Source organism: Pseudomonas sp. B6002, assembly GCF_013385985.1.
Taxonomy (GTDB): domain Bacteria; phylum Pseudomonadota; class Gammaproteobacteria; order Pseudomonadales; family Pseudomonadaceae; genus Aquipseudomonas.
This window is the reverse complement of sequence record NZ_JACAOY010000003.1, coordinates 57,672-148,060: the sequence shown is the minus strand read 5'-3', so window position 1 is coordinate 148,060 and position 90,389 is coordinate 57,672. Positions and strand designations below refer to the sequence as shown.

General features: G+C 61.5%; 81 protein-coding genes and 1 pseudogene (1 of these 82 only partly in view). 50 read left to right on the top strand and 32 right to left on the bottom strand.

The window, feature by feature from the left end; all coding sequences use genetic code 11:
• Positions 1-269: 269 nt before the first annotated feature.
• Both olsB and HX792_RS03510 read left to right on the top strand, forming a co-directional pair.
• The gene (gene olsB, locus HX792_RS03515; protein ID WP_176994786.1) at positions 270-1,025 is read left to right on the top strand and encodes an L-ornithine N(alpha)-acyltransferase; all 756 of its coding nucleotides are present in this window, start codon (positions 270-272) and stop codon (positions 1,023-1,025) included.
• Complete coding sequence (locus HX792_RS03510; RefSeq protein WP_176994785.1) at positions 1,025-1,816, top strand: 1-acyl-sn-glycerol-3-phosphate acyltransferase; 792 nt, start codon at positions 1,025-1,027, stop codon at positions 1,814-1,816. Before olsB ends, HX792_RS03510 begins: the two co-directional genes overlap by 1 nt.
• A gap of 91 nt (positions 1,817-1,907) precedes the next feature.
• Here HX792_RS03510 and HX792_RS03505 read toward each other — a convergent pair whose 3' ends face one another.
• Positions 1,908-2,492: an ACP phosphodiesterase gene (locus tag HX792_RS03505; RefSeq protein WP_176994784.1), complete on the bottom strand. Its 585-nt coding sequence runs from the start codon at positions 2,490-2,492 to the stop codon at positions 1,908-1,910.
• Between the two features lie 154 nt (positions 2,493-2,646).
• Here HX792_RS03505 and HX792_RS03500 point away from each other — a divergent pair, with 154 nt between their 5' ends.
• From HX792_RS03500 to HX792_RS03490, 3 genes are read left to right on the top strand one after another with little or no spacing between them, the layout of a single operon-like run.
• A complete protein-coding gene (locus tag HX792_RS03500) occupies positions 2,647-2,973 on the top strand; it encodes a helix-turn-helix transcriptional regulator (RefSeq protein WP_176994783.1) in 327 nt (108 codons plus the stop codon).
• A gap of 14 nt (positions 2,974-2,987) precedes the next feature.
• Entirely contained in the window at positions 2,988-4,154 is a 1,167-nt protein-coding gene (locus tag HX792_RS03495; protein ID WP_176994782.1) for an MFS transporter, read from the top strand.
• Positions 4,155-4,185: 31 nt separating this feature from the next.
• Positions 4,186-5,241: an alkene reductase gene (locus HX792_RS03490; RefSeq protein WP_176994781.1), complete on the top strand. Its 1,056-nt coding sequence runs from the start codon at positions 4,186-4,188 to the stop codon at positions 5,239-5,241.
• A gap of 234 nt (positions 5,242-5,475) precedes the next feature.
• Here HX792_RS03490 and HX792_RS03485 read toward each other — a convergent pair whose 3' ends face one another.
• The gene (locus tag HX792_RS03485; RefSeq protein WP_056857447.1) at positions 5,476-6,108 is read right to left on the bottom strand and encodes a TetR family transcriptional regulator; all 633 of its coding nucleotides are present in this window, start codon (positions 6,106-6,108) and stop codon (positions 5,476-5,478) included.
• Between the two features lie 265 nt (positions 6,109-6,373).
• Between HX792_RS03485 and HX792_RS03480 the strand changes: the two genes are divergently transcribed.
• The 7 genes from HX792_RS03480 (at position 6,374) to HX792_RS03450 (ending at position 18,094) form a co-directional block, all read left to right on the top strand.
• Positions 6,374-7,519: an efflux RND transporter periplasmic adaptor subunit gene (locus HX792_RS03480; protein ID WP_176994780.1), complete on the top strand. Its 1,146-nt coding sequence runs from the start codon at positions 6,374-6,376 to the stop codon at positions 7,517-7,519.
• A gap of 3 nt (positions 7,520-7,522) precedes the next feature.
• Positions 7,523-10,684 (top strand): efflux RND transporter permease subunit, encoded by a 3,162-nt coding sequence (locus HX792_RS03475; RefSeq protein ID WP_176994779.1) that lies wholly within the window; start codon positions 7,523-7,525, stop codon positions 10,682-10,684.
• Positions 10,681-12,138, top strand: coding sequence for an AdeC/AdeK/OprM family multidrug efflux complex outer membrane factor (adeC, locus tag HX792_RS03470; protein WP_176994778.1), 1,458 nt, complete (start codon positions 10,681-10,683; stop codon positions 12,136-12,138). The genes HX792_RS03475 and adeC overlap by 4 nt, the downstream gene beginning before the upstream one ends.
• A 248-nt stretch (positions 12,139-12,386) precedes the next feature.
• Positions 12,387-14,084, top strand: coding sequence for a molecular chaperone HscC (locus HX792_RS03465; RefSeq protein WP_176994777.1), 1,698 nt, complete (start codon positions 12,387-12,389; stop codon positions 14,082-14,084).
• An 11-nt stretch (positions 14,085-14,095) separates the two neighbouring features.
• Positions 14,096-15,709, top strand: coding sequence for a J domain-containing protein (locus tag HX792_RS03460; protein ID WP_176994776.1), 1,614 nt, complete (start codon positions 14,096-14,098; stop codon positions 15,707-15,709).
• A gap of 151 nt (positions 15,710-15,860) precedes the next feature.
• Entirely contained in the window at positions 15,861-17,111 is a 1,251-nt protein-coding gene (locus HX792_RS03455) for an OprD family porin (RefSeq protein WP_176994775.1), read from the top strand.
• An 83-nt stretch (positions 17,112-17,194) separates the two neighbouring features.
• Positions 17,195-18,094 carry a polysaccharide deacetylase family protein gene (locus HX792_RS03450; RefSeq protein ID WP_176994774.1) on the top strand — a complete coding sequence of 300 codons (900 nt, stop codon included), beginning with the start codon at positions 17,195-17,197 and terminating at the stop codon, positions 18,092-18,094.
• Between the two features lie 128 nt (positions 18,095-18,222).
• Here HX792_RS03450 and pcaC read toward each other — a convergent pair whose 3' ends face one another.
• The 11 genes from pcaC to pcaR all read right to left on the bottom strand — a co-directional run bounded on the left by pcaC (position 18,223) and on the right by pcaR (position 29,132).
• Positions 18,223-18,618: a 4-carboxymuconolactone decarboxylase gene (gene pcaC, locus HX792_RS03445; protein WP_176994773.1), complete on the bottom strand. Its 396-nt coding sequence runs from the start codon at positions 18,616-18,618 to the stop codon at positions 18,223-18,225.
• Between the two features lie 111 nt (positions 18,619-18,729).
• Positions 18,730-19,521 carry a 3-oxoadipate enol-lactonase gene (gene pcaD, locus HX792_RS03440; protein ID WP_176994772.1) on the bottom strand — a complete coding sequence of 264 codons (792 nt, stop codon included), beginning with the start codon at positions 19,519-19,521 and terminating at the stop codon, positions 18,730-18,732.
• Positions 19,522-19,531: 10 nt separating this feature from the next.
• Positions 19,532-20,887: a 3-carboxy-cis,cis-muconate cycloisomerase gene (locus HX792_RS03435; protein WP_176994771.1), complete on the bottom strand. Its 1,356-nt coding sequence runs from the start codon at positions 20,885-20,887 to the stop codon at positions 19,532-19,534.
• Positions 20,888-20,897: 10 nt separating this feature from the next.
• Positions 20,898-22,193, bottom strand: coding sequence for an MFS family transporter (locus tag HX792_RS03430; RefSeq protein ID WP_176994770.1), 1,296 nt, complete (start codon positions 22,191-22,193; stop codon positions 20,898-20,900).
• A 200-nt stretch (positions 22,194-22,393) separates the two neighbouring features.
• On the bottom strand, positions 22,394-22,960 hold the full coding sequence (gene pcaG, locus HX792_RS03425; RefSeq protein ID WP_176994769.1) for a protocatechuate 3,4-dioxygenase subunit alpha: 567 nt from the start codon (positions 22,958-22,960) through the stop codon (positions 22,394-22,396).
• Between the two features lies 1 nt (position 22,961).
• Positions 22,962-23,666: a protocatechuate 3,4-dioxygenase subunit beta gene (gene pcaH, locus HX792_RS03420; RefSeq protein ID WP_176994768.1), complete on the bottom strand. Its 705-nt coding sequence runs from the start codon at positions 23,664-23,666 to the stop codon at positions 22,962-22,964.
• Between the two features lie 17 nt (positions 23,667-23,683).
• Positions 23,684-24,889, bottom strand: a complete 1,206-nt coding sequence (gene pcaF, locus HX792_RS03415) for a 3-oxoadipyl-CoA thiolase (protein ID WP_176994789.1) — start codon at positions 24,887-24,889, stop codon at positions 23,684-23,686.
• Positions 24,886-25,665 (bottom strand): CoA-transferase subunit beta, encoded by a 780-nt coding sequence (locus HX792_RS03410; protein WP_176994767.1) that lies wholly within the window; start codon positions 25,663-25,665, stop codon positions 24,886-24,888. The genes pcaF and HX792_RS03410 overlap by 4 nt, the downstream gene beginning before the upstream one ends.
• Positions 25,665-26,522 carry a CoA transferase subunit A gene (locus HX792_RS03405; protein ID WP_028619269.1) on the bottom strand — a complete coding sequence of 286 codons (858 nt, stop codon included), beginning with the start codon at positions 26,520-26,522 and terminating at the stop codon, positions 25,665-25,667. Before HX792_RS03405 ends, HX792_RS03410 begins: the two co-directional genes overlap by 1 nt.
• A gap of 281 nt (positions 26,523-26,803) precedes the next feature.
• Complete coding sequence (locus HX792_RS03400; protein WP_176994766.1) at positions 26,804-28,144, bottom strand: MFS transporter; 1,341 nt, start codon at positions 28,142-28,144, stop codon at positions 26,804-26,806.
• Between the two features lie 145 nt (positions 28,145-28,289).
• Positions 28,290-29,132, bottom strand: a complete 843-nt coding sequence (pcaR, locus tag HX792_RS03395) for a pca regulon transcriptional regulator PcaR (RefSeq protein WP_176994765.1) — start codon at positions 29,130-29,132, stop codon at positions 28,290-28,292.
• A gap of 569 nt (positions 29,133-29,701) precedes the next feature.
• Here pcaR and HX792_RS03390 point away from each other — a divergent pair.
• Together HX792_RS03390 and HX792_RS03385 are read left to right on the top strand one after the other, a co-directional pair.
• Positions 29,702-29,902: a hypothetical protein gene (locus tag HX792_RS03390; protein WP_003172389.1), complete on the top strand. Its 201-nt coding sequence runs from the start codon at positions 29,702-29,704 to the stop codon at positions 29,900-29,902.
• A gap of 331 nt (positions 29,903-30,233) precedes the next feature.
• Positions 30,234-31,709 carry an inorganic phosphate transporter gene (locus HX792_RS03385; RefSeq protein WP_176994764.1) on the top strand — a complete coding sequence of 492 codons (1,476 nt, stop codon included), beginning with the start codon at positions 30,234-30,236 and terminating at the stop codon, positions 31,707-31,709.
• A 262-nt stretch (positions 31,710-31,971) separates the two neighbouring features.
• On the opposite strand, the gene ccoM is transcribed toward HX792_RS03385, so the two are convergent.
• On the bottom strand, positions 31,972-32,088 hold the full coding sequence (ccoM, locus tag HX792_RS30475) for a cytochrome c oxidase subunit CcoM (protein WP_003172387.1): 117 nt from the start codon (positions 32,086-32,088) through the stop codon (positions 31,972-31,974).
• Between the two features lie 143 nt (positions 32,089-32,231).
• Entirely contained in the window at positions 32,232-32,393 is a 162-nt protein-coding gene (locus HX792_RS03375) for a hypothetical protein (RefSeq protein ID WP_017844811.1), read from the bottom strand.
• Positions 32,394-32,525: 132 nt separating this feature from the next.
• Here HX792_RS03375 and HX792_RS03370 point away from each other — a divergent pair, with 132 nt between their 5' ends.
• The 3 genes from HX792_RS03370 to HX792_RS03360 all read left to right on the top strand — a co-directional run bounded on the left by HX792_RS03370 (position 32,526) and on the right by HX792_RS03360 (position 35,137).
• Positions 32,526-33,398: a LysR substrate-binding domain-containing protein gene (locus HX792_RS03370; protein WP_176994763.1), complete on the top strand. Its 873-nt coding sequence runs from the start codon at positions 32,526-32,528 to the stop codon at positions 33,396-33,398.
• Between the two features lie 90 nt (positions 33,399-33,488).
• The gene (locus HX792_RS03365; RefSeq protein WP_176994762.1) at positions 33,489-33,959 is read left to right on the top strand and encodes a RidA family protein; all 471 of its coding nucleotides are present in this window, start codon (positions 33,489-33,491) and stop codon (positions 33,957-33,959) included.
• Positions 33,956-35,137 carry an aminotransferase class V-fold PLP-dependent enzyme gene (locus HX792_RS03360; protein WP_176994761.1) on the top strand — a complete coding sequence of 394 codons (1,182 nt, stop codon included), beginning with the start codon at positions 33,956-33,958 and terminating at the stop codon, positions 35,135-35,137. Before HX792_RS03365 ends, HX792_RS03360 begins: the two co-directional genes overlap by 4 nt.
• Here HX792_RS03360 and HX792_RS03355 read toward each other — a convergent pair.
• Positions 35,134-35,475: an aspartate-semialdehyde dehydrogenase gene (locus HX792_RS03355; RefSeq protein WP_176994760.1), complete on the bottom strand. Its 342-nt coding sequence runs from the start codon at positions 35,473-35,475 to the stop codon at positions 35,134-35,136. The genes HX792_RS03360 and HX792_RS03355 overlap by 4 nt on opposite strands.
• A 219-nt stretch (positions 35,476-35,694) precedes the next feature.
• Between HX792_RS03355 and rapA the strand changes: the two genes are divergently transcribed.
• On the top strand, positions 35,695-38,541 hold the full coding sequence (rapA, locus tag HX792_RS03350; RefSeq protein WP_176994759.1) for an RNA polymerase-associated protein RapA: 2,847 nt from the start codon (positions 35,695-35,697) through the stop codon (positions 38,539-38,541).
• 140 nt (positions 38,542-38,681) lie between these two features.
• Here rapA and HX792_RS03345 read toward each other — a convergent pair whose 3' ends face one another.
• Positions 38,682-40,028, bottom strand: a complete 1,347-nt coding sequence (locus HX792_RS03345; RefSeq protein ID WP_176994758.1) for an MFS transporter — start codon at positions 40,026-40,028, stop codon at positions 38,682-38,684.
• Positions 40,029-40,279: 251 nt separating this feature from the next.
• Between HX792_RS03345 and HX792_RS03340 the strand changes: the two genes are divergently transcribed.
• The 3 genes from HX792_RS03340 to HX792_RS03330 all read left to right on the top strand — a co-directional run bounded on the left by HX792_RS03340 (position 40,280) and on the right by HX792_RS03330 (position 45,434).
• Positions 40,280-40,645 carry a YkgJ family cysteine cluster protein gene (locus HX792_RS03340; protein WP_176994757.1) on the top strand — a complete coding sequence of 122 codons (366 nt, stop codon included), beginning with the start codon at positions 40,280-40,282 and terminating at the stop codon, positions 40,643-40,645.
• A gap of 141 nt (positions 40,646-40,786) precedes the next feature.
• Positions 40,787-43,051 carry a bifunctional diguanylate cyclase/phosphodiesterase gene (locus tag HX792_RS03335; protein WP_176994756.1) on the top strand — a complete coding sequence of 755 codons (2,265 nt, stop codon included), beginning with the start codon at positions 40,787-40,789 and terminating at the stop codon, positions 43,049-43,051.
• Positions 43,052-43,256: 205 nt separating this feature from the next.
• Entirely contained in the window at positions 43,257-45,434 is a 2,178-nt protein-coding gene (locus tag HX792_RS03330) for a hypothetical protein (protein ID WP_176994755.1), read from the top strand.
• A 292-nt stretch (positions 45,435-45,726) separates the two neighbouring features.
• On the opposite strand, the gene HX792_RS03325 is transcribed toward HX792_RS03330, so the two are convergent.
• Positions 45,727-46,029 carry a DUF2288 domain-containing protein gene (locus HX792_RS03325; protein WP_017735930.1) on the bottom strand — a complete coding sequence of 101 codons (303 nt, stop codon included), beginning with the start codon at positions 46,027-46,029 and terminating at the stop codon, positions 45,727-45,729.
• A 341-nt stretch (positions 46,030-46,370) separates the two neighbouring features.
• On the opposite strand from HX792_RS03325, the gene HX792_RS03320 reads away from it, so the two are divergent.
• From HX792_RS03320 to HX792_RS03280, 9 genes are all read left to right on the top strand, one after another.
• Positions 46,371-47,498 carry a branched-chain amino acid ABC transporter substrate-binding protein gene (locus HX792_RS03320; protein WP_176994754.1) on the top strand — a complete coding sequence of 376 codons (1,128 nt, stop codon included), beginning with the start codon at positions 46,371-46,373 and terminating at the stop codon, positions 47,496-47,498.
• A 229-nt stretch (positions 47,499-47,727) separates the two neighbouring features.
• Positions 47,728-48,651, top strand: a complete 924-nt coding sequence (livH, locus tag HX792_RS03315) for a high-affinity branched-chain amino acid ABC transporter permease LivH (RefSeq protein WP_176994753.1) — start codon at positions 47,728-47,730, stop codon at positions 48,649-48,651.
• Positions 48,648-49,901, top strand: coding sequence for a high-affinity branched-chain amino acid ABC transporter permease LivM (locus HX792_RS03310; protein ID WP_176994752.1), 1,254 nt, complete (start codon positions 48,648-48,650; stop codon positions 49,899-49,901). Before livH ends, HX792_RS03310 begins: the two co-directional genes overlap by 4 nt.
• A complete protein-coding gene (gene livG / locus HX792_RS03305) occupies positions 49,898-50,665 on the top strand; it encodes a high-affinity branched-chain amino acid ABC transporter ATP-binding protein LivG (RefSeq protein WP_078741162.1) in 768 nt (255 codons plus the stop codon). Before HX792_RS03310 ends, livG begins: the two co-directional genes overlap by 4 nt.
• Position 50,666: 1 nt before the next feature.
• Positions 50,667-51,368: an ABC transporter ATP-binding protein gene (locus tag HX792_RS03300; RefSeq protein WP_065932826.1), complete on the top strand. Its 702-nt coding sequence runs from the start codon at positions 50,667-50,669 to the stop codon at positions 51,366-51,368.
• 278 nt (positions 51,369-51,646) lie between these two features.
• Positions 51,647-51,943 (top strand): DUF2282 domain-containing protein, encoded by a 297-nt coding sequence (locus HX792_RS03295; protein ID WP_116628314.1) that lies wholly within the window; start codon positions 51,647-51,649, stop codon positions 51,941-51,943.
• 23 nt (positions 51,944-51,966) lie between these two features.
• The gene (locus HX792_RS03290) at positions 51,967-52,845 is read left to right on the top strand and encodes a DUF692 domain-containing protein (RefSeq protein WP_176994751.1); all 879 of its coding nucleotides are present in this window, start codon (positions 51,967-51,969) and stop codon (positions 52,843-52,845) included.
• Positions 52,842-53,618, top strand: coding sequence for a DNA-binding domain-containing protein (locus HX792_RS03285; RefSeq protein WP_176994750.1), 777 nt, complete (start codon positions 52,842-52,844; stop codon positions 53,616-53,618). Before HX792_RS03290 ends, HX792_RS03285 begins: the two co-directional genes overlap by 4 nt.
• The gene (locus tag HX792_RS03280) at positions 53,615-54,100 is read left to right on the top strand and encodes a DoxX family protein (protein ID WP_176994749.1); all 486 of its coding nucleotides are present in this window, start codon (positions 53,615-53,617) and stop codon (positions 54,098-54,100) included. Before HX792_RS03285 ends, HX792_RS03280 begins: the two co-directional genes overlap by 4 nt.
• Here the strand turns inward: HX792_RS03280 and HX792_RS03275 are convergent.
• Positions 54,097-55,005 (bottom strand): LysR family transcriptional regulator, encoded by a 909-nt coding sequence (locus HX792_RS03275; protein ID WP_176994748.1) that lies wholly within the window; start codon positions 55,003-55,005, stop codon positions 54,097-54,099. The genes HX792_RS03280 and HX792_RS03275 overlap by 4 nt on opposite strands.
• A gap of 103 nt (positions 55,006-55,108) precedes the next feature.
• On the opposite strand from HX792_RS03275, the gene HX792_RS03270 reads away from it, so the two are divergent.
• Positions 55,109-55,708: a short chain dehydrogenase gene (locus tag HX792_RS03270; RefSeq protein WP_176994747.1), complete on the top strand. Its 600-nt coding sequence runs from the start codon at positions 55,109-55,111 to the stop codon at positions 55,706-55,708.
• Here the strand turns inward: HX792_RS03270 and HX792_RS03265 are convergent.
• Positions 55,693-56,073, bottom strand: a complete 381-nt coding sequence (locus tag HX792_RS03265) for a hypothetical protein (protein ID WP_176994746.1) — start codon at positions 56,071-56,073, stop codon at positions 55,693-55,695. The genes HX792_RS03270 and HX792_RS03265 overlap by 16 nt on opposite strands.
• A gap of 183 nt (positions 56,074-56,256) precedes the next feature.
• Here HX792_RS03265 and HX792_RS03260 point away from each other — a divergent pair, with 183 nt between their 5' ends.
• Both HX792_RS03260 and HX792_RS03255 read left to right on the top strand, forming a co-directional pair.
• On the top strand, positions 56,257-56,928 hold the full coding sequence (locus tag HX792_RS03260) for a COG3650 family protein (protein ID WP_176994745.1): 672 nt from the start codon (positions 56,257-56,259) through the stop codon (positions 56,926-56,928).
• 107 nt (positions 56,929-57,035) lie between these two features.
• The gene (locus HX792_RS03255) at positions 57,036-58,649 is read left to right on the top strand and encodes an NAD(P)/FAD-dependent oxidoreductase (protein ID WP_176994744.1); all 1,614 of its coding nucleotides are present in this window, start codon (positions 57,036-57,038) and stop codon (positions 58,647-58,649) included.
• 99 nt (positions 58,650-58,748) lie between these two features.
• Here HX792_RS03255 and HX792_RS03250 read toward each other — a convergent pair whose 3' ends face one another.
• Positions 58,749-59,843 (bottom strand): PLP-dependent cysteine synthase family protein, encoded by a 1,095-nt coding sequence (locus HX792_RS03250; protein WP_176994743.1) that lies wholly within the window; start codon positions 59,841-59,843, stop codon positions 58,749-58,751.
• 216 nt (positions 59,844-60,059) lie between these two features.
• On the opposite strand from HX792_RS03250, the gene nhaA reads away from it, so the two are divergent.
• From nhaA to HX792_RS30530, 4 genes and pseudogenes are all read left to right on the top strand, one after another.
• Positions 60,060-61,235 (top strand): Na+/H+ antiporter NhaA, encoded by a 1,176-nt coding sequence (gene nhaA, locus HX792_RS03245; RefSeq protein ID WP_176994742.1) that lies wholly within the window; start codon positions 60,060-60,062, stop codon positions 61,233-61,235.
• Between the two features lie 200 nt (positions 61,236-61,435).
• Entirely contained in the window at positions 61,436-61,765 is a 330-nt protein-coding gene (locus HX792_RS03240) for a hypothetical protein (RefSeq protein WP_218172532.1), read from the top strand.
• 223 nt (positions 61,766-61,988) lie between these two features.
• Positions 61,989-62,753, top strand: a pseudogene (locus HX792_RS30535) (MCP four helix bundle domain-containing protein); the annotation flags it as partial.
• On the top strand, positions 62,748-63,611 hold the full coding sequence (locus HX792_RS30530; RefSeq protein ID WP_371319323.1) for a methyl-accepting chemotaxis protein: 864 nt from the start codon (positions 62,748-62,750) through the stop codon (positions 63,609-63,611). The pseudogene HX792_RS30535 and the gene HX792_RS30530, both read left to right, overlap by 6 nt.
• A gap of 760 nt (positions 63,612-64,371) precedes the next feature.
• Here HX792_RS30530 and HX792_RS03230 read toward each other — a convergent pair.
• The 6 genes from HX792_RS03230 to dinG all read right to left on the bottom strand — a co-directional run bounded on the left by HX792_RS03230 (position 64,372) and on the right by dinG (position 72,863).
• The gene (locus tag HX792_RS03230) at positions 64,372-64,836 is read right to left on the bottom strand and encodes a glycine zipper 2TM domain-containing protein (protein WP_056857494.1); all 465 of its coding nucleotides are present in this window, start codon (positions 64,834-64,836) and stop codon (positions 64,372-64,374) included.
• A 264-nt stretch (positions 64,837-65,100) separates the two neighbouring features.
• On the bottom strand, positions 65,101-65,748 hold the full coding sequence (gene pdxH, locus HX792_RS03225) for a pyridoxamine 5'-phosphate oxidase (RefSeq protein WP_176994740.1): 648 nt from the start codon (positions 65,746-65,748) through the stop codon (positions 65,101-65,103).
• Between the two features lie 27 nt (positions 65,749-65,775).
• Positions 65,776-66,951: an OmpA family protein gene (locus tag HX792_RS03220; RefSeq protein ID WP_176994739.1), complete on the bottom strand. Its 1,176-nt coding sequence runs from the start codon at positions 66,949-66,951 to the stop codon at positions 65,776-65,778.
• A 143-nt stretch (positions 66,952-67,094) separates the two neighbouring features.
• The gene (locus HX792_RS03215) at positions 67,095-68,240 is read right to left on the bottom strand and encodes a serine hydrolase domain-containing protein (RefSeq protein ID WP_176994738.1); all 1,146 of its coding nucleotides are present in this window, start codon (positions 68,238-68,240) and stop codon (positions 67,095-67,097) included.
• Positions 68,241-68,322: 82 nt separating this feature from the next.
• Positions 68,323-70,620, bottom strand: coding sequence for a beta-galactosidase (locus HX792_RS03210; protein WP_176994737.1), 2,298 nt, complete (start codon positions 70,618-70,620; stop codon positions 68,323-68,325).
• A 98-nt stretch (positions 70,621-70,718) separates the two neighbouring features.
• On the bottom strand, positions 70,719-72,863 hold the full coding sequence (gene dinG / locus HX792_RS03205) for an ATP-dependent DNA helicase DinG (RefSeq protein WP_176994736.1): 2,145 nt from the start codon (positions 72,861-72,863) through the stop codon (positions 70,719-70,721).
• A 99-nt stretch (positions 72,864-72,962) separates the two neighbouring features.
• Between dinG and HX792_RS03200 the strand changes: the two genes are divergently transcribed.
• Complete coding sequence (locus HX792_RS03200; RefSeq protein ID WP_176994735.1) at positions 72,963-73,427, top strand: CopD family protein; 465 nt, start codon at positions 72,963-72,965, stop codon at positions 73,425-73,427.
• 90 nt (positions 73,428-73,517) lie between these two features.
• Here HX792_RS03200 and HX792_RS03195 read toward each other — a convergent pair whose 3' ends face one another.
• The 3 genes from HX792_RS03195 to HX792_RS03185 form a co-directional block, all read right to left on the bottom strand.
• Positions 73,518-74,276: a collagen-like protein gene (locus tag HX792_RS03195; RefSeq protein WP_176994734.1), complete on the bottom strand. Its 759-nt coding sequence runs from the start codon at positions 74,274-74,276 to the stop codon at positions 73,518-73,520.
• On the bottom strand, positions 74,269-74,562 hold the full coding sequence (locus HX792_RS03190; RefSeq protein ID WP_176994733.1) for a DUF1145 domain-containing protein: 294 nt from the start codon (positions 74,560-74,562) through the stop codon (positions 74,269-74,271). Before HX792_RS03190 ends, HX792_RS03195 begins: the two co-directional genes overlap by 8 nt.
• Positions 74,563-74,724: 162 nt before the next feature.
• Positions 74,725-75,420 (bottom strand): OmpA family protein, encoded by a 696-nt coding sequence (locus HX792_RS03185; protein ID WP_176994732.1) that lies wholly within the window; start codon positions 75,418-75,420, stop codon positions 74,725-74,727.
• A gap of 190 nt (positions 75,421-75,610) precedes the next feature.
• On the opposite strand from HX792_RS03185, the gene HX792_RS03180 reads away from it, so the two are divergent.
• The 4 genes from HX792_RS03180 to HX792_RS03165 are packed head-to-tail and all read left to right on the top strand — an operon-like array spanning position 75,611 to position 77,286.
• On the top strand, positions 75,611-76,108 hold the full coding sequence (locus HX792_RS03180; protein ID WP_176994731.1) for a DUF6231 family protein: 498 nt from the start codon (positions 75,611-75,613) through the stop codon (positions 76,106-76,108).
• Between the two features lie 5 nt (positions 76,109-76,113).
• Positions 76,114-76,584: a YchJ family protein gene (locus tag HX792_RS03175; protein ID WP_176994730.1), complete on the top strand. Its 471-nt coding sequence runs from the start codon at positions 76,114-76,116 to the stop codon at positions 76,582-76,584.
• A gap of 22 nt (positions 76,585-76,606) precedes the next feature.
• Positions 76,607-77,089, top strand: a complete 483-nt coding sequence (locus HX792_RS03170) for an LEA type 2 family protein (RefSeq protein ID WP_176994729.1) — start codon at positions 76,607-76,609, stop codon at positions 77,087-77,089.
• Positions 77,086-77,286, top strand: coding sequence for an SEC-C metal-binding domain-containing protein (locus HX792_RS03165; RefSeq protein ID WP_026136698.1), 201 nt, complete (start codon positions 77,086-77,088; stop codon positions 77,284-77,286). Before HX792_RS03170 ends, HX792_RS03165 begins: the two co-directional genes overlap by 4 nt.
• Before the next feature lie 121 nt (positions 77,287-77,407).
• Here the strand turns inward: HX792_RS03165 and HX792_RS03160 are convergent, their stop codons facing one another.
• Together HX792_RS03160 and HX792_RS03155 are read right to left on the bottom strand one after the other, a co-directional pair.
• Positions 77,408-78,793 carry an ATP-binding protein gene (locus HX792_RS03160; RefSeq protein ID WP_176994728.1) on the bottom strand — a complete coding sequence of 462 codons (1,386 nt, stop codon included), beginning with the start codon at positions 78,791-78,793 and terminating at the stop codon, positions 77,408-77,410.
• Positions 78,790-79,500: a response regulator gene (locus tag HX792_RS03155; protein WP_176994727.1), complete on the bottom strand. Its 711-nt coding sequence runs from the start codon at positions 79,498-79,500 to the stop codon at positions 78,790-78,792. Before HX792_RS03155 ends, HX792_RS03160 begins: the two co-directional genes overlap by 4 nt.
• A gap of 196 nt (positions 79,501-79,696) precedes the next feature.
• Between HX792_RS03155 and HX792_RS03150 the strand changes: the two genes are divergently transcribed.
• The 8 genes from HX792_RS03150 to HX792_RS03115 all read left to right on the top strand — a co-directional run.
• Positions 79,697-82,078, top strand: a complete 2,382-nt coding sequence (locus HX792_RS03150; protein WP_176994726.1) for a TonB-dependent siderophore receptor — start codon at positions 79,697-79,699, stop codon at positions 82,076-82,078.
• 3 nt (positions 82,079-82,081) lie between these two features.
• Entirely contained in the window at positions 82,082-82,762 is a 681-nt protein-coding gene (locus HX792_RS03145; protein WP_176994725.1) for a Fe2+-dependent dioxygenase, read from the top strand.
• A 28-nt stretch (positions 82,763-82,790) separates the two neighbouring features.
• Positions 82,791-83,906, top strand: coding sequence for an ABC transporter substrate-binding protein (locus HX792_RS03140; protein ID WP_176994724.1), 1,116 nt, complete (start codon positions 82,791-82,793; stop codon positions 83,904-83,906).
• Positions 83,907-84,061: 155 nt separating this feature from the next.
• Positions 84,062-85,120, top strand: a complete 1,059-nt coding sequence (locus tag HX792_RS03135; protein ID WP_176994723.1) for an iron ABC transporter permease — start codon at positions 84,062-84,064, stop codon at positions 85,118-85,120.
• Entirely contained in the window at positions 85,117-85,902 is a 786-nt protein-coding gene (locus HX792_RS03130) for an ABC transporter ATP-binding protein (protein ID WP_176994722.1), read from the top strand. The genes HX792_RS03135 and HX792_RS03130 overlap by 4 nt, the downstream gene beginning before the upstream one ends.
• A gap of 105 nt (positions 85,903-86,007) precedes the next feature.
• On the top strand, positions 86,008-86,652 hold the full coding sequence (locus HX792_RS03125; protein WP_176994721.1) for a glutathione S-transferase N-terminal domain-containing protein: 645 nt from the start codon (positions 86,008-86,010) through the stop codon (positions 86,650-86,652).
• 203 nt (positions 86,653-86,855) lie between these two features.
• Positions 86,856-89,297 carry a penicillin acylase family protein gene (locus tag HX792_RS03120; RefSeq protein ID WP_176994720.1) on the top strand — a complete coding sequence of 814 codons (2,442 nt, stop codon included), beginning with the start codon at positions 86,856-86,858 and terminating at the stop codon, positions 89,295-89,297.
• 168 nt (positions 89,298-89,465) lie between these two features.
• A protein-coding gene (locus HX792_RS03115) for a ligase-associated DNA damage response exonuclease (protein WP_176994719.1) crosses the window boundary here: on the top strand, positions 89,466-90,389 show its 5' portion. Its footprint extends 81 nt past the window's final position; the window shows 924 of its 1,005 coding nt (coding positions 1-924); its start codon is at positions 89,466-89,468; the stop codon falls past the right edge of the window.

Here is a 90,389-nt window from a genome sequence, read left to right as displayed (position 1 = left end):
AGTGAGGGCACACCGAGCCTGGGCGAGGTGCCGAGTGTTGGGGCAAGAGCCCTTTTGGTTACTTTTGGCTGGGCCGGCATTCCGGGCTCTTTTCCAAAAGTGACCCGCCGTAAGGGCGGAACCCTAAGTAGCCATCACCGAAATAACGGATAAACCCCCTGTCATCCAACCGTCACCGGAACTTCATGGAGATGACACCGAGCCTACATAGCCTGAGTTTGGACAAACAAGTCGACCGGCCGAAAGTGGCTGGCACTCGGAGATTCGCCATGACTCAGATCGCCCGCATCAGCGACACCGGCAATGAACGCCGTCTGCAAGCCGAACGCCTGATTGGCGCACAGGCTTTGCAGGAAGCCCAGGCCTTGCGTTTCAACGTGTTCAGCGGCGAGTTCAACGCCAAGCTGAAAGGTGCGGAACAGGGTCTGGACATGGATGACTATGATGTTCACTGCAGCCACATCGGCGTGCGGGACTTGAACACCGGCCGCTTGGTGGCGACCACCCGTTTGCTCGACCACCAGGCGGCCAGCACCCTGGGTCGTTTCTACAGCGAAGAAGAATTCAGCCTGCATGGCCTGCTGCACCTGCAAGGCCCGATCCTCGAAATCGGCCGTACTTGCGTCGACCCGGCTTACCGCAACGGCGGCACCATCGCGGTGTTGTGGGGCGAGTTGGCCGAGGTGCTGAACCAGGGCGGCTACAGCTACCTGATGGGCTGCGCGAGCATCCCGATGCACGACGGCGGCATCCAGGCCCACGCGATCATGCAGCGCCTGCGCGAACGCTACCTGTGCAACGAACACCTGCGCGCCGAACCGAAGAAGCCACTGCCGGCACTGGACCTGCCGTCCAACGTGATCGCCGAGATGCCGCCCTTGCTCAAGGCCTACATGCGCCTGGGCGCGAAGATCTGCGGCGAGCCGTGCTGGGATGAAGATTTTCAGGTGGCCGACGTGTTCATCCTGCTCAAGCGCGACGAGTTGTGCCCCCGCTATGCCCGTCACTTCAAGGCTGCAATGTGATGAGCCGCCTGCGGGTGTACGGGCGCATTGCCCGCGTGCTGCTGGTGGTGGCGCTGGGCTTGAGCATGGCCAGTGTGTTTGGTGTGTTCGAGCGTTTGGGCATTGCCAACTCGATGGTGCGTCGCCAGCGTTGGTCGCGGTTTTTCATGGCACGGCTGACCAACGCCCTGCCCTTTCGCGTGACGGTGCACGGTGAGTTGCCACAAACCCCGATGCTGTGGGTGAGCAATCACGTGTCCTGGACCGACATCCCGTTGCTGGGGATGGTCACGCCGATGTCGTTCCTGTCCAAGGCCGAAGTGCGCACCTGGCCGGTGGCCGGCTGGTTGGCGGCCAAGGCGGGCAGCTTGTTTATCCGCCGCGGTTCGGGCGACAGCCAGTTGATCCGCAAGCAGATGACCCGCCATCTGGAACAACAGCACCCGCTGCTGATGTTCCCCGAAGGCACGACTACCGACGGACGCAGCCTGCGCACCTTCCACGGGCGTTTGCTGGCCAGTGCCATCGATGCAGACGTGTCGCTGCAACCGGTGGCGATCCGGTATCTGCGTGATGGGCAGGTGGATTCGTTGGCTCCGTTTATTGGCGATGATGATTTGCTGTCGCACTTGATGCGACTGTTTGCCAATGATCAGGGCGATGTGGAAATCCATGTGCTCAAGCCAATTGCCTGTGCCGGGCAGGAGCGTGCAGCGCTGGCGTTCCAGGCGCAGCAGGCGGTGCAGAAGGCGTTGTTTGGGCCGGTGCCTGAAGCAGAGCAGATCGCGGTTCGACCGGCATTCGCGGCTTAAAGCGGGCACGGTTAAACATGTGGGAGCTGGCTTGCCTGCGATGGCGTCTGTGAATTCAACACCGCCATCGCAGGCAAGCCAGCTCCCACATTTAGATCTCGGCGGTCAGTTGATTTTGTGCAAAGGCCTGCAATTCGGGATAGAAGATCCGGAAGTCTTCACTCAGCGGCTCGTAGAGCTCACGCAACTCCTGCATCGCAAACCCCAACTCCCCCGGCTGTGACAGCCGCCGCGAAATCCCGCGCAACACCTGCTCCATCACCGCAAACTCGCGATACGACCCCAGCCAATCATCCGCCGCCATCCACGGTGCAATCTGCGCCAATCGCCCTGGCAATTGCGGCTCGGCCGCGAGCACGCGGTACACCTGCGACGTGAAATGCTCCAGCGGCTGGTCGGCATACAGTGCCCAATCCCGCGCCAGGCAGTGGTCGAAAAACACATCGAGGACGATCCCGGCGTAGCGCTTGCGGGTCAGGGTGAAACGCGACAGCGCCTCCCCTACCAACGGGTGGCTGTCGGTGAAACGGTCGATGCTGCGGTGCAGCGCAATCGACGCTTCGATTTGCGGGCTGAACCGGCCCTGCAGGCGGCCCTTGACGAAGTCGCCATACAAACTCCCCAGCAGTTGCGCAGGAAGTTGGCCGCCCAGGTGCAGATGTGCGAGATAATTCATGGTGCGCAGTCTAACACTGCCATCAACGTATCGTTATAACCCGATATACCGATTTGAGCTGGACTCAGATCAAATTCATATTGGTATATCGGGATATAACGATTTAAAGTTCGCCTCATCGCGATATAACGCTGCACGACACCGAGCACCTGCCATGTCCATCGACCTCGACGAAATAATAAAAGCCCTGGCGCACCCAGTACGGCGAGACATCCTCAACTGGCTGAAAGACCCGAAAGTGCAATTCCCCGAGCAAGTGCACAACCACGAATACGGCATCTGCGCCGGGCAAATCGACCAGCGCTGCGGCTTGTCCCAGTCGACCGTGTCGGCCCACCTGGCCACGTTGCAACGGGCGGGTCTGATCAGCAGCCAGAAGGCCGGACAGTGGAATTTTTTCAAACGCAACGAGGACACCATTCGTGCGTTCCTCGATGCGCTCATCACTGAGCTAACCCCCGACATCAGCGAACCGCTGTAACCAAGGAAACGATAATGCCCCTCTCGCTACTCATACTGGCCCTGAGCGCCTTCGCCATCGGCACCACCGAGTTCGTCATCATGGGCCTGCTGCCCGATGTGGCGACGGACCTGGGCGTCTCGATCCCTGGCGCCGGCTGGCTGGTTACCGGCTACGCCCTGGGCGTGGCCATCGGTGCGCCCTTCATGGCACTGGCCACCGCCAAGCTGCCACGCAAGGCCGCCCTGGTAGCGTTGATGGGGATCTTCATTATCGGCAACCTGCTCTGCGCTCTGGCCAGTGACTACAACGTGCTGATGTTTGCCCGTGTGGTCACCGCGCTGTGCCACGGTGCGTTCTTTGGGATTGGTTCTGTGGTAGCGGCCAACCTGGTGCCGGCCAACAAACGGGCTTCGGCCGTGGCCTTGATGTTCACCGGTTTGACCCTGGCCAACGTGCTGGGCGTGCCTTTGGGTACCGCGCTGGGCCAGGAAGCCGGCTGGCGTTCGACCTTCTGGGCCGTGACCGTGATTGGCGTCGTGGCACTGATCGGCCTTATCCGCTTCCTGCCGGCCAAGCGTGACGAAGAAAAACTCGACATGCGCGCCGAACTCAAAGCCCTCAAGGGCGCCGGTATCTGGTTGTCGCTGACCATGACCGCGCTGTTCTCCGCGTCGATGTTCACCCTCTTCACCTACGTCGCGCCGCTGCTGGGCGATGTGACCGGCGTGTCGCCCAAAGGCGTGACCTGGACCCTGTTGCTGATCGGCCTGGGGCTCACCGTGGGCAACATCATCGGCGGCAAGCTGGCGGACAAACGCCTGGCAGCCACCCTGATCGGCGTGTTCGTCAGCATGGCGGTGGTCTCCACGCTGTTGACCTGGACCAGCGTTGCGGTGATCCCGACTGAAATCACCCTGTTCCTGTGGGCTGCCGCTTCGTTTGCCGCCGTACCGGCGCTGCAAATCAACGTGGTGACCTTCGGCAAGGCGGCACCGAACCTGGTGTCCACCCTGAACATCGGCGCGTTCAACATCGGCAACGCCCTCGGCGCCTGGGTCGGCGGCACGGTGATCGCCCACGGTTTCGGCCTGACCAGCGTGCCCTTGGCCGCTGCAGCCCTGGCGATCCTCGCGCTGCTGGTGACCCTGATTACCTTCCGTCAGAGCGGCGATGCCGACCTGGCACCTGCGACCCACTGATCAATCCACTTAAAGAGAAGGGTGTTATCCCATGACGACGATTTTCGATCCCATCAAACTGGGCGACCTGGAACTGTCGAACCGCATCATCATGGCACCGCTGACCCGCTGCCGCGCCGATGACGGTCGTGTACCCAACGCGCTGATGGCCGAGTACTACGTGCAACGCGCATCTGCTGGCTTGATCCTCAGCGAAGCCACCTCCGTGACGCCGCTGGGCGTGGGCTACCCGGACACCCCGGGTATCTGGTCCAACGACCAGGTGCGTGGCTGGGCCAATGTGACCAAGGCCATCCACGGCGCGGGCGGCAAGATCTTCCTGCAACTGTGGCACGTGGGCCGTATCTCCCATGAGTCGTACCTGAACGGCGAAAGCCCGGTGGCCCCGAGCGCGATCCAGCCCAAAGGCCACGTCAGCCTGGTTCGCCCACTCGCCGACTACCCAACCCCACGCGCCCTGGAAACCGCTGAAATCGCCGACATCGTCGACGCCTACCGCACCGGTGCCGAAAATGCCAAGGCTGCTGGCTTTGACGGCGTGGAAATCCACGGCGCCAACGGCTACCTGCTTGACCAGTTCCTGCAGAGCAGCACCAACAAGCGTACCGACAACTACGGTGGCTCCCTGGAAAACCGTGCGCGCCTGCTGCTGGAAGTGACTGACGCTGCCATTGAAGTCTGGGGCGCAGGCCGTGTGGGTGTGCACCTGGCACCACGCGCCGACTCCCACGACATGGGCGACGACAACCTGGCTGAAACCTTCACTTACGTCGCCAGCGAGCTGGGCAAGCGCGGCATCGCGTTCATCTGCTCCCGTGAAAAAGAAGGCGCCGACAGCCTCGGCCCACAACTGAAAAAAGCCTTCGGCGGCCCGTACATCGCCAACGAACGCTTCACCAAGGACAGCGCCAATGCGTGGCTGGCGTCGGGCAAGGCTGACGCAGTGGCCTTCGGCGTACCGTTCATTGCCAACCCGGACCTGCCGGCTCGCTTGAAGGCCGATGCGCCGTTGAACGAACCGCACCCGGAAACCTTCTACGGCAAAGGCCCGGTCGGCTACATCGACTACCCGACCCTGGCGATCTGATGTAACTCGCTGAAACGAAAAAGCCCCGGTTCGCAGGAACCGGGGCTTTTTCATTGGCGCTGGGAAACATTCCTTCACAGCCTTGCAACAAAATCGCTACAAAATACTTAGGCGGCTACCTATCAACCGCCCGCCAGCCCGTATATAAAGTCACCCCACCTATCAGTCGAAGGGGCGATTGACTGCCTCTGGGCTTTACTGTTGACACAACTGGATGCAATTACGCATTTTGTCTTAATTGCGCAGGCTGGGGCTCAAGCGCAGCATGTCCAACCCTGCATCCACCCAGCGTTCGGCGTCCTGATGCAACTGGAAGCTGTCGGGCACCAGCAGCCACTGGCCGATCAGCCCGTGAATGTAGGCATGGATGCACACCGCACCGCGGGTTGTGTCCAGGTTTTCCGGAAGCTGCCCGCGATGGACCGCGTTGCGCAATGTCAGCCCGATGCGCAGGTTGCACTCAAGACTGTGGGTTTGGCGTTGACGCCGCATGTCACACATTTCATCGGTGAACTCGCACTTATGAAACAGGATTTCGTTGATGCGCCGGGTTTTCGGGTCCAGTGCCACTTGATGATAGAGATGAATGAGCAACTTGCGCATACAGCCCAGCGGGTCGACTTCATCTTCGCTTTCACTCGCCCGGGCCAACTCGTCCAGCGGCTCGTGCAGCGTGTCCAGCAGCGCCTGGAGCAAGTCGGACTTGTTGCTGAAATGCCAGTAGATGGCCCCCCGCGTCACGCCCGCCAGCGCGGCGATGTCTGCCAGCGTAGTCCGCGCAACACCGCGTTGGTAAAAGGCTTGCTCGGCGGCATCGAGAATCTGGCTGCGCGTTTCCTGAGCTTCCTCTTTGGTGCGACGAACCATGGCAGTAAAACCTCTATCAGGACACTGTGGATGGTGCTGGACCATCATCTGAATAATTGTGGGACGACGCCGTCATGGGCGCCGAACGTACTAAAATCGAGGCTTTCGGAGCTGCTTTGTCAACATTTCGCAAAGCCTGTCAAGAGTTTACAAACAACCGTGAACGTAAGTATATTGCGTAGCAAGCTACTTATCTACTCACAGCTTGTTTTTTACCCTTCCACACTTCTTGTGCGCAGTCTGCGCGCCTGACCCGAGGATCTTCATGCAACTTAAGCCAGCTGTTACCGCTCTGGTTACTGCCGTCGCCCTGGCATCGCTGCTCAGCGGATGTAAAAAGGAAGAAGCGGCTCCGCCCGCTCAAACCCCTCAGGTCGGCGTGGTCACCATTCAACCGCAAGCCTTTACCCTGACGTCCGAACTGCCAGGCCGCACCACCGCCTACCGCATTGCGGAAGTTCGCCCACAGGTCAACGGCATCATTCTCAAGCGCCTGTTCAAGGAAGGCGGCGACGTGAAGGAAGGGCAACAGCTCTACCAGATCGACCCGTCGGTGTATGAAGCCACCCTGAAAAGCGCACAAGCCAGCCTGACCCAGACCAAGTCCATCACTGACCGCTACAAGCAGTTGGTCGATGAACAAGCCGTCAGCCGTCAGGAATATGACACAGCCGTCGCCAACCGCATGACCGCAGAAGCAAACGTTCAAACCGCCCAGATCAACGTGCGCTACACCAAAGTGTTCGCGCCGATCTCCGGGCGTATTGGCCGTTCTTCGGTGACCGAAGGCGCACTGGTCAGCAATGGCCAGACCGACGCCATGGCAGTGATCCAGCAATTGGACCCGATCTACGTCGACGTCACGCAGTCCTCGGCCGAGATGCTGAAACTGCGCCGCGACCTGGAAAGCGGCCAACTGCAGAAAGCCGGCGACAATGCCGCCAAGGTCAAGCTGACTCTGGAAGACGGCAGTTCCTACGCCCAGGACGGCAAGCTGGAATTCTCCGAAGTGTCGGTCGACCAGACCACCGGTTCCGTGACCCTGCGCGCCGTGTTCCCCAACCCTGACCACACCCTGCTGCCAGGCATGTTCGTACACGCCCAACTGCAAGCCGGCGTGAACAGCAAGGCCATCCTCGCACCGCAGCAAGGCGTGACCCGCGACCTCAAGGGCATCCCGACTGCGCTGATCGTGAACAAGGACAACAAGGTCGAGCAACGCGTACTGGTTGCCAACCGTACGGCCGGTGCCTACTGGCTGGTGGAAAAAGGCCTGGACGCCGGTGACCGCGTGATCACCGAAGGCTTGCAATTCATCAAGCCGGGCATCGAAGTCAAGGTCAAGGACGCCGATAACGCCAAGCCTGCTGGAACCGCTGCTCCTGCTGCCACTACGGGCAAAGGGGAGTAACCCATGTCTAAATTTTTTATCGACCGTCCCATTTTCGCCTGGGTAATTGCCCTGGTGATCATGCTGGTCGGGGCACTGTCGATCCTGAAGTTGCCCATCAACCAGTACCCGGCCATTGCGCCAACCGCCATCGATATCCAGGTGACCTACCCGGGTGCCTCTGCACAAACCGTGCAGGACACCGTGGTGCAGGTGATCGAGCAACAGCTCAACGGTATCGACAACCTGCGTTACGTCGCCTCGGACAGTAACTCCGACGGCAGCATGACCATCACCGCGACGTTCAACCAGGGTACCAACCCGGACATCGCCCAGGTTCAGGTGCAGAACAAGCTGAACCTGGCGACCCCACTGCTGCCGCAAGAAGTGCAGCAGCAGGGTATCCGCGTGACCAAGTCGGTGAAGAACTTCCTGATGGTGATCGGTCTGGTGTCGGAAGACGGCAGCATGACCAAGGACGACCTGTCCAACTACATCGTGTCCAACATCCAGGACCCGATCTCCCGTACCGCAGGTGTGGGTGACTTCCAGGTGTTCGGTTCGCAGTACGCCATGCGTATCTGGCTCGACCCGGCCAAGCTGAACAACTACCAGCTCACGCCGGTGGATGTCAGCAACGCCATCGCGGCCCAGAACGTTCAGGTGGCCACCGGCCAACTCGGCGGCCTGCCTGCCCTGCCCGGTACCCAGCTGAACGCCACCATCATCGGCAAGACTCGTCTGCAAACCGCTGAAGCGTTCGGCAAGATCCTGATGAAGGTCAATGCCGACGGCTCGCAGGTTCGACTGGGCGACGTTGCCCGTATCGAACTGGGCGGCCAGAACTACAGCATCAGCGCACAGTTCAACGGCAAACCGGCTTCCGGTATGGCGATCAAGCTGGCAGCCGGCGCCAACGCCCTGGACACTGGCAAGGCCATCCGCGCCACCGTGGCGTCCCTGGAACCGTTCTTCCCGCCAGGCATGAAGGCCGTGGTGCCGTACGACACCACGCCTGTGGTGACCGAATCGATCTCCGGTGTGGTTGACACCCTGGTCGAAGCGATCGTGCTGGTGTTCCTGGTGATGTTCCTGTTCCTGCAGAACTTCCGCGCCACCATCATCACCACCATGACCGTACCGGTGGTATTGCTGGGTACGTTCGGGATCCTCGCGGCCTTTGGCTTCACCATCAACACCCTGACCATGTTCGGCATGATCCTGGCCATCGGCTTGCTGGTGGACGACGCCATCGTCGTAGTGGAAAACGTCGAGCGGGTGATGGCCGAGGAGCATTTGTCGCCCAAAGAAGCGACGATCAAATCCATGGGCCAGATCCAGGGCGCCCTGGTGGGTATTGCCCTGGTACTGTCGGCGGTACTGCTGCCGATGGCATTCTTCGGCGGTTCCACAGGTGTGATCTACCGACAGTTCTCCATCACCATTGTGTCGGCGATGGCGTTGTCGGTACTGGTTGCCCTGATCTTCACCCCAGCCTTGTGCGCCACCATGCTCAAGGACATCGACCCTGAAAAACACGGCCAACCCAAGCGCGGTTTCTTTGGCTGGTTCAACCGTACCTTCGACAGCGGCGTGCTGAAATACGAGCGTGGCGTCGGCGGCATGATCAAGCACAAGATCCCGGCGTTCCTGGTGTACGCGTTGATCCTGGCCGGCATGATCTGGATGTTCACCCGTATTCCGAGCGCGTTCCTGCCCGAGGAAGACCAGGGTGTGATCTTTGCCCAGGTGCAGACGCCGGTCGGTTCGTCGGCTGAACGTACGCAAAAAGTCATCGACGACATGCGTGCCTTCCTGCTCAACGACAAGGAAGGCGAGCCTGGCGAAGGCAAGGCCGTAAAGTCGGTGTTCACCGTGAACGGTTTTAACTTCGCCGGCCGTGGCCAGAGCTCGGGCCTTGCGTTCGTGATGCTCAAGCCGTGGGGCGAGCGGGATGCCACGCAATCGGTATTTGAAGTGGCCAAGCGTGCCCAGGGTTACTTCTTCGGGGCCTTCAAGGACGCCATGGTCTTTGCCATCGTGCCGCCTTCGGTGCTGGAACTGGGTAACGCCACGGGTTTCGACGTGTTCCTGCAAGACCAGGGTGGCGTCGGCCACGAGAAGCTGATGGCTGCACGCAACCAGTTCCTCGGTGCCGCAGCGCAAAGCAAGGTCCTGGCGGGCGTGCGCCCCAACGGCGTAAACGATGAGCCGCAATACGAACTCACCGTTGACGACGAAAAAGCCAGTGCCCAGGGCATCAGCCTGTCGGACATCCAGCAGACCCTGGCGATTGCCTTGGGTGGCAGCTACGTCAACGACTTCATCGACCGTGGTCGCGTGAAGAAGGTGTACGTGCAGGGTGACGCCGCCAGCCGGATGTCTCCGGAAGACCTGAACAAATGGTACGTGCGCAGCAACTCCGGGAAGATGGTGCCGCTGTCGGCCATCTCGTCGGGCAAGTGGATCTACGGCTCGCCGAAGCTCTCGCGTTACAACGGTGTAGCGGCGATGGAAATCCTCGGTACGCCAGCACCGGGCTACAGTACCGGTGACGCGATGGCCGAAGTCGAGCGTATTGCCAAGGACTTGCCAGCCGGCGTGGGCTACGCCTGGACCGGCCTGTCGTACGAAGAACGCCTGTCCGGCTCCCAGGCGCCAGCGTTGTACGCCCTGTCGCTGCTGGTGGTGTTCCTGTGCCTTGCGGCCCTGTACGAAAGCTGGTCGATCCCGATCGCGGTGATCCTGGTGGTGCCACTGGGTGTGATCGGTGCATTGATCGCCACCAGCCTGCGCGGCCTGTCCAACGACGTGTTCTTCCAGGTGGGCTTGTTGGTGACGGTGGGCCTGGCGGCGAAAAACGCCATCCTGATCGTCGAGTTCGCCAAGGAGCTGCATGAGCAAGGCAAGGGCATCGTGGAGGCGGCCATCGAGGCCTCCCGCATGCGTCTGCGTCCGATCATCATGACCTCCATGGCGTTCATGCTCGGCGTACTGCCCCTGGCGATTTCCACTGGTGCCGGCTCGGGCAGCCAGCACGCCATCGGTACGGGCGTAATTGGCGGTATGATCACCGCCACCGTGCTGGCGATCTTCTGGGTGCCACTGTTCTATGCAACCGTGTCCTCGGCTGGCGAACGTAAAAAGAAAGACACCACTGAAACTCCTAAAGAGGCTGGCCAATGAGCAAGTCGCTACTCTCCTTAGCCGTCACGGCATTCGTGCTCAGTGGCTGCTCGCTGATACCTGACTATCAGCGCCCTGAGGCGCCGGTGGCCGCCCAGTTCCCGCAGGGGCCGGCGTATTCGTCGGCCCAGGCGCCGAGCCAGGCCGCGGCGGAGCAAGGCTGGAAGCAGTTTTTCCATGATCCTGCCCTGCAACAGTTGATCCAAACTGCACTGGTGAACAACCGCGACCTGCGTGTCGCGGCCCTGAACATCGATGCCTACGCCGCGCAGTACCAGATCCAGCGCGCCGACCTGTTCCCGGCCGTCTCGGCCACGGGCAGCGGCAGCCGTTCGCGTACCCCGGCCAAGCTGTCGCAGACCGGCGAATCGACCATCAGCAGCCAATACTCGGCTGGCCTGGGTATCAGTTCTTATGAGCTGGACCTGTTCGGTCGCGTGCGCAGCCTTAGCGAGGAAGCCCTGCAGAAGTACTTCGCCACTGAAGAAGCACGGCGCAGCACCCAGATCAGCCTGGTGGCCAGCGTAGCCAACGCCTACCTGACTTGGCAGGCCGACAAAGAACTGCTCAAGCTCACCCAGGACACCCTGGGCGCGTTCGAGCAGAGCTACAAGCTGACCTCGCGCAGCAATGAAGTCGGCGTGGCCTCGGCCCTCGACCTCAGCCAGGCGCGCACCTCGGTGGAAAACGCCCGTGTGCAACTGGCGCGTTATACGCGCCAGGTGGCCCAGGACGAAAACAGCCTGACCCTGCTGCTGGGCACCGGCTTGCCGGCCAACATCACCAGCAAGCCGCTGGCGGATGACCTGCTCAGCGAAGTGCCCGCCGGGTTGCCTTCGGACCTGCTGCAACGTCGTCCCGACATCGTGCAGGCCGAGTACAACCTCAAGGCCGCCAACGCCAACATCGGCGCAGCCCGTGCAGCGTTCTTCCCGAGCATCAGCCTGACGGCCAGCGCCGGCACCGCCAGCCCGACCCTGGGCGGCCTGTTCAAGGGCGGCTCGGGCACCTGGTCGTTCGCCCCGCAGATCAACATCCCGATCTTCAACGCCGGTAGCCTGCGCGCAAGCCTGGACTACTCGAAGATCCAGAAAGAGATCAACGTGGCCAACTACGAGAAGGCCATCCAGACCGGCTTCCAGGAAGTCTCCGACGGCCTCGCCGCGCGTGAGACCTACAAGCAGCAGCTGGATGCCCAACGTGGCTTCGTCGCGGCCAACCAGGATTACTACCGCCTGGCCGAGCGTCGCTACCGCATTGGTGTCGACAGCAACCTGACGTTCCTCGACGCCCAGCGCCAACTGTTCAGTGCCCAGCAATCGCTGATCACCGACCGCCTGGCGCAGCTCACCAGCGAGGTCAACCTGTACAAGGCCCTCGGCGGTGGCTGGAACGAGCAGACGGCCAAGAACGAGCCGCTGAAAGAAGAAGCGCCGCCGTTGAAGTTGTTCTGATAGCAGCGCTTTACACCAAACCGCTTCCCTCACCGGAAGCGGTTTTTTTATGCCCGCCGCTCTCTGTAGGAGCTGGCTTGCCAGCGATGGTGATCTGTCAGCAACTACATTTTTAGCTGACACACCGCTATCGCCGGCAAGCCGGCTCCTACAGAGAGCGGCGTAGCGTTGTTGCCTTGCTTTTCGCCCAACCCTTCAGGGTAAAATTGGTAACAGATTCTTACAGACCACAGAGGGAGCTTGTCGTAATGATCGTAGGAATCGACCTGGGGACGACCAACAGCCTGGCCGCCGTCTGGCGCGGCGATGCCGCCGAAATGGTGCCCAATGCCCTTGGCCAACTGCTGACCCCCAGTGTGGTCGGCCTGGATGATCAAGGCCGTGTCCTGGTGGGCCAAGCCGCCAAGGAACGCCTGCACACCCACCCGCACCTGACCACCTCGCTGTTCAAGCGCTACATGGGCAGCGCCACCGAAGTGCGCCTGGGCGACCGCTCGTTCCGTCCCGAAGAACTCTCGGCGCTGGTGCTCAAGAGCCTCAAGGAAGACATCGAGCGCACCTACGGCCAGACCGTCACCGACGCCGTGATCAGCGTGCCCGCCTACTTCAGCGATGGCCAACGCAAGGCCACGCGCATCGCTGGCGAGCTGGCCGGGCTCAACGTTGAAAAACTGATCAACGAACCCACCGCCGCCGCCTTGGCCTACGGCCTGCACCAGCGTGACAAGGAAACCTCGTTCCTGGTGTTCGACCTGGGTGGCGGCACCTTCGACGTGTCGATCATCGAGCTGTTCGACGGCGTGATGGAAGTGCGTGCCAGCGCAGGCGACAATTTCCTTGGCGGCGAAGACTTCGACACCCTGCTGCTGGAACACTTCGTCGACAGCCAGCGCAACGCCCAAGGCTTCCCGCCCACCAGCAGCGTGCTGCAAGCCCTGCGCCGCGAAGCCGAGCGCGTGCGTAAAGCCCTGGGCCAGGACGACAGCGCCGAGTTCAGCCTGCGCGTCGACGGCCAGCAATGGGTCAAGACCATCACCCAGCAAGAACTCGCCAAGCTCTACACGCCCCTGCTGGAACGCCTGCGCGCGCCGATCGAACGCGCCCTGCGTGATGCGCGGATCCGCGTGGGCGACCTCGATGAAATCCTGCTGGTCGGCGGCACCACGCGCATGCCGCTGGTGCGCAAGCTCGCCGCCGGCCTGTTCGGGCGCTTCCCGTCCATCAGCCTCGACCCGGACCAGGTCGTCGCCCACGGCGCGGCGATTCAGGCAGCACTGAAGGCCCGCTCGGCGGCGCTGGAAGAGGTGGTGCTCACCGACGTCTGCCCCTACACCCTGGGCATCGAGACCTCGAACCAGTACGGCGGCCATATCGAAAGCGGCCACTACCTGCCGTTGATCGAACGCAACAGCAGCGTGCCGGTGAGCCGGGTCAAGTCAGTCGTGACCCTGCATGACAACCAGAGCCAGGTGCTGCTCAAGATCTTCCAGGGCGAAAGCCGCCTGGTCAAAGACAACATCGAACTCGGCCAACTGGACATCGCGGTGCCCAAGCGCAAGGCCGGCGAGGTGTCGCTGGACGTGCGTTTTACCTACGACAACAACGGCCTGCTGGAAGCCCAGGTGAAGATCCCGTTGACCGGCGAGCAACACTCGCTGGTTATCGAGAACAACCCTGGCGTGTTGAGCCCGGAGGAGATCCAGCAACGCCTGCAAGCCCTGGCGCAGTTGAAGGTTCACCCGCGTGATCAGCAGGTCAACACCGTGCTGGTCGCCCGCCTCGAACGCCTCTACCAGGAGAGCCTGGGCGAGGTGCGCGAACAACTCGGCCACTGGGCCGCACAGTTCCAGCAAGTGCTCGACACCCAGGACGAACGCCGCATCCGCGAGGCCCGCAGTGAACTCACCCGTCACCTTGAGCAACTCGACAACGGGTTCTGGCGCTAAAGGAAAACGACATGGATTGTTGGACAGTGTTGCAACTGGCAGACGATGCCGACGAGCGCACGATCAAGCGCACCTACGCGCGCCTGCTCAAGGGCTGCCGGCCGGACGATGATCCCGAAGGCTTCCAGCGCCTGCGCGAAGCCTACGAAGAAGCGTTGAATGAAGCACGCTGGCGCACAGATGACGAGGCCGAGGAGACCGTTCACGCGCCTGTCGCCGAACCGGCCTACGCCAACCTCAGCGACCTGGCCGAACTGATGGACGTGCGCCCGCTCAGCCCTGCGCCGTTTGACGCCCCAGCACCGAGCCCGGCCCAGGCCCTGCTCGCTGGCCTCAATGTGCACAACCTCGATGAACGCTGGGCTCACGCCCAACTTCAAGGGTGCGCCGACGCCTTCCAGGACGGCCTGTTGCGCCACTGCTTCGACGCGCCAGGCGAGCGCAGCGCCATCGCGCGCTGGGCGGCTCAGCACCTGGAATGGCTGACACCCTGGCAACAGGTGAGCATGACGCCCTGGCAGCACGAGGCCCTGAGCGCCGAACTGTTGCAGGACTATCGCCTCACCTTGCAAGAACTGCTGGAGCAAAAGGCCGAGCGCGAATTCATCACCCAACTCACGCAGTACAACAGCCAGCCCTGGCTGCGCGTGTTCGACCTGCAGCAACAGTGGCAGCGCATCGTCCTTCAACTACTGTACGACACCCAGTGGAGCGTGCCGCTGTTCGAGCGGGTGTGCCAGGCGTTTGGCTGGGATGACCAGAAAGGCGTGTTCCCGGAACCCGCGTGGATGTGGCGCCAACTGGTCTCGCGCTGCGAGCAGGAAAGCTTCTTCGCCAATCTGCAAGACAAGGCCCAGGACCCTCGGCGTACGTCTCCGGATGCCTTGGCGGCGCGGCTGTTGCTGACGCCAATGTCGGCCACCCAACACAAACGCATCATCGACACATTCGGCGAAAACGAGTGGAACGCGTGCCAGCACCTGGCCGAGACCCTGACCTGGCGTTACCCGCAACTGGCTGAGCGCGTGCCGCAAGACGACCTGTTTTTCTGGCGCAGATTTGTCCCCCGGCCGATCTACACCCAAGTATTTATCCGACTGTGGGCCGTCTTTGCATTAGGCCTCGGCCTGAGCATCGCCCACGACAAACCCGACCGCATGGACCTGATGTCGATCGTGATCTTCATGCTGATGGCGTTCGTACCGGCCGGGATTGGCTTTCGCGTCACGCAGCTGTGGGCAGGAATGAGTTCGACCTTCAAGGTCCCGGACCTGTGGCTGACTGAGCGCCTGGTGCCCAAGCGGTTCAACCCCAACAGTTATTGGCTGGTGATACGTCACGGCGTGCCGCAGGCCGTCATGTTGCTGGCCTGCGGGCTGATGCTCGGCGTGCTGGGCATGGTCACTTACGCCGGCATGGTGCTGATCAACCTGCTGCATAAAAAACGCATCGGCCACATCAGCCAGGCGTTCAGCCACGGCTACCCGTGGCTCAACGGTTTGCACTGGGCGTTCTGGAGCCCGCTGCAAGTGGTGTTCCTGGTGGTGATGGTGAGCGCGATTGTTGCGGCCCAGCATTACTTGCCGGCGGTTCCCTGGACCCACTTCGACCTGCCCCGGCGTTAAGCCCAAAGGCGGGCCTGAGCGCAACGCACAGGCCCGCCAACTTGCGTTCGATCATCGCCCACAACCCGCCTTCCCCCACTTTCAACGCCCCTGCACCGCCCTTCACCATGGCCGGCACCTGCATAACCCCAATAACAACAGGTCCTACACCATGAGCATTTTCCACCCGCGCCAGTTCGTGCTGGCGACCGCTGTCGCGTGCGTTACCCTACCCGTCCTCGCCGAGGAACACGGCTTTCTCGAAGACGCCAGCGTCAACCTCAACCTGCGCAATTTTTTCTTCAACCGTAACTACACCAACCCGACCAAAGCCCAGGGCGGCGCGCAGGAGTGGACGCAGAGTTTCATCCTCGACGCCAAGTCCGGCTTCACCCAGGGCACCGTGGGTTTTGGTATGGATGTACTCGGCTTGTACTCGCTCAAGCTCGACGGCGGGCGCGGCACCGGCGGTACGCAGTTGCTGCCGCTGGACCACGATGGCCGCCCTGCCGATGAGTTCGGGCGCCTGGGCGTGGCGTTCAAGGCGCGCATTTCCAAGACCGAAGTGAAGGTCGGCGAGTGGATGCCAGTGCTGCCGATCCTGCGGTCCGACGATGGCCGCTCCCTGCCGCAAACCCTGCGCGGCGGGCAGATCACCTCCAAGGAAATCAGCGGCCTGACGCTGTACGGCGGCCAGTTCCGCGCCAACAGCCCGCGTGACGACAGCAGCATGAGCGACATGTCGATGTTCGGTAAAACCGCCTTCACCTCCGACCGCTTCAACTTCCAGGGCCTGGAATACGCGTTCAACGACAAACGGACCCAGGTCGGCCTGTGGAATGCCCAGCTCAAGGACATCTACAGCCAGCAATACCTCAACCTGACCCACAGCCAACCCGTGGGCGACTGGACCCTGGGCGCCAACCTCGGGTTCTTCTACGGCAAGGATGACGGCAGCGCCCGCGCCGGGGAACTGGACAACAAGACCTGGTCCGGCCTGTTCTCGGCGCGCTACGGCGGCAACACCTTCTACGTCGGCCTGCAACGACTCACCGGCAACAGCGCCTGGATGCGCGTCAACGGCACCAGCGGCGGCACCCTGGCCAACGACAGCTACAACGCCAGCTACGACAATGCCCAGGAAAAATCCTGGCAAGTGCGCCACGACTTCAACTTCGTCACCCTCGGCGTGCCGGGCCTGACCCTGATGAACCGCTACATCAGTGGCAGCAACGTGCACACCGGCACCGTCACCGATGGCAAGGAATGGGGCCGCGAGAGCGAGCTGGGTTACACCGTGCAAAGCGGGCCACTGCGCGACCTCAACGTACGCTGGCGCAATTCGAGCATGCGCCGCGACTACAGCAACAACGAGTTCGATGAAAACCGGTTGATCGTCAGTTACCCGCTCAGCCTGCTGTAAACCGGCGCGGCAGTTGCTGTATGGTGCGCGCCTGCCGCTGCTGATCCACCCAGCAGCGGCCTTTATTCGAGCCCGTGCACACCATGAAATCCCTCGCCTTAGCGTCTGCCCTCCTGGCCGTGGCACTGAGCCTCAGCGGCTGCATCGGCGCGCCCATCGCCCTGACGCCGCAGACCGAGCAACGCCTGCAAGCCCAGGCGCCGATCCGTTTTCTGCTGACTTTCGATGACGGCCCCAGCGCGTCGGGCTACAACAACCCGAGCCGTTCGGTGGTGGCAGACCTGGCAAACAACCCGATACTGCCGGGCATCAAGGCGGTGTTTTTCCTGCAGACTGAAGCGTCCCGCTCCGGTGGCAGCCCACGCGGTCACAAGACCATGGAGCGCGAATATGCCGCCGGCCACATCCTGGCCTTTCACACCGCCACGGCGTTTCACACCAATCACCGTTGGCTGAACGATACCGAGCTGGAAAGCACCCTCACCCAGGGCGCGGCGGACATTGCCGCGATCACTGGCAGCCCGCCCAATCTTGTGCGCCCGCCCTTCTGGAATTACGACAAGCGCACCTTCGCCGCCTACCAGCGCCATGGCATGCACGTATTGTTGACTGACCTGAGTGCCAACGATGGCAAGATCTGGGGTTTCAACGGGAGCCCGCGCCGCCGCGCCAACCTGTACCGACAACTGTCAGTGTTGCGCGAACACATCGCCCTGGGCGAGTTGCCGACGGTAGACGGTGTGATCCCGGTGGTGGTGACCTTCCATGACATCAACCGCTACACCGCGCGGCATATGCAGGAGTACCTGCAGATCCTGCTGGACAGCGCGCGAATCAATGGCATGAAGACGGCGGCCGAGCCGTTCTATACCGACCATGACGCGTTGGAACGCGCTGCATTGGCACGCACGGTCAAGGACGTGAATGAGCCGGTGCATCTGCCCGGCGTGTGGAATTGGGTGTGGAGCGCCGATACCCGCTGACCCCACGGTTAAATGAGCTTTTCTGTGGGAGCTGGCTTGCCTGCGATGCAAGCACCTCGGTCTGTCAGGCAGACCAGGGTGATCCTATCGCAGGCAAGCCAGCTCCCACAGGTTGATCGCATTTCAATTCAGGCTTCGCGGGACTCGACGCCCAGCTCATCCCACACCGACTCAGCCAGATGAAAGGTGGCGTTCGCCGCCGGAATCCCGCAGTAGATCGCGCTCTGCATCAGCACTTCCTTGATCTCGGCGCGGGTCACGCCGTTGCTCGCGGCGGCGCGCAGGTGCAGCTTGAGTTCTTCGCTGCGGTTCATGCCGATCAGCATGGCGATGGTGATCAGGCTGCGGGTGTGCCTAGGCAGCCCGGGGCGGGTCCAGATATCGCCCCAGGCGTGACGGGTGATCATTTCCTGGAACTCGCTGTTGAACTCGGTCAGGACATTGAGGCTGCGGTCGACGTGGGCATCACCCAGCACTTCGCGGCGCACTTGCAGGCCCTCGGCATAACGTTGTTTCTCGTCCAAAAAAACTACTCCTCTACACCTGTAGTGAGCGGGCTTGCCCCGCGCCGCGGTATGTCAGGCACCTCATACGAAACTGACACACCGCCGCGCGGGGCAAGCCCGCTCACTCCATTATTGGGCTGACAGAAATTCCAGGACGCGCGTGCTGAACGCTGCGCCGGCCTGGACGTTGGACAGGTGCGCCGCAGGGAACTCGGCGTACTCGGCACCTCGCACATGGGCCTGGATAAAGTGGCTGCCGGCAGGCGGTGTAACGGCGTCTTCCGTGCCGGCAATCACCAGGATCGGTACCTGGATCGACGCCAGTTGCTCACGGAAATCCGCATCCCGCACCGCCGCGCAGTTCGCGGCATAGCCTTCGGGCGAGGTGGCCGCCAGCATGTCGGTGATCTGCTTGGCCTGGTCCGGATTGGCCGCCGCAAAATCAGCGGTAAACCAGCGCGCAATCGACGCATCACGCAGGGCGACCATCGCCGCCGCGCCATCGCGCAGCACCATCTCGATGCGTGGGTTCCACACCTCGGGCGTGCCGATCTTGGCGGCGGTGTTGCACACCACCAGGCGGTTCAAGCGATCGCCCGCGTTAATCCCCAGCCATTGGCCAATCAAACCGCCCATGGACAAACCGCAAAAATGCGCACGCTGAATATCCAGCGCATCCAGCAGCGCAATCACGTCGCGCCCCAGTTGCTCGATGCTATACGGGCCTTCGGTGACCAGGGATTTGCCGTGGCCACGGGTATCGAAGCGCAGCACACGGAAATGCTCGGTGAAGGCCGGGATCTGGATGTCCCACATATGCAGGTCGGTGCCCAGGGAGTTGGACAGCACCAACACCGGTGCCCCCTCAGGGCCATCCAGTTGGTAATGCAGTTCGCCCTCGGCGAGTTGTACAAAGGCCACGGTGGTCTCCTCAAGCAAAGTGTTCGGTCACGGCGCGGGTGACCCAGGTACGGGCCTGACCCAGGTAGTGGGCCGGGTCGAGCAGGCGGTCGAGTTCGGCCGCAGACAGCTCGTTGGTGATCTGTGCTTCGTCCGCCAGCACTGCGCGCAAATGGCGACCTTCTGCGACGGCACGCTTGCAGCACTGCTCCAGCAAATGGTGCGCGGTTTCCCGGCCCAGGCGCTGGGCGAGCACGATGCTGACGGCTTCGGCCAGCACCAGGCCCTGGGTCAGGTCGAGGTTTTTGCCCATGCGCTCAGCGTCGACCTCAAGCCCTTCGCTCACCAGCAGCGCCTGCTGCAAAGCGCCAGACACCAAACGGCAGATCTCTGGCAGGGTTTCCCATTCGGCATGCCACAAGCCAAGGCTGCGCTCGTGCTCCTGGGGCATGGCGCTGAACATCGTCGACACCAGCCCCGGCACGCGCGTGGCGGCGCTGATCAATACAGCGGCGCCCACCGGGTTGCGTTTGTGCGGCATGGTCGACGAACCACCCTTGCCCGGCGCGGAAGGCTCGAACACCTCGGCCGCTTCGGTCTGCATCAGCAGGCTGATATCGCGGCCCAGTTTACCGAGACTGCCAGCGATCAGACCGAGCACGCTGGCGAACTCCACCAGGCGATCACGCTGGGTGTGCCAGGGTTGCTCGGGCAACGCCAGTTGCAGCTCCGCCGCCAGGGCCTCGGCCACCGGCATGGCGTGCTCGCCCAACGCAGCCAAAGTCCCGGACGCGCCGCCAAATTGCAGCACCAGCAGGCGCGGTTTCAATTGGGCAAGACGCTGCCGACTGCGGGTCACCGCCCCCAGCCACCCGGCGATTTTCATCCCCAGGGTGACGGGCGTTGCGTGCTGCAACCAGGTGCGCCCCGCCAATGGCACGTCGGCGTACCGTTGGGCCTGGGCCGCCAGGATGTCGCCCAGGCGTGCCAGGTCGGTCTCAATCAGTACCACGGCCTGGCGCAGTTGCAGCACCAGGCCCGTGTCCATCACGTCCTGGCTGGTAGCGCCCAGGTGCACATAGCGCTCGGCGCCGGCATCTTCACTGGCAATCAACTTGCCCAGCGCCTTCACCAGCGGAATCGCCGAGTTGCCCGCCGTGGCAATCGCCACGCCCAGGGCATCCACGTCGTACAACGAAGCCAGGCACGCCTGGGCAATTGGCGCGACGGCAGCCTGGGGGATCAACCCCACCTGGGCCTCGGCCCGGGCCAGTGCGGCTTCGAAATCCAGCATGCCCTGCAGGCGCCCTGTGTCGCAGAACACCTCGGCCATGCTGCCCGCCGTGAAGTAAGCGTCGAACAATTGATTGCTCGTGCGCAGCGTCATAACACGTCCCTTACAAATCGTGGTGCAGGTACTCCGCCTGCTTCGGCAGGCGCAGGCTGAACAGGAAGGCCACCGCCATCATGCCGGTGACGTACCAGTAGAAGGTGTTTTCCATGCCCATGGACTTGAGGCCCAAGGCCACGTATTCCGCCGAACCACCGAAGATCGCGTTGGCCACGGCATAAGCCAGGCCCACACCCAAGGCACGCACATGCGGCGGGAACATCTCGGCTTTCACCAGGCCGCTGATGGAGGTGTAGAAACTCACGATGGCCAGGGCCAGGGAGATCAGCACAAACGCCAGGAACGGGCTGGTGACGGTTTTCAGGGTCAGCAGGATCGGCACGGTGCACAGGGTGCCGAGGGCGCCGAACCAGAGCATGGAATTACGACGGCCGATCTTGTCCGAGAGCATGCCGAACAGCGGCTGCATGCACATGTACACGAACAGCGCGCCGGTCATGATGTAGCTGGCGGTCTTGGCGTGCATGCCGGCGGTGTTCACCAGGTACTTCTGCATGTAGGTGGTAAAGGTGTAGAAAATCAGCGAACCGCCCGCGGTGTAGCCCAGCACGGTGATGAACGCCGCTTTGTGGTTACGGAACAGCGCAGCCATGCTGCCGGCGTCTTTGTCCTGGCGCGTTTCCTTGCTGGTGGTTTCCTTGAGGGTGCGACGCAGCAGCAGAGAGATCACTGCCGCAATGGCGCCGATCACGAACGGAATCCGCCAGCCCCAGGCACGCAATTCTTCTTCGGTGAGCAGTTGTTGCAGGATCACCACCACCAGCACCGCCAGCAGTTGCCCGCCAATCAGGGTCACGTACTGGAACGAGGCGAAGAAGCCCCGCTGGCCCTTGAGCGCGACTTCACTCATGTAGGTCGCGGTGGTGCCGTATTCGCCACCCACCGACAGGCCCTGAAACAGCCGCGCTACCAGCAGCAACGCTGGGGCCCAGGCGCCGATGTCTTTGTAGGTCGGCAGGAAGGCGATGACCAGCGAGCCGGCGCACATCATCAGCACCGAGATCATCATCGAGTTTTTACGCCCGTGCTTGTCGGCCACTCGGCCAAACAGCCAGCCGCCAATGGGGCGCATCAGGAAGCCAGCGGCGAACACACCGGCGGTGTTGAGCAGTTGCACCGTCGGGTCGTCCGAGGGGAAAAACGCCGGGGCAAAATAGATGGCGCAGAAGGCATAGACGTAGAAGTCGAACCATTCGACCAGGTTGCCGGAGGAAGCACCGACAATCGCAAAAATCCGTTTGCTGCGTTCTTCTCCGGTGTAGTGACTCGTTGTTGTTGTCATGTTTTTTTCACTCAGTGGGAACGGTTATAGCCTAGACATACTTTGCAACAACCATGTCATGCAAGCAGACTTTTGGATGGGTGTTGCCTGAGCGGGCCTCATCGCCGGCAAGCCGGCTCCTACAGTTGATTGCATTCCAGAGTTGGAACTCGATCAAATGTGGGAGCTGGCTTGCCTGCGATAGCGTCCTCAAGGCCAACTCAATAATCGAAGAACACCGTTTCTTTATCTGTGCCCTGCAAAATCACATTCCACTGATACACACCCTCTGCATCAGGCTTGGCAATCAAGGTACCGCGCCGCTCGGCAGGCACACACGCCAACAGTGGGTCATCCCCATTCAATGCCTCACCGTCAAAATAGATCCGCGTGAGCAGGTGCTTCACCAACCCACGGGCAAACACCAACACCACCAAATGCGGCGCTTGGGTCGTGCCCTTCAACCCCGGTACGGCACCGGGCTTGATGGTGGTAAAGCGAAACCGCCCTTCTCCATCCACCGGGACCCGGCCGAAGCCTTCGAAGTTCGGGTCGACGGCCTTGTCTTGTTCATCTTCCGGGTGGTCGTACTTGCCGGCGGCGTTGGCCTGCCAGACTTCAAGCATGGCGTCGTTGACGACATCACCGTTGCCATCCACCACTTGCCCGCTGATCGCCACGCGTTCGCCGAGGGTGGCGGCGATGGTCAAGTCTTCACGGTTCAGCCAGGTCAGGCCGATGTGGTAATACGGCCCGACGGTGTGGGACGTGGTCGCATTGAGTGTCATCTCATTTCTCCATCGGCGTGGCGTCGCGGCCGCGCAGGACGATGTCCCAGCGGTAGCCGAGGGCATAGGAAGGAATGGTTTTTTCCAGGTCGAAGCGCGCGATCAGGCGCTCCTTGGCCGAGGTGTCCGGCACGCAGTTGTAGATCGGGTCGTATTCCAGCAGCGGGTCGCCGGGGAAATACATCTGCGTGACCAGGCGCGTCAGCACGCTGGGGCCGAACAGCGAAAAGTGGATATGCGCCGGGCGCCACGCGTTGTGGTGGTTGCCCCACGGGTAGGCGCCGGGCTTGATGGTCTGGAACTGGTACCAGCCGTCGGCATCGGTGACGGTGCGGCCGGTGCCGGTGAAGTTCGGGTCCAGGGGCGCATCGTGCAGGTCGCGCTTGTGGTTGTAGCGGCCGGCCGCGTTGGCCTGCCAGATCTCCACCAGAATGCCCGGCACTGGCAAGCCGTTTTCATCCAGCACGCGGCCGTGGATGATGATGCGTTCGCCTTGCGGCTCGCCGTCGTGCTGCGCGGTGAGGTCATTGTCCTTCTCGTTGACCCGTTCGGCACCGATGGTCGGGCCGGTGATTTCCGACAACGAATGGGGCAGGAACACCAACGGCTGGGACGGCGAACGCAGGTTCGTCGACTGGTAGGCCGGGTGCAGGTAATCAGGTTGAGTGCCCGCTTGCGGGCGCCGGTAACCGGGCTTGTCACTCATGGAGCAATCCTCTCTTATTAGATGCGTTCAATCGCCAGCGCCAGGCCTTGGCCAACGCCCACACACATGGTTGCCAGGCCTTTGCCGCCACCGGTTTTTTCCAGCTGGTGCAACGCCGTCAGCACCAACCGCGCGCCGCTCATGCCCAGCGGGTGACCGAGGGCGATGGCGCCGCCATTCGGGTTGACCTGCGGCGCGTCGTCGGCAATGCCCAGCTCGCGCAACACCGCCAGGCCTTGGCTGGCGAAGGCTTCGTTGAGTTCGATCACGTCAAAATCAGTGACCGCCAAACCCAGGCGCTCCACCAGCTTGCGCACTGCAGGCACCGGGCCGATGCCCATCACCCGTGGCGCCACGCCAGCGCTGGCCATGCCCAGTACCCGGGCGCGGGCGGTCAGGCCGTGTTTCTTGACGGCTTCGGCGGAGGCCAGAATCAGCGCGGCCGCGCCGTCGTTCACACCCGAGGCATTGCCGGCGGTCACGGTTTTGTCCGGGCCGTTGACGGGCTTGAGTTTGGCCAGGGCTTCCAGAGTGGTTTCGGCGCGGGGGTGCTCATCGTGCTCCACCACGGTCTCGCCTTTTTTATGGGCGACGCGTACCGGCACGATTTCTTCGGCGAAGAAGCCGGCAGCCTGGGCGGCAGCGGTGCGTTGCTGGCTGCGCAAGGCAAACGAGTCCTGGTCGGCACGGGACACGCCGTAGTCATCGGCCACGTTGTCGGCGGTCTGCGGCATCGCATCCACGCCGTACTGGGCCTTCATTAACGGGTTGATAAAACGCCAGCCGATGGTGGTGTCTTCCAGCTTCATGTCACGCGAAAACGCCGCGCCCGCCTTGCCCATCACAAACGGGGCGCGGGACATCGACTCGACGCCACCGGCAATCGCCAGTTCCATTTCGCCGCTGGCAATGGCGCGAAAGGCCGTGCCGATAGCGTCCATCCCCGACGCGCACAAGCGGTTGAGGGTCACGCCGGGAATGCTGTCTGGCAGGCCCGCCAGCAACAGCGCCATGCGCGCCACGTTGCGGTTGTCTTCGCCGGCCTGGTTGGCGCAGCCGAGGAACACTTCATCGACCGCGTTCCAGTCCACCGACGGGTTGCGCTCGATCAGTGCCTTGATCGGCAGCGCCGCCAGGTCATCGGCGCGCACGGTGGACAAGCCACCGCCAAAACGGCCGATGGGGGTACGAATGGCATCACAGATAAATACGTCGCGCATCAGGCTTCTCCCGGCGCTTGGCCGTGGGCGGCGGCGGTGCGGGCTTCGAGGTCACGCAAGGCCGTCAATTCGATTTCGGTGGGTTCGTCGGTGGTGCTCACGTGCGGTGCAAACCGGATCGGCCAGCCCGTAGCGGCAACCACTTGCTCGCGGGTCACGCCTGGGTGCAAGGCGGTGACGACAAATTCATGGGTGCCGGCTTCGGGTTCCATGATGCACAAGTCGGTAATGATGCCGACGGGACCGGCGCCCGGCAGGCCCAGGCGTTTGCGCGAATCGCCGCCTTCGCCGTGGCCCACGGAGGTGATGAAGTCCAGCTTGTCGACAAACGAACGGGCCGACTGCTTGAGGATGATCAACACGCTCTTGGCCGAACCGGCGATCTCCGGCGCGCCACCGGCACCCGGCAGGCGCACTTTGGGCTGGTGATAGTCACCGACCACGGTGGTGTTGATGTTGCCGAAACGGTCGACCTGGGCCGCGCCGAGGAAGCCCACGTCGATGCGCCCGCCTTGCAGCCAGTAGCGGAAGATCTCGCCGGTCGGCACCACAGTGTCGGCGGTTTCTGCCAGTTCGCCGTCACCGATGGACAGCGGCAGTACCGACGGTTTCGCGCCAATCGGGCCGGACTCGTAGATCAGCACCACGTCCGGCGACGAGGTCAGGCGCGCCAGGTTGGCCGCCTTGGACGGCAGGCCGATGCCGACAAAGCAGACAGAGCCATTCTTGAGGCGTCGCGCGGCGGCGACGGTCATCATTTCATTGGTGGAGTAAGCCATTACTTGGCCTCCTGCGCGGTGGCCAACTTGGCCTGGAATTCGGTGAAATCGGCAGTGCCATGGATGTATTCGTCGATCCAGGCGGTAAAGGTCCCACGGTCACGGGCAATCGGATCCCACGCCTGGTAGAAGCGGTTATCCCGCTCGTTGTAGCCATGGGCGTAGGACGGGTGCGCGCCACCGGGTACATGGCATACCGCTGTCAGCGCCCAGGTCGGCAGCACGCAGCTGTTCATGGGGGCGTTGAGGTCATCGACGATTTCCTCGACGGTGACGATGCAGCGCTTGGCCGCCAGGGCCGCTTCTTTTTGCACACCGAGGATGCCCCAGAGCAGTACGTTGCCCTTGCGATCGGCTTTTTGCGCGTGAATCACGGTGACATCCGGACGCACCGACGGCACCGCCGCCAGCACTTCGCCGGTGAATGGGCAGGTGACGGTCTTGATCAGCGGGTTGACCTTGGGCAGGTCGGAACCGGCGTAGGCACGCAGCACCGCGAACGGCAGGCCCGACGCCCCGGCCACGTAGGCATTGGCCAGGTCGGCATGGCTGTGTTCTTCGATTTCCAGCGGTTGCGGCCATTGTTTCTCCACCGCGTCACGCAGGCGGTGCAAGGAGCCCACGCCCGGGTTGCCGCCCCAGGAGAAAATCAGCTTCCTGGCGCAACCGGCCCCGATCAACTGGTCGTAGATCAGGTCAGGCGTCATACGCACCAGTGTCAGGTCTTTCTTGCCCTGACGAATGATTTCATGACCCGCTGCCGTAGGGATCAGGTGGGTGAAGCCTTCCAGTGCGACGGTATCGCCGTCGTTCACGAATTGCTTCACCGCGTCGCGCAGCGCAAGAATTTCAGCCATGGGGTTCGGGCTCCCGGTGTGGATCGAAAAAGGCGCTGAGGTGGCGCCGGAGTGCTTGAAGATTAAGCCGGGGAAATGGCCCAAACAATCCGATAATCGACGCAGCGTTCGATTATCGAACGGATTGTTGTCTAGCTAATCTTTTGTGCTGACTCGGTCCTCTGTGGGAGCTGGCTTGCCTGCGATGCAGGCACCTCGGTCAATCAGGCTTATCGAGGTGATGCCATCGCCGGCAAGCCGGCTCCTACAAAGGCCTGTTTCAACAGGGGCGATAATCAGCCTCAGGTAGCGTCGGCGTGGCTGACCATGCCTTTGATCACGACGGCAGTGGTGGCCAGTGCGGCGGGGATGACCAGCGCAGTGAGCACTTGCTCGAAGTTCCAGCCCAGGCCCAGCAAGGTCGCCCCCATCCACGCGCCGAGGATCGCGCCAAAGCGGCCGATGCCGAGCATCCACGACACGCCGGTGGCCCGCCCTTGGGTCGGGTAGAAACGCGCGGCCAGTGACGGCATCGCCGACTGCGCGCCGTTCACACACATCCCCGCAATCAACACCAGGGTCGCCAGCAGCGTGATGTTGCCCAGGCTCTGCCCTACTGCGTAGGCAAACACCCCTGCCAGCAAGTAGAAAGTGCCGATGACCTTGTGGGGGTTGAACCGGTCCATCGCCCAGCCCACACCTACGGCGCTGAGGACACCGCCAAACTGGAACAGCGCGCCGATGAAGGCCGCCTGCTCCAGGCTGGCGCCGCTGTCACGCATCAGCGTCGGCAGCCAACTGGTCAACAGGTAAACAATCACCAGCCCCATGAAGTAGGTGAGCCACAGCAATAAGGTGCCAGCGCTGTAGGTGCCGGAGAAAATCACCGCGAAGACATTGCGTGCCTTGACGCTCTTCTGTTCGGGGACACTGAAGCTGGTGGCCTGCGCCACCACATGGGGCTCGATGGGCGACAGGGTCTTGCGCACCTTGTCGGTGCCATGGTTGCGCACCACCAGGTAGCGCGCCGACTCCGGCAGCCACAGCATCAGGACCACCACCAGGATCAACGGCAGGATGCCGCCGATCATCAACAACGCGTGCCAGCCGAACGCCGGAATCAGCTTGGCCGAGATAAACCCGCCACCGGCCATGCCCAGGTTGAAACCGCAGAACATGCTGGTCACCAGCAGCGACTTGTGGCGTTCAGGGGTGTATTCGGAAAGCAGCGTGGTAGCGTTCGGCATGCCCGCCCCCAGGCCCAGCCCGGTGAGGAAGCGCAGCACCAGCAACTGGTCGACATTGCTGCTGTAGGCCGAGGCCAGGCTGAATGCACCGAACACCAGCACCGCACCCACCAGTACCACCTTGCGCCCGAAGCGGTCGGCCAACGGGCCGGAACCCAGTGCGCCGAATACCATGCCGATCAACGCGGCGCTCATCACCGGGCCAAGGCTGGCGCGGTCGATGCCCCAATCCTGGGACAGGGCGGGCGCGATAAAACCCATGGCGGCCGTATCGAGGCCGTCGAGGAAGACGATCAGGAAACACAGGATGACTACGCGCCACTGATAGCGTGACAGCGGCTGGGCGTTGATAAAGGACTGCACGTCCAGGTTGGTACCGACAGAAGGCTGATTCATTATTCTTATTTCCACACCGATGGGCGGGCCAACGACCTGGGGTCGTCATTATTATTGGGCGGCGCACAGAGCGCTGCCGCACCTTAATAAGCCAGGGGAAACATCGTCAATTCATCGAACCGGGATCTGTGCGGTCACCGCACACTTAGGCAAACAACTGCGCACTCAACTCACGGCTGGCACTGAGCATGCTCGGTAAAAAACGCTGTTCCAGCTCGCTGCGGCTGACCCGTGCCGCGTGGGTGCTGACGTTGAGCGCAGCCAGCACCTGGCCGGATGCGTCATACACCGGCACGGCGATGGAGCGCAGGCCCTGTTCCAGTTCCTGGTCGACAATGCACCAGCCCTGCTGACGCACTTGTTGCAGGCATTCGAGCAAGGCGTCCGGGGTGGTGAGGGTGCGGCTGGTCTTGGTTTGCAAGTCGGCGTGGTCGAGGTAGTCACGCAGCGACGCATCATCCAGCGCCGCCAGCAGGATGCGGCCCATGGAGGTGCAATACGCCGGCAGCCGCCCACCCACCGACAGGTCCACGGAAATCAGGCGCTGGGTCGTCGCTGAACGGGCAATGTAGAGGATGTCATCGCCCTCCAGGGTCGCCATGTTGCAGGCTTCGTGGAGCTGCTCGCTCATGCGGTCCAGGTAGGGTTGGGCCGACACCGCCAAGGGTGTCGAGGATAAATAGGCATGGCCCAGGGTCAGCACCTTGGGCAGCAGCGAGTAGGTACGCCCGTCGGTGGTGGCGTAGCCGAGTTTGATCAAGGTGTGCAGGCAACGGCGCACGGCGGCGCGGGGGATTTCCGTGCGGTGGCTGATCTGGGCGATGGTCAGGTGGCGCTTGCGCTCCTGGAAGGCCTGCACCACCGCCAGGCCACGGGCCAACGAGGTCATGAAATCCGGATCGCCGGTAAACGCCTGGATGCGCTTGGCCGGCGAGGCCACGATCGGCGGCGCCACTGACGCGAAGGAGTTGCGCAATTGATCGTTCATTTCAAGGGTCCTTTCTCTTGTTTTCAACCGCTGGGAGGGTTGGCCGCTATTACAAGCCGCGCCGCTTGGGATGCACAAGGCGGGGCCGGCAAGATTGGGCGATTATCGGACGATCATTCGATTATCGCAATTTGGCCGACCCGCGCCGGCGACGGGCAGATAGGCCAAGTTGGGGCGTTACCCAATAACGCGATAAAAAGCGCGCATACGGTGGTAGTTAGAACGTGTGGGAAATTTATGACGCCAGAATTGTGCAACTACTGACGCAGCCATGTAACAAAACGCTCACACAACGCTGGCACCTTTTAACTTCATGGAGATAGTGTTATTCAAACACGCCGCTATAATGCAACCTGTGCAGAGGTCAGCCCGGTATCATAATCGGGATCGGAGCTCGCCGGACGATGCAGGCTATGTGCATCACCGACCACAAGTACCGGCTTAAAAGAAATCACGTTCGGCAGCCTTTCAAACTTGAACCGCTCAATCGTTCAACTTGAAACACCCCGAGGGCGACTTTCAGGCAAGACGCTGCACGGTAATTAAACTCAACTCAATTAGGTAACACTGTGACGAAAGATGAACTGCGCGCGGAACTTGAGCGCCAGGAGCAACGTTACAAGGACGTTTACGGCGGGGAAGTCACCACCTACGCCGCCCAGCCTGAACCTGAGCGCAAGCCATGGCGCAAACGAGCCAGCCTGTTGGATCAGGCATTTGCCCAGGAAATCCAAAAGATTGAACAGGAGCTCAAAGCCGAAGAGCCATAAGCGCTTCGATTCGAGCCTCCAGGGTTTGCTGTCTCTGCCGGTCCACCGCCGGCGGAGGGCACCTCGCTTACACCTGATTATTCAATATCCTGCTGCCAGCAGCGAAATTTCATACAAATGTTTCACGCAGGCCATTTGCCTGGCAAAACCCCGCCTTTTCAGCCCCGTGCTTTAAAAATCAAAGACTTGCCAAAGCCCCGAAAACCCTGGGATGCGCCCCTTTTCGGCGCACCTTTGGGTCGAGAAATGTTACCGATGAGCAGCTAATGCATCGATTACTGAGGTTTTCTGGCATAATCGCGCCCCCTTACGACCGGGTCAGAAAACCTTCATGATCGATTTATTCAGCGGACTGGATGCTTGGGTTCTAGTGAGCCTGTTGCTCGCCCTGGCCTTTGTCCTCGCCTTCGAGTTCATCAATGGCTTTCATGACACCGCTAACGCGGTGGCCACAGTCATCTATACCAAAGCCATGCCGCCGCACCTGGCCGTGTTCTTCTCCGGGGTGTTCAACTTCCTCGGCGTGTTGCTCGGCGGTGTGGGCGTCGCCTACGCCATCGTGCACTTGTTGCCGGTAGAACTGCTGATCAATGTGAACACCGGCCACGGGTTGGCCATGGTCTTCTCTTTATTGGCAGCCGCGATCACCTGGAACCTGGGCACCTGGTACTTCGGTATCCCGGCGTCCAGTTCCCACACCCTGATCGGCTCGATCCTCGGTGTCGGCCTGGCCAACGCCTTGATCAACGACATCCCCCTGGCGGACGGTGTGAACTGGCAGAAAGCGATCGATATCGGCGCTTCCCTGGTGTTCTCGCCGATGGCCGGTTTCCTGGTCGCAGCCCTGGTGCTGATCGGCCTGAAATGGTGGCGCCCACTGTCGAAGATGCACAAGACCCCGGACCAGCGCCGCAAGCTCGACGACAAGAAACACCCGCCGTTCTGGAACCGCCTGGTCCTGGTGATTTCCGCCATGGCCGTGAGCTTCGTGCACGGCTCCAACGATGGCCAGAAAGGCATCGGCCTGATCATGCTGGTGCTCATCGGTATCGTGCCGGCGCAGTTCGTGCTCGACCTGGGCAGCACCACCTACCAGATCGAACGCACCCGTGATGCCACCGTGCACCTGAGCCAGTTTTACCAGCGCAACAACGCCACCCTCGGCGAGTTCCTGGCCCTGGGCAAGAGCGTGAAGAACGACCTGCCGGGCAAGTTCCAGTGCAACCCGCAGCAGACCGAGCCGACCATCAGCGCGCTGATGGAGACCCTCAAAGGTGTGTCCGACTATCACTCGCTGACCGCCGAGCACCGCATTGAAGTGCGTCGCTACCTGCTCTGCCTGGACGACACCGCGAAGAAAGTCGGCAAGCTACCGGGCCTGGATGCGCGTGAGAAGTCCGACCTGGACAAGCTGCGCAAAGACCTGACCGCCACCACCGAGTACGCGCCGTTCTGGGTGATCCTGGCCGTTGCACTGGCCCTGGGCCTGGGCACCATGGTCGGCTGGAAACGCGTGGTGCTGACCATCGGTGAGAAGATCGGCAAGCAGGGCATGACCTACGCCCAGGGCATGTCGGCACAGATCACCACCGCCAGCATGATCGGCCTGGCCAACATCTTCAGCCTGCCGGTGTCGACCACCCACGTGCTGTCGTCCGGTGTGGCCGGCACCATGGTTGCCAACAAGAGCGGCCTGCAAGGCGGCACCGTCAAGACCATCCTGATGGCCTGGGTGTTGACCCTGCCCGCCACGGTTGGCCTGTCGGCCGGTTTGTTCTGGCTGGCGTCGAAGGCGCTGGGCAGTTGATCGTTTCCCGGTAATGAAAAAAGGTGCGAACCGCGAGGTTCGCACCTTTTTTTATGGCTGCCCGTTAACCGTTTTTACCTGTTCACCCCAAACTTGTAGGAGCCGGCTTGCCGGCGATGGCACCCTCACCATCACCGCAACTTTCAAGAACGCTATCGCCGGCAAGCCGGCTCCTACAGTGGGACAACGTTATTCCTGGCACAAAAAAAGGGCGACCGAAGTCGCCCAAAATGCCTTGCGTGCTCATGTAACCTGGAAAGAACTAAGGTTTTTTCCGCTTGTTCGCGTCTTTCCAGATAAAAATTCCAAATCCTACAAAAAACAGCACCATGAGGCTGACCGTCAGCACTCCGGCGAATACCACATTATCGATAAACATGACCGGCCTCCCGTGCTTGCCCTGTTGCGATAGGGCTAAGTTAATGGAGAAGGCACTTGGGAAAATTGACGGGGATCAATGTCGCCCGCAACGGGGCGTAAAGAAGGGCAATAACTGACCTGCATCAATAGATGCAGGGCGTTTCAACGCTTTTTCGGTTTGTTCTTTGGTTTTTTCTTAACTTTGCCGAGAGGCATCGCCTGTTCAAACGCCTGGCGCACTTCATTCAGGCGCTTATCGTTGAGGTCATGAACCCGCTTGGCGCGTTCGGCATTCAGGTCGATCAGCTTGTCGTCATCACTCATGGCTTGGCTTACGTCGTGGCGGGAATGGCCCAATAATGCGGCCTCCTCTTCTCGACGGCAAATCAGCGGGCGACAAAAGGCGGGCCATCGCACAAAATCGGCCTATCTCCCCGGCTCAAGAGGCACATTCAGGTGGCACTGCACAAGGACCTTCCCCCGCTGCTGGCCCTGCGCGCGTTCGAAGCCGTGGCGCGGCACTTGAGCTTTATCAAGGCGGCGAACGAGTTGTCAGTGACCCAAAGTGCCCTGAGCCATCAGGTGCAAAAACTGGAACAGCACCTGGGCAAAGCGCTGTTTATCCGACGCACCCGTGCGATCGATCTGACCACCGACGGCCAACACTACTACGACGAAATCCGCCCTGCCCTCGATGCCATCGCCGCTGCCACCCGCGCCCAGAAAACAGCCCCCAGCAGTACCGTGCTGCGCGTCGGCTTGCTCGCATCCTTTGCCACCCTGTGGCTGGCCCCACGCCTGGCCGTGTTTCTCAACCGCTACCCGCATATCCAGGTGGAGTTGCTGCCGGCGATTCAACTGGCAGACGTCGCGGCAGCCGAGGTCGACCTGGCGATTCGCTACGGCAAGGGCGACTGGCCCGACGTGCAGGCCACACGACTGATGCCCGAAGTGATCTCCCCGGTGTGCAGCCCGGCTTTCAAGGCCAGCCACCTGCGCAACGGCCCGCTGTTGATGGCCACCTCGCACCGCCCGTTTGAATGGACAGACTGGTCCGCCCATTATCAAGTCGACCTGGAGCGCCACCCCCGCGTGATGCTGCATGACTACAACATCGTGGTCGAAGCCGCCGTGGCCGGCCAAGGCATCGCCATGGGCCGACATCGCTTGATCGAGCGCAGGCTCCAGGACGGCAGTTTGGTCGAGGCATTCGACTGGCCGCCCTACCACAGTGAAATCGGCTACTGGCTGATCGCCCCGCAAGGCCCGTCCAGCGAAGCGGCGGCCTGCTTCGGCGCATGGTTGAAGGAAGCCTGCAGCGACGTGTGAGTTATTTCGATACGTCAGGTGAGATCTATCCGTTTGTCGCCCATCGGTGCAGCCAACATGCTGGAACCTCTCAACCCAGGAGGATTCACCATGAGCAACTCCATCCGCGAACGCGTACAAGCCCTCGGCCTGACCCTGCCCACGCCCGGCCAGCCGATCGCCAACTACATCAACTACGTGGTCAGCGGGAATCAGCTGTTCGTTTCCGGGCAGATTCCGCTGGTGGACGGCAACCCTGCCTACGTAGGCCGTTTGGGCGAATCCCTCAGCGATGAAGAAGGCGCCCAGGCCGCAGAGTTGGCCGCATTGGGCCTGCTGGGGCAATTGAGCCACGCCTTGGGCGATGACCTCACGCGTCTTGTGCGCACCGTGCGCCTGGGCGTCTTCATCGCCAGCAGCGGCGAATTCCAGCGTCAGAGCGTGGTCGCCAATGGCGCTTCGAACCTGCTGGTCAACGCCCTCGGCGACAAGGGCCGCCATGTGCGCACCGCCGTGGGGGTGTCCAGCCTGCCGGCCGGTGTTGCCGTGGAGGTGGACGGGATTTTCGAGTTGCTGCCGTGAGCCCGCTGGAAGTCCAACACCTGCGCGACGACACGCCCGGCTGCCAATCCGGCATCGTGCATTTCAACCACGCCGGTGCGTCCCTGCCGAGCCAGGCGACCCTCGACGCCATCGTCGATCAACTGCAACGCGAAGCCCGCGACGGCCCGATGGAAGCCGGTGAGCATGGCGCCGTGCTGGTGGAAAAAGCCCGTCGCGCAGCCGGGCAATTGCTCAACGCGCCAGCGTCCTCGATTGCCTTCACCAGCAGCGGCTCGACCGCCTGGAGCATGGCGTTCCAGGCCTTGGGCCCGTGGCAACCTGGCGACCGCATTCTGGTGGGCCGCCATGAATGGGGCGGCAACCTGGCGAGCATGCAGGTGGCATTGCAAGCCGGCGCGCGAGTGGAGGTGATCCCCTGCGATGAGACTGGCGCGGTGTGCCCACAGGCGCTGGAAACCATGATCGACGCGCGCGTAAAGCTGATCGACCTGACCTGGCTACCGGCCAACGGCGGCCTGATCAATCCGGCGCAGGCCATCGGCGAAGTGGCGCGGCGCCATGGCATTGCCTACTTCATCGACGCTGGCCAGGCCGTCGGCCAGATGCCGGTGGATGTACAAGCCTTGCACTGCGATGTGCTCAAGTCGGCCGGTCGCAAACACCTGCGCGGGCCACGGGGCACGGCGCTGTTGTATGTGCGGCCGGATTTTCTCCCGCGCTTGAACCCGCCCCAGCGCGATGTGCTCTCGGCGCCTTGGACCGAGGAAGGATTCGACCTGCGCGACGACGCCCGACGCTTTGAAACCAGCGAAGCTTCCTACGCCCTGCTGGCCGGATTGGGCAATGCGTTACAGGAAGCCAATCGACTGGGGGTGGAGCGGACGTGGGAAAGGGTTTTGCAAATCAGTGGGCACATTCGCCAAGCGTTGCGTGAGATGCCAGGGATTTCCCTGCATGACCTGGGCACGCAGCATTCAGGGCTGATCGCCTTCAACCTAGACGGCTGGGACGCCTTTGAACTCAAGCGAAGATTGGGGCTCAAGCGCATCAACATCGGCGCCAACGGTGTGGCCTACACCCCGCTGGACATGCAGGCGCGCGGCCTTGAGAGTATTGCGCGGATTTCGGTGAGCCCGCTCAACACCGAGCACGATGTCGAATTACTGATGGCGGCGCTGCGAGAACTGCGCGGCTAGATCTCGATGTCCACCCACAACCCCTGGCGCGGCGCATCTTCAATCAGCGGCACCACCGGCACGGTGTTGTCGGCGTTGAGCACATCGCCGGGGATTGCCAGGTGCGCCTCGGGGTCTTCATCGGCCTCACGCCGGCGTTTCTGCTGCTCTTGCTGGCGGCGTTGCTCTTCGCGCAGCAGAAAGGTCGACTGCTCGGCATCGCCCTTTTTCAGGTCGATCGTGCTTTCGTTGGAGCCCGCCTGGACTGGCACCACGGGCGGGATATCCGGCTTCTGGCGGACCGGATCGAGTTGTGACGTGACCGGCACAACGCTGACGGGCAGCATGGGTGGCAGCATAAGGTTTGTTCTCCTGATCAACAGGCTGTCGGCGGGTTGCAGGGTGACTTGAGCACCGGCTTGCCAACCTGTGACTCAGTCGACACTTGCAAGTGCCCGCCACCCGTCGATTCGACTCCCGATCCTCCCCCCAAACAGAGTAGTTTTTGCCAGAGTCCTTTGGATGAGGGCCTTGTTCCGTTAAGATAGTCGGCTTTTTCACGGCGGGAGTCAGGCAGCATGGCGCAGCAGTATCAACCGGGGCAACGCTGGATTAGTGACAGCGAAGCAGAGCTGGGGTTAGGCACCGTTCTGGCACAGGACGGCCGCTTGTTGACCGTGCTCTATCCGGCCACTGGCGACACGCGCCAGTACGCGCTACGGAATGCGCCCCTCACCCGCGTGCGGTTCTCGCCGGGTGACACCATTACCCATTTCGAAGGCTGGAAAATGACCGTACAGGAAGTCGACGACGTCGACGGCCTGCTGGTGTACCACGGCCTCAATGGGCAGAACGAGCAGGTCACCCTGCCGGAAACCCAACTCTCCAACTTCATCCAGTTCCGCCTGGCCAGCGACCGCCTGTTCGCCGGGCAGATCGACCCGCTGGCCTGGTTCTCCCTGCGCTACCACACCCTGGAACACACCAGCCGCCAATTGCAGTCCTCGCTGTGGGGCCTGGGTGGCGTGCGTGCGCAACCCATCGCTCACCAACTGCACATTGCCCGTGAAGTCGCCGACCGTATCGCACCCCGGGTATTGCTGGCCGACGAAGTGGGCCTGGGCAAGACCATCGAAGCCGGCCTGGTGATCCATCGCCAGCTGCTGTCGGGCCGCGCCAACCGCGTGCTGATCCTGGTGCCGGAAAACCTGCAGCACCAGTGGCTGGTAGAAATGCGCCGCCGCTTCAACCTGCAAGTGGCCTTGTTCGACGAAGAACGCTTCATCGAAAGCGATGCGACCAACCCATTCGAAGACACCCAGCTCGCCCTCGTGGCCCTGGAGTGGCTGGTGGACGACGAGAAGGCCCAAGACGCGCTGTTCGCCGCCGGCTGGGACCTGCTGGTAGTCGACGAAGCCCACCACCTGGTGTGGCATGAAGATAAAGTCAGCCCGGAATACGCGTTGGTCGAGCAACTGGCTGAGGTGATTCCCGGCGTCCTGTTGCTCACCGCCACCCCGGAACAACTGGGCCAGGACAGCCACTTTGCGCGCCTGCGCCTGCTGGACCCGAACCGCTTCCACGACCTGGCCGCCTTCCGCGCCGAGAGCGAGAACTATCGCCCGGTGGCCGAAGCCGTGCAGGAGCTGCTGGACAAGGGCCGCTTGTCTCCGGCCGCCCACAAGACCATCCAGGGTTTCCTCGGTGACGAAGGTGAAGCCCTGCTCACCGCCGTCAACGATGGCGACACCGAAGCCAGCGCACGCCTGGTGCGTGAGCTGCTCGACCGCCACGGCACCGGCCGCGTGCTGTTCCGTAACACCCGCGCCGCAGTGCAAGGTTTCCCGGAGCGCAAGCTGCACGCCTACCCGCTGCCGAACCCCGACGAATACCTGGAACTGCCGCTGGGCGAACACGCTGAGCTGTACCCGGAAGTCAGCTTCCAGTCGCAACCGGATATCGAGGAAGAGAACCGCTGGTGGCGCTTCGACCCACGCGTGGAGTGGCTGATCGACCAGCTGAAAATGCTCAAGCGCACCAAGGTCCTGGTGATCTGCGCCCACGCCGAAACCGCCATGGACCTGGAAGACGCCCTGCGCGTGCGCTCCGGCATTCCGGCCACGGTGTTCCACGAGGGCATGAACATCCTCGAGCGTGACCGCGCCGCCGCCTACTTCGCCGATGAAGAGTTCGGCGCCCAGGTGCTGATCTGCTCCGAAATCGGCAGTGAAGGCCGCAACTTCCAGTTCTCCCACCACCTGGTGCTGTTCGACCTGCCGTCCCACCCGGACCTGCTGGAACAACGCATCGGCCGTCTGGACCGGATCGGCCAGAAGCACGTGATCGAACTGCACGTCCCGTACCTGGAAACCAGCCCGCAGGAGCGTCTGTTCCAGTGGTACAACGAGGCACTCAATGCCTTCCTCAACACCTGCCCGACCGGCAACGCCCTGCAACACCAGTTCGGCCCGCGCCTGCTGCCGCTGCTGGAAAACGCCGACGACGGCGAGTGGCAAGCCCTGATCGACGAGGCCCGTGCCGAGCGCGAGCGCCTGGAAGAAGAGCTGCACACCGGCCGCGACCGCCTGCTGGAGCTCAACTCCGGTGGCGCCGGTGAAGGCGATGCGCTGGTGGAAGACATCCTTGAGCAAGACGACCAGTTCGCCCTGCCGATCTACATGGAAACCCTGTTCGACGCCTTCGGCATCGACAGCGAAGACCATTCGGAAAACGCGCTGATCCTCAAGCCAAGCGAAAAAATGCTCGACGCCAGCTTCCCCCTGGGCGACGACGAAGGTGTGACCATCACCTACGACCGTAACCAGGCGCTGTCGCGCGAAGACATGCAGTTCATCACCTGGGAACACCCGATGGTGCAGGGCGGCATGGACCTGGTGCTGTCCGGCTCCATGGGCAACACCGCCGTGGCGCTGATCAAGAACAAGGCGCTCAAGCCGGGCACCGTGTTGCTGGAGCTGCTCTACGTGAGTGAAGTGGTTGCGCCGCGCTCGCTGCAACTGGGTCGCTACCTGCCACCGGCCGCCCTGCGCTGCCTGCTGGATGCCAATGGCAACGACCTGTCGAGCCGTGTGTCGTTCGTGACCCTCAACGATCAGCTCGAAAGCGTGCCACGGGCCAGCGCCAACAAGTTCATCCAGGCCCAGCGCGACCAGCTGACGCCACGGATCAACGCCGGCGAAGACAAGATCACCCCGCAACACGCCGAGCGCGTGGCCGAGGCCAAGCGTCGCCTGGCGGCAGACACCGACGAAGAACTGGCGCGCTTGACCGCGTTGCAAGCGGTCAACCCGACCGTGCGTGACAGCGAGCTGGTGGCGCTGCGTCACCAGCGCGAGCAAGGTTTGGCGATGCTGGATAAGGCGGCGTTGCGTCTGGAAGCGATTCGGGTATTGGTCGCAGGTTGATCGCTGCTTGAAAAAAAAGGCCCGCGCAATGCGGGCCTTTTTTATTGGGCTTCAGGGCCTCATCGCCGGCAAGCCGGCTCCTACAGGTATACGCAATTCCTTGTGGGAGCTGGCTTGCCTGCGATGGCGTCGCCTCGGTTCTAAGCCGTCACCGCCGCAGCCGGCACCTCCACCGCACTCAACCCCTCTTTCATCTTCTTGGCATCGCGTACAAAACTGCGCGACGCCTGGAACAGAAACAGCATGGTCAAGAACAGCGCCACCGGAATCAGGTACATGGCGTCGTGCAGGCCCACCGCCTTGTATGCCTCGGTCATCTGATCAGCGCCCGCCGCATACATCGCCGAATGGGCAAAATGATCGGACAACCCGCCAACGACAATCGGCCCCATGCCGCCGCCCAACAGGTACAAGCCAGCAAAGAACAGCGCCATCGCCGTCGCCCGCAAGCGCGGCTCCACCACGTCCTGGATCGCCGTGTACACGCAGGTGTAGAAGTTATAGGCAAACAGCCAGCCCACGCTGAACAGCGCCACGAACACACCAATCTCGATGCGCCCGGCGTGCAACGCCCAGGCAGTGGTGACGGTTGAGATGATCAGGCTGCACGCGGCAAACAACAGCCGGCCGTTGGCCACCCGCTGATGGATCTTGTCGGCGATCCAGCCGCCCAAGGTCAGGCCCACCAGGCCGGTGATGCCGACGATGACACCGGTGGCCACCGCCGCGTCCTGCAACGGCAGCAGGAAATAGCGTTGCAGCATCGGCACCAGGAACGAGTTGCACGCATAGGTGGCGAAGTTGAAGCACAACCCGGCCAGTACCAGCCAGAGGAACGTCGGCACCGCCAATACGCGGCGGATCGGGCGGTCGACGCGCTCTTGGGAAACTTGCACGGTTTCGGCCGCGCCGCGCTTGGGTTCCTTGATATAGAACATGAACACCGCGAGGATCAGCCCCGGCACGGCCGCAATAAAGAACGGCGCGCGCCAGCTGTCGAACGCCTTGACCATGGCGCCGATAGTGAAGAATGCCAGCAACAGGCCCAGGGGCAGGCCCAACATGAAAATCCCCATGGCCCGGGCGCGACGATGGGCCGGGAACAGGTCGCCAATCAGCGAGTTGGCAGCCGGCGCATAACTGGCCTCGCCAATGCCGATGCCCATGCGCACCAGCAGGAACGTCCAGAAACTGCCGACCAAGCCGTTGACCGCCGTCAGCCCGCTCCAGGCGAACAGGCCCCAGCCCATCAGCTTGCTGCGCGAGCCGGTGTCGGCCAGGCGCCCGAGGGGCAGGCCGGCAATGGCGTAGACGATGGTGAAAGCGGTGCCGATGATGCCGAGCTGGAAGTCGCTCAGGTGCCATTCCATGCGGATGGGTTCGATGATGATCGCCGGGATGGTGCGGTCGAAGAAATTGAACAGGTTGGCGAGGAACAACAGGAACAGAATGCGCCAGGCATTCGCCGCTTGGGTCGAGTTCTGCATGGGTCCGTCTCTTTTATTGTTATGAGAGCTGCGATGCCCGATGCATCCTGCCCGGTACCTGCAACATAGTCAGGCGGGCTCCGGTTGTCTGTAATGATTCGTAAAGCTGATAGGGCATGATTTCACCCGGCAGCGCGGGACTTCGCCTACAAAAATATAAGTTCCTGCCCCCCTTCCCAACGGCCATGGCCCGGATAGAATGGCGAGCCTTCCGTATCACCCCACTCCTACTTTTCTTATCGATGACGCCCATGTCCGAAGCCAGTCCGTGTCTGAATTGCGGTGCCTGCTGTTCACACTTTCGTGTGTCTTTCTTCTGGGGTGAGTGCGCCTCGTCAGGGGGCACGGTGCCTGATGACCTGGTGGTGCAGATCAACCCCACCCGTGTGGCAATGATCGGCACCGACCAGAAGCCCGCCCGCTGCTGCAGCCTTGAAGGCGAAGTGGGCAAAAGCACCAGTTGCTCGATTTACGAGCTGCGCTCGAGCCCTTGCCGCGAATTTGATGCGTCCTGGAGCCAGGGCGAACAGAACGTCGACTGCGATGCAGCCCGCGCCGCCTTTGGCCTGGCGCCCCTGGAAGCACCCTTCGAGATGGAGCTGCCCATCAGCGCTTAGCATCAAACGCTATGGCCGGCATGCCAAAATCGTTGAGAGCAAAGTGCCATTACCCATGGCAAACCCCGTGAGGCTTCTATACTCGATGTCGTAGGTCATTGCTGTAGGCAGTGACGTAATGACGCTATGACGGGACATGCTATGGAATGGCTTGGTCTGCATTTTTTTACCGACCTTCCAGACAACGGGCACTTATTACTCAATTGCAGTCATAACCCCTTTCTGGTGCTACTGGCTTACCTGGTGGCGTGTGCGGCCGGGTTCGGCACGCTGGACATGGCCGAACGTGTCGGCCATGTGGAAGACCCCACCGCTCGCCGCCACTGGCGCTGGCTGGGTGCGGGGTGCCTCGCCGGGGGTATTTGGTCGACTCACTTCATCAGCATGCTGGCCTTCCAGGCACCGATTGCCATTCATTACGAATTGCTCATCACGTTTGCCTCGCTGCTGATCGCCCTGATCGCATCGCTGTTTGCCATGCAGACCCTTAGTCACGCCCAGCTCAAGTTCCATCAATACCTGTTGGCCTCGGTATGGATGGGCCTTGGCATCGCGCTGATGCACTACGTCGGCATGTCGGCAATGCGCTCCCAGGCCCAGGTGTATTTCGAGTCGGGACTGTTCATGGCCTCGGTCGGCATTGCGATTGGCGCGAGCCTGGCGGCGTTGCTGCTGTCCAGCTACCTGCGCAACGGCTCCGGTGTGTTTCATCAATTGCTCAAATACGCCGCCAGCCTGGTGTTGGGCGCGGGCATCCTGAGCATGCACTTCACCGGCATGGCCGCCATGCAGATGCTGGTGCCCAATGGCGCGGACCTGTCATTGCCAGTGGATAACAACCCGATTCAGCTGGGCTTGTCGGTGGCGGTCATTACGTTATTGGTGATCGGTAGCAGCATCAGCGCAGCCTTGGCGGATAAAAAATTGCAGCACAAGGAGCGCGACCTGCGCCGGGTAAATGCCCTGCTCAGTGAACTCGACCAGGCGCGAGCCTCGCTGCAACAGGTGGCGCACTTCGATGCGCTGACCAGCCTGCTCAACCGTCGGGGCTTCAATCAGATCTTCGCGGAAAAACTCGCCGAAAAAACCGCTTCACACGGCATGATGGCGGTAATCTTCCTGGATATCGACCACTTCAAACGCATCAACGACAGCCTTGGACACGACGCCGGTGACCAACTGCTCACCGTGCTGGCCGGGCATATCAAGGGCTCGGTGCGCAGCCATGAAGACGTGGTCGCCCGCTTTGGCGGGGATGAGTTCTGCATCCTGATCAGCATCCATCACCGCGATGAAGCGCGGCACATGGCCCAGCGCATCATGCAAAGGATGAAGGACCCGATCGAGCTGGCCGGGCGGCGCATGGTAATGACCACCAGCATCGGCATCAGCCTGTTTCCCGATGACGGCCTGACCTGCGAAGAGCTGTTGAAAACTGCAGACCTAGCGCTGTATCAATCCAAGGACACCGGGCGCAACAGCCTGAACTTCTTCAGCTCCAACCTGAAAACCCGCGCCTTTCTCGAACTGCAACTGGAAGAAGAGTTGCGCGCCGCCCTGCGCACGCGCAACGAACTGGTGCTGTTCTACCAGCCGATCTTTGACATGAAGCTGGGCAAGGTGACCCGCCTGGAAGCCCTGGTGCGCTGGCAGCACCCGCAACACGGCTTGCTGGCCCCGGACCGCTTCATCGGCATCGCCGAAAGCAACGGGCTGATTGCCGAACTGGATCACTGGGTATTGCGCCAGGCCTGCCACGACTTGAGCCTGCTGTCGGATCGCGGTTACACCGAACTGACCATGGCGGTGAACTGCTCGGCCCTGAACCTGGCCCGTGACGAATTGGCCGATGAAATCGAAGACGCCCTGCGCTTCGCCGGTGTGGCCGCCAACCGCCTGGAACTGGAGGTCACCGAAAACGCGTTGATGGGCAATATCAGCAGCACCCTGGCGTTGTTGCGGCAAATTCGCTCGCTGGGCGTGTCTTTGGCCATCGACGATTTCGGCACGGGTTATTCCTCCCTGGCCTACCTCAAGCGCCTGCCCCTCAATACCTTGAAGATCGACCGCTCGTTTATCCAGGACATCCCCAAGTCCACCGCCGACATCGAAATTGTCCAGGCCATTATCGGCATGGCCCACACCCTGCACCTGCAAGTCGTCACCGAAGGCGTGGAAACCCAAGCGCAATTCGACCTGCTGCTCAAACACGGTTGCGACTACATTCAAGGGTACTTGCTGAGCCCGGCCGTGCCCGCCAGTGACATCATCGGCGTAATGCAAGGCATACAGATGCGCAACCCGCTCTACCCTTTTAGCGTGGAGGGCAACAAGGACGTCCCCTCCCCCAAAGACCCCTCCCCCACACGGGTAGGCCCCGCCTCTATCGTCAGGCCAATTCGCTGACGCCTAAACTTTGGCATTTCGCCATCATTTGGCTAAAGAACGCCGACGAACGGCCGATTCATCAGAGTCCGGCCAGGATTTCCCGTGAAAAATCAGGGTTGAACCCGACTGTCCCGGACTAAGACGCACTGTAAAAGTCGCGAACTCTCATTCAGTGATGGCTTCTTGATTCTTTTTGGCCATCCGTCCAGGTACATGGCGCCCAATGACTTCCAACAATAACTCTGCCACCGTAATCTCCGACGTGTTGCCGACAGCTCCTGCGGAAAAACCCTCAAGTTCCAAGTCATTGAGCAGCGCCCGCCCGCTGGCCACCCAGCAATACCTGTACTTCACCGAAACCAACACCGACCGCATCCTCGACAACCTCGACGGCCTGCGCGACATGGTGTTCCCGCGCCTGCCTCACCTGGAAGGCGACAACGATCCGCGCAACGAGCAGGAATTCCCTTCGGTGTGCCTGATCGGCCTTGGCCGTTGCGGCTCCAATATCGCGCTGGACGTGGCGGAGTTGGTGTACAACGCACGCAAGTTCTACCTGAACGAGTTCAGCAACGAAGACAAGTCGCAGGACAAGGGCTACAGCCCGGCCCAATGGATCCGTAACAACCTGCGCCTGGGCGGCGGCAAGGCCAGTAAACCGGTATTCCTGGTGGAACCGCTGGTGATGCTGGGCGACCTGGACAAGGACATCGCCGGGCGTATCCGTTTCTCGCGCAAGGGCGAAAAAAGCGGCTTTTTGCGCGACTACAGCAAAATGAAAATCATGGACCTCTCGGAAGTCCATGCCGGTGGTGCCGGTAACGCACCGATCCTCGGCCAGTACCTGGCCAAGATTATCCTGAATAAAGACACCCAGCGTTTTTCCAGCCCCGACTGGAAGATGATCCACTCGTACCTGATCGACTCCTGCGGCATCAAGGCCAACCAGTCGCGCCTGTACTTCTCGATCTTCAGCGCCGGCGGCGGTACCGGTTCGGGCATGGCCTCGGAGTTCGGTCTGGCCCAGCAGCACTCGTACATGAACAAGACGTTCGACACCAAGCCCGCCGACGAGCATGACAGCAAGAGCGGCCACGCGTTTGTGTTCGAGCCGATCTTCACCAGCGGTATCTGCGTATTGCCGAATATTTCCGATCACCGCAGTGAAATGTCCGAGGCGCTGCACATCAACGCCGGGCGACTGCTGTGCAAATACCTGTCGGAAGAATGGGATTTCTCGTACAACTTTGCCAATGAAGACACCAGCGAAGCCAGCGTGAAGGGGCGTATCCGGCCGTGGAACGCCATGATGCTGATTTCCAACGACATCATGCGTTACGCCGAAGAAAGCGATGACGGCAACATCCAGAACATTGACGTCAATGCCATGGAAAAACACGCCAACCAGTACATCTCCCAGCAGATCTTCAACATCCTCACGGCCCAGGCCGTGACCACCGACTACGACCAGAACTACTTCAGGCGTGCGGGCATCGACATTGGCGAGACCATCCGCCTGGACGCCAACGACCTGTTCATGAGCCTGGCCGGCCCGGTCGCGATTGCCTACGCCGAGTCTGTGGTGCCGGAAACCCCGGCACCGTCCAACGACAAGTTCAAGGTGTTCGACAAAGAGCCACAGCGCCTGAACATCGATGACCTGTTCTTCCGCTCCATCGACCTGCCGCACTTCAACAAGGTCACCCAGGCTATCGAGGGCATCAGCCTGTTGCCGATCGAGTCCAAGCGCTACAAGGCGTCCCTGGAGCAATACAAGAATTCCGGCTACGACGCCGCCGCGCTGCACGACCTGCACTTCTTCAAGAACTGCTCGTCGGTGGTGTCGATCGTCTCGCTGCCCAAGGACTACAAGCTGTCCTACATGGACCTGAACCGGCTCAAGACCCACCTCAACAGCCTGTTCCCCAACACCACGCTCAAGCGTTATGCGTTAGTGATCGGTGCGTCGGCCAACCTGTCGCTGACCACGTTGATCGCTAAAAGCCCGTGCCTGTCGGATGATTTCCTGACCTTGATCGTGGCGTTCATCAAACGCTGCTTTGCGCGCAACCCGTACCGTTTCGACGACACGCTGGACAACTCGATCCTGGATTTCATCATCCACGAGGACTTCGACGAAGACCGTATCGACGAATTGCTCAACGAGTTTGAAAACCCGGCGAAGATCCTCGACACCAACTGGTATGCGATCAAGCCGATGTACGAGAAGAAGTACCGCGAGCTGATCAACGACAAAGAGAAGTTCGTGTCGATCAATGACATTCGCCTGTCACGGGATTGCGTGAAGAAGTCGATCAAGTACCTGCGCGAGATTTACCGTCACCGGATTGGCAAGACCAAGGTTATCTCGTTGAACAACCATACCGGCAAGACCGCCTAGACCGAGGCGCGCCCTTCGCAGGCAAGCCAGCTCCCACACTTGGAATGCATTTCAAATGTGGGAGCTGGCTTGCCTGCGATGACGGTCTGTATTGCAACAAAAATGTATAGCCTTGCCACACCAAGAAACAATTCCGCAGCCGTTTAGCCGCCCGCCCAACTGTTCCCGTGACGCGCACGTCACCCTCGGCTGTGACCTTTCTCTACGGCAAGATGCCATCACCGCCTCAGCGGTTACTCCGCTACACACTTAGGGCGACAAAAAAGACGCACCTTTTCAGTGCGAGCCTTTCTTACGCCGCCCTTTCCTGGATCAGAATCCACGGCGACACAACCACTGCCCACAGGCTTGGATCGCGCTCCACCAGGTCCAATGCCCGCGTCGCAGACACTTCGCCAAGGCTGCCGGAAGCCAGCCACGCAGCGACTTTGTCACGGTTATCCTCAGCCATTCCCTCGGCCGCTTCGATCAAATCCAGGCCGGCGTCGACCCACAATAGGGCACCCTTGGCGAAGAACGGTTCAAGCTCCTTCCAGGAAATTTCGGCGGTTTCACCGAGCAGCTTGGCATAGAGGGTGCTAGGTTCTTGCGTCATGGGAATTCACCTGAGTAAAAAATCGGCGCAATCATAACGTCGTGGCTCTTGCGGAAAAACCCAGTTGCAAATGAGGCATCGATCGAAAGTGTCAGGAAAGCCAAGGATTGCCCGAAACTCTGGCATCACCCCGCCGCAATTCTGTCTTTTTCTTTCATTTAAGCGACATACCCGGCTTTTGCCCCCAGCAGCCAGCTTTTCAAGCGATCAACCGGCGCTCTACACTGTACCGGTACAGTTGCCAGGGCACTGCCGGGGGGATATCCGAGATATCTGATCCGGTTCTGCAGCTCACAAGGCCGCTAGAACTATAAAAAATACAACAGTAAGAGTGGAGCACTATGAATAAGGCTACTAAGCAGATTTCCAAACTGTTTGCCGCTATGGTCCTGGCTGGGGTTGCCGGCCATTCGTTCGCAGCCGACACCATCAAGATCGGTATCGCAGGCCCTAAGACCGGTCCTGTGACGCAATACGGCGACATGCAATTCATGGGTGCCAAGCAAGCCATCGCCGACATCAACGCCAAAGGCGGCGTAGACGGCAAGATGCTTGAAGCCAAGGAATACGACGACGCTTGCGATCCAAAACAAGCCGTTGCCGTAGCCAACAAAGTGGTCAACGACGGCGTCAAGTTCGTAGTCGGTCACCTGTGCTCCAGCTCCACTCAGCCTGCGTCGGATATCTATGAAGACGAAGGCGTCATCATGATTACCCCGGCTGCCACCAGCCCGGAAATCACTTCCCGTGGTTACAAACTGGTGTTCCGTACCATCGGTCTGGACAGCGCCCAGGGCCCTGCAGCCGGTAACTACATCGCCGACCACGTGAAGCCAAAAGTCGTTGCGGTCATTCACGACAAGCAGCAATACGGTGAAGGCATCGCCACCGCCGTTAAACAGACCCTTGAGAAGAAAGGCGTGAAAGTTGCCCTCTTCGAAGGCATCAACGCTGGCGACAAAGACTTCGGCTCGCTCATCCAGAAGCTCAAGCAAGCCAACGTCGACTTCGTCTACTACGGCGGCTACCACCCTGAGCTGGGCCTGATCCTGCGCCAAGCCAAGGAAAAAGGCGTGAACGCCAAGTTCATGGGCCCGGAAGGCGTCGGCAACGACTCCATCTCGCAAATCGCCCAGAACGCTTCCGAAGGCCTGCTGGTGACCCTGCCGAAATCCTTCGACGCAGACCCGGCGAACAAAGCCATCGTTGATGCGCTCGTAGCAGACAAGAAAGACCCAAGCGGCCCGTTCGTGTTCCCGGCCTACTCGGCTGTTGAAGTCATCGCTGGCGGTATCGCTGCCGCGAAGAGCGAAGACACCGCCAAAGTGGCTGCTGCCATCCACGCAGGCACCTTCAAGACCCCGACTGGCGACCTGAGCTTCGACGCCAAGGGCGACCTGAAGGACTTCAAGTTCGTGGTCTACGAATGGCACTTCGGTAAACCAAAAACCGAAGTTTCCCCTCAGTAAGCCAGGCGTTACTGGTCCAACAAGCCCACTGTGAGAGCAGTGGGCTTTGTTTTACGAGGTTTATGGGCCTGACACCCGCGATCCGGGCGCTGGCTCACCTGAAAATCTTAAAACCGTCACCAGCGGTTCGCTGGCAAACGCTTTGTGCAAATGTGCTCATAGAACACAGCGCAGGGCCGGAACATGACTCCACCAGTGAAATGCGTATCGGGTTTTTAGGAGCGCTGTAATGCCTGAGATCTATCATTTTTTCCAAACGCTGGTTAACGGGATGACCGTTGGCAGCACCTATGCCTTGATAGCCATTGGCTACACAATGGTTTACGGCATCATTGGAATGATTAACTTCGCCCATGGCGAGGTGTACATGATTGGCTCCTACGTGGCCTTCATCGCCCTTGCCGGGCTGGCCATGCTGGGTATCCACTCCCTGCCGCTGTTGATGACCGCTGCGTTCCTGGCGTCGATCATCGTGACCAGTGCCTATGGCTACAGTATCGAGCGCGTTGCCTACCGTCCCTTGCGTGGCAGCAACCGTTTGATCCCGCTGATTTCCGCCATCGGCATGTCGATCTTCCTGCAGAACACTGTATTGCTGTCCCAGGACTCCAAGGACAAGTCCATTCCCAACCTGATCCCGGGGAGCTTCTCCTTCGGCCCAGGTGGCGCACAAGAAGTGCTGATTTCGTACATGCAGGTCCTCGTTTTCGTCGTCACCCTGGTGGCGATGCTGGGCCTGACCCTGTTCATCTCCCGCTCCCGTCTGGGGCGCGCCTGCCGGGCCTGCGCCGAAGACATCAAGATGGCCAACCTGTTGGGCATCAACACCAACAACATCATCGCCCTGACCTTCGTGATCGGTGCTGCGCTGGCCGCCGTCGCGGCGGTGCTGCTGAGCATGCAGTACGGCGTGATCAACCCCAACGCCGGCTTCCTGGTAGGTCTCAAGGCCTTTACCGCAGCGGTATTGGGCGGCATCGGCAGTATCCCGGGCGCGATGCTCGGTGGCCTGGTGCTGGGTGTGGCCGAAGCGTTCGGCGCCGATATTTTCGGCGACCAGTACAAGGACGTCGTGGCGTTCGGCCTGTTGGTTCTGGTGCTGTTGTTCCGTCCGACCGGCATTTTGGGCCGTCCGGAGGTTGAGAAAGTATGAGCAGATATCTTAAATCGGCGTTTTTCAGCGCCTTGCTGGTATGGGCCGTGGCCTTCCCGGTACTCGGCCTCAAGCTGAGCATTGTCGGCATCAACCTGGAAGTGCACGGCACCGGTCCCGTGACCCTGACCATCATCGCCCTGTGTTCGGTGCTGATGTTCCTGCGCGTGTTGTTCAGCGATCAGTTCAATGCCCTGCTAAAGGGCAACCGTGGTCCGTTGGTATCGCCCAAGGTCAGCCAATTCCTGACCCTGCCGCGTACCCAGCGCTACATCATCATCGCGTTGATCATCGCCGCGTTGATCTGGCCGTTCTTCGGTTCGCGCGGTGCGGTCGATATCGCCACCCTGATCCTGATCTACGTGTTGCTGGGCCTGGGCCTGAACATCGTGGTAGGCCTGGCTGGCCTATTGGACTTGGGTTATGTGGGCTTCTACGCCGTGGGTGCCTACACCTACGCGTTGCTGTCGCACTACCTGGGCTGGAGCTTCTGGATCTGTCTGCCGCTGGCCGGCATGGCGGCGGCCACGTTCGGCTTCCTGCTGGGCTTCCCGGTACTGCGCTTGCGCGGTGACTACCTGGCGATCGTGACCCTGGGCTTCGGTGAAATCATCCGACTGTTCCTGCGTAACCTCACCGATATCACCGGCGGCCCCAACGGTATCAGCAGCATCCCCAAGCCAACGTTCTTCGGGCTGTCGTTCGACCGCAGCGCTGCCGAGGGCATGCAGACTTTCCACGAGTACTTCGGGATCGACTACAACCCGGTGAGCAAAGTGGTGTTCCTGTACCTGGTGGCGCTGTTGCTGGCGCTGGCGGCCCTGTTCGTGATCAACCGCCTGCTGCGCATGCCGATCGGCCGTGCGTGGGAAGCGCTGCGCGAAGATGAAATCGCCTGCCGTGCCCTGGGCCTGAACCCGACCATCATCAAGCTCTCCGCGTTCACCCTGGGCGCCGCGTTCGCCGGTTTCGCCGGCAGCTTCTTCGCGGCTCGCCAAGGCCTGGTAACGCCAGAGTCGTTCACCTTCATCGAGTCGGCGATCATCCTCGCCATCGTGGTACTGGGTGGCATGGGCTCGCAGCTGGGTGTGATCCTGGCGGCCATCGTGATGATCCTGCTGCCGGAAATGATGCGTGAGTTCAGCGAATACCGCATGTTGATGTTCGGCGCCATGATGGTGCTGATGATGATCTGGCGCCCTCAAGGCCTGCTGCCCATGCAACGTCCACACATGGAGCTGCGCAAATGAGCCGCGAGATCCTGAAAGTCGAAAACTTGAGCATGCGCTTCGGCGGCTTGCTGGCGGTCAATGGCGTGGCCCTGACCGTGAAAGAGAAACAAGTGGTTGCCCTGATCGGCCCTAACGGCGCCGGCAAGACCACGGTGTTCAACTGCCTCACCGGTTTCTACAAGCCGAGCGGTGGCAGCATCCTGCTGGACGGCCAGCCGATCCAGGGCCTGGCCGGTCACGAGATCGCCCGCAAGGGCGTCGTGCGGACCTTCCAGAACGTGCGGCTGTTCAAGGACATGACGGCGGTCGAGAACCTGCTGATCGCCCAGCACCGTCACCTGAACACCAACTTCTTTGCCGGCCTGTTCAAGACCCCGTCGTTCCGCAAAAGCGAGCGCGAGGCCATGGAATATGCAGCGTACTGGCTCGACAAGGTCAACCTGACCGAGTTCGCCAACCGCCCTGCTGGCACCCTGGCCTACGGTCAGCAACGTCGCCTGGAAATCGCCCGCTGCATGATGACCCGCCCGCGGATCCTCATGCTCGACGAACCGGCTGCCGGCCTGAACCCCAAGGAAACCGAAGACCTCAAGGCGCTGATCAGCGTGTTGCGTGAGGAAAACAACGCCACGGTGTTGTTGATCGAACACGACATGAAACTGGTCATGAGCATTTCCGACCACATCGTGGTGATCAACCAGGGCACGCCGCTCGCCGACGGGACCCCGGAGCAGATCCGCGACAATCCTGAAGTGATCAAAGCCTATTTGGGGGAAGCGTAAAATGCTGCAATTCGAAAACGTTTCCACTTTCTACGGCAAGATCCAGGCCCTGCACAGCGTCAACGTGGAAGTGCGCCAGGGTGAGATCGTCACGCTGATCGGTGCCAACGGTGCCGGCAAATCGACCTTGCTGATGACCCTGTGCGGTTCACCCCAGGCTCACAGTGGCAGCATCCGCTACATGGGTGAAGAACTGGTCGGCAAGCATTCCGCTGAAATCATGCGCAAGAGCATTGCCGTGGTGCCCGAAGGCCGCCGCGTGTTCTCGCGCCTGACCGTGGAAGAGAACCTGGCCATGGGCGGGTTCTTCACCGACAAGGGCGACTACCAGGAGCAGATGGACAAGGTGCTGCACCTGTTCCCTCGGCTCAAGGAGCGCTTCAGCCAACGTGGCGGCACCATGTCCGGCGGCGAGCAGCAAATGCTCGCCATCGGCCGGGCGCTGATGAGCAAACCCAAGCTGCTGCTCCTGGACGAACCGTCCCTGGGCCTGGCACCGATCATCATCCAGCAGATCTTCGACATCATCGAACAGCTGCGTAAGGACGGTGTAACGGTGTTCCTGGTAGAGCAGAACGCCAACCAGGCGCTGAAAATCGCTGACCGTGCCTATGTGCTGGAAAACGGCCGGGTGGTGATGCAGGGCACGGGTGAGCAGTTGCTGACCGATCCGAAAGTACGCGAGGCGTACCTCGGGGGTTAAGAGACGGTAGCTGTAGAGACCGGATCTAAAATGTGGGAGCGGGCTTGTGTGGGAGCGGGCTTGCCTGCGATGGCATCACTGCGGTGTGACTGACACACCGAGGTGGCTGCATCGCGGGCAAGCCCGGCTCCCACACGCGCCCGCTCCCACATTTTTTTGTGTGCCCCAGATTTTTTTAATTATTTTCGCCAAGCATGTAACGAAACCCAGCCTGCTGCCTCTAGTGGAGTAAGCAGGCAAACAAGCCTGATACCTCAACCCACTGCTGGAGATACACCATGACCACCAAACTGTCCGCCGCTACCCTCGTCCTGGCCCTGGGTTCCGCCCTGAGCCTGTCCGCCCTGACCACCACCGCCCACGCCGCCGACGACATGCAGAAGTGCTTCGGCGTCGCTGAAGCCGGCAAGAACGATTGCGCCGCTGGCGCTGGCACTTCCTGCGCCGGCACCTCGAAAGTCAAAGACCAGGCCAATGCCTGGAAACTGGTCCCGGCCGGCACCTGCGCCAAGACGCCAAGCTCCACCTCGCCGACCGGTTTCGGCCAGGAAGCCGCCTTCACTGCCAAGTCCTGATTCAACCCGCAACCTGAGTACTGATGATGACGCTTTCACCCCAACACACCGTCTCACCGGCTCAGGTGCCCGGCCTCCCCTACAGGGCCGGGCTGGGGCTGAAGAACGAGCACTTCAGCGAAGTGCTCGAGACCTCACCCGACATCGGTTTTTTTGAAGTGCACGCCGAAAACTACATGGTGGCCGGCGGCCCGTTCCATCACTACCTGGGGCTGATTCGCGAGCAGTACCCTCTGTCGCTGCACGGCGTGGGGCTGTCCATCGGCGGTGAAGGCCCGTTGAACCGTGAGCACCTGGGGCGGCTGGCCACGTTGATCGAGCGCTATCAACCCCACTCTTTTTCCGAACACCTGGCCTGGTCCAGCCATGGCCCGGTGTTTCTCAATGACTTGCTGCCCCTGGCGTATGACGCGTCGACCCTGAACCGGGTGTGCGAACACATCGACCAGGTGCAAAGCACCCTCAAGCGGCCAATGCTGCTGGAGAATCCGTCGACTTACCTGCAGTTCGAGCGCTCGACCCTGGATGAGACTGACTTCATCAGCGAGATCATCCGTCGCACCGGCTGCGGCCTGTTGCTGGACGTCAATAACGTCTACGTGTCGTGCATCAACCATCAGCGCGATCCGCTGGCCTACATCAATGCGTTGCCTTTGCACGCTGTGGGTGAGATTCATCTGGCAGGCTTTGCCGAAGATACCGACAGCCTGGGCGACCGACTGTTGATTGATGACCATGGCGCGCCCATCGACAACGCCGTATGGCAGCTGTACGAGCAGGTACTGGCACGGACCGGCCCGGTGGCCACGTTAATCGAAAGGGACAACCAGGTGCCGGCGTTCAGCGTGCTGCTGGCTGAAGCCCAACACGCCGAATGGCACCTGGCGCAGGTGAACCCATGAGCCTGCATGAAGCGTTTGCCAATGCGTTGATATCGCCTGACCTGCCCTGCCCCGACGGCCTGTTCAGCAGCAACGGCGCCGACCCGGCCAGCCGTTTTGCGGTGTATCGCAACAACGTTCACAGCTCGTTGATCAATGCACTGGTAACGGCCTACCCCGTGACCTTTCAATTGGTCGGCGAGGCGTTTTTCCGCGCGATGGCCGGCCTGTTTGTACAGGCATGCCCGCCCACCCAACCGCTGATCAGTGAGTATGGCAGCGCCTTCCCCGCGTTCATCCAGGACTTTGAACCCGCCGCCAGCGTGCCCTACCTGGCTGACGTGGCGAGGCTTGAGCGCCTGCGGGTGCGTGCTTATCACGCGGCCGATACACCATCGCTGGATCAGCAGGCCGTGCTTCAAGCCCTGCAAGGTCAAACCGACCTGGGAAAACTGCGCCTGCAACTGCATCCGTCCCTGGCCACCTTGAATTCTGCCTATGCGGTCGTGGCGGTGTGGGCTGCCCACCAGACCGAGGGTGCCATGGCCACGCTGAACCCCTGGCACGCTCAAGGAGCGCTGGTGCTACGCCAGGGCCTGGCGGTCAAGGTGTTCACGATTGACGCGGGTTCGGTCGCGTTTATCGACAGCCTCAGCCACGGCACCGAATTGGAAATGGCCGTGACACACGCCTTGGAAGCCTCGGCCGAATTCGACCTGCACCAGTGCCTCACGGTGCTGATCAGCCACGACGCCATCACTCATTTGCACCTGGAAGAAAAGGTATCGCCATGAACGCATCCCCAACGTGCCTGATCAAACGGGCCATCGCATTGTTTGAAAAAATCCCCTACAGCCTGATCGCCTTTCTCGCACGCTTTTCGATTGCGGCGGTGTTCTGGAAGTCCGGGCAGACCAAAGTTGAAGGCTTTGCCATCGATCTGATCAGCGGCACCTTCCAACTCGGAGAACCGCGGCTGGCCGCGTCGACACTGCCGCTGTTTCGCAGCGAATACCACGTGCCGTTGCTGTCGCCAGAAGTGGCCGCGCACATGGCGGCGTTTGCCGAGCACTTTTTCCCGGTGCTTATCCTGGTGGGCTTTGCCACCCGCTTCTCAGCCTTGGCGCTGATCGGCATGACCCTGACCATTCAGTTGTTCGTGTACCCGGACGCCTACCCGACCCACGGCACCTGGATCGCCTTATTATTGCTGCTGGTTGCCAAGGGCCCGGGCTGCCTGTCCCTCGATCATCTGATCGCACGTCGCTATCGTTAAAGGCGGTCGAGGGCCTCGCCGCTGCGCTTGAACCAGTCCACCAGATAATCGGCCAGGACCTGGGTGCGCCGAGGCAGCCCTCCCAGGTAAGGGTGAACCAGGTACATCGGCATGCTCCGTGTCTGATAGTCGCGCAGGAGCCAGCGCAATCGACCGTCAGCCAGTTCCGCAGGTAATACGTAGGACGGCAGGCGCGCAATTCCCGCCCCCACCAGTGCGGCCTTCTTCAACAGGTTGTAGTGGTTGGACGCAAACGTGCCGCTGACCCGCACCCGCAGCAGCTCATGCTGTTGGTGATACAGCCATTCTTCACGCCCGCTGTAATGGCTGTTGAGCAGGCAGGTGTGGGCGGCCAGGTCCGCCGGGGTCTGCGGCTCGCCATGCTGTTCCAGGTAGGCCGGGCTGGCGCAGGTCATCTCATGCCAGGCCAGCAGCGGCTTGGCCACCAGTCGCTCGTTTTCGATCGCCCCCGAACGTACCCCCAAATCGAACCCATCCCGCGCCAGGTCGCGATAGTTGTTGTTCAACTCCAGTTCGATCTGCACCTGGGGATAGCGCTTGGTGAACTCCAGTAGCAAGCCATCAAAGAAGGTTTCGCCCAATGACACCGGAACCGTCATACGCACCGGCCCGGCCAAATCGTCCTTGAGCCGCGCCAATGCCTGACGGGCTCGGTCCACCTGAACCACCAGCGCCTGGGCCTGGGGCAACAAGGCAGCACCGGCTGCGGTGAGGCTGAGCTTGCGGGTGGTGCGGTGCAGCAACACCACGGAATACTGTGCTTCCAATTGGCTGATGCGTTTGGACAACTGGCCCTTGCTGCACCCCAGTTGCTCGGCCGCCACGGTAAAACTGCCGGCTTCGATCAAAACGGCAAAGGCAGCCAGGTCATCCATCTCGCTCATGGATTGTTTCCATTTGAAAACCAAAGGTTGCCTATTAGCACGTTTATCCACCCAAAAAGCCACACTAGACTGAACCTTCACTTACCCCTGGAGGAACAGCACGATGAAAATCCTATTGATTGGTGCCAGCGGCACGGTTGGTTCAGCGGTGAAGGCAGAGCTGGCGCAGCGCCACGAAGTGATCAGCATCGGCCGCAGCAGCGGCGACTTCCAGGTGGATATCAGCGACAGCGCCTCGATCCGCAAACTGTTCGAACAGACCGGCAAGTTCGACGCGCTGGTCTGCGCAGCGGGCAGCGTCAACTTCGTACCACTGGGTGACATGAGCGAAAAAGACTTTGAATTGGGCCTGCGCGACAAGCTGATGGGCCAGGTCAACCTGCTGCTGATTGGCCGCGAGTACGCCAATGATGGCGCTTCTTTCACCTTCACCAGCGGTATCTTGAACCGTGACCCGATTCGTACCGGCGCCTCGGCAGCACTGGTCAATGGCGCACTGGATGCCTTCGTCAAAGCAGCGGCGATCGAATTGCCGCGCGGCCTGCGTATCAACTCGGTGAGCCCGACGGTCCTGCTGGAAGCCATGGGCAGCTACGCGCCGTATTTCCGCGGCTTCAAACCGGCGACAGGTGCCGATGTGGCGCTGGCCTACGCAAAAAGTGTCGAGGGCCTGCAGACCGGTCAGACCTACATCGTAGGTTGAGAGGCCATTGCCTCACGTGAGAACTCAGACATCCATTCAACCGCCAGTGCACGCGGGGCCAAAAACCTGAACGCCCCGCCCAGCTGGCTTTGAACCCTGGACGTACTGAGTTGATAGCCGTCTACGTAGAGTGTTACGTATTTTTGGTAGGTTAGCAGCGTAATGGATTGTGTTCTTGCCTTCGCCTCCGGACTCAGCGAGACATCCACCTCAACATAGGCGGGGTCAGCGTTCCCGGCCCCTTTGAGTGTCACCGAAATATGCGTGAAATCCGTGGCCGACGAGTAGTCGAGCCGGGCGGGTTCGTCTGAAAGGGCAACATTTGCCCAGAGCAACAGTACGCAGATACTCCATTTGATATTCATGGCCGCCTCCGGGCAAAAAGAGGTCGACACTCTCACGACGCTCTCACCCTGAGTGTAGGAAAAGTCTCTATCAGCAACGCTCCATTTCCCTTCATTGCGACGCAGGCAATTCAAACGGTGTCCCGCACTTGTGATGCAGCGCCAGCCTGCGTAACGTGGCGGCACTTGTTTGGAGACCGATCAATGCGTGCCGTCCGTACCCTCGCCCTGTTTGCCCTGCTGCCCTTGTTCACCGCTTGCCAGATGTTCGAGAGCGAGCCGGCTAAACCCTCTACCGCCGGAATGACCCGCATGCAGGGTGAACTGACAGCGGTCGGCGGCAAGCTGCTGTTCCAGCCGTGCGGCGACCAGCGTAACTACGTCGTCAACGATACCGGCGGCACCAGCGTGCTGCAGGAAGCTGCTTCCCTGGCCGGCCAGCAAGGCGCACTGTTCGCCGACCTGCGCGGCAAGTTCTCTGGCGTGGCGGCCGGCACCCAGGGCTCGGTGGAGCTGCAACAGCTCTACCGCGTCGAGCGCTCGACCTCGGCCTGCAACGACCCGGACTTCAAGCGCATGATCCTGCGGGCCAACGGCCATAAACCGGCTTGGGCGATGAACGTCACGGCCAAGGGCATGGTGCTCGAACGCGAAGGCCAACCACCGTTGGCGGTGCCCTACGTGGAAGAACAGATCGGTGACGGCCGCTTCAACCTGATGACCGAAGCCAACAACCAGCACGTCGAACTGTGGGTGGCCCCGCAGCGTTGCGTCGATCCGGTCAGCGGCAGCCTGCAGCACATGACCGCCGAATTGCGCGTGAACGGCCAGGTGCAGCGCGGTTGCGCGGCGTTCGGCGGCTCCCGGGACGACTGATTCGGCCCTGCGCTGTTTTAACCTGACCGAAATCCGCCATTGGGGCTTATAATCGCCGGTTTGCAAAACAGCCGGCCTCTTTGCCCGCCGCCTACCCGGACCCTGTCATGTTACGAATCACCGAACTCAAGCTGCCCATCGACCATCCCGAAGAAGACCTGCGCCCTGCCATCGTGCAGCGCCTGGGCATCGCCAGTGATGACCTGCTCGATTTCACCCTGTTCAAACGCAGCTACGACGCTCGCAAGAAGTCCTCGGAGCTGTGCTTCATCTACACCATCGATTTGAACGTGAAGGGCGAAGCCGCCCTGCTGCTCAAGTTTGCCGATGACCGCAACGTCAACCCGGCGCCGGATGTCAGCTACAAAGTGGTAGGCCAGGCGCCGGAAGGCCTGGCAGAGCGTCCGATCGTGGTGGGCTTTGGCCCCTGCGGAATTTTCGCCGGGCTGCTGCTGGCACAAATGGGCTTCAAGCCGATCATCCTCGAGCGCGGCAAGGAAGTGCGCCAGCGCACCAAGGACACCTGGGGCCTGTGGCGCAAAAGCGTGCTCAACCCCGAGTCCAACGTGCAGTTCGGTGAAGGCGGTGCCGGGACCTTCTCCGACGGCAAGCTCTACAGCCAGATCAAGGACCCGAAATTCCACGGTCGCAAAGTGCTGCACGAGTTCGTCAAGGCCGGTGCACCGGAAGAGATCCTCTACGTCAGCAAGCCGCACATCGGCACCTTCCGCCTGACGGGCGTGGTGGAAAACATGCGCGAGCAGATCATCGCCCTGGGCGGTGAAGTGCGTTTTGAGCAGCGTGTGACCGATGTGCTGATCGAAGACGGCCAACTGAACGGCGTTGTGGTGGATGGCGGCGAGCAAATCCTTTCCAAGCACGTGATCCTGGCCCTGGGCCACAGTGCCCGCGACACCTTCCGCATGCTCCACGGCCGCGGTGTATACATGGAGGCCAAACCGTTCTCGGTGGGCTTCCGTATCGAACACCCGCAATCGTTGATCGACGCCGCGCGCCTGGGCAAGTACGCCGGGCACCCAAAACTCGGCGCGGCCGACTATAAGCTGGTGCACCACGCCAAGAACGGTCGTTCGGTCTACAGCTTCTGCATGTGCCCGGGCGGTACCGTGGTGGCAGCCACTTCCGAGCCGAACCGCGTCGTCACCAACGGCATGAGCCAGTACTCGCGTAACGAGCGCAATGCCAACTCGGGCATCGTGGTGGGCATCACCCCTGAGGTGGATTACCCGGGCGGCCCGCTGGCCGGTATCGAGTTGCAGGAGCGCCTGGAATCCCACGCCTACATCCTCGGCGGCAGCAACTACGAGGCTCCGGCACAGCTGGTGGGTGACTTCATCGCCGGCAAGCCGTCCACGGCCCTCGGCAGCGTGGAGCCATCCTACAAGCCAGGCGTATCCCTGGGTGACTTGGCGCTCGCGCTGCCGGACTTTGCCATCGAAGCCATTCGTGAAGCATTGCCGGCGTTCGAAAAACAGATCAAGGGCTACTCGCTGCACGACGCGGTGCTGACCGGGATCGAGACGCGCACGTCGTCGCCGCTGCGGATTACCCGAAACGAATCGATGCAGAGCCTGAACGTCAAAGGGTTGTTCCCGGCCGGTGAAGGCGCCGGTTATGCCGGTGGGATCCTGTCGGCAGGTGTGGACGGCATCCGTATTGCAGAAGCGTTGGCCCGGGATATGTTGGGCCTGGAGGCCTGACCCTTCAACGTGTAGGAACCCGGCTTGCCGGCGATGGCGGTCTTGAAATCAACGTTGAATTCAAAGGCCTCATCGCCGGCAAGCCGGGCTCCTACAGGTTCAGATGTTGGCGCGCAGAATGTTGTCCGGCAACGGCTCGCCGCGCTCGACACTGGCCGCAACAGCCGCGATCAAGCCCTCCAACCCATAGCCCTGCGCTTTAAGCCACGCCTGATCGTAATAGGTGGTGGCATACCGCTCGCCCCCATCACACAATATCGCCACGATCGATCCCGATTCCCCTGCCGCTTTCATCTGTTGTGCAGCCACCAAAGCGCCAATCAGGTTAGTCCCGCTGCTGCCCCCGACCCGCCGCCCCAAGCGTTCGGCCAGGTAGTGCATAGCCGCCAGCGATAACGCATCCGGCACCTTGACCATCGCGTCGATCACCTTCGGCAGAAACGAGGCTTCAACCCGTGGCCGACCAATGCCTTCGATGCGAGAGCCGCAATCCAGGCGCAAGCTGGCGTCGCCGCTCTGGTAGAAGTCGAAGAACACCGAACGCTCGGCATCCGCGCAGAGCACCCGGGTGCAATGCTGGCGGTAGCGTACATAGCGCCCCAGGGTCGCGGTGGTGCCGCCCGTGCCCGGGCTGGAGATCAACCAACTCGGTTCGGGGTAATGTTCGAATCGCATCTGCTGGAAGATCGACTCGGCGATGTTGTTGTTCGCCCGCCAGTCGGTCGCCCGCTCGGCGTAGGTGAACTGGTCCATGAAGTGACCGCCACTTTCCTTGGCCAGGCGTTCGGATTCGGCGTAGATCTGTGTCGGGTCCTGTACCAGATGGCTCTTGCCACCGTAAAAAGCAATCTGGGCGATCTTTTCCTGAGACGTGGTGGCCGGCATCACCGCGATAAACGGCAGGCCAAGCAGGCGCGCGAAGTAGGCTTCCGAGATTGCCGTGGAGCCACTGGACGCCTCGATCACCGGCGCACCTGGCTTCAGCCAGCCGTTGCACAGCGCATACAGAAACAGCGAGCGGGCCAGCCGATGCTTGAGGCTGCCGGTGGGGTGGCTGGACTCATCCTTGAAATACAACTCGATACCCGGCAACCCCGGCAGTGGCAAAGGGATCAGGTGCGTGTCGGCGCTACGCTGAAAGTCCGCTTCAATGATGCGAATGGCTTCGCGGGCCCAGGTACGTTGGTCGCTCATAAGGTGAGTCTCTAAGAATTTCATCCGCAATCTTAGGGGGTTTCCTACACTGCACACAGATACAGTGACGACTCAATTGGACACACAATTGCTAGGCTTTGGCGCAACGCCTCCCCGGGCCATCGCTTATAACAAATAAGAATATAACTTTTGTTTTAACAACTAACGGTACGGGTTAGGGTACCCACCTATTGAACCTGGATTGGAGAGCATCCCGTGCCTCTGCGTAGCACTTTCACCCGTTTCTTCCAGCTGGAAGCCGCCAGCGGTCTGTTGTTGATCGCTGCTGCCGCCCTGGCGCTGATCATCAACAACTCTCCGTTGTCGCACCTGTACAACGCCTTCCTCGACGTACCGGTGGTGGCCCAGGTGGGCGCCCTGAAAATCGCCAAGCCCGCCCTGCTGTGGATCAACGACGGCCTGATGGCCTTGTTCTTCCTGCTGATCGGCCTGGAGGTCAAACGCGAGCTGCTCGACGGTCACCTGTCCAAGCCTTCGCAAGTGGTGCTGCCCGGTGCAGCGGCCATTGGCGGCATGGTGGTACCCGCCTTGATCTACTGGGCGCTGAACAAAGGCAATTCAGCCGCACTGGCCGGCTGGGCGATCCCCATGGCCACGGACATCGCGTTCGCCCTGGGCGTATTGGCCCTGCTGGGCAAACGCGTGCCGGTATCGCTGAAACTGTTCCTGATGACCCTGGCCATCATCGATGACCTGGGCGCGATCATCGTCATTGCCCTGTTCTATTCCACCGACCTGTCCGGCGCCTCCCTCGCCGGCGCGGCGGCGTGCCTGATTGCCTTGATCGCGATGAATCGCCTTGGTGTGATCAAGCTCGGCCCGTATCTGATCATCGGCCTGATCCTGTGGGTCTGCGTGCTCAAGAGTGGCGTGCACGCCACGCTGGCCGGCGTAACCCTGGCATTCTGCATCCCGATGCGCACCAAGAATGCCGAGCCTTCGCCGTTGCTGACCCTGGAACACGCCCTGCACCCCTGGGTGGCCTATGGCATCCTGCCGCTGTTCGCCTTCGCCAACGCCGGTGTCTCGCTGACCGGCGTCAGCCTGGACAGCTTCACCCACCACGTACCGATGGGCATCGCCGCCGGCCTGCTGATCGGCAAGACCGTCGGCGTGTTCGGCCTCACCTGGATAGCCGTGAAAACCGGCCTCTCCGCCCTGCCCTCGGGCGCCAACTGGGGCCAGGTCTTCGGCGTGGCGATCCTGTGTGGTATCGGCTTCACCATGAGCCTGTTCGTCGGCTCCCTGGCGTTTGTGCCGGGTGTCAGTGAGTTCGCCGGGGAAGACCGTATGGGCATCCTGACCGGTTCTATCCTGGCAGCGTGCATTGGGTATGCGGTCACGGCGATGGCGAGTCGCAAGAAAGCTTGAGCCTGCTCAGGAGCCGGACATCCGGCTCCTGAATTCCTCCAATTCCTTCCTGTCCCCCGGACGCGACCTACATCCCGACTTTTCTGGTTGCCATAACGTCATGAGCCCGACTAACCCGCCGGGCTTCGTTATCTAGCAAACACAATTCAGCCAAGCCCCATGGCCTGAAAACGGAAGAGATCCAGGGAGGAAAAATAAAGATGCGATATCACGATCCAGATTTGGAACACGATGAGGCAGTACGTTATCTAGCAACATCGGACGTGAATAAAGTGACAGAAGCCCTGATATCCATTGGGCTTAATGAGCTGAATGGAGAGTGGGCGGAGCACACTTGCCTCCAGTTCATCGACCATCCTGACGATAGCTTTTCGGCAGCGGCTATCGTAGCGATCGGTCACATAGCACGTCGATTCGGCGCGGTAGACATGGCGAAAATCACACCAGCGTTCGAACGAGCAAGACGCAGATCCCCCTCGTTGTCGGCTGCAGTGAATAACGCCATGGACGACATAGAAATGTTCACCTGAGGCCCAAAACACCTCACACAAAAAACCTCAACCGCTCACCCGGTTGAGGTTTTTCTTTTTCCTCTGCGAACCCCCAACATGAAACTTGCCCACCCAGCCCCCATCCCCCCCTAAAGACTTCACGCTCACCGCCGACTAGCTGGTGTGGCGCCTCGACTGTCCCGGCCCGGGACGCCCGCCCGACTTTGCTCTTCAACGCGTTTTCAGCCCGAGCGTAAACCCCATGTTCCTGAGAAATATAAGAATCGCAGCCAGGGCCTTCATCGGCTTCGCTGCCATTGCGTCACTGAGTGTGTTTCTCGGCCTGTTTGCGCTCAAGCAGATTGGCGAAGTGCAGTCCCAGGCGGCCGACATCCAGAACAACTGGATGCAGCGCGTCAGGATTCTGGCCCTGGCCAATGCGTCGCTTGACCGTTTTCGCTTGGGTGAAATGGCGCACATCCTGTCGTCCAGCGATGGCGATATGCAGACCTACGAAGACAAGTCCGCAGGTCGCCTCAAGGCGGTCAAGGAGCAGTTGACCCAGTACGCGGCGCTGTTGCGTACACCGGAGGAAAAGTCACGGCTTGAGGTGTTCAACCAGAGCCTTGAGGCTTACGCGAAAAACCATACCGAAATGCTCAAGCGCTCGCGCTCAGGCGATAAAACCGGCGCGCGGGACTTTCTCAACAGCATTCGAGAAAGCTATGAGCAGATGACCAAGAACTTCGACCAACTGATCGACCTTGCCAACAAGGGCGCAGAACAGGCCGGCATGACGTCCGTCGGCGCTTACCAGCATGCGGTGAGCGGTATCACGCTCGTGATCCTGCTGGTCAGTGGCGGCACGGTGCTGGTGGCCTGGTTGCTGACGCGCAGCATCACCAGCCCGATCAACGAAGCGGTGCAGGTGGCCGAGACCATTGCCAAGGGCGACCTGACCCAACCGATCACCCCCACGGGCAACGACGAAGCCACGCGTTTGCTCAGGGCCCAGGAGGTCATGCGCAACAACCTGGTGCAGACCCTGCGGCAGATCACCGGCTCGTCCAGCCAACTGGCGGCGGCGGCCGAAGAGCTCAATGCCGTCACTGCCGAAGGTAGCCGTGACCTGCAGCAGCAACATGGCGAAATCGAACAAGCCGCTACTGCCGTCACCGAGATGACCACGGCGATTGAGGAAGTGGCGAGAAATGCGGCGTCCACCTCCGACCTGTCCCAGGAGTCGCGAAGCATTGCCTTGAAAGGCCAGCAGCGCATGGTCGAAGCGCTGAACGCAATCCAGGCGCTGACCCGTGGTGTTGAACTCAGCTCCGGCCAAGTGGGCGGCCTTGCCGAGCAGGCCAAGGGGATCGGCAAGGTCCTCGACGTGATCCGCACGATTGCCGAGCAAACCAACCTGCTGGCGCTTAATGCGGCCATCGAAGCTGCGCGCGCGGGCGATGCGGGCCGTGGGTTTGCCGTGGTGGCCGATGAAGTGCGCGCCCTGGCCCACCGCACCGCCCAGTCGACCCAGGAAATCGAACAGATGATCGGCAGCATCCAGACCAACACCGCCAGCACCGTCAACACCATGCTCGACAGCAGCACCATGACCGAGCAAACCCTGGCGCTGGCCGAACTGGCGCAGAAAGCGCTGGCAGATATCCTGGCGGCCAACGATGAGATCAATGACCGCAACCTGCTCATCACCACGGCAGCGGCTGAGCAAGCTGATGTGGCCCGGGCGGTTGACCGCAACTTGCTGAACATTCAGCAGTTGTCGGTTCAATCTGCGCAAGGCTCGACCCAAACGACGGCTGCGTCGCAGTCCCTGGCAAGCCTGGCCCATGAGTTGAACACCTTGGTGAAGCACTTCCAGATCTGAGGACAGCCTGAGAAACCAAAAAGCCGTCTCGGTTTAAACCGAGACGGCTCCACTTCTTAGACCTTAAAGGTCATCGAAGCTGTCCCGCAGGAACACCCACACGTGGTACACACGCAGGGCATTCACTACGAGGTTCCACGTACGTCGTGCAAACTTCGACATACTCGGCCCTCCAAATGTTGGGCCTTGCCTCCAGCGTACTTACCGGAACATGCGCGCCTTCGGATGCTGTCATCGCGTCCTTTGAGGTGGCTGGGTTGATGGGCCACCCGCATCAATCCGGCACGGATTACTAGCCCGTGGCGGTTGGTCCGAAAACTTCGGCGTTGACCCAGTTGATCTGCAAAGTGACGAACGTGGAACGGCGTTGATACTAACGGGGCATAGAGCCAAAGGTGTGACCAAGCGCAGCTGAATGCAGTGGATTGCGCTTAAAGTGTATTACCGTCTTTTGCAGAAAAATCCGGTAAAGGAAATCTCATAAATCATGCTCACCTCCCATCAATGAGCCTTGCGCGACACTTTAAGCAGCATTAGTATTTCGCCCATGTCATCGCGTCCTGTGAGTATGCAAGCCCAACCAGAACTGGGATTGCAATAAAGAACCGCCCTACTAAGGCGGTTTTTTATTGCCTGTATTTTTAGTCCATACGAAAGCGCTTTCACTTCAACTCTAATGCTCAGCCAACCTTGCCCCACGTAATAAAAAAACCCCCAACCAGTCACCTGGTTGGGGGTTTTGTGTTTCTACAACCGACGCTTAGCGAGTCACGCGGCTGGTGCCGTTAACGGTCATGATGCGAACGCGGTCACCAATGCGGAAGATCTCGTTCTCTTCAACCGCTTGCACGTAGGCGCGCATGCTGCCGTCGTCTTCGCGAACGGTGATTTCAACGCCTTGGGTGCGGGTCAGGCCTTCTTCGGTGGCCGAGCCCAGCAGGCCGCCAGCGACGGCGCCGATCACGGCAGTGACAATGCTGCCACGGCCGCCGCCGATGGCGCTGCCGCCAACGCCGCCGATGACTGCGCCAGCAGCGCCGCCGATTGGGGTCTTGGTGCCTTCGATTTTCACCGGACGCAGGGATTCAATGGTCCCCATGCGAACGGTCTGTACACGACGCGCTTCGTCACGGGAGTACGAGTCGCCGGTCAGACTCGAGGCGCAGCCACCCAACAGCAACGACAGGGTGGTAAAGCAGGCAACTAGTAAAACGGACTTACGCATAGCATCAACTCCAAAGGACAGGTATTCATTAGACGCTGCGGCTTGGCGCCTGTCACGGCAAGCACGGCAGAAAATTGCTTTCATTCAGCCCTAGTACAGACTGCCCTTACCAGAAAACTCGACGAACGGTAGTACTCTCCTTGTACCAAGAAGTGTCACGCATACGCTTGCCGGTGGAGTTGTCCGCAATCAACAACCCGAAGCCTCTTGATAGAGACGCCGGGCCTGCGGACATTATTCAGGTGAGGTGACGAAAGGTGAGGCTCAGGGCGCCAGGCGCTCGCGTGTCCACTCGCCCGCTTGCAGGCGATAGTTCAGGCGGTCATGCAGGCGGCTGGCGCGGCCTTGCCAGAACTCGATGCGCTCAGGCAGCAAACGGTAGCCGCCCCAATGCTCGGGGCAATCGGGCTGGGTATCACTGAAACGCTGCTCGGTTGCCTTGAGCAAGTCCTGCAGTTCTTCACGGTCACGGATGACCTTGCTCTGCGGCGACGCCCAGGCCCCCAGGCGGCTGCCCAAGGGACGCACCTGGTAATACGCGTCCGACTCTTCAGGCGTGACCTTGACCACCCGCCCCTCGATACGCACCTGGCGCTCCAGGGTCGGCCAGAAGAAAGTCATGGCCGCGAAGGGCCGTGCCGCGAGCTGTTCACCCTTGGCACTCTGATAGTTGGTGAAGAAGGTAAAGCCCTGCGCATCCAGCCCCTTGAGCAACAGGATGCGACAGTGCGGGCGACCTTCGGGGTCGACCGTCGCCAGGGTCATGGCATTGGCTTCCACCGGTGGCTGCTCGGTTTTCACCGCATCGGCAAACCACTGGTGGAACAACGCAAACGGTTCATCCGGGGCCTGGGCCTCGCTCAAACCGTCCCGTGTGTAGTCACGGCGCATATCAGCCAGTGCCTGGGTCATGCGACTTTATCCTTGTGCTTCAACAGATCAGTTTTTCGCCTGGTCGTTCGCAGCCGGTGCAGCAGCCTTGGCTGGAGCCGGTTTCTTCGCGGCGGGTTTGGCCGGCGCTTTTTTGGCGGCAGGCTTGGCAGCGGCTTTCTTGGCCGGAGCCTTTTTCGCGGGAGCCGCTTTCTTCGCAGCGGGAGCCGGAACCGGCGCTGGCGCCGTTTGTACCGCGACCATTTCAGCCACTGGCGGTTTGCCCGAGCTGTATTTGTTCAGCAGGGCGAGCATCGTAGTGCGCTGGGTGAACAGGATTTCCATGCGACGGTTCAGTGCGCGGCCCTGGGTGCTGTCGTTGGCCGCACGCGGCATCAGGTCACCCATGCCACGCAGCATCAGGCGATCCTGCTTCAAGCCGCTAAGGCTGAAAATCGACGCGATGGACTGCGCACGCTCCTTGGTCAGGGCTTGACTCACCGGCTCCGCGCCATTGGTGTCGACGTGACCCAGAACCAGTACGGCGGTTTTCGGGTCGCCTTCAACGGCCTTGGCTACACGAGTGAACGGGCCCAGGGTCACCGGCAGCAACATCGCCGGGCGTTTCGGGTTGTAGGAACCATCCACCGGGGCGATCACGACCAGTACGTTTTCGCGGCGCTCCAATTGCAGGTTGCTGTCCTTGATGGCAGCACGCAGGCGCGGCTCGTAGTCGTCCAGCCAGGCTTGGGTGATTTTCGGATCAGGCATTGGCACGTTGGTCACATCGACCTTGGCCAGTGGCTTTGGCTTGCTTTCGAACGGCCACCACCAGTGGGTCTCGGTGTCGGTCTTGGCAACCTCCGGCGCGGCGGCTGGCGACGGCGCTGGAGTCGCAGCCTTGAGGTCGGCTTTCAGGTCAGCCTTGGCGTCGGCCGCCTTGTCGTCGGCGCTCTTGGAGGAGAACGGCCACCAGCTGGAGCCGGTATCCGCCTTGGCGACGGGGGCTGGCGCGGCGGCTGCAGGAGCCGGTGCGGCAGCGGCAGCGACAGGCGCAGCAGGCTTGGCGCCAGCAGCCGGCTTGGCATCCGGCTTGGCGTCGGTTTGGGTCACTGCGTCCTTGGTAGCAGCCTTATCAGATCCAAATGACCACCAATGCCCACCTTCGGCATCATTTTGTGGAGTTTGTGCGCAGCCAGTAATAGTGAGGCACAGCGCCAGTGCCAAGGACTTGTTCGATAACATGAGATATCCACAAAATGAGAAAAAACCAGGGGGTCTGGATGACCCGTTAAACAGACGCTTACTGAACATTAAAGTTACATCATTTCGCTCAGCGTCTTCTTATAGTTGCCTTTGTAACAAAAAAACGTGAAACAGCAAGGGGTTTACAGACAACCGGCCAATATTCCGACCAACTTCTGTGCACGTGGGTCCATAAGTACATAAGGCCCCAGTGTATTAGTCACAAAACCAAACGCTACATCATGTTCAGGGTCGGCAAAACCGACCGAACCGCCCGCCCCGGGATGGCCAAACGCACGCGGGCCAAGGCCGAAGGTGGCATTGGGCAATTGCGGTTGATCCAACATGCAGCCAAGGCCGAAACGGGTTTGGGTCAATAAGGTTTTATCCGGCCCCATACTGTGTTCGCGGGTCAATTGTTCGAGCATGTCGCTTTCCAGCAAACTACCGTCCAACAAACCGCTATAAAAACCGGCCAGGCTGCGGGCATTACCGTGACCATTTGCCGCTGGCTGCTGCATGCGCCGCCATTCGGGTTTATTAGTGCTCGTCAGAATAGACGGTGGATTGGCAAATGCCCGCGTAGTCATGGCCGTGGGCTCGCGCATCATTACTTGAAGTAACCGTTGAGCCGCCTCATCGCCCATATTGCCTTTGCTGCGCGCTATATGTGCAACACGATGAAACTCTTCGTCCGCCAGCCCCACGTGGAAGTCCAGCCCCAAGGGCCGCGCCACTCGCGCCACGATGGACTCCCCCGGGCCCCGCCCGTCGGCACGGCGCAGCAATTCGCCCACCAGCCAGCCATAGGTGATGGCCTCGTAGCCATGGCCTTCGCCGGGCGTCCACCACGGGGCCTCGGCCGCCAGGGTGTCGACCATCAGTTGCCAGTCGTACAGGGCTTCGGTGGGCAGCATTTCGCGGATCGCCGGCAACCCGGCCTGGTGGCAGAGCAGCTGGCGCAGGGTGATGGCCTCTTTGCCCGCCGCTGCAAACTCCGGCCAGTAGTTGGCCACGGGCGCGTCGAGTTGCAGCTTGCCTTCGGCCACCAATTGCAGGGCCGTAACGGCAGTAAAGGTCTTGGTGCAGGAGAACAGGTTGACGATGGTATCGCTGTGCCAGGCCTCGGCTCCGTCCTTGTCGGCGGTACCAGCCCACAGGTCGACGACCGTTTCGCCACCGATCTGGATACACAGCCCGGCACCACGCTCCTGTGGGTCATCGAACAACGCTGCGAACCCTTCGCGCACCGCTTCGAACTGGAGCTCGTAATGACCCTGAATCTGCACCTAAGCCCCCTCGGAAAATACCGTAAAAAGTGGCCGCCATTGTTCCAGCCCTTGTGGGTTTTGTGAACCCGTCAACGCTCAATCAATGGCCATTTCCAGAGTGCCCACCGGCATGCCCGGCGCCCTGCCCCGGGCCTTTGCCGTCATGCCCGGCCTGCTTGCCCTCGGCCTCACGCGCAGCGTTGGCCGCCTTGGCCTTTTCGGCCTCTTTGCCCAACTGGTCGACGGCCGCCAGGTTGCTCTTGCGCACGCTGTCGACAAAGCCCTGGAAAGGTACATCAGTGATCCCCACCAGACCGAAATGACCGTTCTCACCGTCCAGCAGGCGCCCCGTAACCGGCTGGTCCAGATACTGGAACCAATGCACGCCGACAATCGACGGTTCCGCCATGGCCTGCTTGAGGAAATTAGCGTACGCCGCGCCACGGTCTTCTTCCCTGGCCAGTTGCGTCACACCGCCCCAGAACGGCCCACGGTCCGCCGAGCCAAAGTTGAATTCGGTGATCAACACCGGCTTGTCCAGCACGCGCAGGGCGGCGAAGTCATAACCGTCCTGGGGTTTTAGGGTGTACATGTTGAAACTCAGCACATCGCAGTACTGCGCGCAGGACGCCACGGCCTCCGGCGTGCTCACCGCATAACGCCCGCCCAGCAACAGTTGGTTAGGCGCATGCCATTTGAGCGAGTCGGAGATGGTCTTGAAATACGCATCGGCGAAGGTCTTCTGGAAATACTTGAAGTCAGCCTCGATTTCCGGGTGTTCGGGGTTCGGCATCGGCGGCTCAAAACCTGGGTCTTCCATCAGTTCCCAGCCTGCCAGGTGAATGCCCCAGGCTTTCGAAAGGCCTTCTTCATTGCGGTATTTGTCGCGCAATTGCTTGAGGAACGCGCGCTTGGCTGGCACGTCGGTGGTCATGCGCAATGTGCCGTAGGCCAAGGCGTAGCGCGATTTTGGATCGTCACCCGGACCGGCCCAGGCCAGCTCGTTGTCGGCGAAGTAGCCGATCAGCCACGGGTCGTCACGGTGATCGCGGGCCGCAATGGCCACGGCACGTTCGGTGGCCATGGCGAAGCGCGGGTCGAACGGGTCGGGCATGCCACCCCACCAGTCGGTGCCGGTGCTGATGCTGGCGTAATCGCCCACGATCGACAGCGGCAAGGTGTAGGGCACGCGATCAGCGGTGGCCAGGCTTTCGTCGCTCCAGTTACCCACGGTGTTGAAACCCCAGGCTTGCAGGCGGTCGAGGGTGTGGCTCACCCAGCGTTTCTGGTCGAAACCTTCGGTGCCGTAGGTGCGTTCCAGGTTGGCGCCGTAGAAGTCATACCAACGCCCGGCGCCAAAACTGCGACCCTCGCCTGCGCCGTTGCCGGTGCGGTTGTCGGCGCTGCCGTAATACTTGTCGAAGGGCTCACCGGCCTTGGGCAAGGCTGCAAACATCCACTCGCGCCCGGCGACGTAGGTCTGATTGTTATCCGGGGCGACGGTGTTGACGCCCAACGAGTAGAACGGATGGCCCAGCGGGGTTACCAGGTACCAGCGGCCGTCGCGCTTCTCGGTGCGGAAAAACCCACTGGCCTCGAACGCCGGGCCTTTGTTCCAGCCGCCGTATTGATCCAGTGAAGATTTATCCCGCTCTGCCAGCCACCCCTTGAGCTGTTGTTGCTCCTTGGCGGCAGCGGCCTTGAGTTGGTCGTCGCTGCTGACCTTTTCCGGCCAGCGCGCGCGGGTGGACTGGCCATAGGCATCCACCAGTTCGCTGTAGGCGGCCTTGATCACCGGCTCGCTGTCCTGCACGCCAAAGCGCTCCAGCAAAATGCTCTGGGCGGCGTTGGGTTTGATCATCGAGAGGGTTACCGACACCACCTGGCTGCGGTCGATCTCCCCCGCACTGCTGGCCAGCAATACGCGCTGGCCGTCCACGGTGATAGGCATCGGCGGGCCGGCCTTCATGCCCTGGCTCAACGGTGAGTTGGCCTGCAGCGGAACCAGCAGGGTCTGCGCCGGGCCGGCAGGCAGGTCGATGCGGCTGACCAGGGTCTTGCCATCAGCGCTCTGCACCTTGACGTAGAGGGTCAGCGCCCAATCCATGGCACTTTGAATGCGCAGGCTCATCGCTCCGGATTGGGACCAGTCCCACGCGCCGCTTTGCGGGCTGAGGACCAGGCTCGGCTCGGCAGCCGGGTTGAACGTGATGCGGCGCAGCACTTCGCCTTCGGGGGTTTGTTCGGCGTTGTACTGCGGCAGGCTGGCGTCCTGGGTCGCCACCTTGACCACATCGGCAGGCCGGACGAAGTTGAACAGCGTTTGTTGCCCTGCGGGCGCGGCCATCAACGGCGCAGTGAACAGCAGGGCAAACAGGGCGGGCAGCGTGCGAATCATACGAACAAGGTTCTCCCAATCGGCCGGTGAATGGCCTGATGACATAAATCGATAGCAGTGAGATAGACCACGAAGTGGGCGAATTCGCCCACGGTGGCTTAAGAAATTTCGCGCCTGAACGGCGGCAAGGCATTCAGGATAGCCTTGCCATAGCGCTGGGTGACCAAACGGCGGTCGAGCAAGGTGATGGTGCCCCGGTCCTGTTCGGTCCGTAGCAAGCGGCCGCAGGCCTGCACCAGCTTCAGGGACGCATCCGGCACCGAGATTTCCATGAACGGGTTGCCGCCCCGCGCTTCGATCCATTCGGCCAGTGCGGCCTCGACCGGATCATCCGGCACCGAGAACGGGATCTTGGCGATCACCACGTGTTCGCAGTAGGCACCAGGCAAGTCCACGCCTTCGGCGAAACTGGCAAGGCCAAACAGCACGCTGGAATCGCCGCCATCCACCCGCGCCTTGTGCTTGTTCAGGGTTTCCTGTTTGGACAGGTTGCCCTGGATAAACACCTGCTTGCGCCAGTCACGGTCGAGGCCGTCGAACACGTCCTGCATCTGTTTGCGCGACGAGAACAGCACCAGAGTACCTTTGGAGCCCTCCACCAGGTCTGGCAGGTCGCGGATGATCGCAGCCGTGTGGGCCGCCGCATCCCGAGGGTCAGCCTTGAGGTCCGGCACCCGCAACACACCCGCGTCGGCGTGATGGAACGGGCTCGGCACCACGGCGGTAACCGCCTTTTTCGGCAGGCCGGCGCGCATGCGGAAGCGGTCGAAGGTGCCCAGGGCGGTCAGGGTGGCCGAGGTCACCAGGCAACCGTAGGCCACGTTCCACAGGTTGCGGCGCAGCATTTCAGCGGCCAGGATCGGGCTGGCATTGACCTCGATGTCAAACAGCGCGCCGCTTTCCGACAGGGTCAGCCAACGCGCCATGGGCGGGTTGTCTTCCGGGTCTTCGACGGTGAAGGCGGTCCACAGCTCCCAGTTACCCTGGGAACGGGACAACAGGCTGCCGAACAACGGGTACCACTCTTCAGCCTGGTTGCTGGCGATACCGATGTTGACCTCGCCATCCATGCCTTCCTTGAGCAGGTCGGTCAGCCGTGTGAACAAGTCGGTCAGGCGCGAAAAGCCCTTCTTCAACTCGATGCCCATTTCACGCATGTGCTCGGGGATCAGCCCGCCGACGAAGCGGTGACGCGGCCGCTCACGGCCCTCCACGTCTTCGCCGGGCTTGAAGTCGGCCACCTGCTCACAGGCGCTGAACATGAATTGCTGCTGGGTCTTGATCTCCCGCGCCAACTCCGGCACTTGTTCGATCAGCTTGCCCAGGTCGCCGGGCAGAGGGTGCTGGGCGAGCAACTTGGTGAGGTTCTTGGCGGTGGTCTCCAGCCAGTCGGCGGTAGAGCGCAGGCGGGTGTAGTGGGCGAAGTGGCCGATGGCCTTGTCTGGCAGGTGGTGCCCTTCGTCGAATACATAGAGGGTGTCGCGTGGGTCCGGCAAGACGGCGCCGCCGCCCAGGGCCAGGTCGGCCAGCACCATGTCGTGGTTGGTGACGATCACGTCGACCTTGCCCATGCCTTCGCGGGCCTTGTAGAACGCGCACTGGCCGAAGTTGGGGCAATGGCGGTTGGTGCACTGGCTGTGGTCGGTCGTCAGGCGCGCCCAGTCGGAATCTTCGAGGGCGGTGGGCCAGCTGTCGCGGTCGCCGTCCCATTTATTGCCTGCCAGTTTCTCGATCATGCTGGTAAACAGCTTCTGGCTGGCTTCATCTACTTCGATCTTGAAGCCTTCTTCTTCGAACAACTGCGCGGTGGCGGTTTGTGCGTGGCCTTCCTGCAGCAGCACATCGAGCTTGGACAGGCACATGTAGCGGCCACGGCCCTTGGCCAGCGCAAAAGTGAAGTTCAAGCCACTGTTGCGCATCAGGTCGGGCAGGTCTTTGTAGACGATCTGCTCTTGCAGGGCCACGGTGGCGGTGGCAATCACCAAGCGCTTGCCGGCCGCCTTGGCGGTCGGGATCGCGGCCAGGCTGTAGGCCACGGTCTTGCCGGTACCGGTGCCGGCCTCGACGGCCACGACCGCAGGCTCACCCTCGCGGCGACCTTCGTCGTCGGTGTCGATATCCCCGAGGACCTTGGCCACTTCGGCGATCATCAGGCGTTGGCCGTAGCGCGGTTTCAAGCTCTTGGCTTCGAGAAAACGCGAATAGGCGCCCTGGATCGTGGTTTTGAGTTCAGTGCTGATCATGAATAGTCGGGCGCTAAAAACGCTGGATAAATTTTCAGTGGTTCGGATCGGCGGCTATCATACCCCGCTAATGAATCCCGCGCAGAACGGAGTACCACAATGACCGTGTTTAGCCTCGCCTACACCCTGCATGTATTAGCCGCCCTGGTCTGGGTCGGCGGCATGTTTTTCGCCTGGATGATCCTGCGCCCCGCCGCTGTGGCGGCACTTGAGGGCCCTGCCCGACTCAAGCTGTGGGCAAATGTGTTTCAACGTTTTTTCGTATGGGTGTGGATCGCCGTGGCCATTTTGCCGATCAGCGGCATTGGCTTGCTGCAATTGCGCTTCAGCGGGTTTGAGACGGCGCCGCGCTATGTGCAGGTGATGATGGGCTTGTACCTGGTGATGACGGCGCTGTTTATCCGGATCCAGGCGCTGAAATTCCCGGAGTTGCGCGCGGCGGTGGCGGCGGAGGATTGGCCGGCCGGGGCTGCGGTGTTGGGTCAGATCCGCAAGCTGGTGGGGATTAATTTGATCGTGGGGTTGGTGGTGGTGGCGATTGCTTCGGCTCGGCCGATGTTCTGAGGCGATCTTGAGAGGGCTATCGCCGCCAAGCCGGCTCCTACAGTTGATCGTCTATAACCCGTAGGAGCCGGCTTGCCGGCGATGGCGTCTTTACAGGCGCTGAATAGTCACAGCCCCCGCAGGCCCGGCCGGCCCCGGCTGCCCTTCCAAACCTGGACGGCCCTTTTCACCGCCATCGGCACGGTACACCAGGCAACCTTTGGACTGGCCACCACGACCTGGCTTGCCTGCTGTGCCCGCCAAACCGCCCGCACCGCCATCGACCCAGACCTTGATGTGTTCGGCCGGGAAATCCTGCGGCAACTCGACCCGCACCTGCGCGCCTGCTGCACCGGGCAAGCCGTCGCCACCGTTATCGCCATTGGCGCCGCGGCCGGCCGAACCCCAGGTGCAACCCGGATCCACGCCATTGGCGCCATCCAGGCCGGCATAACCCTGGGCACCGGCACCGCCGCGGGCATCCACCGACAACTCATCAGCCGTCAGCGCATTGATGCGCAAGGTCAGGTCGCGTCCCGCCTTGGCCGGGCGTTCGTGGGTGCCGGGGGCGCCACGCGAGGTGATTTGGCTGCCGTGGTCCAGTTGCGCATGGCGTACCTGCAATTGCAGGCCGGTATTGCCCGGTGCGATGGCGATACGTGCTTCACGCCCCAGATGCAGCTCATCCACCGTGACCTGGCTGATCGTCGCCGGAATCAGCAAGGTGCCGTAATCCGCGACGTCCAGGCGTTCCAGTTGCAACACGCTGGTACTGCTGGGCAAGCGCATCAGCGAGTTGCTTTCAACACTGACGGTCTGCGCCAGGGCAATGGGGCTGACCAACAGGGCCAACAGAAAAACCTTACGCATGATTGGCCTCCTTGTTCGTTTCATTAACCGCCGCAGGCGCCGACAGGCCCTGCACGTGGAACATACCCACCAGCAGAATCTGCAAGCGGTCACGCCAGGGATGGGCACGGTGTTTCACGCTGCTGTTGAACAACAGCAACTCCAGCAAATGGGTGAGGAACAACAGACTGCCGGCCAGGCTGACCAACAGGTGGAACGGACTGGCCAGCGGTCGCACTATATTGACCACTACCACGACCCAGAACAGTAACGTCAAAAACTTCCCCAGCCCCCAAAACACCTTCATCCCGCATGCCCCCTTGCCTATTATTCTTTGGGCGCACAGTACCGACTTCTACAGGCGATTTGCCAGTGAAGGTTAAAAAAACTTGATAAAGGGCAGGTATGCCAGCTGTTTCGGCGAGGATCGCCAGCAATGCCCCTGTGACTGGCACAGGGGCAAGGGCTGTCAGCGGTTGATCTGGATTTCCACGCGACGGTTCAGTGCGCGCCCTTCGGCGGTTTTATTGTCGGCCACCGGATGGCTTTCGCCGGCACCGGTTACCGAGACAAAGTTGCTGCGAGGCACGCCGGCACCGATCAAGTAGTCAGTGACCGAGTGTGCGCGTTTTTCCGAGAGTTTCTGGTTGTAGGCGTCTTTACCGACGCTGTCAGTGTGCCCGCTGACCCGCAGTTGCGCGCTTGGGGCCTCTTTTTTCAGGCGGGTCGCGATGGTGTCGAGCTTGGTTTTGTCCGCAGCGGTCAACTTGGCCGAATCGAACTGGAAGTGCACATCGCGGATCACGATGGTTTCTTCTTTAACCACCACCACTTCCTCGACCACCGCTGGCGGCGCCACAGGAGGGCAACCATTGGCATCGACCTGCACGCCTTTTGGCGTACCCGGGCACTTGTCGCGGCTGTCCGGCACACCGTCGCCGTCTTCATCGCCATCGCCGTGTACCCAGCAATAGGCGCCAGCCATGCCACCGATCAGCAGCGCGCCGTAGCCCGCGTAGGCTGAACTTTCAGTGGCGCCGATCGCCGCGCCCGTCACACCACCTACGGCGGCGCACGTGGGCCAGTCGGTTTTCTGCAAGCCTGCGCAACCTGTCAATACTCCGGTTAGCAGAACCAAGGGTAGAGCTGTCCGCATGATGCTCATCTGTTTTCTCCTGAGGGGATCGGCGGGGGCCGATGGGTGGAGTAAAGACGGCTCTTTTCATCTGCGCCACTACGCCGCGCCCCTGTATTCATTGAGGATCGTCGCTCTCGTAGGACTTTTCGCCGCCACCCGCTCTAGGCCCGCACGCTCAGCCGCGCTAGTCTCTACGGTCCTGATGTGAGGATCTGTGATGACCGCCGGTATTTCTTCCCGTACACCCCAGCAAGCCTTGGCTGCCTTGCTCGATCTGCACCAGCCCAAACGCCTGTTGCTGTTGGGTGCCAGCCAGTTTCCGGCGCTGGACGCCTTCCAGGCCGAGCACCCCGACACCGTCGTCGCCATCGCGCCGCCCGGGCCGTTGCCTGAAGCGCTGGCGGCGCAACGTTTTGACCTGGCGCTGGTGGTCGACTGCCTGGAGCACCTGTCAAAACCGCAAGGCCTGACCCTGCTCGGTGGCGTGCGTAACCTCAATGCCAGCCGTATTGCCGCGCTGGTCGACCTGAACGCCTGCGGCTGGAAGGAAACCGACTTCTTCTCCCTGGCCCTGCAGGCCGGCGAGCGTTTCCAGCGCGATGAGCAGGTTCTGACGCTGTTTACCTATGATCTGCTTGACTATAAACAGGTGCCGGACTGGCTCAACGCCCGTTTCTGGGCCAACCCGGAAAACTTCGGAAAGTATTGGTGGTAACCCCGATGAGTACATCCATTTGCCCCTGCGGCAGTGGCAACCTGTTGGATGCCTGCTGCGGCCATTATCACGCTGGCCACCCCGCGCCCTGCGCCACCGCCCTGATGCGTTCGCGCTACAGCGCCTATGTGCTGGGCCTGGTGGACTATCTGGTGGCAACCACCTTGCCGGCACAACAGGCTGGCCTGGACCGCGCAGCCATCGGCGCCTGGAGTGCCCAAAGCACCTGGCTGGGCCTTGAGGTGGAAAGCTCCGAGGTGTTCGGAGGCCAGCCGGAACATGCGTTCGTGACCTTTACCGCTCGCTGGCACGACAGCACCGGTGAACATAGCCACCGCGAGCAGTCCTCTTTCGTACAGAATGATGGGCGTTGGTACTTCATCGACCCCACCGTCGAGGTCAAGGCAGGACGCAACGATGCGTGCCTGTGCGGCAGTGGTCAGAAATTCAAGAAGTGCTGCTCCAGTTACCTCTAAACCCTCTGACAGGAAAAACGCCATGCTCCGGATCTACAGCTTGATGCTGGCGTTGACACTGGGCCTGACCGGCTGCGCCTCGTGGTTCGAAGACGATACGCCGGCGCCCCATGTGTCCCTGGTCAAAGTCGAAGTGGTGCGGGCCAAGCTGCTGGAGCAGAAGTTCAAGCTGTACTTTCGTGTGGACAACCGCGACGACGCCGACCTGACGGTGCGCGGTCTGATCTACAAGGTCACCCTGGACGATTTTGTGCTGACCGAAGGCGAGTCCAACGAATGGCTCACCGTGCCGCCGCGCAGCCACGCGTTCTTCCGGGTGTCGGTGCGTACCAACCTGTGGCCGCAGATACGCGACGTGGTGCAGATGCTGAAAAATCCCACCCAGCCCGTGCCCTATCGCCTGGAGGGAGAGCTGAAAACCGGATTATTCATCGGTAATGACGTGCAGGTGTCCCACAATGGCGAGATAATCCCCGGCGATTTTATTCCGGAGCGACATCGATGACTCAGCAACCCCATGTCCATGGTCCTGACTGCAACCACGATCACGATCACCATGATCACGACCACGGCCATGTCCACGGCCCGAACTGCGGCCACGCTCACCAGGAGCCGGTGCGCAACGCCTTGAAGGACGTTGGCCGCAACGACCCTTGCCCTTGCGGCAGCGCGAAGAAATTCAAGAAGTGCCACGGGGCGTAATGCCCTGACTCAGGCTGTGTAGGAGCTGGCTTGCCTGCGATGGCATCAACTGGGTGTGCCTGATGTACCGAGGTGTCTGCATCGCAGGCAAGCCAGCTCCCACATGGATGGTGTTACAGGTTCAGGGCTTGCGCTGGAACTGCAACACCACTTCCAGCCCCCCGCCTTCCCGATTGCTCAAGCTCAACCGCCCGTCATGCGCCCGCGCAATCGTATGGGCAATGCTCAGCCCCAACCCATACCCGCCCGTCTCGGCATTACGTGAGCCCTCTACCCGGTAAAACGGCTCCATCACCTGTTCCAGCTGTTCCTGGGGAATCCCCGGGCCACGGTCGCTGATGACGATCTTCAGGCTGTCTGTCTGGTCCTCGACCTGCACCACCACTTCACAACCATAACGCACTGCGTTTTCCAGCAAGTTCTGCACGCAGCGCTTGAGGCTGCGGGCGTATCCCGGCAACGGGTGTCTGGCCCGGCCCACGATCGTCACGCTTTGCCCCACATCCTCAAGATCAGCCTGCAGGCTTTGCAGCAAGGCGTTGATGTCGATGTTCTGCCGCGTCTCATTGATTTCGCCGCTGCTGACAAAATCCAGGGTGCTGGAGACCATGTGCTCCATTTCTTCCAGATCGCTGCGAAACCGCTCCTTGGTGCGGGTGTCTTCCAGCATCTCGGTGCGCAGGCGCAGGCGTGTGATCGGTGAGCGCAGGTCGTGGGAAATCGCCGCGAGAAAGCGCGTGCGTTCGGCGATGTTGGCGATCAAGCGTTGCTGCATCGCGTTGAAAGCCTGCGCCGCGCGGCGGACTTCGGTGGGGCCGTCCACCGACAGCGGCGGGCGCTGGATATCACGCCCCAACGCCTCGGCCGCCTTGGCCAGGGCATTGAGCGGGCGGATCGCCAGGCGTACAGCCACCAGGGCGATCACCACCAGCACCAACACCCGCAGCAAATAGATGCGCATCACATAGTCGAACAGCAGGTCCAGCGGCGACGTGCTGGTCCAGCCCTGCTCTTCACTCGCATCCACCTGCAACCAGCGCCCATCGGGCAAGCGCAGGTCAATCAGGAATTGCCCCACCACCGGCTTGGAGCCAAGCAGGGTCGACAGCCCGGCGGTTTGCCCTTCGCCATCCACCAGGGACAGGCGCAACAGGATCAGGGTCTGGGCGTAGCCGGTTTTCTCCGACAACACCTTTTTGATCAGGCGCTCGGTGGGTCGGTCGCTGTCGGTGAGGGTGCTGGGCGTGCTGCTGGCCTGGTCGCTCACGGTGAGGCGAAAGTGCGGCGTGTTGAGCAGTTTGATCAACTGGTCCGCCTGCTGCGGATCGCTGTGCACCAGGCGCACCACGTCGGCCAGGCGCGTCGCGATCAACCGCGCGGGAATTTCCAGCACCTGGCCATGACGACGGTCGTACCAGATGCTGCTGGTCAGGGCCTGGGCCGCGAGCATGCCGCTGACCAGAATCAGCACCAGCCGCCCGAACAGCGAACGCGGCAGCAGTCTCACGAGCCCAGCACCACATCGTCGGCGGTGAGCATGTAACCCTCGTTGCGCACGGTCTTGATCAGCCCGGCCGGCAGTTGGGAACGCAGGCGGCTGACGCACACGTCGATGGAGCGGTCGAACGGCGTGCTGTCCTTGTCGAACACGTGGTTGAGCAAAAAGTCGCGACTCAACGGGCGGTTGGGGTGCTGCAACAACAGGCGCAGCACGCGGTAGTCCGAATTGCCCAGGCTGACCACTACACCGTCCGGGGTGAGCAGTTGCCGCGCCCGTGTGTCGAGCTGCCAGCCGGCGAAACAGATACTCGGTGCTTCATCCAGCCGTGCACGGTCCGGGAAACTCTGCACCCGGCGCAGCACCACTTTGATGCGCACCAGCAATTCACGCGGGTCGAAGGGTTTGGGCAGGTAATCGTCGGCACCGATTTCCAGGCCGACGATACGGTCGATCAACGAGCCCTTGGCCGTGAGCATCACCACCGGCGTGTTGGAACTCACCCGCAGTTCACGGCACAGGCTCAGACCGTCTTCGCCAGGCAGCATCAGGTCGAGCACGATCAGGTCGATCACATTCAGCGCCAGGCGGCGGCGCATTTCCTTGCCATCGGCGGCGGTGGACACCTGGAAGCCGGCGTCGCTCAGGTAGTCGCAGAGCAGTTGGCGGATTTGCGGGTCGTCATCGACGATCAACAAGTGGTCTTGCTTGGCCATGGGCAGTCGGTCCGAAAACTCAAAACGCAGGAGATAGCCGAAAGTTCAGCCAGCAGTACGCGCAAATGTAATGGAATGTTGTGGGAAACGATAATCACGCATCAGCGATACAAACCCAGGGCATGGCAGGGGAAATCGCTCTTTAGACTACCGAACCTAAATGAGAGTAATTGTAATTTAGACTCGGAACTCGCCTATGTCACTGCCCACACCTCGCAGCCACACGCTGCACACCACCCTGGCGCCGATGTTCGGTCTGCTGGCTGCCGGTAGCGTTGCCCCGACGGCCTGGGCCGATGCGCCCGCTGCCGCGACCAACGACTCGGTGCTGAGCCTGCCGGAAATCAAGGTGGATGGCGAAGCCACTTCCACCTTCAAGGTCGACCGGGTGACCTCCGCCAAGATCAGCCAGCCACTGCTGGATGCACCGCAAAGCGTGACCATCGTGCCGCAACAGGTGCTCAAGGAGCAGAATGCGCAGACCTTGCAGGAAGTGCTGCGCAACGTGCCAGGCATTACCTTTATGTCGGGCGAAGGCAACCTGGGCTGGGGCGACCTGTTTTCGATTCGTGGTTTTTCGTCCGAGCAAAGCCTGACCGTCGATGGCGTGCGCGATGCGGGCATGTCCACGCGCACCGACACCTTCAACCTGCAACAGGCTGAAGTGTTCAAGGGCACCGGGTCGATTGAATCCGGGGTGTCCGCGGTGGGCGGCAGCGTCAACCTGGTGAGCAAAGAAGCGCACTTGGGCGACGCCAATAAAGTCTCGGCCGGGATCGGCACCGACAGCTACCGCCGCCTCACCGCCGACCTGAACAAACAGATCAACGACACCACCGCCGTGCGCCTCAACCTGATGAAGCACTACAACGGGGTGGCCGAGCGCGACGACGTGGACTACGACCGCTGGGGCATCGCCACCTCGTTCGGCTTCGGCCTGGGCACCGACACGCGGTTCTTCGTCGACACCTTCTATCAGAAAGACACCAACACCCCGGACGGCGGCGTGCCGATCCAGCGTGGGACGAATGGCGACCGCATGCCGGGCGTGAAGCGCTCGAACTGGTACGGCGACTCCAGCCTCTACACCCAGCAGAACGAAACCACCTCGCTGACTGCCCGTTTCGAACACGATTTCGACTGGAACGAAGCCAACCTGCGCAACCAGACCCGCTGGGAACGCAGCGACAACTTCGCCGTGCTCTCCCCGGCGCGGTTCTTTGCCGCCAATGCCAACGGCCAGAAAACCTGTTCCGGCACGCGCTGTGCGACCTTGGGCTACACCGGTGTAGGCCCGATCAGCCAAGTACCGGGTAGCACGGTCAATGCCTACACCGACTACGTGAACAACAGCAACACGGCCTACGGCATCCTGCGGGGCAGCGATTTCGGTTTGTCCAAGCGCTACACCATCCTGGATAACCAGACCGACTTCAGCTTCAAGTTCAACACCGGCAGCCTGCAGCACGCGGTGGTGTCAGGCCTTGAGTTCTACCACGAGACCTACGGCGGCCTGAAACGCAACGCCGAAGTGCCGGCCGGCAACATGTTCTTCGACATGAGCGACCCAAGCCACAGCTTCGCCAGCACCTATGTGACCAAAGGCGAAGGCGACCCGCGCTCGGTGATCGACAACGCCGGCATTTATGCAGGCGACACGGTCACCCTCAACGACCAGTGGCAAGTGCTCGGTTCGCTGCGCTACGACAACTGGCGCGCCCAGACCACCCAGCGTGGCCAGGCAGATATCAGCAGCACCGATGGCGCCGTCAGTGGTCGCGTCGGCGCGGTGTACAAGCCGTTGCCTAATGGCAGCATCTATGTGTCCTACAGCGAAGCGGCGCAACCGTCGGCATTGGGTGCGTCCACCAACAACCAGATCTACGGTTCGGCCACCACCAGCAACTACAGCCCGGCCAAGTCCAAGACCTATGAAATGGGCACCAAGTGGGACATTGCCCACGACATGCTCAACGTGACGGCGGCGATCTTCCGTACCGAACTGGACAACGCCTGGGAATACCAGGACGGCGAGTCCGCCCCGGTCCGCGCCCTGCCCGCCAAACGCGTAGACGGCGTGGAGCTTGGCCTGCAAGGCAACATCACGCCGCGCTGGACCGCCTACACCGGGTTCTCGGCGCTCAAGAGCACCCAGACCAAAGGCATCAACAAAGGCGCCGAAGCCAAGAACGTGCCCGACCTGACCGCCAACCTCTGGACCACCTACGCCGTCACCGACGCCCTGAGCCTCAGCTACGGCGAGCAATACGTGGGCCGTCGTCGCTACAGCGACAACAAATACGTCGGCGGCTTGAACAACAACAGCAGCTACGCCAACGGCCCGTCCGGGGTGAATGCCATTTATGTACGCGACAACGAAAAGGCCCCCGGCTACTGGCTGAGCAACGTGGCGGCGCAATACAAGGTGAACAAGGACACCACGGTCAACCTCAACCTCAACAACGTGTTCAACAAGTTCTATTACAGCCAGGTCGGCGCGTCCCTCGACGGCTTCCAGTTGTACGGCATCCCCGGGGCCGGGCGCACCCTCACCGCCAGCGTCGACTATGAGTTCTGACCGGTGCTGATCGAAATCCCGGGGCTGCTCAGCCCCCGTGAAGTCGAGACCATCGCGGCCGCTTTGCTCGATCAGCCGTGGGTTGACGGCAAGGTGACCGCCGGGCAGCGCTCGGCCCTGGCGAAAAACAACCGGCAGTTGCCGGAAGATTCGCCGACGGCCATCCGTGTGGGTGAGCAGATTCTGGCGCGGCTGTCGGACAACGCGCTGTTCATGTCCGCCGCCCTGCCCAAGCGCATCTACCCGCCGCTGTTCAACCGCTACAGCGGCGGCGAGGCCTTCGACTGGCATATCGACAATGCCATTCGCGGCCTCAAGGGTGTGCGCGAACGGGTACGCACTGACATCTCCGCCACGTTGTTCCTGGCCGACCCGGCCAGCTACGACGGTGGCGAACTGGTGATCCGCGACACCTTCGGCGAACACGCGGTGAAGCTGCCCGCCGGCCACCTGCTGATCTACCCCGGCAGCAGTCTGCACAAGATCAACCCCGTCACCCGTGGTGAGCGCCTGGCCAGTTTCTTCTGGATCGAAAGCCTGGTGCGCGAAGACAGCCAGCGCCAACTGCTGCTGGACATGGACGTGGCGATCCAGACCCTCACCGCGCAACACGCCGACCACCACGCGCTGCTGCAACTGAGCGGCGCTTATCACAACCTGCTGCGGCGCTGGAGCGATGTCTGATGCGCCGCCTTCACCTGGAGTCCTTGCCATGTTGAAACCCCGAAACGCGCTCAAGCTCGGCGTGCTGTTCGCCGCGCTGGTCCTGGGCCATGCCGAAACCGCCGCCGCCCATGAAGTCACCGACGTGCTGGGCCGCAAGGTCGAAGTGGCCGACAACGTCAAGCGTGTGGTCCTCGGCGAAGGCCGGCTGATTTCCGCCTTTGCCTTGCTCGACAAGGAGGCGCCGTTCCAGCGCATCGTCGGTTGGCAGAACGACTTGAAGCTGCTGGACCAGCACACCTACAACGCCTACGTGGCGAAATTTCCGACGGTGAAAGACATCCCGCTGATCGGCCAGGCGTCGGAGCAAAGCGTCAGCGCCGAGGAAATTCTTTCGCTCAAACCTGACCTGGCGGTGTTCAGCATTTCCGGCCACGGCCCCACCGAACACAGCCCGGTCGCCGATGTGCTGGCCAAGGCGGGCATCCCGGTGTTGTTCGTCGACTTCCGCATCAACCCGGTGCAAGGCACCCACACCAGCATGACCGCGCTGGGTGACGCGCTGGGCCGTGAAGCCCAGGCCAAGGCGTTCCTGGACTTCTATGACCAGCACATCAAGGTCATCACCGACGCCGTCGCCACCTTGCCTGCGGGCCCGCGCCCGAGCGTGTTCCTCGAACTGCTGGCCGGTGCCTGGCAGGCGCCGGGGCACACCACCGGCAAGAGCGGCATGGGTGAAGTGATCAAGCTGGTGGGCGGGCGCAACATCGCCGCCGATGTGGTGCCGGGTGCGCTGGGGGACATCAGTGTCGAGTACGCGTTGAAGGCTGATCCGGATGTTTACGTCGCCACGGGTAACCACAAGCCGGGGCTGATCCTGGGCGCTGGTGTGAGCACCGACGAAGCACGTGAAGCGTTTGACCGGGTGCTGGCTCGTCCGGAATTCGCCAACCTGCGTGCGATCCGCGCAGGCAATGCCCACGGCCTGTGGCATGACTTCTACAACTCGCCGTACAACCTGCTGGCCATCGAGTCGTTGGCCAAATGGGTACACCCCGAGTTGTTCGCCAAGCTGGACCCGCAGGCGACCATGGAAGCAATTAACCAACAATTCCTTGGCATGCCGTTACAGGGTGCCTATTGGATCGACGCTAAATCCAAGTAACCCCGCCCCCCTGTTGAAATGCGTTCATTGTGGGAGCTGGCTTGCCTGCGATAGCGGTCTATCAGCCACCCCATTTGGTGGCAGATGCACCGCTATCGCAGGCAAGCCAGCTCCCACATTTTGACCTTCTTCGTTTTCACAACTGTGTGAGCCACATGACCACTCAAACCCTCGACCTCGCCAGCGCCACCCAGGGCTACCGCCGCCTGCTGGCGCGGCGTGCCTGGCTGCTGGCGTTACTGGGCAGCGCGCTGGTCTGCGCCATCCTCGTGGACCTGGCCAGCGGCCCGTCGGGCATGGGCCTGCTGGCGCTGCTCGACGGCATTTTGCACCCCTCCCACCTGAGCGCCACCGACCAGGTGATCATCTGGAACGTGCGCCTGCCCTACGCCTTGATGGCGGTGCTGGTCGGTTGCGCGTTGTCGCTGGCCGGGGCCGAGATGCAGGCCATCTTGAATAACCCGTTGGCCAGCCCCTTTACCCTGGGCGTGTCCTCGGCAGCGGCGTTGGGCGCGTCTCTGGTGATTGTGTTTCCGGTGACCACCGTGTGGGTCTCGACCAATACCGCCATCTCTATCTCGGCGTTTATCTTCGCTGCCGCCTCGGTGTTTTTGCTGCAAGCCATGTCGCGCCTGCGCGGTGCCGGGGTTGAAAGCCTCGTGCTGTTTGGTATCGCTCTGGTGTTCAGTTGCAACGCGGTGGTGGCCCTGCTGCAGCTGGTCGCCACCGAAGATGTGCTGCAACAGCTGGTGTTCTGGACCCTGGGCAGCGTGACCCGGGCCAACTGGGACAAGCTCGGCATTCTGGCCTTGGTGGTTGCCGTGGTCATGCCGTTTTCCTTCACTGCCGCACCGCGCCTCACGCTGCTGCGCATGGGCGAGGACCGCGCGCAAAGCTTCGGCGTGGATGTGAAGCGTCTGCGATTTTTCTCGTTGCTGCGTATCAGCCTGCTGTCGGCGACCGCCGTGGCGTTCGTAGGCACCATCGGTTTTATCGGCCTGGTGGGTCCGCATATCGCGCGGATCCTGGTGGGCGAAGACCAACGCTTCCTCCTTCCGGCCAGCGCCCTGACCGGCGCGTTGCTGCTGTCGCTGTCGTCCATCGCCAGCAAGCTGATCATGCCCGGGGTGATCGTGCCGGTGGGCATTGTCACGGCCTTGGTGGGCGTGCCGATTTTCGTGGTGCTGGTGTTCAAGCGTGGGAGGCAGTTATGAGTGCAGGGTTATCGGTACACAACGCCAATGTGAGTTACGGGCGCCGGCAGATCGTGCACGACCTGAACCTGCCCACCCTGCCCCACGGCAGCCTGACCGCCTTGATCGGGCCCAACGGCGCCGGCAAATCCACCTTGCTGCGCGCCGTGGCCGGGCTGGAAAAGATGCAGGGCGTTGTACGATTGGGCGACCTGGACCTGTCAGCCATGTCGGTGGCCGAGCGCGCACGGCGCGTCACCTACATGCCGCAAAACCTGCCGCCCGGCCTGAGCCTCAGCGTGATGGAAAGCGTGATTGCCGCCTTGCGCGTGGCCAATACCGACGGCGTTCCCCTGTCCAATGCCGCCTGCCTGCGCGAAGCCTTTGAGGCGTTGCAGCGCATTGGCATCACGCATTTGGCCGATCAACTGTTAAGCACGTTGTCCGGTGGCCAGCGCCAATTGGTCAGCCTTGCCCAACTGATCGCGCGTCGCCCCCAGGTGATGTTGCTCGACGAACCCACCAGCGCCCTGGACCTCAACTACCAATTGAAGGTGATGGAGTGCGTGCGTTCACTGGTGCGTGAGCACAACTTGATCGCCGTGGTGGTGCTGCACGACATCAACCTCGCCGCGCGTTTTGCCGACCGTATTGCGGTGCTGCGCCAAGGCCGCTTGTACGCCAGCGGTACAGCGGATGCGGTGCTCGACCCGCTGATGTTTGCCGAGGTGTACCGCGTGCAGGTGCGCATCGAGCGCTGTTCGCAGCAGTCGTTGCAGGTGCTGGTGGACGGTGCTGTGTGATTCGCTTCTAAGGGTATGCACAAATGTTTCATTGAATTTTCGTCGGTGGAACATTACCTATACCTACAGGCATTCGCTCAAGCATCACCACCTTTGGAGAGCTTCATGATCGACCTGTATTACTGGACTACCCCCAACGGTCACAAAGTATCGCTGTTCCTGGAAGAAGCCGGCCTGCCCTATAAGGTGCACCCGATCAATATCGGCCAGGGCGACCAGTTCAAACCCGATTTCCTGAAGATCGCTCCCAACAACCGCATCCCGGCCATCGTCGATCAACACCCGATCGACGATGGCGCGCCGATTTCGCTGTTCGAGTCCGGCGCCATCCTGCTGTACCTCGCGGAAAAAACCGGCCAGTTCATTCCCAAAGACCTGCGCGGTCGCCAGGAAACCCTGCAATGGTTGTTCTGGCAAATGGGCGGGTTGGGGCCAATGGCCGGGCAAAATCACCATTTCAGCCAGTTCGCGCCTGAGAAAATTCCTTACGCCATCAAACGCTACGTAGACGAAACCGCCCGCCTGTATGGCGTGCTCGACCGCCGCCTGGCGGATCGTTCCTTCGTGGCGGGCGAGGACTACAGCATTGCCGACATGGCGATCTACCCATGGATCGTTTCCCACAAATGGCAGAGCCAGCGGTTGGAAGACTTCCCCCATCTGCACCGCTGGTTCAACAGCATCAAGGAGCGGCCGGCGACGGTTCGGGCCTATGAACTGGTGCAGAAGGTCAACCCACCCAAAGCCTGACCCCACCACTCTGTAGGAGCCGGCTTGCCGGCGATGGCGTTAGACCTGCCGCCATCCCTGCTGTGGCTGACGGCCTCATCGCCGGCAAGCCGGCTCCTACAGGTGTGTAATCCGCAAAATAAGCATCGCCTCCCGCTTGCGTCGTTTCGCCGCGCTCACTAACGTAGCGCCTTTACTGATGCTACCCCCGCAGGAGCTTTGCCATGGCCTCGCCAGCCCTCTCACATTTTCTTCCCCGGTTCGGCGTTGCCGCGGCAGTGGCCAGTGCATTAAGCCTGGCCGGTTGCCAGCTCCAGAGCACCCAGGACACCCTGCTCCCTGCCGCCGGCGTACAGCCGATCAAGGGCCTCGCGCAGAACGTCTCGGTACGCCGCAATGCCCAGGGCATGCCGCTGATCGAAAGCAACACCTTCCACGACGCACTGTTCAGCCTCGGTTATGTGCACGCCAGCGACCGCATCACCCAGATGGTCACCCTGCGCCTGCTGGCCCAGGGCCGCCTGGCGGAAATGTCCGGGCCGGAAGTGCTGGACGTCGACCGTTTCATGCGCGCCGTCAACCTGAAGAAAAGCGCCGGCGAGCTGTACAACGCCTCCAGCCCGCGCCTCAAGCGCTTCTTCGAAGTGTATGCGCGTGGCGTCAACGCCTACCTGTTCCGCTACCGCGACAAGCTGCCGCCAGACCTGGCCCAGACCGGCTACAAGCCCGAGTACTGGAAGCCGGAAGACTCGGCGCTGCTGTTCTGCCTGCTGAATTTCAGCGAATCGAGCAACCTGCAGGAGGAGCTGTCGTCCCTGGTGCTGGCGCAGAAAGTCGGCACCGACAAGCTAGCCTGGCTCACCCCGAGCGCGCCGGACGAAGCGATCCCGCAGGCTGAAGCCGACAAACTCAAGGGCGTGAACCTCAGCCAGATCACCGGGCTGGCCGGACTCGAAGCGGTTGGCCAGCAGCTCAACAGCCTCAACGCGCTGGCCGTGACCACGTCGAATAACTGGGCCGTCGGCCCGCAACGCAGCCGCAGCGGCAAGAGCCTGCTGGCCGGTGACCTGGCGGCCCAGCCGCAAGCGCCATCGCCGTGGAACTACGTGCAGATCCGTGCCCCGAAATACCAGGCCGTCGGCGCCTCGATTGCCGGCTTGCCAACCCTGTTGTCCGGCTTCAACGGCAAAGTGGCGTGGAGCATGAGCGCGGTCAAGGGCGATACCCAGGACCTGTTCCTCGAAAAGGTCAAACGCCAGGGCAACGGGCTGTACTACGAGAACAATGGCAAATGGCTGCCGGCCGGTGTGCGTAACGAGACCTTCTTTATCAAAGGCCAACGTTCGATCCGCGAAGTGGTGTACGAAACCCGCCATGGCGCCCTGCTCAACAGCAGCCAGGCGCTGACCACCGGTTTCGGCCTGGCCCTGCAAACCGCCGACTTCAAGGACGACAAGAGCCTGGATGCGTTCTTCGACCTGTCCCGCGCGCAAAATGCCGGCAAGGCCTCGGACGCGACCCGGGAGATCCGCGCCATCGCCCTGAACATGATCTTCGCAGACGCCAGCAACATCGGCTGGCAAGTCACCGGCCGCTTCCCCAACCGCCGCGAAGGCGAAGGCTTGCTGCCCTCGCCGGGCTGGGATGCGCGCTTTGATTGGGACGGTTACGCCGACGCAATGCTGCACCCGTATGACCAGGACCCGGCACAGGGTTGGATCGGCACGGCCAACCAGCGCACGGCGCCGCGCGGCTACGGCATGCAACTGTCCAACTCGTGGGACGCGCCGGAGCGCAGCGAGCGCCTCGCGCAACTGGCCAACGCTGGCAAGCATGACAGCCGCAGCATGATCGCCATGCAGTACGACCAGACCACCACGTTCGCCGCCAAGCTCAAGACCATGTTCCAGGCACCGGGCATGGCGCAACCACTGAAACAGGCGATCGACGCCTTGCCAGCAGCCGAGCAAGCCAAGGCCCGCGAAGCCCTGGGCCGCCTGATGGCCTTCGACGGCCGCCTGGTGTCCACCTCCGCAGACGCGGCGATCTACGAGCTGTTTCTGCAGGAAAGCGCCAAGCAGATCTTCCTCGACAAGCTCGGCCCGGAAAACAGCGCGACCTGGAAGGCGTTTGTCAGCAATGCCGGCCTGTCTTACTCCGCCACCGCCGACCATTTGCTCGGCCGCGAAGACAGCCCGTTCTGGGATGACACGCGCACGCCGCAAAAAGAAGACAAGCCGGCGATCCTGGCGCGCAGCCTGGCCGCAGCGATCAGCGCAGGCGACAGCCAACTGGGCGGCGATCACAAGGCCTGGCAGTGGGGCAAACTGCACAGCACCACCTGGAAAAACATCAACGGCCAGGTGATCCGTGGCCCACTGGCCAGTGGTGGCGACCACAACACCTTGAACCCTGCGCCGTATAGCTGGGGCCAAAACTTCAACACCACCCAGGTGCCGGCGCTGCGCATGATCGTCGACTTCGGCCAAGCCGAGCCGATGATGGGCCAGGGCGGCATCGGCCAGTCCGGCAACCCGGCCAGCCCGAACTATGCCAATGGCATCGACCCGTCGCTGAAGGCGCAATACCTCAGCTTCCCGATGCAACCGCAGAACTTCGACAAGGCCTACGGCAAAACCCGGTTGACTCTTACACCCGGCAAGTAACCCGGCCTCACGGCCACAACCAAACCTGTAGGAGCCGGCTTGCCGGCGATGAGGCCCTCACCGACGCCATCGCCGGCAAGCCGGCTCCTACAGGGGCGTTGAATCAGATCGAACTTGTTGCGACGGGTTTGCCTCCTAACTGATAAGCCCATTGCCCCGGCACCGCCCATGGACCTTGTCATCGCCCGGCCCGAAGGCCTCTATTGCCCAGCCGGTGATTTCTACATCGACCCCTGGCGCCCGGTTGAACGCTCGGTCATCACCCACGCCCACGGCGATCACGCCCGCACCGGCAATCAACACTACCTGGCCGCTGCGCCGGGCGAAGGCATCCTGCGTTCGCGCCTGGGGCAGGACATCAACCTGCAAACCCTGGCCTACGGCGAACCCTTGGTGCATCACGGCGTGACCTTGAGCTTTCACCCCGCCGGCCACGTGCTCGGTTCAGCCCAGGTGCGCCTGGAATACAGGGGCGAAGTGTGGGTCGCGTCCGGCGACTACAAGGTAGAGCCCGATGGAACGTGCGCGCCGTTCGAGCCAGTGCGCTGCCACACCTTTATTACCGAGTCGACCTTTGGCCTGCCGATCTACCGCTGGCAGCCTCAAGCGCACATCTTCGCCGGGATCAACGACTGGTGGCAGGCGAATATCGCGGCCGGCAAGGCCAGCGTGTTGTTCTGTTATTCCTTCGGCAAAGCCCAGCGCATCCTGCATGGCATCGACGCCAGCATCGGCCCGATCCTCAGCCATGGCGCGGTCGAACCGCTGAATCGGGTGTACCGCGAAGCCGGGGTGTATATCCCCGAAACCCTCTACGCCGGTGATTTCAACAAGACTGACCCGCTGCTGCGCCAGGCCCTGATCATCGCCCCGCCCTCAGCCGGTGGCAGCAGCTGGATCAAGCGCTTCGGCGATTACAGCGACGCCTTTGCCAGCGGCTGGATGCGCCTGCGTGGCACACGGCGGCGGCGCGGTGTGGACCGCGGTTTTGTGCTTTCAGACCACGCCGATTGGCCGGGCCTGTTGTGGGCCATCGAACAGACCGGCGCCGAGCGCGTGATGGTCACCCACGGTTCTGTCGGCGTACTGGTG

Excerpts from the sequence above, each read along its gene's own strand:
- olsB (WP_176994786.1), top strand. The coding sequence starts at position 270 with ATGACTCAGATCGCCCGCATCAGCGACACCGGCAATGAACGCCGTCTG.
- HX792_RS03510 (WP_176994785.1), top strand. The coding sequence starts at position 1,025 with ATGAGCCGCCTGCGGGTGTACGGGCGCATTGCCCGCGTGCTGCTGGTG.
- HX792_RS03505 (WP_176994784.1), bottom strand. The coding sequence starts at position 2,492 with ATGAATTATCTCGCACATCTGCACCTGGGCGGCCAACTTCCTGCGCAA.
- HX792_RS03500 (WP_176994783.1), top strand. The coding sequence starts at position 2,647 with ATGTCCATCGACCTCGACGAAATAATAAAAGCCCTGGCGCACCCAGTA.
- HX792_RS03495 (WP_176994782.1), top strand. The coding sequence starts at position 2,988 with ATGCCCCTCTCGCTACTCATACTGGCCCTGAGCGCCTTCGCCATCGGC.
- HX792_RS03490 (WP_176994781.1), top strand. The coding sequence starts at position 4,186 with ATGACGACGATTTTCGATCCCATCAAACTGGGCGACCTGGAACTGTCG.
- HX792_RS03485 (WP_056857447.1), bottom strand. The coding sequence starts at position 6,108 with ATGGTTCGTCGCACCAAAGAGGAAGCTCAGGAAACGCGCAGCCAGATT.
- HX792_RS03480 (WP_176994780.1), top strand. The coding sequence starts at position 6,374 with ATGCAACTTAAGCCAGCTGTTACCGCTCTGGTTACTGCCGTCGCCCTG.
- HX792_RS03475 (WP_176994779.1), top strand. The coding sequence starts at position 7,523 with ATGTCTAAATTTTTTATCGACCGTCCCATTTTCGCCTGGGTAATTGCC.
- adeC (WP_176994778.1), top strand. The coding sequence starts at position 10,681 with ATGAGCAAGTCGCTACTCTCCTTAGCCGTCACGGCATTCGTGCTCAGT.
- HX792_RS03465 (WP_176994777.1), top strand. The coding sequence starts at position 12,387 with ATGATCGTAGGAATCGACCTGGGGACGACCAACAGCCTGGCCGCCGTC.
- HX792_RS03460 (WP_176994776.1), top strand. The coding sequence starts at position 14,096 with ATGGATTGTTGGACAGTGTTGCAACTGGCAGACGATGCCGACGAGCGC.
- HX792_RS03455 (WP_176994775.1), top strand. The coding sequence starts at position 15,861 with ATGAGCATTTTCCACCCGCGCCAGTTCGTGCTGGCGACCGCTGTCGCG.
- HX792_RS03450 (WP_176994774.1), top strand. The coding sequence starts at position 17,195 with ATGAAATCCCTCGCCTTAGCGTCTGCCCTCCTGGCCGTGGCACTGAGC.
- HX792_RS03435 (WP_176994771.1), bottom strand. The coding sequence starts at position 20,887 with ATGACGCTGCGCACGAGCAATCAATTGTTCGACGCTTACTTCACGGCG.
- HX792_RS03430 (WP_176994770.1), bottom strand. The coding sequence starts at position 22,193 with ATGACAACAACAACGAGTCACTACACCGGAGAAGAACGCAGCAAACGG.
- pcaG (WP_176994769.1), bottom strand. The coding sequence starts at position 22,960 with ATGACACTCAATGCGACCACGTCCCACACCGTCGGGCCGTATTACCAC.
- pcaH (WP_176994768.1), bottom strand. The coding sequence starts at position 23,666 with ATGAGTGACAAGCCCGGTTACCGGCGCCCGCAAGCGGGCACTCAACCT.
- HX792_RS03410 (WP_176994767.1), bottom strand. The coding sequence starts at position 25,665 with ATGGCTTACTCCACCAATGAAATGATGACCGTCGCCGCCGCGCGACGC.
- HX792_RS03405 (WP_028619269.1), bottom strand. The coding sequence starts at position 26,522 with ATGGCTGAAATTCTTGCGCTGCGCGACGCGGTGAAGCAATTCGTGAAC.
- HX792_RS03400 (WP_176994766.1), bottom strand. The coding sequence starts at position 28,144 with ATGAATCAGCCTTCTGTCGGTACCAACCTGGACGTGCAGTCCTTTATC.
- pcaR (WP_176994765.1), bottom strand. The coding sequence starts at position 29,132 with ATGAACGATCAATTGCGCAACTCCTTCGCGTCAGTGGCGCCGCCGATC.
- HX792_RS03385 (WP_176994764.1), top strand. The coding sequence starts at position 30,234 with ATGATCGATTTATTCAGCGGACTGGATGCTTGGGTTCTAGTGAGCCTG.
- ccoM (WP_003172387.1), bottom strand. The coding sequence starts at position 32,088 with ATGTTTATCGATAATGTGGTATTCGCCGGAGTGCTGACGGTCAGCCTC.
- HX792_RS03375 (WP_017844811.1), bottom strand. The coding sequence starts at position 32,393 with ATGAGTGATGACGACAAGCTGATCGACCTGAATGCCGAACGCGCCAAG.
- HX792_RS03365 (WP_176994762.1), top strand. The coding sequence starts at position 33,489 with ATGAGCAACTCCATCCGCGAACGCGTACAAGCCCTCGGCCTGACCCTG.
- HX792_RS03355 (WP_176994760.1), bottom strand. The coding sequence starts at position 35,475 with ATGCTGCCACCCATGCTGCCCGTCAGCGTTGTGCCGGTCACGTCACAA.
- rapA (WP_176994759.1), top strand. The coding sequence starts at position 35,695 with ATGGCGCAGCAGTATCAACCGGGGCAACGCTGGATTAGTGACAGCGAA.
- HX792_RS03345 (WP_176994758.1), bottom strand. The coding sequence starts at position 40,028 with ATGCAGAACTCGACCCAAGCGGCGAATGCCTGGCGCATTCTGTTCCTG.
- HX792_RS03340 (WP_176994757.1), top strand. The coding sequence starts at position 40,280 with ATGTCCGAAGCCAGTCCGTGTCTGAATTGCGGTGCCTGCTGTTCACAC.
- HX792_RS03335 (WP_176994756.1), top strand. The coding sequence starts at position 40,787 with ATGGAATGGCTTGGTCTGCATTTTTTTACCGACCTTCCAGACAACGGG.
- HX792_RS03330 (WP_176994755.1), top strand. The coding sequence starts at position 43,257 with ATGACTTCCAACAATAACTCTGCCACCGTAATCTCCGACGTGTTGCCG.
- HX792_RS03325 (WP_017735930.1), bottom strand. The coding sequence starts at position 46,029 with ATGACGCAAGAACCTAGCACCCTCTATGCCAAGCTGCTCGGTGAAACC.
- HX792_RS03320 (WP_176994754.1), top strand. The coding sequence starts at position 46,371 with ATGAATAAGGCTACTAAGCAGATTTCCAAACTGTTTGCCGCTATGGTC.
- livH (WP_176994753.1), top strand. The coding sequence starts at position 47,728 with ATGCCTGAGATCTATCATTTTTTCCAAACGCTGGTTAACGGGATGACC.
- HX792_RS03310 (WP_176994752.1), top strand. The coding sequence starts at position 48,648 with ATGAGCAGATATCTTAAATCGGCGTTTTTCAGCGCCTTGCTGGTATGG.
- livG (WP_078741162.1), top strand. The coding sequence starts at position 49,898 with ATGAGCCGCGAGATCCTGAAAGTCGAAAACTTGAGCATGCGCTTCGGC.
- HX792_RS03300 (WP_065932826.1), top strand. The coding sequence starts at position 50,667 with ATGCTGCAATTCGAAAACGTTTCCACTTTCTACGGCAAGATCCAGGCC.
- HX792_RS03295 (WP_116628314.1), top strand. The coding sequence starts at position 51,647 with ATGACCACCAAACTGTCCGCCGCTACCCTCGTCCTGGCCCTGGGTTCC.
- HX792_RS03290 (WP_176994751.1), top strand. The coding sequence starts at position 51,967 with ATGATGACGCTTTCACCCCAACACACCGTCTCACCGGCTCAGGTGCCC.
- HX792_RS03285 (WP_176994750.1), top strand. The coding sequence starts at position 52,842 with ATGAGCCTGCATGAAGCGTTTGCCAATGCGTTGATATCGCCTGACCTG.
- HX792_RS03280 (WP_176994749.1), top strand. The coding sequence starts at position 53,615 with ATGAACGCATCCCCAACGTGCCTGATCAAACGGGCCATCGCATTGTTT.
- HX792_RS03275 (WP_176994748.1), bottom strand. The coding sequence starts at position 55,005 with ATGAGCGAGATGGATGACCTGGCTGCCTTTGCCGTTTTGATCGAAGCC.
- HX792_RS03270 (WP_176994747.1), top strand. The coding sequence starts at position 55,109 with ATGAAAATCCTATTGATTGGTGCCAGCGGCACGGTTGGTTCAGCGGTG.
- HX792_RS03265 (WP_176994746.1), bottom strand. The coding sequence starts at position 56,073 with ATGAATATCAAATGGAGTATCTGCGTACTGTTGCTCTGGGCAAATGTT.
- HX792_RS03260 (WP_176994745.1), top strand. The coding sequence starts at position 56,257 with ATGCGTGCCGTCCGTACCCTCGCCCTGTTTGCCCTGCTGCCCTTGTTC.
- HX792_RS03255 (WP_176994744.1), top strand. The coding sequence starts at position 57,036 with ATGTTACGAATCACCGAACTCAAGCTGCCCATCGACCATCCCGAAGAA.
- HX792_RS03250 (WP_176994743.1), bottom strand. The coding sequence starts at position 59,843 with ATGAGCGACCAACGTACCTGGGCCCGCGAAGCCATTCGCATCATTGAA.
- HX792_RS03240 (WP_218172532.1), top strand. The coding sequence starts at position 61,436 with ATGCGATATCACGATCCAGATTTGGAACACGATGAGGCAGTACGTTAT.
- HX792_RS30530 (WP_371319323.1), top strand. The coding sequence starts at position 62,748 with ATGCGCAACAACCTGGTGCAGACCCTGCGGCAGATCACCGGCTCGTCC.
- HX792_RS03230 (WP_056857494.1), bottom strand. The coding sequence starts at position 64,836 with ATGCGTAAGTCCGTTTTACTAGTTGCCTGCTTTACCACCCTGTCGTTG.
- pdxH (WP_176994740.1), bottom strand. The coding sequence starts at position 65,748 with ATGACCCAGGCACTGGCTGATATGCGCCGTGACTACACACGGGACGGT.
- HX792_RS03220 (WP_176994739.1), bottom strand. The coding sequence starts at position 66,951 with ATGTTATCGAACAAGTCCTTGGCACTGGCGCTGTGCCTCACTATTACT.
- HX792_RS03210 (WP_176994737.1), bottom strand. The coding sequence starts at position 70,620 with ATGATTCGCACGCTGCCCGCCCTGTTTGCCCTGCTGTTCACTGCGCCG.
- dinG (WP_176994736.1), bottom strand. The coding sequence starts at position 72,863 with ATGATCAGCACTGAACTCAAAACCACGATCCAGGGCGCCTATTCGCGT.
- HX792_RS03200 (WP_176994735.1), top strand. The coding sequence starts at position 72,963 with ATGACCGTGTTTAGCCTCGCCTACACCCTGCATGTATTAGCCGCCCTG.
- HX792_RS03195 (WP_176994734.1), bottom strand. The coding sequence starts at position 74,276 with ATGCGTAAGGTTTTTCTGTTGGCCCTGTTGGTCAGCCCCATTGCCCTG.
- HX792_RS03190 (WP_176994733.1), bottom strand. The coding sequence starts at position 74,562 with ATGAAGGTGTTTTGGGGGCTGGGGAAGTTTTTGACGTTACTGTTCTGG.
- HX792_RS03185 (WP_176994732.1), bottom strand. The coding sequence starts at position 75,420 with ATGAGCATCATGCGGACAGCTCTACCCTTGGTTCTGCTAACCGGAGTA.
- HX792_RS03180 (WP_176994731.1), top strand. The coding sequence starts at position 75,611 with ATGACCGCCGGTATTTCTTCCCGTACACCCCAGCAAGCCTTGGCTGCC.
- HX792_RS03175 (WP_176994730.1), top strand. The coding sequence starts at position 76,114 with ATGAGTACATCCATTTGCCCCTGCGGCAGTGGCAACCTGTTGGATGCC.
- HX792_RS03170 (WP_176994729.1), top strand. The coding sequence starts at position 76,607 with ATGCTCCGGATCTACAGCTTGATGCTGGCGTTGACACTGGGCCTGACC.
- HX792_RS03165 (WP_026136698.1), top strand. The coding sequence starts at position 77,086 with ATGACTCAGCAACCCCATGTCCATGGTCCTGACTGCAACCACGATCAC.
- HX792_RS03155 (WP_176994727.1), bottom strand. The coding sequence starts at position 79,500 with ATGGCCAAGCAAGACCACTTGTTGATCGTCGATGACGACCCGCAAATC.
- HX792_RS03150 (WP_176994726.1), top strand. The coding sequence starts at position 79,697 with ATGTCACTGCCCACACCTCGCAGCCACACGCTGCACACCACCCTGGCG.
- HX792_RS03140 (WP_176994724.1), top strand. The coding sequence starts at position 82,791 with ATGTTGAAACCCCGAAACGCGCTCAAGCTCGGCGTGCTGTTCGCCGCG.
- HX792_RS03135 (WP_176994723.1), top strand. The coding sequence starts at position 84,062 with ATGACCACTCAAACCCTCGACCTCGCCAGCGCCACCCAGGGCTACCGC.
- HX792_RS03130 (WP_176994722.1), top strand. The coding sequence starts at position 85,117 with ATGAGTGCAGGGTTATCGGTACACAACGCCAATGTGAGTTACGGGCGC.
- HX792_RS03125 (WP_176994721.1), top strand. The coding sequence starts at position 86,008 with ATGATCGACCTGTATTACTGGACTACCCCCAACGGTCACAAAGTATCG.
- HX792_RS03120 (WP_176994720.1), top strand. The coding sequence starts at position 86,856 with ATGGCCTCGCCAGCCCTCTCACATTTTCTTCCCCGGTTCGGCGTTGCC.